The organism is Flavobacterium sp. P3_A6 (assembly GCF_056403035.1).
Window position 1 is genome coordinate 230,687 of record NZ_JBFUGG010000003.1, and the last position, 115,343, is coordinate 346,029.

The following is a 115,343-nucleotide window of genomic DNA, read 5'->3' on the forward strand; positions in this document are numbered from 1 at the left end:
TCAGCACTTTGTTTTTTTGAATAGATTTTACATGCTTAATGTTGATGATATAGGAACGGTGAATTCTCGAAAAACCTTTTGAAGATAACAGATTCTCCAGTTTTATTAAACTTATCAGGGTTAGTGTGTATTTATTATCGTTGGTATAAATTTTCACATAATCTTTCAATCCTTCGATAAATAAAATATCAGAAAAATTAATTTTTACATTTTCATATTCAGCTCTAACAAACATAAATTCATTTTCAATTTCTGGAACAGTTGTTGTTTGATTTGGTGTCGGGAGATTTTTTGGAGCAAAAATTTGCTGTGCCCGCATTACCGCTTTTAAAAATCGGTTAAAAGGAATTGGCTTTACTAAATAATCTACCGCACCAAGATTAAAACCTTCAACTGCATAATCAGAATAAGCTGTTGTAAATATGATTAATGGTTTTTTTTCGATAGCATTGATAAAATCAATACCAGAAAAATGAGGCATTTCAATATCTAAAAAAATTAAATCGATCTCAGATTGATTGATTATCGATATGGCATCTATCGCATTGGTAAATGTAGTCACCAGTTCGAGCGAATCTACTCTTCCAACAAATTCAACCAATAAATCTACAGCTAATGGCTCATCGTCTATAATAACACATTTCATATATGCAAAATTTATTTATTAGAAGTCATATATGTTATCGCCTTTTATTTATTGGTGCTTTTTTGCAGCAAATTTGTTATTAATGGCGATTTCATATTTCATGTTTTAAGATGTTGGTACAAATGTATTTCTTTGAGGCTGAATTTGATCTAATTGCAGAACTAAATGAACGGTATATTTTGAGTCTGTCGATGTCAGATCCAGCTGATGTGTGTTTGGGTAAAGCAAATTAAGCCTGTTTTTGATGTTTGCCAAGCCAATTCCTGAATTTTCAGGATCTTTTCTGTTGTTCTCAATTTTGTTTTCTATCCAAAAAGAGAATACATTTTCTTCAATTGTTATTACAATTTTTACATAAGCCGTTCCTTTATAATCGGTTCCGTATTTGAATGCATTTTCTATAAATGAAATCAGCAGCATGGGTTCAATAAACTTATCTTTAGTGTTTCCATGTATATTGAGACTAATGTTTTCAATATTGTTTAGTCTTAATTTCTGTAATTCGATATAGTTTTTAATGTAATTGATTTCTTTTTCGAGCAAAACATATTTATTGTCTGTTTCATAAAGCATATACCGCATCATTTCGGACAAAGTAACAATGGCATCAGGTACCAAATCTGATTTTTTATGAGCTAAGGAGTAAATGCTGTTTAGCGAATTAAATAAAAAATGAGGATTTGTTTGGGTTCTTAAATAGTTTAATTCTGTTGCCGTTCTTTGGCTTTCTGCGATCAATTTATTTTGTTGATCATCGTAAAACTCAGATAATGTTTTGATAATGGTACTAATGGCAATGATTAATATATAAAAGACCGATGGCACTATTTTAAAGAAAATCGATTGATCTCTTCTGGGCATTCTATGATTGATGTTTCCATTGTTATATGGTATTCTTGGGAAATTTTCTCCATTTTGGGGTCTAATTCCTCTAAATTCAGGTGTGAAAAGCTCATGCCTGAAAACCATGAAAATTATAATCAAGATTAATAAGATGCTTATATAATAGGCGTATTTTTTTTGCAAAAGAAAATGAGTAACCAGATAAGTATAATTAAGATAGAAAAGAATTATTCCAGTTAGCCATTGGATATAAAAGTCATTACTTATGTGAAATGGGCTTTCGTAAAATTGAATAAGGGAAATACCAATAAAAAAACACCAAATGATAACATGAATCAGTATTTTATTGGAGCCGCTATTTTTTATTGACGCAAAGTTCATCTACATTTTTATTTTTAATAAAATTAAATCATTTTTTGTAATAGTGGGAGAATTATTGGAGTTCAATTTTTTGACTACTAAGTGCCCTACGGCCAATGCTTCTTTTTCAGTTTTAAAGCTTTTGGACTCACTAATTACCGGTATAATGGTTTGTTTTATAATTATTTTATTACTGTTTTTGATTACATATCCCCAGCCATTAATAGTTTTTAGGGATTGAATTTTTAGGTCATGTTCTTTTCTGCAGAAAATAAAAAGCAATAATCCGATTATAAATAGAATTAAGCCTAGATTTAAAATATATGATAAATTCTTCTGAGATTTTTCCCAGAAGAATTTATTGTTGCCGTTATTAATTATCATCGTCATTTTGTTCCTCTTTTGGCTTAAATTCCCATACATCATCAAAATAGGAAGTTCCAGATTTTCCTAAGGCAATAAAGCCTCTTTCGCCATTTATKGTAATTCCTATTGCATCCGATCTTCCTGATCCTTCAAGAGCAGTTTTTGTGCTCCAAATATCTGTTTTAGGATTGTATTCCCAGATTGTATTTCCGCTTGAACCGCAGGCAACATATCCTAATCCGTCTATAGTAAAACTAGATGCATTGGCTCTTGTAATTGAATAGGTGTCGTGATCGCTCTCGTCATCATCTAAATCTCTTTTTCTGGTCCATACATCTGTACTTGGATCAAATGCCCAAAAATCTACTTGATTGACACCGCTATTTATGCCTGTTCCTAAATAAGCAATATCATTAATTACAAATACAGTGGCATTTCTTCTTTTGTTTCCGCTAAAACCATTTACTTGTGTCCAAGTATTATCAGTGTCGTTATATTGATAAAAATCTTTTAAATAATTACCATCGTATCCAGTACCCAAAAAAGCTTTCCCGCCTACTTGGAAACCTACGGCACTATAACGGGCAGTTCCTCCAAAGTCAGCTTTTTGGGACCAAGTGTTTGTGTCTGGATTGTACTGGTAAAAGTCTTTTAATTTATTGGTTCCGTCATAGCCAAGGCCAACATATCCTTTTCCGTTTAATTCAAAACCGCTTCCAGAACTTCTGGCAATACCTATAAAATCTGCTTTTTGTTCCCAATAATCGCCTGTAGAATTGTAAGCCCATAAATCTTTTAGATATTCATCTCCTGTATAGCCGGTAGTTACGTAAGCAAAAGTACCGATAACAAAGCTAGTTGCACTTGATCGGGCCGGACCGTCAAATGCTGATTTTTTTACCCAGTTTCCTAGTGTGTCATCATCGTCATCATCATTATTGCATCCAATGAAAATTAAGCTGATAAGTAATGCGGTCATAAATATACCTTTTTTTAAATGTTTCATAATGTGCATGGTGTTTATTAAAGTTTGTATTTAATGCTAATAGAAAAGACGCTTCCGTTTTTTAAGGTCTGATTTATTTCTGTTGTTTTATTTTCATCCGAAAATTTAAATTCTTTGTTAGTTGAGTAACCTCCTTTGAAATTAATAAACCAAGAGGTGTCAATGTTTCTCTCGTATTGTAATGTGGTCTCCATCTGCGAAAATCCAACTTTGGTTATAATGCTTTTATCATCTGCAATAATGGTTGGATTGAGGTTGTAAGTGCTGCCGCTAAAGTCATTTGTTAAACTAAATTTATCACGAATAGAACTTGAATAGGATAGTGCTGCATTTGGAAATCCTAATTTTAAAAATGTTTTCTCGCTGAATTGATGATTAAATGCGAATGTTGGCAGTATTTGCGGTTTTCCAAAAACTGTTATTCTTTTTATTCCCAAATCAATACTGCTGTTTTTGTTCAGTACCTGGCTGATCTCGGCACCTCCCAAAAGAGTTACATCAGCAATGCTAATAGTATTTTGAAAGTTAACAGTTGGTTCGAAGCTTAAATTCAATTTTGTTTTTTTAGAAAACTGATGTGAAAACTCAAAAGCATTGCCCAAGCTGTTAAAATGGGTATTACTGTAATTAGAGTCATAATCTGCTAACAGATAAGTTTCTATTTCATCAGTAATTGTTGTACTCTTATATTTAAGAGTGTTTGTCAACTTATTTGCAATATTGATATCCTTAAAAAATTGCATTCCAATTTCAGTTTGTTTTATAGAGCCATTATCTATCGGTTCTGTTTTGGTATTAAATTCAAAAGTGTATCCATTTTGTGCATAAACACTAAATAGAGGGATTAGGAGCAGTATCGCAGTAAAATTGTATATTCTCATTATTTAATTATTGGTCCAAAAGTAGCTGTGTTGTTAATTAATAAAAAAGAATATATATGCATTGCCTGATTTCATAGATAAACGGGCTATTACTCGTGCCGAATCTCAATTTGAAACAGAATTGCAGCATGTAGATTGTTTTTTTGTTTTTATAGACAAATTAGCTGGTCTGGTATATGTTATTAGGACTGCTGGACTGCTGGCTTATATATTTGCCCAAAAAATAGATATGTACAAGTTTTTGTTTTTAATTTTTTCGGTTTTGTTCATTGTTTCATGTGACTCAGATACAGATCAAGGAGATTTTGTTGTAGGTGCAGATTATTTAGCACTAAAAAACAAAGTGATTTCTATAGATACACTTACAATCGATGTTTCCACTATAAAAATGGACTCTTTGGTTACTTCAAATGAAAGCAGGATTTTGGTGGGGAATTATGATGATCCGCTTTTCGGGAAAGTAAAGGCGGATAGCTATTTTCAAGTTTCGGCAAATTCTTTTAGTCTCATTAGTCAAAGTTCGGATACAGATGCTACGGGATATGTTTTTGATTCCATTGCAATGATTATGAGATATGACGACTATTATTATGCCGATACCACAAAGGTTCAGACTCTGAATATTCATCGGGTATTGAAGAATTTTAAGCCCAATGTTAATGATAATAGTTTTTATAACAGTTCCAGCCTCGCTTATAATGAATCGAGTTTAGGAACTATATCTTATAGGCCTAAGCCCATAGGCAAGGACAGTATTAATATAAAATTGAGCAATGAATTTGGGCTTGAGCTTTTTAATAAGTTTAAGAATAATGAAATAGAAAACTCAATAGATTTTACAGAATATTTAAAGGGATTTGTATTAAAATCGTCTTCCGTTTCATCTTCTAGCGTAATTGGATTTAACATGTCCAGCGTACTTCGGCTGTATTATTCTAAAGGAAAAGGAGGAGATACAGGTGATGATTATGTAATGGATTTTACAATATCTGATGCCGCTAAGCAATTCAATGCTGTTTCATCGGATAGAACAGGAACTTTAATTCAAGATTTACTTTTGCCCAAAATGAATTTATCTAGCCTGTACACTGGTAACACAGGATTCATACAATCGGGTACAGGGATAGCCTGCAGAATTGATTTTCCAAACATAAAACAATTAAAATATATTTCGGAAAAAGGAGCTATTGTTGATGCAAAGTTGATAGTAAAACCTGTCAAAAATTCGTATTCCGAAATGTTTCCATTGCCTAAAACCCTAAGTGTCTATGTAGTTGATAAATTAAATCGAATTAAATCAACACTTACAGATTCTAGTGGTGCTACTGAAGTTGCAACTCTGAACAATGACAATGATGAATTTGATGAAAACGTTGGTTATGAATTGTCTCTTGGGGCTTTTTTACAGAAAGAAATGCTCAAAGAGTCTGATTCTAAAAGCGGATTGCTCTTTACTTTACCTGCTTTGTCTAAAATTGTCGGAAGGGTTGCATTGGGAGATCAAACTAACAAGGAAAGTAAGATAAAATTACAAATTTATTATATAACATATTAAATGAAAAAAAGTGCTTCATTTCTGGTTTTAGCTTTTTTTGCTTCTTTTTGGTGCTATTCACAAAGTATTGCTACTTCGCCTTATTCTCTTTATGGATTAGGGAGTTTGTATGAATCCAATTTTGGATTGACCTCTGCTTTAGGTACAGCTGGCATAGCACTTCCGTCTGATGATTTTATCAATAATAAAAATGCAGCATCTTTAATTAATATTCCTGCCAATAATTTCTTTTTTGAAATCGGCGGTACTGGGATTCAATCGTCTTTTGAAAGTAATCTCAAAAAAGAAAACAGAAATAATTTTCAGTTTTCACATTTTGTTTTTGCTTTTCCAATTAATAAAAAATCTGCTTTTAGTGTAGCAATGATGCCTTATTCTAGTTCTTCTTTTAAAATTTCAGGACTGAAAATCCCAATAATAGACGGCAGTAATGAGTATTATTATTTGGATGTAATGGGAACAGGAGGTTTGAATAATTTAGATTTAGCGTATGCTTATAAATTGAGTAATAAATTATCATTAGGTTTTTCTGCTTCGGTTCTTTTTGGGAATACTACAGATAAAAGAAGTTATGCCATTGGCAGTTCGATTACAAATATTGATAAAAAAATAAGCTATGGCGGTATTCGTCCTATTTTAAGTTCACAATTCAAAATGAGCCCATCGTTAACTTTTGGATTGAATGTAAAATCACCAACAAGAGTAAATGCGTCCAAAACTCAATCAGTAGCAGTTGTAAATGATTCTGGGACTACTAATTTGGAAACAGATGAGGTGTCGAATACAGACGATTTTTATTTACCTTTGGATATTGGATTTGGAATTAATAAATCATTCAAGAATAGGTTTAATGCAGCTTTTGATTACGAAAAAAGTTTTTGGAATGCTACAAATCAATCCGATATGTATGGAGACTTTTCTAATCAGGAAAAATTTTCATTGGGTTTCTCATATCTAAAAACAAAAACATCCCGAAACTATTTTGACAGAATAAAATTTGCTGCAGGAGTTCACTATGATACAGGTTATTTAGTTGTGAATAATAATAAAATAGATGATAAGAATTTTTCTATTGGAGTTTCTTTACCATTGGATCATTTGTCCTCTGCTTTGTTCATCTCCTATACTTATGGAACTAAAGGACAAATAACTAATTCATTAATTCAGGAAAATTATCACAAACTAACATTAAATCTTAACTTAGACGGTATTTGGTTTGTGCGAAAAAAAATGGATTAGCCTAAAATTCTTTTTCTTCTACCTTATATTTATTTTCTAAAATTTCGCTTAAAACTTTAGGATTGGTATTAGTGTAAAAAATGGGATTTCCATTTTGAGCACTCGAAAAACCTGTTTTTTCTCTAAGTACATTTTGCGTTTGTTTAGCCACAGCTTCACCCGAATCAATAATGTGGATATGCTCAGGAAGAATTTTTTTTATTTGTGGAATTAAATAAGGGTAATGACTGCAGCCTAATACCAGATAATCAATATTTGCTTCAATCATGGGAGTGAGGTAGGAATGCAGTAATTCAGTCATTTCAGCAGAATCGATTTTGCCGTCTTCTATCAATTGAACTAACCCATGGCCTATTTGTTCGATAATTTTAGTGTCTTGAAATTTCTCTGTTGTTTTGTTAAAAAGTTCACTGTTAAGAGTTCCTTTTGTTGCCAATATTCCTATTGTTTGAGTCTTAGAGTTTGTTGCGGCAGGTTTTATTGCAGGTTCAATGCCAATAAAGGGAATACTGTATTTTGTTCTTAATTCCTGAATAGCATTTGTTGTAGCGGTATTGCAGGCGACTACAATTAATTTGCATCCCATTTCAATCAATAAATCTGTGTTTTTCATGCTTAACGCAATGATTTCATTTTTTGATTTTTGTCCGTAAGGAGCATTCTTGCTGTCTGCGAGATAAATTGTTTGTTCGTTAGGCAATAATTCATGAATGGCTTTCCAAATAGAGGTCCCTCCAATTCCAGAGTCAAAAACACCAATAGGGCTATTGTTTGTCATGCTTTTAGATTTAAAATAGAGTGTTGTTTATAGATACTTTCAGATACTGTTTTGTTTTGGTAATCGCTATTGTTTAAAATATGATTTCTAAGTTTAAATATACTACATTTTATAGCGTAAAAAAAAAACTGCTCACTCTAAATATAGTTAAGAGTGAGCAGTTTTTAAATATTTTCTTTTAGATTAAAAACCTAAATCTTTTTTTACATCAACAGTAATGTTTGTTCCGTCTGCAAGCAAAAGAGTTGAACTGTCAAGTACATATTGGAATCCTTTAGCTTTACCAACTTTTTGAATAGAAGCTTTCACTTTTTCCATAATTGGTTTCATTATTTCAGATTCTTTAGTTTGTAATTCTTTTTGAGCATTGTCTCTAAAGTCAACGATTCTTTTTTGCATATCTTGAACTTCTTTTTGACGTTCTTGATTTATAGCTTCAGTAACTTTTGCAGATTCTTCTTCATATTTTTTTAATTTCGCTTGGTACTCATCAACCATTTTTTTGTAATCAGTATCATAAGTAGTACCTAGTGTTTGTAATTGTTTTTGAGCATCTAATATAGCCGGCATTTTCCCCATAATATCACTTACATCAACATGAGCCACTTTAGTTTGAGCGTTTGAAATTTGTGTAGCTCCTATAAATAGTATTGCAGCAATTAGTAAAGTTTTGAATTGTTTCATTGTTTTAAAATATTTAGTAATTAATTAGTATTTATGTTTTTTTATTTTTTTACTTCATTCGCTTTTTTAAGCGCTTCTCTTTCTTCTATTTCTTTTAATCTTTTTTCTTCGAGTGCTTTTTTGTTAGCTTCTCTTTCTTCTAAGATTTTTTTTCTTTTTTCCTCTAAGGCTTTCTTGCGTTCCTCTTGTGCAGTTGGCTTAACTTCCTCGGTTGTTGTTTTAGCAGTTTCTGTATTATTTACAGTAGGAACAGCTGTTTTTGTTTCTGTGTTTGGTGGGGCAACAACTGTGCCATTTTTTTTAGCTTCTCTTTCAGCTAACAATTGTTTCCTTTTTTCTTCGTATTTTTTTTTAGCCTCTTCTTGAGCTGCTTTTTTGTCGGCAACTAATTTTTCTCGTGCGGCTTGTTTGTCTAATATCGCTTTTTCTCTTGTAGCCAGTTCAGGATTTTCATCTATAGCATCTTCTTTTTCTTCTTTGGCCTGTTCTTCTTTTAACTGTTTTTTAGTTAATTGTTCTCTTTTTTCAGTTCTGTTTAATATTCTAATTACCTGGTCGCTAATGTCAAATCTTTTTGCGGCGAAAAGAATAGTCAGATGTGAAGACTTGTCAAATATAAAGTCGTATTTTTTGGTTTCAGCGATATCTTGAACCGCAGTGAATACTTGATCTTGTATTGGTTTCACTAAACCGGCTTTTTGGATTATCAAATCTCCATTTGGACCAAATCTTTTTTGCTGGTAATCTAATTTTTCTGTTTCAAGAAATTTTATTTCTGTTTCTCTTTCTTCTATCAATTCAGCCGTTAATAAAGGTCTTTCGGCTTTTAAAGCTTCTGTAAGTTTATTAATGTCTAATTTTTTTGTTTCAATTTCCTGCTTCCATTTTTGAGCTTTTTGTTCTAATTGAGCTTTGGCTTCAATATAGTTGGGTACATTTTGCAATATGTATTCCATATCAATGTAGCCTACTTTAGTTCCTCTGGTTTGTGCGTTAATTGTTATTGAAACAATTGCGGATAAAATTATAAATAAAAATTCTTTTCTCATAATTTTTAATTTTAGAAATTTTAAACCAAATTCATTTAAAACTGTTGCCCTATTATGAAATGCGTTTGCCATCCGCTTGGTTTTATAGCTCCGGGAACTGTGTCATATCCGTAACCAAAATCAATACCTAATAAACCAAAGGCAGGCATAAATACTCTTAATCCAACGCCTGTAGAACGATTTAAATTGAACGGATCGTAATCAGATAATTTTGCATACGCCTGTCCTGCTTCTGCAAATGCTAAAGCATAGATAGAAGCAGAAGCTTTTAGAGTAATCGGGTAACGCATTTCTAATGAGAATTTATTATAAATGGTTGCTCCATAAGATTGTCCGCTTGAATTTGCAGGCGTTAATGATCCGTTTTCATACCCTCTTAATCCTATGTTTTGTCTTCCGTCTATAGAACTTCCAGCCATACCGTCTCCTCCTAAATAATATCTTTCAAAAGGAATAATGCCTCGATCTTGATTGTATGCTCCTAAAAATCCAAAATTCACTAAACTGCGTAATACTAATTTTTTATATAAAGTAGTATACCAATCTCCCGTAAATTGAACTTTATAGTATTCTAACCATTTGTATTTTTCCTGATCTACTTTTCCAGGATCGGCAACCGCATCTTTATAATTGTCTACTTTATTTGCAACAGTTGTTCCAGATGAAGGTAATTTGTCTAAATAATCTCCAGCATTTACAACTCGGTCATTATTATCTACATAAGAAGTTCCAGAGTAAATATACTTGTATTTTTGCTTTTCTCCTAATGTTGCATAATCAATTCCATTGAAAAGAGAATATGGAAGTGTGAATTCTCCAGTTATTCCAAATTCAGCACCATAAGTTGGGAATATAGGATTGAGTCCTTTGTTATTTCGCGTTAAACCTACATTGTAGGATAAGTTTTTAGAGCTTCCATTGGCAAATGTAAATAATCCATAATAGTAATTATGCAAATCGTATTGCTGGAATCTAAGCGATTGGGAAAGAGTGAAAAAATCATCAGGAACAGTCAGCCTTTTTGCCATACCTACAGATAATGACATAATGTTGATGTATTTTGATTTGTCAATTCTTTGCGTTTGATAATTAGAGCTGTATTGTTGGCTAAAAGCAAATGAACTGCTAAATGAAACTGGTCTTTTTCCTCCAAACCAAGGCTCAGAAAAAGATAAACTATAGGTTTTATAATAAGAACTTGCTTGTAAACGCAATGCTACTTTTTGTCCGTCTCCCATTGGTAGAGGACGATAAGCATCTTTATTAAACATGTTTTTGGCCGAAAAGTTATTGAATGACAATCCTAAAGTCCCTACAAAACCACCTCCGCCATATCCTCCTTGAAGTTCAATTTGGCTGGCTCCTTTTTCTACAACATTGTATTCAATATCGACAGTTCCGGCACCAGAATCAACATTTTTGAATTTTGGATCAATTTTTTCAGGATCAAAAAATCCTAATTGGCCAATCTCTCTAATGGTTCTAACTAATTCTGCTTTATTGTATTTTTCTCCTGGTTTTGTTCTTAACTCACGATAAATAACTTCATCATTTGTCTTGTCATTTCCTACAACAGTAATTTTGTTGAAGTAGGCAATTGGACCTTCAGTAATTCGGATTTCAAAATCGATTTTATTATCTGTAGTTTTGGTTTCTACAGCATTAATGTTTGAGAATAAATATCCGTTATTTTGGTATAAATTGGTCATGTCTTCGCCATCTGGTTTTGACTTATCTGCAATTCTTTCCTGCAATAGTACCCCGTTATATACATCTCCGGTATTAATGCCAAGCATGCTTCTTAAACCTTCATCTGAATATACCGTATTACCTATGAACTTAATATTTCCAAAATAATATTTAAGCCCTTCCTCAACTTTTATTTTAATGTAAATTGCGTTTTTTTGTTCATTATAAGCAACAGAGTCACTTACGATACGGGCATCACGATACCCAATTTTTTTATAGTTGTTAACTATTTTTTCTAAGTCTTCTTGGTATTTGTCTTCGATATATTTTGATCTCTTTAAAAAGTTAAGGGAGTTTTTAACTTTTGTGTTCTTCATTGAACCCAAAAGTTTTTTGCTTGGAACTTCCTTATTTCCTTCAAAAACGATTTTGTATACTTTTATTTTGTCGCCAACATCTACTTTTACGAGCATGTTTACTTCATTGGACTTTAAGGTGTCTCGAGTTGTCGTTATATGAACTTTTGTATTGAAAAAACCATCTTTCTTGTATTTTTTCTCAATGTAATTTTTGGTAGTCGTAATTAAATTCTCGGTTACAATCTTACCGTTAGTAAGGCCATTGTCCTTAATAAAACTTTCGGTTTTGCTTTTAGATACTCCAACAAATTTTACTTGATTTATTTTAGGTAATTCCTTGATGTTTAAGTCTAAGAAAATGCTGTCGTTTTCTATTCTGTTTATATAAAAAGAGATCTCATCAAAAAGACCAAGTTTTCCTAATTTTTTTATGGAACTGCTGATTTGTTCACCAGGAATTGTTATTTCTTGTCCTTTCTCTAAGCCAGCAAATGTAACAACAGTTTGTGGATTGAAACTAATATCTCCAACAACTTTTACATCTCCTAATATGTATTTTTTACCTTGGTCAAATGGCACTCTGTCCTGTGCTTTAATTTGGGTAAAAGTTCCTAATATTATAAAGGTAAGGACTAGTTTTATGCTTTTATGTAACACTAAAAAATTATTTAATTTGTTCGCTTGTTTTTCCAAATCGACGTTCTCTTTTTTGATAACTAATGATAGCTTCATGTAAATCTTCTTCTTTAAAGTCAGGCCATAACACATCAGTAAAATATAATTCTGAATACGCTATCTGCCATAACATAAAGTTACTTATTCTATGTTCACCACCAGTCCTTATTAATAAATCTACATCAGGTAAATTATGCGTGTAAAGATGCTCATTAATAATTGAATCGTCAATAGTGTCTATTGAAATTATATTATTTTTAACTTTATTGCTTATTTCTTTTATTAGATGTGTTAATTCTTCTCTAGATCCATAGCTTAAAGCTAGGGTCAATGTCATTTTAGTATTTTCTTTAGTTTTGTCAATACAATCAAATATTACTTTTTGAGCGGCTAAGGGCAGTTTGTCTATATTCCCAATAGCATTCATTTTAATGTTATTTTCCAGCATTGATTTGAGCTCCTTCTTTAATGATCGCACTAATACTTTCATTAAAGCCTCTACTTCATATTTAGGTCTGTTCCAGTTTTCGGTAGAAAAAGTATAAAGCGTTAGGTGTTTAATGCCTAAATTGGAGCATTCTTCTATGATTTTTGTTAAAGATTCTGAGCCACTCTCGTGTCCAATTGTTCTCAGGAATCCTTGCTGTTTTGCCCAACGGCCATTTCCGTCCATGATAATGGCTAGGTGATTGGGAATATTATCTGTATTTATTTCGTTTTTTAACATCTTTTTTTAATATGCACAGTAACATGGTTTTTGTCCAAAAGTATAAGTTAATGTCATACCCGTGAAGACATACCAATCATTATTATTTAAATTTCCAAATTTTGGCAAATTGTTATCACTAGGATTACTGCCGTCAATATTGTCTGTAAATGTATATCTTGCTCCTGCTTCTAACCCTAAAATAAAACTCCTTGACAAATTAGTTTTAACACCTAAGGTTATCGGTATTGCAATCGTACTCTTTGAATTGTTTTTTTTTGTTTCTCCTGATCCTGACTCTATATATAGGTTGTCATAAAAAAAATAGCTTAAGCCTGTATATACATAAGGAGTGAATTTTGGTCTTTCCTGATGTAGATTAAAATCAAAAAAATTAAATTCTAATCCAGCTGATAATTCTTTTAAGTTATTAGTAAAGCCATATCTTCTATTGTAACGGCCGGGTTCTTTTGAGTCACTGTCATTGCCTGAAATTTGTGACTGGGTATACGAAAATCTATACGCATGCCTTGGGCTTCTGTTCCATTTGTACAGAATTCCAAAAGCAGGTTCATTTGGGGCAATATAAGTTGTTGAGCCTACATCTCCTATATAATTGCTGCCCCCAAGAAAAACTCCAATTTCATGAATTTGCGCATGAATGGAATTAAACGTAAAAAAGCATAAAAAAGAAATGAAAATTTTGCTCATAAAATTAATAAGTTGCCTGCAAATATAATAATAATCAATAGTATTCAGCACGCATCTGCTGAATACTGTCTTTTTTTAGACGAGATCTCTTTTTTAGGATACGAATCTCGTAATAGTAACGATAAAACTGATAAATTGGTATGTGGTTTTTTAATTCCTTCTGTCCTCGCCCCAAAGCAGTTTTGTTCTCAGAGTTTTAAAGAATGTTTCCCCTGGAATTTCAACCATATTTATTTCAAAGTCAGTTTTTTTTATGCATAAAACAGAATCATTTTTAACACTCATAATTCTTGAATCCAAAGAGACTAAATATTGTTCTTCTCTGCCAGATACTTTTAATCTGATTTCGGTCGTGTCTGGAACGACCAAAGGTCTTGCATTTAAATTATGAGGGGCAATAGGTGTAATAACAAGGCTTTTTACATCAGGAGTTAAAATTGGACCGCCACAGCTTAAAGAGTAACCAGTGGTTCCTGTAGGAGTGGCAATAATTAGGCCGTCTGCCCAGTACGAATTTAAAAACTCATCATTCAGATACGTGTCTATTGTTATCATAGATGTAGTGTCTTTCCGGCTGACCGATATTTCGTTCAGAGCAAAATTAAGTCCTTCGATAGCTATGTTTTCTGGTAAACAGCTTATGCTTAATAGGGTTCTTTTTGAGATTTTATATTTTTTGTCGATAACAATCTGCATGAAAGCTGCTATGTTTTCTTTTTGTACGGTTGCCAAAAAACCTAATCTGCCTGCATTTATTCCTAATATTGGAATTCCGGAATTCCGTACAAGTGTTACTGCTCTTAACATCGTTCCATCACCTCCTATACTGATTAGCATGTCAAAACTGGAATCTAAAACATCATGCGAGGAAAAAGTTTTGTATTCTTTTTCGATGATTTTTTTTTCATACAGCATGTTTAAGAAATCGGATTCAATGGCCATTTCTACATTATTATTATTGAAAAACACAAAAATGTCTTTTATAATTGGTTCTGTGCTTACCAAATAATATTGGCCATAAATAGCTACTTTCATTTTTTTTGATATTTTGTTGTTTGTTATTGATTTGGGGGTTTATATTCAATAACTACATATTCAAATATTTATCTAAATAATCTGAACGTTCCTTCAAGCTGTTAATGTAATTGTCTTCGTTATGTTCCGAAAGGATATTATAATTGTATCTTCTGAAAGTTTGAATGATTTCGTTTAATGAACCAACACTTATTTTAAGAGTAACTTCGGTGGTGTTTACATCTGAATTTGAAATAAAAAGACCTAAAAGTTTGCCATTATTGCTTTCTACAATTTGTGCAATTTGGCTCATCGAATAGTCTATAGTGTTTTTGCTTACTATGATAATGACTCCTTGTTCTTTTAAAAAAGTGGTTTCATGAAAAAATTTAATAACATCTTGAATTTCATAATATCCGATATATTTATTGTTTTCATCTAAAATTGGAACCAAATTAGTGCGATTTTTAGCAAATACCTCTAGAACATCTAACCAAATCATATTGGTTCGGGCAAAAAAATGTTCAAGTGCATATCTGTATTCAGTAACTTTTTTGTCACTGTCAAAAGTTTCAATATCATCGGCGGCAATGCTTCCAATAAAAATTCCTTCTTCAATAATTGGAAAATGAGAAAAAGTCAGATCATCAAAAAAATCTTGAACTGCCCCAATAGTTTCTTGGGTGTCAATCGCCTTGTAGTCGTTAGTAATGTAATCTTTTAAATCATTCATAAGTTTTGCTCAATAAACGACGCAAAATAATCAAAAATATGCTAAATATGCTACCTTTTACTTTGTATTTTTGTCATTTCAAAATAATATATTCGATTAATACTTTTTTCTATGACAAAACTTAGCGTTAATATAAATAAAATTGCCACTTTGCGTAATGCCCGTGGCGGAAATGTCCCTGATTTGCTTAAAGTGGCTACTGATATTCAGAATTTTGGAGCTCAGGGGATCACGATTCATCCGAGGCCGGATGAGCGCCATATTCGTTATCAGGATGCACGAGATTTAAAATCGATAGTTTATACTGAATATAATATAGAGGGAAATCCACAGCATAATTTTATTGATTTAGTTTTAGAATGTAAACCAGATCAGGTAACCTTAGTTCCTGATGCCATTGGGGCAATTACTTCTTCTGCGGGATGGGATACTATAAAAAATCAATCATATTTAGCCGAAGTTATTCAGGAATTTCAACGAAACGGAATTAGAACTTCCATTTTTGTTGATCCAATTCTTGAAATGATTGAAGGAGCCAAAAAAACAGGGACGGACAGAATTGAATTATATACAGAAGCGTTTGCACATCAGTATAGTTTGGGAAATGAAAAGGGGATTGATTCTTATGTTAAATCATCAGTTTTGGCAAATGAATTAGGTTTAGGCATTAATGCAGGACATGATTTGAGTTTGGATAATATTGCGTTTTTTAAACAAAATATTCCAGGACTATTAGAAGTTTCCATTGGACATGCTCTTATTTCCGAAGCGATTTACCTTGGTTTGGATAATGTTGTAAATATGTATCTGCAAAAATTAAAATAGTTTTTCAATTATTATTGAATTAGAATCTAATCTAAATTCTAAAAAAAATCACAATGCTCTACTCAAATATAGAAGGTTCTGGGAAACCTTTAGTCATAATCCACGGTTTTCTTGGGATGTCCGATAATTGGAAAACATTAGGGACACAATTTGTAGCCGATGGGTTTCAGGTTCATTTATTAGATTTACGCAATCATGGGCGCAGTTTTCATTCGGATGATTTCAGTTATGAAGTCATGGTTCAGGATGTTTTGGATTATTGCCAAGTAAATAGTCTTGAATCTATCGATGTTATTGGTCATTCTATGGGAGGGAAAACCGCCATGCTTTTGGCAACGTCTTATCCTGATTTAGTTGACAAATTGATAGTGGCAGATATTGGTCCAAAATATTATGCTCCTCATCATCAGGATATTTTAACTGGTTTAAATGCGGTTGATTTTTCGGTTAAACCAAGCAGGAATGAAGTTGAAGAAATACTGAAAAATCATATACCTGATTTTGGAACACGTCAATTCCTGATGAAAAGTTTGTACTGGCAAGAATCTGGGCAACTGGCTTTCCGATTTAATTTGGGTGTTTTTAATAAGAAAATAGAAGAAATAGGCAAAGCATTAGCTCCTGATTTGTTTTTTGAAAAACCGACACTTTTCATTCGGGGAGGAAGTTCTAATTATATTCTTGATAGCGATTTTGGAGGTATCGAAAAACATTTTCCAGTTTCAGCAGTAGTAACTATTCCTAATGCTGGACATTGGCTGCATGCCGAAAACCCTAAGATGTTTTATGAATTTGTAAGTGATTTTTTAAAATAACTTAGTAATATATAGAATTTTTATTATATTTATAAAAAATTTAAAACATGTAGTTATGAATTTAATTTTGAGAATAATTATCACCGCAGGATTAGTTTTTGTGATTGCTCATTTTTTGCCGGGTGTTCATGTAGCTGGCCCATTTACAGCAATGGTAGTAGCAGTTGTTTTGGGTTTGCTTAATATTTTTATTAAACCAATAATGGTATTGTTGACTTTACCTTTTACTATAGTGACTTTAGGGTTATTCTTGTTGGTGATAAACGCTTTGGTCATAGTACTCTGTACCAAAATTGTTGGTGGTTTTACGGTAGATACTTTTTGGGTAGCGATGTTTTTTAGTATAATATTATCTATATCCCAGTCAATTGCTTATTCAGTTATAGGAGGCAATAAATAGATAGCGATTTGTCGGTTGCATTATTGCTTATAACATTGCAGATGTTGTAGCTTTGTTGAAAATCTCAATTGAATTAAAAAATGAAATAGTCATATAAATTAAAGCTGTATTTGGATTCTTTATGGAAGCCAAATACAGCTTTTTCTTTTTAAAAAGTCTTTTAAATTATGGTGATAATATTTCAGAAATTTTAATAACATAAAACAAATAAAAATTATGAAAACATTAATTATTGTATTAACACTATTTTTTACAATGGGTAGTGTTGTGGCTCAAACAGCTCCTGTTACTCCTAAGAAAGAAGTTCAAAAAACAATGTACACTTGTCCAATGCACTCAAAAGTGCTAAGTGAGAAAAAAGGAAAGTGTCCTGAATGTGGAATGGATTTAGTAGTAAGCAAAGAGATAATACATAAAACAGAGACAAAAGAAACTCAAGCTGTTAAAGCTGTAAAAAGTAAATATGTTTGCACTATGGATGGATCTGTGTCTGATAAACCTGGTAAATGCCCAAAATGCGGAATGGCAATGACAGAAAGAAAACCTGAAAAAAGTAAATAAATAATTATAGCAGTTTATTTAACAGCCTTTATAACAAGGCTGTTTTTTTGTGAGTTATATCAAGAATGGTTAAGTTTTTATTTTTTGTAGTTTTGAAAAAAATATAATGTTATGCTGAAACTTTCGGAAATCTGGGTTTATCCTGTAAAATCATTAGGCGGAATTCAATTACAGGAGTCCAAAGTTACAGATCGTGGATTGGAATTGGACCGCCGTTGGCTTTTGGTAGATGATAATGGACGATTTCTGTCACAACGGGAATATCCTGAATTGGCTCTTTTTAAGCCAGAAATTGCGGGTGATTTTTTGAGAATTACACAACGGGTACTTTTGGAATCAATTGATATTCCGCTTCATCCTGTTTTTTCGGATACAACTTCTAAAATTGAAGTTACAGTTTGGGATGATACGATTGAGGCGTGTGAAGTAAGTGAAACGATTACTGGCTGGTTTACAAAACTTTTGGGATTTTCCGTGCGGCTGGTGCATATGCCTGACGAGAGCGAACGAAAATTGGATGCGCGATATGCGATTACAGGTGATGAAATCACTTCATTTTCTGATGCTTATCCTTTTTTGATTATAGGTCAGGCTTCGTTGGATGATTTGAATGGACGATTGGCAGTTCAGGTTCCAATGAACCGTTTTCGGCCAAATTTTGTTTTTACTAATGGGGAGGCTTTTGAAGAAGATGCTTGGAGAGAATTTAAAATTGGAAACGTTTCTTTTGTTGGTGTGAAGCCTTGTGATCGTTGTGTGATGACCACAGTTGACCAAGAAAAAGGTGTTGTTTCAGGAAAAGATCCTTTGAAAACTTTGGCCAAATATAGAAATTTTGGCAATAAAGTTTTGTTTGGCCAAAATGTTATTGGACTGGGACTGGGTACGGTTAATGTTGGCGATGCTATTGTAGTTTTGAGTCAAAATAAATTGTAACCGCCAAGTGCGCAAGGTTTTTTTCTTTGCGGACTTAACGGTTTTTTTGAATTAAAACAAATTAGTCTTTTTTATGTTGCTGTTCTGTGTGATTTTGGTTTTTGACAGTCATATTATCTCTTGTGTTCATTCCGTTTGACATTCCGATCATGAACGCTGTAATAATTATCATGATTTTTCTTTTTAACCAATGAGTCGTTTGTTTGGACTTCTCCAAACGTGTTTTGTTATTGTTTTTATACATTTTGTAAATGATAAATGATTATACATTTTTTATCATCGCTATGCATTGAGAATGCATAAATGCTTAGAAATAAATTTTCTAGGCTATGTATAAATTAGAATAGTGGTTGCTTGACGTGATTATTTTACTCAAAAAAACGTGTAGAGCTTTCGCAGCACTTATATTTTGATAAAGTATAATTCGTAGTTTTAGAAGTATCCGAGTTTGAATACTGTAAGCATCTTGAAATTTGAGGTATGCAAAAAGTATTGGTGATCCAATTCTTTCTGCTGAATTTTTCTGATGGAATTGGTATAATTTGGCAGAGGCATGAGTAAATTCATTTTGAGTATTAACGTATGAAACTTGATAATACGCTGCTGAATTTGATTGAGAAAGTATTGTGCCATCATTTACCATCAGGCCAAATGCCAGAAAGAGAGAAATGAGATATTTTAAATGCTTAGTCAATCTTTTTAAATTTTAGAGATACTGTTTACAAATATACCTAGGTTCTTTTAAAATTTAATTCATTTTTGGTGAGTTATTTAACAAATTTTAAAAACTCTCGGGGAACTTCTAAAAATTCCTGATAACACCAACTGTTTGGACAATTGTTATTTAATTCTGAATGGGCAGCTATTCTTATCGTTATCGTTTTTTTTCCTTCGTCTGTTCCCGTGTAAGTTTCGCCTTTTTTGAAAGTTCGTTCATTTACACCAACGAAACCACCAACTGTTACGGCAGCTGAATATTCGCTAATGAATTCAAATTCTCCTTGTATGGTTTTATCATCAGAACTGCAGGAAATCAGTCCTAGAATCAGGATGAAATGGCAAATTATTTTTTTCATAATTATCTTTTTTAGTTAGATGGTTGATTTTCAAATTGGTTGCGCCAAATTACATATTGTGTTTTGTTTTTATTTGTATTCAGTAAATTTCGCTTGAAGCGGCAATCCTTAATTTGTCATGAAGCACAAACGGAATTATTAAAAAAAAGATAGTAAAAAATAGGGTTTGAAATTTTTATGCGGTATCAGGCGCTAATTATTTAAATGATTGTAATTGTGTAATAAACGTCTAAAAATCACAACAAATCACTATAAAATTCAAATTAGCAAAAAGCTTGTTTGGGTTGCAAAAATTTCATAATTTTGCAACCCAATTTTATAATGTAAATTAAAGAAGAAGATGGATATCAAAAGAGTAGCAATAGACGCTGTGAATGAAACGATTGTAATGACAGTTGTTCACATGGATTACAAAGGACAAGTAGCAAAAAGAATAAACGAAAAAATGCCTTTGGCAACTGTAAAAGGGTTTAGAAAAGGACAAGTTCCTAAAGACCTAGTTGAAAAACAATACGGTAAAGCTATCAAAAAGGAAGAGGTTAAGAAAGTAGTGGATTTGGCTTTGGAGCGTTTTGTGCAGTCTGAAAGATTGAACCTTTTGGGAACTCCTCTTGCTAAAGAGAATGAAAATTTGGATTGGGATGCTGAAGAATTGGTTTTTGAATACGAAATTGGTTTAGTGCCTCATTTTGAATTAGACCTTGAAGCTAAAAATGATATCGTAAAATATATCGTTACTGCCGATGATAAATTAATTGACGGTCAAGTTGCACGTATCCAAAAACAGTTTGGTAATGCAAATCCAGTTGAAAAAGTTACTGCTGATGCTGATATTGCTGGTACTTTTGTAAATGCAGAAAATGGAATTGATAACCAAACGACTTTCTCTTTAGATGTATTTAAAGATAAAGCGACTGCTGATTTGTTTATTGGAAAAGAAGTTGGAGATGTTGTAACAGTAAATACTAAAGGTTTGTTTCAAGACGATCATCAATTAATGGATTACTTGAAAGTAGGTCACGATAACGTACATGATTTAGCAATTGATGTTGATTTCACAATTAGCGCTATCAATGTTTCTGAGCCAGCTGAATTAAACCAAGAATTGTTCGATAAATTATTTGGAGAAGGAAATGTAGCTTCATTGGAAGATTTGAAAGCAAAAATTAAAGAAGATGCTGAAGCGCAATTTGCTCAACAAGCTGATCAAAAATTATTGGCTGATGTTCAAGAATTTTTGATTGAAAACACGAAATTCGATTTACCTTCTGAATTCTTAATCAAATGGCTGCAGACTGTTGGAGAAAAACAATTGACCCCAGAAGAAGCAATCGTAGAATATGCAAGATCTGAAAGAGGTTTGCGTTTCCAATTAATTGAAGGAAAAGCAATGGCTACAAGCAATATCCAGATTACTTTTGAAGATTTGAAAGCGTTTACAACAAATGCTATCAAACAACAAATGGCTCAGTTTGGGCAAACAAATCCAACAGACGAAGAAGTTCAAGGAATTGTGGCAAGAGTATTATCTAACCAAGAAGAAGTGAAAAGACTTTCTGACCAAGTGGTTGCAGCTAAATTGCTTGAATTATTCAAGGAAAAAGCGAATCCAACTACGAAAGAAGTGACTTACGAAGAATTTATTGCGGCTTCTTACGGAGAATAAATTAAAGTTGTAGGTAAGAAATTAGAAGTTAGATGTTGGTGTTTCTTTAATTTTAAGGAGAAACCGAATAACTTTATGGTTTTATTACAAATGCAAAACAATAAAAAATAGTTATATTTGAGCGTCAAAAGATTTTATTTTGACGCTCTTTTGTTTGAATAGGTTCTGATAAAGCGGAATTCATTTAAAGAGTGAGTGGTATTTGTCCATTAAAGAATGAAAAATGAGACAGTTTGTCACAAAAAATAAAAAGGAACAACCTTTGCTTTACGATTAAGGCAAAAAAACATTAGAAAATATACCTTATAAACTTATAAACTTTTTAAAATGGACTACGGAAAAGAATTCAAAAAATTTGCTATTAAGGGTCAAGGGGTAAATGCAATGTACTATGATAAAATAGTAGCTGCGATGAATCCAAAAAATATGACTCCTTATATTATAGAAGAGCGTCAATTGAATATTTCACAATTGGATGTTTTTTCGAGATTAATGATGGATAGAATTATTTTCCTTGGTACAGGAATTGATGACCAAATTGCTAATATTGTTCAGGCACAATTATTATTCTTGGAAAGCGCTGATGCTTCAAAGGACATTCAGATTTATTTGAATTCACCTGGAGGCAGCGTTTATGCAGGTTTAGGAATTTATGACACTATGCAGTACATCAAACCTGATGTTGCAACTATCTGTACAGGAATGGCGGCTTCTATGGGGGCTGTTCTTTTGTGTGCTGGTGCAGCGGGAAAACGTTCGGCTTTGCCACATTCAAGAGTAATGATTCATCAGCCGTCAGGAGGAGCACAAGGTGTTGCTACCGATATGGAAATCAACTTACGCGAAATGTTAAAATTGAAAGATGAGTTGTATCAAATTATTTCGCATCATTCAGGACAAACTTTTGAAAGAGTTCACAAAGACAGCGAGCGCGATTACTGGATGATTGCAGACGAAGCCAAAGAATACGGAATGATTGATGAAGTTTTAAGAAGAGGATAAATAGTTATTGGTTGATGGTTGATAGTTGTTGGTACAAACCATCAACTATCAACCATCAACTATCAACCAAATAGAGAATGGCAAAACAAGTATTACAATGTTCTTTCTGCGGAAGAAAGAAACCAGAAACCAATTTATTGATTGCAGGAATCGATGCTCACATTTGTGATAAATGTATCGAGCAAGCACACGGAATTGTTCTGGAAGAATTAAAAACAAATAGAGGTTCAAAACTGGTTGGTGATTTAATTTTAAAGAAACCAAAAGAAATTAGAGCTTTTCTGGATCAATATGTAATTGGACAGGAACAAACCAAGAAAGTAATGTCCGTTGCGGTTTACAATCACTACAAGCGTTTGATGCAACAGCAATTGGATGATGAGGTAGAGATTGAAAAAAGCAATATCATCATGGTAGGGCAAACGGGTACTGGAAAAACTCTGGTAGCCAAAACGATTGCCAAAATGCTGGATGTACCGCTTGCAATTGTTGATGCAACAGTTCTTACCGAAGCTGGTTATGTTGGGGAAGATGTAGAGAGTATTTTGACTCGTCTTTTACAAGCAGCCGATTATGATGTGACTAAAGCCGAAAGAGGAATTGTTTTCATTGATGAAATCGACAAAATTGCCCGTAAAAGCGACAATCCTTCCATTACACGTGATGTTTCGGGAGAAGGAGTACAGCAAGCTTTGTTAAAATTATTGGAAGGAACAGTGGTTAACGTACCACCCAAAGGAGGACGCAAACACCCAGACCAAAAGTTTGTTGAGGTAAACACGCAGAATATTTTGTTTATAGCCGGAGGAGCTTTTGATGGAGTGGAACGCATTATTTCAAAACGTTTGAACCGTCAGGCTGTTGGTTATTCTACATCTAAAAATGTGGATAATATTGACAAAGACAATTTGTTGCAATATATTATACCAAAAGACATCAAGGATTTTGGATTAATTCCTGAAATCATTGGACGTTTGCCTGTTTTGACTCACATGGATCCTTTGGATAGAGAAACTTTGCGTGCCATTTTGACGCAGCCAAAAAATGCTTTAATCAAGCAATATCAAAAGTTATTTTTAATGGATGAAGTTGACTTCACTATTACTGATGAAGCTTTGGATTTTATTGTAGAAAAAGCTTTGGAATACAAGTTGGGAGCTCGCGGATTGCGTTCGCTATGCGAAGCAATCTTGACAGATGCGATGTATGAATTGCCAAGTTCTGATGATAAAAAGTTGGAAATCGATATGGAATACGCTAAAGAAACTTTGAATAAAAATTTATTGAAACGTTTGGAGATAGCTTCTTAAGTTATACTAATAAATAAAATAATGCCAAAACCTGCTTTGTCTATAGAGCAGGTTTTTTTATTGTTAAAAAAGAGTTTTCTTTTAGATTATTTGTAAATTTATGAGAAAATAATTTGTTTATGATAACGGTTAAATGTAAAGTAGAAGCTTCAATCGAAGAAGTTTGGAAATTCTGGACTACTCCAGAACACATTACAAAATGGAATAATGCCTCTGAGGATTGGCACACGCCTTATGCTGAAAATGATTTGAGAGTCGGCGGAAAATTCAGGTCAACGATGGCTTCAAAAGATGGGACCATGAGTTTTGATTTTGAAGGAGAATATACAGAAGTAAAAAATCATTCCTTTATAGAGTATAAATTGGCTGACGGTCGAAAAGTTGATATTTATTTTATTGGTCTGGAGGATGGAGTAGAAATTATTGAGAGTTTCGACCCTGAAAATGAAAATTCTGAAGAGATGCAACGTGAAGGATGGCAAGCGATTTTGGATAATTTCGAAAAATATGCAGAGGGACTTTAGCATAAAAAACAATAGTGATGGCAAAACGGATTTGGCTTAATTTACCTGTAAAGAGTGTAGAAAAAGCGAAAACCTTTTTTTCTAAAATTGGTTTTGTTTTTAAAATTGAACAGGAAACAGCGTCCTCAGCATGCATGCTGGTTGGAGAATCTAATTTTGTAGTGATGCTTTTTGAAGAAAGTTTATTTGAGGGGTTTGTTCGAAAACAGATTGGTAGATACTCAAAAAAGTTCTGAAGTTTTAATTTCAATTGATGCGCAAAGTAAAGGAGAAGTTGATGAATTTGCCGCTAAAGTACGAGAAGCGGGCGGTAATGTTTTTGCAGAACCTGCCGAAAATCAAGGCTGGATGTATGGTTGTGGCTTTGCAGATTTAGATGGACATCGTTGGAACGTTTTGTATATGGACTTAACTAAATTGCCTAAATAGTAATTATGAAAACTTTACAGTTTAAAATTAATATTAATGCTCCCAAAGAAAAAGTTTGGCAAACGTTATGGGATGATAAAAGTTTTCGAGAGTGGGCTAGTGTTTTTTGTGAAGGGACTTATGCAGAAAGTAATTGGAAAGAAGGGGATGCTATTCATTTTTTGACACCAGACGGAATGGGCATGAACAGTGTTATTTTCAAAAGAACTGAAAATGAATATATGGCTTTTAAGCATTTGTCAGAGATTAAAGATTTTAAAGTATTGCCTGCTGATACATAGGAACAAGGATAGTCTGGTGCAATGGAAACGTATCGCCTGACATCTACTGAAAACGGAACTTTGCTTGAAGGTACGATGGATATGGTTGAAAAACATATTGATTACTTTGAGGAAATTTTCCCTAAAGCATTTGAAAAAATAAAAGAACTTTCAGAAAAAAAATAAACTAGATGCTAAGCCACTAAGAATCTTAGTAACTCAGAATATTGGAACTAAATAAAAACAATTTAAAACTTAAAAAATTATGGCAGCAGTTAATCCGTATTTAATTTTCAATGGAAATTGCGAGGAAGCATTTCTATTTTACAAATCTGTTTTTGGAGGGGAATTTCCATATATTGGAAAGTTTAAAGATATGCCTTCGGATGAAAACAGTCCAAAATTATCAGATGCAGACGCAAACAAAGTCATGCATGTGTGTTTGCCGATTGGTAATACCGTTTTAATGGGAAGCGACAGCAATGATGCCAGCGGTGATGTTGTTTTTGGATCGAATGTGTCGATTTCAATCAATGTAGAGAGTACTGATGAGGCCGATAGGATTTTCAACGGACTTTCAGCGGGAGGAAATCCTTTCATGCCAATGAATAAAACCTTTTGGGGTGCTTATTTTGGAATGTTTGTGGATAAATTTGGGATTCATTGGATGGTTAATTTTGATGAAAATCCTGCTAATTAAAAGACTTTAGATATGAAAGTGCTAAAATTTATAGGGATTGGAATAGTCGGGCTTATTGCTTTGCTTTTGATTGCAGCAATGATTGTTCCAAAGGATTACACGGTATCGGTGTCTACAACAATCAATAAACCGCAAGTAGTGGTTTTTGATTATGTGAAAATGATTAAAAATCAGGAAAAGTACAGTGTCTGGGTAATGAAAGATCCAAATGTGAAAATTGAATATACTGGAATTGACGGAACTGTTGGTGCCAAATCGTCTTGGGTAAGTCTGGACGATAATGTAGGTGTAGGTTCACAGCAAATCACAAAAATAACCGATAATAGAATTGATGTTGATATTCATTTTGAAAAACCGATGAAAGGTGATGATTCAGGTGCTACAATTGTGGAGGCAGTTTCTGCTAACCAGACCAAACTCACTAACGAATTCTACGGACACGCTGATTATCCTATTAATTTGATGTCTTTTATGTTCAAAGATTTTATCAAAAAGGATCAGTCTCAAAATTTAGCTAATGTGAAAAAGATTTTGGAAAGTCAACCTTAAATTTTGCCATTAAGAAATTAAGATTTATATGTCTGAATTTTTTAATGATTTTATATAAAAAAGAAGACCGTTCAAAGATGGAATTTTGAACGGTCTTCTTTTTTACATAAGCTTTACGTTTGAAGTATATCACAAAGAAGTTAAGAGAAATTCAGACTTAATTTCTTGATGGTTATAATGAGAAAAACAATGTTTTGCGTTTTCTTTTATGGTTAAACTCCAGAACTATTTCATCATTCCGCCACCACTTTTTACTTTTTCGGTTTCGATATTGGTGTTCTCATTCTGCATTTTCAAGTTTCCAAAATTATAGGTTAATGATATGCGGAACGTTCTTGAATCTTGTTTTTGTCTAAAGGAAGTATTTAAATTTTCGCCGGCAATTAATGCATTTACTTCATTTTGATTGAAAACATCAAAACAATGCAGTCCAATTTTTAAATTCTTATCCATGAAATCTCTGTTGAAGGAAATGTCAAACTGCTGAATAGGTTTGGTTATTTTGTAAATCTGCCAATTTCCGGGAGGAAGGTAGAAATACATCATGGAGTTCTTAATTTTCCAAGGTAACATAATCTGAGATTGGAATGCGTAATTAAAAATAGCTTTGTTTTTGTATGGGAAATCGTATCCTTTTATATCCGATTTGATATAGTTAAGATTTACAAAAATATAGTTCATCTCATCGATATTACCCATTCGTTTCTTAAATTCCTCTTTTCCTTTGAAGATATAATCCAACGGAATTGGAAAATTTGCATAAGCACTAAAGGTGTTAAAATGGTCAAACTGCTGATAAGTCTGATTGCTCACTGGTTCAGTTGCGTCGGCATCGGCACTGAATACAAAGAGATTATTATCTTTTGATGCGGTGTAGTTCATCCCCAACTGCACAAATTGCATCGCTGTGATTTTAAATTCATAGTTGTTCAAATACGTTGGATCTAGAAACAGATTTCCTTGCGAAGTGTTGTATTGGTCAAATGCGTTGCTGTTATTCGGGTCTAAATTATTGTAATTTGGCTGATTGATTTTTTTAGAATATGAAGCCGAAATGTTTACTTTGTCATTCACTTCATATATAGCACTGGCATTAGGGAATAAATTAGTGTTTTTGAATTTTATAGGCTCCGCTAAGGTGTTTGTGATTCGTTCTACTTGGTAATCTTCAAAACGCAGTCCAGCTGTAAAATTGAATTTCTTGATTTTTTTCCGGGCTTCGGCATAAAAGGCTAAATTGTTTTCGGAATAATCAAAATCAATACTGTTTGTTACTGAATTAGTGTAATAATTTCCAATGTCATTTACTTCCAGCACATTGAATTTTCCTCCTGTATTGATCGAAAAATCCATTTTTTTGAACGGAATCGCAAAGTCATATTTCAGGTAATAATTTTTTAAATCAAAATTAAGATTACTATTAGCAAATGAGCCTGAATTGGAAATATTATCAATGGCATTTGATTCTGTAATTGGTTTTTTGTCAAATAAATTACTGAATGCTGTGATGTCAAGCGTTCTTCCTACAGTGTCAAGTTTGGTTTTGTATTGTAAACTGATTTCGTGATTGTTATTTTTGTTTTTAGTTGTTCCCTGATTGAAATAATCGATATTGTCACCCATTGTTGCAGCGTCAAAAACAGATCTGTCGTTAGCGTAGTTTCCGTTGTAGTTGAATAATAAATTCGATTTTTCGGTCAGTTTGTAATTAGTTCCTAGCCTAAAATACAAGTTTCTGTTGGTGTTGACAGTAAAGTTTTCCTGCTTTAGATACTGAATAGGATTAAAAGCGGTAAATTCTTGTAAGTTGCTGGTTTTTGATTCGCTGTCAATATAATTATACCCCAGCATAGTTTGCCAGCTTAAGTCTTTTTCTTTTCCGTTTAAAAGAATCTGCGGGCTTGGTTTTTGGTATTTATTAAAATTGTAATTGATGTTAAAGCTGGCGTTAATGCCTTTCATTCTTTTGGAACTCGTAACAATATTAATTACCGAACCGCTGGAATTCGCATCAAATGAAGCGCCTGGATTGTAGATTAGCTCTACTTTTTCGATGGCATTGGCTGGTAAAGTGTTCAAGTAGTTTTGTAAATCATTGCCGGATAATGTACTTGGTGCACCATCAATATAAATGGTAACTGCTTTTCCGTTTAAAGAGATACCGCCAGTTGGAGAGGTGATTACGCCAGGTAATTTTTTTACAGCTTCAAGACTGCTGCCGCTGTTGAGCATGCCGTTGTCTTTTACACTGATTGTAGTTTTGTCTGAATCTACTTTGATGTATTTTTTTTGAGCTGTAACAGTTACTTCGTTAAGGGCATTGATTTTTTCTTTGATTGAATCTTTTTCGACTTTTGGAGAATTTTCTAGATTTGGCTCTGCTTCTTGAGCAAATATAAATGAGGTGCTAAGAAACAATAAAGCTAATACTGTTGATTTCATGAATTAAATGATTTTGATTGATGATTGCATACAAGACTTTCAAAATCAAAAAATGTTACAACAGAAGTTAAAAATATTTAAGAAAAGTTTTGGAAATTGAATGTAGTCATTGTTTGTACGCAGCGTTTCCCACCGCTTCCACCACAAACGCGATTAGAAGAACACGAGGCAATGATTACAGTCATTAGCAGGAATATTATTTTTTTCATTAGGAGTTAATTAAATTTTGCATTTTTTTTAATTGCTCAAGATAATCTCTTTTGTTTGATAATCTTGGGATTTTGTGCTGACCTCCCAGTTTATCACTTTCTTTGAGCCAATCATAAAATAATCGTTTTCTAGCCACATTAATTACTGGCGGATTAAGAGTCATGTTGTTGTAGCGCTTGGCCTCGTAATCGGAGTTTAAGGACTGTAAGGTCTCGTCCAAAATCTTTTGAAAAGCTGCAATGTCTTTTGGTTCTTGCTTAAATTCAATTATCCATTCATGAGCTCCTTTTTCTTTGTCTTTCATGAAGATGGGAGCAACAGTATAATCGACTACTTCGGTTTGAGTAATTTTGCAGGCCTTGGCAATTGCCTGATCGGTGTTTTCGACCATTAATTCTTCGCCAAAAACATTGATGTGATGTTTGGTGCGTCCCGTTACCCGAACGCGATAAGGATTTAAGGAAGTAAACCGAACAGTATCGCCTATTAAATAGCGCCACAAACCGCCATTGGTTGTAATAACCATAGCATAATTCTTGAATAATTCGACATCTGCCAACCGAATTGCTTTTTGGTCAGGCGTGCCAAAGGTATCCATAGGGATGAATTCATAAAAAATGCCGTAGTCCAGCATTAGCAATAAATCACTGGAATTATTCAAGTCCTGAATGGCAAAAAAGCCTTCGGAAGCGTTGTATATTTCGTAGTATTTGAATTGGTTTTTCGGAAGGATTTTTTGGTATTGATCTCGGTAAGGATCAAAACTTACGCCTCCGTGAAAGTACACTTCCAAGTTGGGCCAGACTTCCATTAGATTTGTTTTTCCAGTCTCTTCCAAGACTTTATTCATTAGAACCAGCATCCAAGAAGGAACACCTGCAAAACTGGTGACATTTTCATTTATGGTTTCTTTGATGATAGCGCTCATTTTGGTTTCCCATTCGCTCATTAAAGAAATTTTACTGCTTGGCGTACTGCTGAATTCCGCCCAAATAGGCATATTTTCAATCAGAATAGCAGATAAATCGCCAAAAAAAGTATTGTTGTTTTCATAAATCTGTGAACTGCCGCCCAATCGCAGACTTTTGCCTACAAACATTTCAGATTCTTCATTGTTGTTCAAATAGAGGCATAATAAATCTTTGCTTCCTTTGTAGTGGCAATCTTCGAGCGCTTCACTGCTTACGGGGATAAACTTGCTTTTGGCATTAGTAGTGCCACTTGATTTGGCAAACCATTTTATAGGCGTTTCCCAAAGTACATTTTGTTCTCCTTGACGGGTTCGCTCAATATATGGCTCCAAATCTTCATAGGAAGAAATAGGAACTCTATCAGTAAAGGTTTTGTATGATTTTATCGAAGCATAATCGTATTGCTTGCCATAAACCGTTTCTTCGGATGAGCGTATTAAATTCATCAGCAATTCTTCCTGAACTTCATTAGGATACTTCAGGAAAAGCTCAATCTGGTGAATTCTTTGTTTCAAGAACCAAGAAGCGATAGAATTTATAATTGCTAAAGGCATGGGGATTTATGATTTTAGATTAACGATTTTAGATTTCTGATTTTCTTCCTAAGTAGAAAAGATGGAAATTTAAGATTTGAATATCGATGGACAAATACTAACTTTGCTTTTTATCAAAAATAGTCTTTTTTTTTATAAAAATAAGTATTCTATTTGTTCTAAAGGTTCGAATTCAAATAATCGAAAATTTAAATAGACGCCAAAAATCTAAAATCAGAAATCTAAAATCGTTAATCTAAAATCTCAATGACATACCAAGGAGTACTTTCAAAAATGCAAACCGAATTTGGAAACCCGATTCAATATTATCTGGTTTTCGAAAACAGTTTTTTGAACATGAATCAGCTATTAAACAAAGAGCTGGAAATTAATTTTGAAGGATATCAATGTTTGAATTGCGGTAAAAAGAAAAAAATATTCCGTCAGGGATTCTGTTACGACTGTTTCTATTCGAGCCCGGCGGTGGGTGACTGGATCATGAAACCCGAGCTGAGCACCGCCCATCTTGGCATTGCCGACCGTGATTTGGAATATGAGCAAAAAGTGCAGTTAGAGCCTCATATTGTTTATTTGGCTTTGTCCAGCGAGGTCAAAGTAGGAGTGACCCGCAAAACGCAAATGCCAACGAGATGGATTGATCAGGGCGCTACACAGGCGATATCCATTGTTGAAGTACCCAACCGATATTTGGCCGGAATTACCGAGGTAGCTCTGAAAAATCATTATGCCGATAAAACCAATTGGCGCAAAATGCTTCAAAATGATGTTGTTCCTATCGACTTAATCGCCGAAAAATTAAAAGTTGAAAATCTCATCCCAGCTGAAGTGCAGGAATTTTATCATTTAGATAAAAACGACCTCTACGAAATGCATTTTCCAGTTTTGAATTACCCTAAAAAAATAGCCAGCTTAAGTCTGGACAAAACCCCTCATTTCAAGGGGAAACTTACAGGAATCAAAGGACAGTACCTCATTTTTGAAGACGGAACCGTTTTCAATGTTCGTGGTTTTGAAGGTTATGTAGTTTCGATTGATGTTTAGAAAATAGGATTTACTTCGTCAGTTCGCAAAAGCTCGTGTGGGCGTGCCATCCACAAAGAAAAAGGGCTGTCAGCTTTGTGGATATTGCCCTTTTTCTTTGTGGCTGTCGGGCTATTCATTACAAGTCCTCATCAAGTTCCGCTGTCGCTACACTTGTCTGCGGGCTTTTCATTGCTATCCCTCACGCGGTTTAGCGTAATAATGAGATTATTTGTTTTAGAAATAAATTCAATATATTTATATAAGTGAAATTACCCTTTATTAATCTGCCTGATTTTGGGGAGTGGGTATGGGAGTTTTTTAGACTTATATACAAGTTAGATACAACAATAAACCAAACTGTTAAATTATGGACATTTTTGAAATTCCGAAACAAATTTTAAGTTTATTGCAAGATCGGTCAATGAAAAATATAGCGAAATTTTTTGTAGTATTATTCGTCATTTTGTCAATCATAGCTTTAGATAATTACTTAGGAGTTTCTTATTATAGTAATATTGATAATAAACTGACACAACTTAAAAATGTAAATGATTTATTAGATTATCCATCTTTAGATAATAAAACAAAAGTTTATCTGCTGAATGTGAAAAAAGATATTTTAGAAAGACAGACATTTGTTGATAAAATTCAATATTCATTTGAACAGATTTCATTTACAAGCTCTAAAAATGAAATTGTTAATGAGTTAAATAAGTCAATTGTGCTTCGCAATAGTATTATAGAATTTGTTTCAATTAATTATTTCTTTATTTATTGGACTTCCTTTTTATTTTTTTATAAACAGATTTTCTATAAATTTTTGGCATAATTTATTATTGGTTATTGCGGTCGAGGCTTTTCTCATTATTTTGAGTTTTACTCTTTACTTTCTATTTTCATTAATTCCGACAATTTTTGGACGTCCATATTTAAATTATATTCTGAATTTTCTTCTTTTCTTTATTTTGATATCAGTAAATACTGTTCGATTAAATAATAAAAACAATAGTTACGGCTAAAAGTGATATGGACAATTGGTTATATATTTGAAATATTTAGGCAAATACAAAAAGATAGAGTTGAATAAATAAAAATACAAACATTATGGAAAATTCAAATAACAAAACAGAAAATGAAGTTTCGCCAAAAGACACAATCCCAAAAGTAACAGGAATCGGCGGCATTTTCTTTTTTTCAGACAATCCAGCTGAAACCAGAAATTGGTATGCTAAAAACTTAGGTCTTGATGTCAATGAATGGGGTTCTACTTTTGAATCCCGAAATATAGACAAACCCAATGAGGTAAATCAACTGCAGTGGAGTCCCTTTAAAAGTGGAAGTGAGTATTTTTCTCCGTCCAAAAAGGAATTCATGATTAATTACAGAGTTCAGAATATCGAAGAACTTGTAAAAAATCTAAGAGCCAACGGTGTGACTATCCTCGATGAAATGGAAACCTTCGATTATGGAAAATTCATTCACATCATGGACTCCGAAGGAAATAAAATTGAACTTTGGGAACCAGTTGATGGAGTGTTATAGAATAGGAGAAGTTAGATAATTGCATGAAATAAATAGAACTTCACTAAGTTTTTAAATCCGTGCCAATCTGTTTAATCCGTGCAATCTGTGGCCAAATTTTTTCCATAAAAATGCCCCCAGATAATGTCTAATTATTTGGGGGCAGTTCAAATTTTTGTGAGACGGCTTTTCTAATTTAATTTTGAGGTGTTGTTGGCTCTGCTGGTTTTTTCTTTTTGAATAAACCATTCAGTAAATCGCCGGCTTTTTTCTTGATGTCTTCTTTTTGAGCATTTGTTTTAGTAGTGTCAGTATCCGTTTTTTTACCGCTGTTCAGTAATTTATCCAATTCTGCACCTCCTTTTTTCATCAATTTATCCGATTGCTGTTTGGCCAATTGCATTGTCAGGTTGGTCATCGCTGCTTTCATATCTGTTGAGATTTTCGGATTGCTGAATGAGCCGGTCATTAATGCATTTATTGGGATATTTTCAAATTTGGCCGCATCAGCAGGTGACATTTTCGAGATATAGGCATTGGCTTCTTTGCCCAGGTATTTGGCAGGAACATTGAACTTGATATTATAATCCATGCTTTGGTCAAAACCATGCGCACCGCCAATTGTTGCTTTTATATCTTGGTATTTAATGTCAAATGGTTTTACGTTTACTTTCCCGTCTTTAAAAGTAAGCGCAGCTTTGATGTCATTGAGGTTTACTTTGTTTAAGTCAATAAATTTCAGATTCGAACTCAAGGCTTTTAATAATGTCGAGTTATTTGCATTTATGGTAGTAGAAAGCAATTGCCCGATCAAATCACCTGAAATTGATTTCAAATCTGGAGTCATTTCTGTAGCATCCAGATTTCCGTTTAATTTGATGGCGGTGTTTATTTTTCCATTTACGATTCCGGCAATTGGAGCTATTTTTTTCAGCATATCCAATTGGGTAAAACTTTGCTGAATATCAACTTGGTTTAAATTTAGATTCATATCAAAAACGGGTGTCTTTCCTTTTGTGGAAACGGAACCGCTGGCCCCTATATTTCCTCCAAAAATAGATGTTTTTACATTTTCCAAGGTTACTCTCTCATCTTTGATAATCATTTTCCCAGAAACATCTTTTAGTGTTAAGTTGTCATATAAAACCGTGTTGGCTTTTGCGGTAAGCGTACAATTTAAGAAAGCTGGGATTTTCAATGGTTCTTCTTTCTTAGCTCCTTTAGTTTCTGTTTTTGCTATAGATGCGGGAGCTGTGCTGGTTGTCATGAAATCGCTAACAGCAAGTTGGTTTGAAGACAAGTTGAAATTCCCTTTCAGCTCTTGTTTTCTGAACATAAAACCATAAAAATTATCCAAAACTCCTGTTACGCTAAGGTCGCTTTTTCCTGTTTTGGCATTAAATTGTTTCAAATGCACTTGACTTGGATTGAATTGTACCAAGGCATTGCTGATGGTCATGTTTTTACCATTTCCGTCATCATAATTAAATCCAGTTAAACCAATAGTTCCTGCATTATTGATATTTTGATACTGGCTTTTTTCAACTGAAGCCATATCAAATTTGGTAGTTACATTTGCTTTAAGAATACCAGTAAGCGGTTTTTCAAGTTTTATAGGATATGCTTTAGAAAGATTGGCTAAATTAATCGTTCCTTTCAAAGCGGCATCAACCAATGCATTGGTGCTGATGTTTTTTATATTGGCTTTAGCATCAAAAACGTCTTGGTCTATTCTAAAAGAAAGCTTGTCCAGATTAACATAAGTGTCATTCATGATACCTGTTTCATTTACGATTTTAGTATCGATAACTATACTTTGAACGGATTTTGGCAAGTTAGGATATTGAAAAGATCCGTTATTGGAAGCAATGGCAATGTTGAATTTGGGAATGGTAGTGTCTGTAAGCATACCTTTAGCAAAACCGTTAACTGTAAAATCTCCAGTCGTTTTTACGCCTTCTAAACTGGAAGAATAAGCAGCAGGAATCAATCCCAAGAAGTTCTTGAATGAGGAAGTGGGTGTTTTGAATTTTAAATCATAGACTTGTCCTGCTTCAGCCATTTGTATAAAACCGTCAAATTCCAGCGGTAATTGATTGATTAAGGCTTTGTTTTCTTTAAAAGTGTATTTGCTTTTCTCTAAATCAATACCAAGAACCGCGTCCAGTGACAAAGCAACATTTTTCATATAGTTGATTTTACCCATGTCAAATGATACTTTTGCCGTTGACTTGGTGTCTAAATCGAGTTTTGAAGCATTAAAATCACCCGTTCCTTCGTGGTTCAAACTGTCAATGACCATTCTTATTTGTGAAGCTTCGTCAAAGTATTGAAACTTGAAATTCTCAATTTGGTATTTCTGGATTTTCAATGACATTGGTTCACTTTTGGTGTCTTCTTTGGGTTTGTTGTCTTTCAAAGCAATATCGAAATTTCCAATTCCGTCTTTATTGAATATAATATTGATGAAACCGTTTTTTGAAGTGATTCCTTCAATTTCCATGGTTTCCTCCTTGCTTTTGAACAATTCTTTGATTGACATTTTCAAATTCAATTCGCCTAAAGAAACCAAAGTATCTCCTTCAAATGGTGCTTTATTGATAATCAGTAATTTGTCTAAGGTTACAGTTGCTTTTGGGAAATTTTTGAATAAACTCAAGTCAGCATCTGCAAAAGAAACTTTTGCATCCACTTTTTCGTTGATGGCTTCAGTAATTTTAGCCTTTATTTGGTCTTTAAAGAAATACGGAATTGCAAATAAGGAAGCTGTAAGAACAACTAATGCAATCCCAACGATTTTTAAAATTTTCTTTAGCATATAGATTCAGTAATTTGGGTTATTTTTTTACAAAAATAAGGGTTTATTAATTAGTTGTTCTGTTAAAATTTATAAAAAAGAAACCCTTTCAGTTTAAAACGGAAAGGGCTTGTGGTTTATTATTTTAAAAAATTACTGTATCGAAATTTCAAAAGGCATTCTGGCTTGAATTCCTTTTTGAAGCTGTACTTTTTTAACTTGCTGTAAAAGGAAATAATTTTCTTCTCCTATCTCTTCTTTGATTAAAGCTTCTTTTGATTTTGCAAAAGGAAGTTTAGCAAATATATCGGCAAAATCTTTTTCGTATTCAGGGAAGTTTTGGGTTGAATAGTTTTTTATTTTGGCCAATGATGCCGCTTCTTTTATTGCATTATCTAAATTTCCGATTTTATCTACTAAACCAATTTTTTTCGCTTCCGTACCTGTCCAAACACGGCCTTGCGCGATCGAATCTACTTGTGCAAAAGTCATTTTTCTGCCTTCAGCAACATGTGTTACAAATGTTTTATATACGCGTTCGATTCCTTCCAGAGTTACTTTTTTGTATTTTTCGTTCAAAGGAACAAACGGACTGTAATTAGCATTTTCATTTGTTGTTAGCTGTTCTGTGTTAATTCCGATTTTGGTTGACAGCTGGCTGAAGTTTGGTAAAACCCCAAAAACTCCAATAGAACCAGTAATGGTGTTTTTTTCGGCAAAAATGGTGTTAGCATTACAAGCAATATAGTATCCTCCGGATGCTGCATAATTCCCCATGGAGACCACGACCGGTTTTACTTTTTTGGTTAATTCAATTTCTCTCCAAATTAAATCAGATGTCAAAGCGCTTCCGCCAGGACTGTCCACACGAAGCACGATAGCTTTAATATCTTTGTTTTTTCTGGCTTCTTGGAATGAACGGCGCATAGAGCCTTCACCAATTACATCAACGTCTCCTTCGCCGCTTTGAATTTCACCTTGCGCATAGATTACGGCAATTTGATTGTCTGTTTCCGGAAGTATTGAAGTTGTTGCTATTTTTTGAGCATAATCAGTAATGGATACTTTATTGTAATCTTCATTAGTGTCCACATTCAATGCTTTTTTGATAGCCTGATGATATACATCTTCATAAGCGACAATGTCGATAAGTTTATTGGCTTTGGCCATTTCCGGAGTACGGGCCAATAATCCGGTTGCGATTTCATTTAATCGGGAGATGGAGATATGGCGGCTTGCTGAAATGTCTTCAAGAACTGAACTCCAAACGGAATTTAATAAAGCGGTAGTCTGTTCTCTATTGGCATCACTCATTTTATTTTCGAGGAAAGGTTCAACAGCACTTTTGTATTTTCCGTGACGGATAACTTCCATTTTTACTCCTGATTTTTCCTGCAGATCTTTAAAGAACATTAGCTCGGTAGATAATCCTTTAAAATCAACATCTCCAGCCGGATTTAAATAAATGGTATTGGCAACAGAGTTCAGGTAATAATCTCTCTGAGAATAATCATTGGCGTAGGCCATAACAAACTTTCCGGATTTTTTAAAATCATCCAAGGCTTCTCTAAGTTCTTTGCTTTGCGCTAATCCCAAAGAAGAATTTTGGTTTAAAATTGATATTCCCTTGATGTCGCTATCAGTTTTTGCAGCACTAATGGCATTGATGATATCGGTAAGGCCAATATTTTTTTTCTCTGAAAAGACATTTATCCAAGGGTCTTTGTATTTTCCAGCATAGTCATTGGATATATCTTCTAAGTTTAATTCAACAACCGAATTGTTTTTGACTTCAATTCCCTCAGATTCACCTCCAAAAAGCGCCCCGATGAGTATAATGCCAAAGAAAAACAACATGAAAAAAACAAAAATACCAATGATGGTAGCCATTACATTTCCTAAAAATCTCATAAATTCTATGTTTACTGATAAGTATTTAAAAGTGTTGATTTGTTACAGCCATGAATGAAAATAAAATGCAACACAGTGGGCAAATATACTGTTATTCTAAAATTCTTTTAGTTAATTTGTGCTTAATATGGAACTACAGCATCAAGTCATTTTATCTTTAGGAAGTAATCAGGGCAATCGGTTGAAAAACATCGAATTGTGTTTGGAGCTAATTCATCAGGAAATTGGGACTATTATAAAAGTTTCCAATTTATATGAAACGCCTTCCTGGGGATTTGAAAGTGAGGCTTTTTATAATTGCGCTTTGGTTTTGCATACTTATAAAACACCCGTGCAGATTTTGGAGGAATGTTTGACGGTTGAAAAAAAGTTAGGCAGAATCCGCAATGAAAATGCTGGATATCAATCCAGAATTATTGATATTGATTTAATTGCTTTTGACTCTGAAATTATTAATGTTGAGCATCTTCAAATTCCACATCCTTTGATGCAAAACCGAAAATTTGTTTTGCTGCCTTTTCAAGATTTAAATTTAGATTGGGTTCATCCTATGTTGAAAAAAACGATTCCCGAGCTAATTCAGATTACACCTGATGATAGTGTTTGTGAGGTAGTTGAGGAATTAGTAAGTCCTTTGACTGCTATCCGATTAAATCAGTATAATTATATTGCTATTGAAGGGAATATTGGTGCTGGGAAATCTACTTTGGCGCTAAAAATGGCTCAGGATTTTAATGCGAAAACAGTTTTGGAACGTTTTGCAGACAATCCATTTTTGCCTAAATTCTATGAAGATCAAAGCCGGTATGCTTTTTCGCTAGAGATGTCTTTCTTAGCGGATAGGTATCAGCAGTTGTCTGATGATTTGTCACAATTTGATTTGTTTAAAGACTTTATTATTGCCGATTATCATATTTTTAAATCGCTGTTATTTTCTAAAATTACTTTAGAAGTTGATGAGTTTAGATTGTATCGAACACTTTTTGATATCATTTATAAAGAAATGCCAAAGCCTGATTTGTATATTTATCTGTATCAAAATACCGATCGTTTACTGCAGAATATAAAACGCCGTGGCAGAAGCTACGAACGGGATATTACGGCAGCATATTTAGAAAAAATAAATAAAGGTTACTTGGAATACATCAAAACCCAAACTGATTTGAATGTCTTGGTCATTGATGTTTCCGATCGTGATTTTGTAAGCAATCAGGAAGATTATCTTTTTGTTTTAAATAAAATTCAGGAGAAAAACAATCTGTAACATTATCTCTTTAACGAAAAATGGCCTTTTAACTCTGGGCTGTCTTTGTCTAATTTTAGTACATACCAATAATCGGAAGCGGGTAATGGGCTTTTGTTAAAAGTGCCGTCCCAAGTACGGTTATAATTATTAAGCTGAGTGATTAATTTTCCGTAACGGTCGAAAACAGTTACTTCGCCTAATGGGTAATTTATCAAACCTTTTACTTCCCAATTATCATTATAGCCATCATTGTTGGGTGTGAAAAATTTAGGAACAATAATGACAATAAATGTTTTTTGGTCATTACTGCATAAATTAACTTCTCGAACATACGCAGTTTGCAGTCCGCTTGGCGCATTTGTAAAAACATTAGAACTTTGATAATTAACTCCATCTATAGAAAATTCAAAATAACTTTCGTTTTGAATTAGTTCTATAGTAACTGTTGTTTCATCAACTGCAACATTTTTTATTTCAGGTTTGTCATTTTCTAGAACTGTAATTGTTTTTTTGCTGGTACAGCTTTCAGGAGCTGGACTCGTTACATTTACTGTAAAAATCCCTTTGTCTATAACATCTATAGTTTTTGTTATAGCACCAGTTGACCAAAGATAATTCATGTTTGGAATACCAGCATCTAATGTAATAGTTTGCGCAACACACTTTGTGATAGGTTGATCGCTTACAATTGGAAGCGGATAAACAATTAGGGCAACAGGAGTTTTTGTACTATTGATACATCCGTTATTAACTGCCTCTGCATAATAGGTTGTATTGGAGGAAATGGTAGGGGTTGTATAGACTGACCCAGTTCCCATAATGCTGCCTCCAATTTGTGAATACCAATTTATGGTTCCTTCAGTAGGAGTAGCTTTTAGTGTGAATAATCCTGGTCCGCAATTGGTAGCTGGCGTATTGGTGCTTGTGATATTTGGAGTGTTGATTATTTTAGCTTCAACCGCTTTTCTGGCAGTTGTACAACCAGATGCGGCAGTTTCTGCATAAAAAGTTGTAGTGGTGGTTAAATTTTGGGTAGTGAAACTAGATCCAGTGCCCATGTAATTCCCTAGTGCAGCAGTATCGTACCAATTAATGGTGCCTGCGGTAGCTGTTGCTTGAAGTGTAACTGTTCCAGCATCACATCTTGATGCAGGCGTTGTGCTAGATATAGCTGCAATTGTCAAAGTAGTGCTTGCCGAAAGATGCAAAACAGGATCGCCGGCTGTTCCTCCATATTCGACAACATAGCCTTTAGGGTAATAGGGTCCTGGGGGATCTCCTTTTTCCGGTAAATCATTCCATGTTCCAGGGTTTCCTACCGACGGATCAGTTATATGTGCATAATCTTCATTATTGTTAGAATCATTAGGTTCGTTAGGGGAATTCCAATTTGCATAATTTGGAGTGGAACCATTGCCTTTTCCGTTCCAAAAAATAGTGCCTGCTTCTGGGCCTGTTACCCATTTCCAAACGCCTTCAGTTTCGGTATCACTACCGCCAATCCATCCAGCTCCAGGTGCTTGTGCTCCTGCTAATTGAGCTTCATCTGCTGCTGTTAATGTGGCTAAATACCCTTTTAAGCCATAATAAGTTTTGCTGTCGGCGGCTGTTTTTGCATTGGTCCAGCTAATTCCTAAGTAGGGCACGTATTCATAATAATGGCCGTTTCTCGGTAAATAATTGGCTTGTCCTATGCTGATTGAAAAGTTTCGGATACCAGAAGGTGTAATCGAAGAACTGCTGAAACGAACATCTTTTATAGCATTTTCAAAATCGGTATAGGATACGGGTATTCCTGTTGGACTGTTTAGTGTTAACTTGCCTTCGTTTGCATTCCAGCTGCTTTTAATTGTGGAATGTGCTAAAGGATTATTTAATGTTAATTGATCTTCGCCTTTTATGTAACCAGATGAAATTTGAATATAAATTGCATCTGTACTTGTGTCGTCAAGATCAGTTATAGAAATGCTGGTTACAATATTGACATTGGTTAAAGGGCAATAGGCCTGATTGCCAGTTGCAGTTAGAACAGGAGCTGCATTGGCTAAAGAATGTTTAGAAATATTGGATTGTTTAAATGGTTTTTTAGGTGCAGGATCTGCATAGCTAAAAGTGTAAACAAAAAGCACAAAAAGTAGTGTTACAGCGATGAGAGATCTAATTTTCATTTTATAAAAATAAGCTTTTATATCAAAATGCAAAACTTTGGGTAAAAGATTATTAGATAAAAATACTGCTTATGCACAAATTAGCTTTTAGTTGTTAAATTGTTTAAATAAATCCCAAACGACAATTCCGGCACTTACTGAAATATTCAACGAATGTTTTGTTCCCAGTTGCGGAATTTCAATACAGCCGTCGCATAAAGCTACAGCTTCCTGTGCTACGCCATAAACTTCGTTTCCGAATAATAAAGCATACTTCTGATTTTTATCGACTTTAAAATCTTGAAGGAAAACCGAGCTTTCTACTTGTTCAATAGCAAGGGTAACAATTTTTTCTTTTTTTAAATTTGTAATAACTTCAAGCACATTTTCGTGATGTTCCCAAGTTACTGTTTCGGTTGCTCCAAGAGCTGTTTTGTGAATTTCTTTATTGGGTGGCGTAGCGGTAATACCGCACAAAATTATTTTCTCTATCAGGAAAGCATCGGCAGTTCTAAAAACAGATCCGATATTATGCAAACTGCGAATGTCATCTAAAACTAAAATTAAAGGGGTTTTTTTAGATTTTTTAAAATCATCTATTGATTTTCTTTCCAGTTCGCTGTTTTCAAGTTTTCTCATGTAAATAGTGTTTATAAAAAAGGCTTCCTAAAATCAGGAAGCCTTTCTTTTATTTTATAAAAGGAGTATTAGCTTTTTGTTGCAGCTGGTGCGGCATCTGGTAAAACAGTACCTTTAATTGTTAGCGTTTTAGTTGGCTGTCCTTCAGCATTTGAAGTTACAGTTACTGTTTTTGTAAATGGGCCAACTCTGTCTGTAGCATATCTTACTCCAATAACTCCTTTTGCTCCAGGAGCAATTGGTTCTTTTGGCGTGGTTGGAACAGTACAGCCACAAGATCCTTGAGTGTTTGTAATAATTAATGGTTTGTTGCCATTATTAGTGAATACAAACTGACGGTTAGGCTCTGCATTGTGAGCGATAGTTCCATAATCAATAGTTTCGTTTTCAAAAACCATTCCTGCGCCATCTACTTTTGGTAATGCGGCAACAGTTGTTTTTGCTTTTTTGCTCTTTTTTGAAGTTTCTTGAGCGTTAGAAAACGTTGTTCCTAAGACAGTTAGCATAGCTAATAAAAATATTTTTCTCATAGTTTTTTGAATTATTTCACAAATTTATACAAAGAAACAAAATTGTAGTGTAAAATTTTCTTAAAAGTAATTTAATTTTTTTACTCCTTAGTTTTTTGCGGTTTAAAATTATAAATTCGCTGAGTTTTTTATTCATTCAAATATAACAATTTTGGCAGCAAAAGATAAGATAGTTAAAGAGACCCCATTAATGAAGCAATACAACGAAATCAAAAGGAAATATCCTGATGCTTGCCTGTTGTTTAGGGTTGGGGATTTTTATGAGACTTTTGGAGAAGATGCAATTCGGGCTTCAAAGATTCTGGGTATTACGTTAACCAAAAGAGGAGCGGGTTCCGAAACAGAGACTGCGCTTGCTGGTTTTCCGCATCATTCTATAAATACCTATTTGCCTAAATTAGTCAAAGCTGGACTTCGTGTAGCTATTTGTGATCAATTGGAAGATCCAAAAATGACAAAAACTATTGTTAAACGCGGAGTGACCGAATTGGTTACGCCTGGTGTTTCTATGAATGACGAGGTTTTGCATTCTAAAACCAATAATTTTTTGGCCGCGGTTTATTTTGCCAATAAAATGATCGGTGTTTCATTTTTGGATGTTTCTACGGGTGAGTTTCTTACCGCTCAGGGAAATGCTGAATATATAGATAAACTGCTTCAAAATTTCAATCCAAGTGAAGTTTTGGTTCCGAAAAACAATAAGAGTGAATTCCGTGAAACTTTCGGAGAGGATTTTCATAATTTCTACTTGGAAGACTGGATTTTTAAAGAAGATTATGCTCTTGAAACGTTGACGAAACATTTTCAAACCGTATCTTTAAAAGGTTTTGGTATTGAAGAATTAAGAGAGGGAATCATTGCATCGGGTGCTATTCTTTATTATTTGTCCGAAACGCAGCATAATAGAGTGCAGCATATTACGGCAATCCATCGAATTGCTGAGGACGCTTATGTTTGGATGGATCGATTTACGATTCGGAACTTAGAGTTGTACCATAGTTATAATCCTAATGCCGTTACGCTATTGGATGTAATTGATAAAACGCTTTCGCCAATGGGTGGGCGTTTGTTAAAACGCTGGCTGGCTTTGCCATTAAAAGACAGTAATAAGATAAAAAGCCGTCATCAGGTGGTTTCTTATTTAAAAGAGAATCAAGATGTTTTAAAAAATATTCAGAATCAAATCAAACAGATTTCAGATTTGGAGCGGTTGATTTCCAAAATCGCCACAGGGAAAGTTTCGCCCCGCGAAGTAGTTTATCTGAAAGAATCACTTGACGCTATTATTCCGATAAAAACTTTGGCTTTGTCAAGTCCGCAGGAAGCGGTAAAGGTTATTGGAGACAGTTTGCACAGCTGTGATTTGCTTCGCGAAAAAATACATACAACCTTAAATCAGGATGCGCCAGTGGCAATTGCCAAAGGAAACGCTATTGCTAAAGGTATTAATGCTGAGTTGGATGATTTGCGCGAAATATCCACTTCCGGAAAGCAGTTTTTGGAAGGAATTGAAAAAAGAGAATCGGAACGCACAGGAATTTCTTCATTGAAAATATCTTTCAATAATGTTTTTGGATATTATATAGAAGTAAGAAATACGCATAAAGATAAAGTCCCTGCAGAGTGGATCAGAAAGCAAACACTTGTTAGTGCTGAACGTTACATCACGGAAGAGCTTAAAGAATATGAAACTAAAATTCTGKGAGCTGAAGAGAAAATTCAGAAAATTGAAAGCGATTTATTCGAGCAGTTAGTAAGTTGGGTGGCTACGTACATAAAACCTGTTCAGATGAATGCTAATCTAGTAGCTCAGCTGGATTGTTTGTGTTGTTTTACACAACTGGCAATTGAGAATAAATATGTTTGCCCAGAAATTGATGAGACATTTGAACTTGAAATTAAAGAAGGAAGGCATCCGGTAATTGAAAAGCAGCTGCCTGTCGGAGTTCCATATATTACGAATGATGTTTTTTTAGATAGGGAAACACAGCAATTAATTATGATTACCGGGCCAAATATGTCTGGTAAGTCTGCAATATTGCGTCAAACCGCTTTGATTGTACTGTTGGCTCAAATAGGAAGTTTTGTTCCTGCTGAAAGCGTGAGAATGGGAATTGTGGATAAAATATTCACAAGGGTTGGTGCTTCTGATAATATTTCGATGGGTGAGTCTACTTTTATGGTCGAAATGAATGAAACGGCTTCGATTTTGAATAATATATCCGACCGAAGTTTAGTGCTGTTAGATGAAATAGGTAGAGGAACGAGTACCTATGACGGAATTTCCATTGCTTGGGCGATTGCCGAATTTTTGCACGAACATCCATCCAAAGCCAAAACATTGTTTGCAACGCATTATCATGAATTGAATGAGATGAGTGAAACCATGCCTCGAATCCAGAATTATAATGTTTCGGTAAAAGAACTAAAAGATACGGTTCTTTTTATTAGGAAATTGGTAAAAGGAGGAAGTGCTCACAGTTTCGGTATTCATGTGGCCAAGATGGCAGGAATGCCACAGCTGGTTATTTCAAGAGCACAAAAAATGCTGAAAAAGCTGGAGAAAGACCATTCTAGCGAAGTGTTGAACGGAGTAAAATCTGCGAACGAAGAGATGCAGATGAGTTTCTTTAATCTTGATGATCCTTTGCTGGAAGAAATCAAAGAAGAGATTGTAAATTTGGATATAAATGCAATTACTCCGGTTGAGGCTTTGATGAAACTTAATGAGATTAAAAGAATGCTGACTAGAAAATAAATTTTTACAGGTTTAAAGTTATCGTTGTCAGAACGTTAATTTTTATCTTTAATTTTTTTGAAAAAAAGGTTTGTGTAATTGAATAAAAGTTCTAAATTTGCAACCGCAATACTAATCAAGTGTTGCGGTTCTTTTAAGAATGAAATGCGAAAATAGCTCAGTTGGTAGAGCGCGACCTTGCCAAGGTCGAGGTCGCGGGTTCGAGCCCCGTTTTTCGCTCATCGTGTTACGCTCGGATGGTGAAATTGGTAGACACGCTGGACTTAAAATCCAGTGAACAGCAATGTTCGTGCGGGTTCAAGTCCCGCTCTGAGTACAAGAAAGCTTCAAACTATGTTTGGAGCTTTTTTTATTTAAAAATATGATGATAAATCAGTTTGGTGTCAAATGATTTAATCCTGAAATCTGCAATCTAATTCTTAATCTAAAATCAAATGGGGGCTTTTGTAGTTAGTAAAAGATTTGACGATCAATATAAGTTTGTGTTTACTTCCAGGAAAGGGAAAGTAATTTTTACGAGTATGAAGTATGAGCTTAAATTTGAATGTGAAGAAGCGATTGAGTATTTTAAAAGTAATATTGGCTTGGCGGCTTTCGAAAAACATAGATCAGCAGGAGGGAAGTATTTTTTTAAGCTGTTTTTAGATGGTGCGCCTTTTGCTTTAAGCAGAAAATATACAACTGAATTGAGAGTTCAGAAAGGAATTGATGAAATTGTGAAGTATGCCTCGGTTTCTGAAATTTTGGATTTTTCAGATAATGATTTGATTTTTTTGGATTGATATCTTGTGAAAATCTGAGGTGTAAAAAAAACCGTCTCAAAATTATTGAAACGGTTTTTTATATATTTGAAAAAAATATTAATATCTTCCTCTGTCACCGCCACCGCGGTTGTCACCGCCACGGTTGTTTCCATAACCTCCGCGAGAATCACCTCCACGGCTGTTGTTAAAACTTCTTCTTTCGCCTTCTGGTTTTGGCTCAGATTTATTTACAACAATCGCACGTCCTTGAACAGTCGCTCCGTTCAATTCGTCAATTGCTTTTTGAGCTTCAGCATCATTTGGCATTTCAACAAAACCAAAACCTTTACTTCTTCCTGTGAATTTATCAGTAATGATTTTAACTGAATCAACTGCTCCGTATGCCTCGAAAGACTCTCTTAAATCTGCTTCCTCAATACTGAATGGAAGGCTTCCAACAAAAATATTCATAAGTACTTATTTATAATAATTGAAACAAATGTACTCTATTTTTTTTCTAATCAACTATGAATTAGCTTATTTATCAGATATTTTATGAAAAAGCTCTGTTTCGTTGTGTTGCCCTTCTTCTGATTTAACATTTAAAAACCGTCTTATGTGCTATTATTAATTTAAAAATCAACGTGAATAGAGTCTGCTGGATAAAATAAAAAGCCTATGAACTATGTTTTTGGAGTTTGGCTGCGTCTTACTTTGTTTTGATATATTTTCCAAACATTACAATTCGGAAAAAGCAATAGCTAAAGTGGTTTTGGGGAACTAGTTTCAATGGTAACTGGAACTTTGTAAAAAATCCCTTTTTGGAAATTCACATTAGTTCTGGCCAAAGGATCAACGGATTCATTTTTTGCATTAAATTTAAACTCTCCGGTAACTGTATGATTTATGGCGTCAAATTCTGTAATTACAATTTGGCCATCACCCCTGTTTTTGCCCGTTGAAAAAACAGTATTAATTCCATCCGTCTTTTCTGTCACTATTGCTTTGTTGATAATATCTATCCCAAGCGGATAGGTTTTAACTGTAGTACCTGCAGTTTTTAATGTCAAAGCATCATTTTTTTGATAAGCCGTTATTGTTAGTGAGCCATCAGAAGACTGAACTGCATTTGTTAAAGCGGCTCTCCAAAGCACGTTGTCTTTTAATCCCTGTACAGCGGGATTGTTGAATTTAACTTGATCTTCACAAGACACTAAACTAAATAGGAGTATTATAACTGGAAAAAATCTGCGCATATATTTTAATTTTAAATCACAAAAATAGAGGATTTTTAATTTCATTAAGGCTTTTTCTTTTGTCAAATAAAATAAAAATACAGCTAATAAACTATTACTCATTAAAATAATAAACTTTTTAGATTGTTTCGATAAAAGATGTATCTTTGCACCCTTAATTAATCGAGGTCGAGTACCTCAAAATTTAATCATACGATTATGTCAGTAAAAATTAGATTACAAAGACACGGTAAAAAACAAAAACCGTTTTACTGGGTTGTAGCAGCAGATGCTCGCTCAAAAAGAGATGGTAAATATCTAGAAAAAATAGGTACTTACAATCCAAACACAAATCCTGCAACTATCGAATTAAACCTTGATAGCGCTGTAAAATGGTTACACAATGGTGCACAGCCTACTGATACAGCAAAAGCTATTCTTTCTTACAAAGGAGCTTTATTGAAACACCACCTTGATGGAGGTATTCGTAAAGGTGCTTTGACTCAAGAACAAGCTGATGCTAAATTAGCGGCTTGGTTAGAAGCTAAAGCTGGAAAAGTTGATGCTAAAAAAGATGGTTTATCTAAAGCGCAAGCTGATGCTAAAGCTAAAGCTTTGAAAGCAGAACAAGCTGTAAATGCAAAACGTTTAGCTGATGCTGCTCAAGCAGAAGCTGATGCTATCGCTGCTGCAACTCCTGCTGTTGAAGAAGAAGTTGTTGCTGAAGCAGAAGAAACTCCTGCTGCAGAAGAAAATAACGAAACAACTGAAGCATAATTTAGTAGGCGAAAATGCGTAAAGAAGATTGTTTCTATTTGGGTAAAATCGCCAAAAAATTTAGTTTCAAAGGGGAAGTCTTAGCTTATTTGGACACTGACCAACCTGAGTTATACGAAAATTTGGAATCAGTGTTTGTTGAATGCAACAAACACTTGGTTCCTTTTTTTATTGAAAACAGTTCTCTTCACAAAAACGATTTTCTCCGCATTCGTTTTGAAGATATAAATACCGAAGAAGCCGCTGATGCTCTTTTAGGAAGCGATCTTTATCTTCCTCTAAAAATGCTGCCCAAACTTACAGGCAACAAATTCTACTTTCATGAAGTAATTGGCTTTGAAGTAGAAGACAAACGTCTCGGTTATGTTGGGGAAATTCAGTCTGTCAATGATACCACTGCTCAACCTCTTTTTGAAGTTCTAAAAGGAGATGCCGAAATCTTGATTCCGATGATTGATCATTTCTTGGTAAAAATTGACAGAGAAAACAAAAAAGTCATTATGGATTTGCCAGAAGGCCTAATTGAAATGTACCTTTAGAAAAAAGTGGTCTGGATTCATTTTTTAGTGTTAAGTTGCTGAATCTGCAATTAAAAATCTTTATGTCAAAATTCCAATTCAAACAATTCTCGATCGAACAAGAACGATGTGCAATGAAAGTTGGAACTGATGGTGTTTTGTTAGGAGCTTGGACGCCAATTGACAACAATCCTTTCAGTGTTTTAGATATTGGAACTGGAACCGGAATCATTGCATTGATGCTGGCGCAAAGAAGCGGAGCGCAACAAATAGATGCTTTAGAGATTGATGAAGAGGCATATGAGCAAGCTACAGATAATTTTGAAAATTCTCCATGGAATGACCGCTTGTTTTGTTTTCACGCTGGCTTGGATGAATTTGTTGAAGAACCGGAAGATGAGTACGATTTAATTGTTTCTAACCCTCCTTTTTATAGTGAAGATTACAAATCTGAAAATGAGCAAAGAGATCTGGCGCGTTTTCAAGATGCGATGCCTTTTGAAGATTTGATTGAAGCTGCGGCTTTATTGCTTTCTGAGAATGGAATTTTTTCTGCGATAATTCCTTTTAAAGAAGAAGATAATTTTTTAGCTTTGGCTAAGGAATACGAATTATACCCCATAAAAATTACACGTGTAAAAGGGACTCCTATCACGGAAATTAAACGCAGTTTATTGGCTTTTAGCCGAGATGAAAACACTGTTGTTTTTTTAGATGAGTTAATTATTGAGACTGGAAGACATATTTACACTCCCCAATATGTTGAGCTTACAAAGGATTTTTATTTAAAAATGTAAGATCCGTTTCATTTTTTTTTTACTGTAAAAATAAGTTTTCAATTCTATTGAGTGAAAATCTTGCTGTCTGACTTTTTTTGTTTGAGCATTGTCTGTTCTCCTTCAGAAAAGATTATTTCTTCTTAATCCTTTTTTATATGGGTAAACAATTGTTGTTCCGAAAACAGGATATTGCTCTTGGAGCCAGAGGCACATGGTTTATAAAAGACTGGTTGCATTTACTTCATGAATTCGATTTGACTTGGCGAAAAGACGGCACTTCAGGATTTTGCACAAATGACCAAATTTACTATTGCTCCAACATTTGTTCCTACTGCTGTGAGAGATGTTTGGGCGAGACCGCATTTCAGGTTAGTGTATTGTGCAGCTCATTATAATAAATTTGCAGCCGGCAATCTTTATTCAGCATATCTCTCCCAAAGCTGGGGGCAGTATTTGGGGGCTAAAGTTGAATAGTGGATCTGGTAACAAAAAAAGTTCCAGTAATTTGAGATTTAAAAAATCACATTGCTACTGGAACTTTTATTTAAGTTAATTTGTGAGACAGTCAGTTACTTTGCTATACAATAGGTGTTTTCTGGATCCACATCTCCTTCTGGGAAATTTTTAGCATGAAAAGTTCTTTTTATGGTAAAGCAATCACCGTCAATGCTAATAATTGTCATTACAATTTTGTCTCCTACCTCCATTTGTGATGCTACAAGCTTTTTGGTACAGGTAACTTCATATTCACAGTCACTCAGCCATTTTACGCTCCAAACAAGCTGAAGAACTCCATTGTCATAACTTTCTTGAGTTGCGCCTTTAATTGTAAAAGTTTTTTTAGGATAATCTGGATTATACGCTTTGATGTTTTTAAGTTTACTGCAATCCAGTGTTTGGGAGTATCCTATTGATCCTGCAAATAATAATAAAATAAGTGTAATTTTTTTTTTCATAATTTTAGGTTATACTGATTTGGGGTAAAACAGTTGATTAATATCAATTAATTTATTTACGCAATATTACAAAATTGTATTACTCTATCCAATATTTAACCCTTCCCTTTTTGAGACAGAATTGCAAAAAGTTCTTCGTCTCAATTATTATTTTTATTGATTGTATTGGGATAATAGTATTTTAAAAAAATCAGACTTTTCATATGCTGGTCAATTTTGAGTTTCGGATAATTTTCCTTGGGTAAGCAAGTATTACACTAAAACAAAATAAGTAAAAGGATGACATTTTTTTATTAAAAAAGATTTCTTTGGTTAATAATCTTTGAGCTTAAAGGGGGTTTTATTAATTTTATGATAATTGGAATATCTTTGAAATAATAAGCTTTTAGCGTAAACAATAAATGACTAAATTAATTTTAGAAAAAAAGATTGATTAAAATTACTCACCCTCAACACCACGTTGTTGTTCTATTTAAAATAAAAATTCAGKTAAATTATTTTTATAACATTATATATTGGTTTTGTTATATTTCTTTATGTAGATTTGTATTGACTAAAAAAAAATATCATGAGATCCGATTTATTTCAAGCCCCAGACTATTACAATCTAGATGATTTATTAAGTGAGGAACACAAACTCGTTCGTGATTCTGCCCGTGCTTGGGTAAAACGTGAAGTTTCGCCTATTATAGAAGAATATGCGCAAAAAGCAGAATTCCCAAAACAAATCATAAAAGGATTGGGAGAAATAGGAGGGTTTGGTCCGTATATTCCTGTAGAATATGGTGGTGCTGGATTAGATCAAATCTCTTATGGTTTAATTATGCAGGAAATAGAACGTGGTGATTCTGGTGTTCGTTCTACATCTTCAGTACAATCCTCATTAGTGATGTATCCAATTTGGAAATACGGAAACGAAGAACAAAGAATAAAATATTTGCCAAAATTAGCCACAGGTGAATTAATGGGATGTTTTGGACTGACAGAACCTAATTATGGTTCAGATCCAGGAAGCATGATTACTAATTTTAAAGACATGGGAGATCATTTCCTTTTGAATGGTGCCAAAATGTGGATATCCAATGCTCCATTTGCAGATATTGCAGTCGTTTGGGCAAAAAATGAAGAAGGAAGAATACATGGTTTGATTGTAGAAAGGGGGATGGAAGGTTTTACAACTCCTGAAACTCATAATAAATGGTCACTTCGCGCATCATCGACTGGAGAATTGATTTTTGATAATGTAAAAGTGCCTAAAGAAAATCTGTTACCTAATAAATCTGGATTGGGTGCACCGCTTGGATGCTTGGATTCGGCTCGTTATGGAATTGCCTGGGGAGCAATTGGTGCAGCAATGGACTGTTATGATACCGCTTTGCGTTATGCTAAAGAAAGAATTCAGTTTGATAAGCCTATCGCAGGAACACAATTGCAGCAAAAGAAATTGGCTGAAATGATTACTGAAATAACCAAAGCGCAATTGCTGACTTGGAGGCTTGGAGTTTTAAGAAATGAAGGCAGAGCTACTACGGCTCAAATATCTATGGCCAAAAGAAATAATGTGGATATGGCTATTCATATTGCACGTGAAGCCAGACAAATGCTTGGCGGAATGGGAATCACTGGAGAATATTCAATCATGCGCCACATGATGAATTTAGAATCTGTAATTACCTACGAAGGAACTCACGATATTCATTTGCTGATTACCGGAATGGATGTTACTGGAATTTCAGCTTTTAAATAAAATCATACAAATACTAAAATAATTATAAAATTGACTTCAAAGCTTCTTGTAAACAGGAAGCTTTTTTACTTTTACAGAAAAATAAGAGCCCAAATGAATATTGCAACAATCAACAATAATATCCAGACTCAAAAACAACAATTATTAAATCATTCATTATATAAGAAAATTAACACTATTGATGATTTGCACTCTTTTTTAGAATGCCATGTGTATGCTGTTTGGGATTTTATGTCGCTATTAAAGGCATTACAAAACAAATTAACTTGCACAACAACGCCTTGGTTTGCTACACCATATCCTGAAACCCGATATTTAATCAATGAAATTGTATTGGCGGAAGAAAGTGATTTAAGTATTGATGGCAGACATTTAAGCCATTTTGAAATGTATCTGGAGGCTATGGAAGATTGCGGAGCAAAAACAATTTCTATAGAACAGTTTTTGTCAGAAGTTAATTCACTTCAGAATATATTTGTTGCTATTAAAAAAAGTGATTTACATCCAAATGTTAAAGCATTTCTTGATTTTACATTTAAAGTTATTGAGGAGGGAAAGCCTCATGAAATAGCGGCGGCATTTACTTTTGGTCGAGAAGATTTGATTCCGGTTATGTTTACAGAAATTCTGAAGCAGTTTCAATCCAAATTTCCGAATTACAAATTAAATAAACTCCTTTATTATTTTGAAAGACATATCGAATTAGATGCGGATGAACATGCTCCAATGGCTATGACAATGATAAAAGAACTTTGTGGCGAGGATCCAAAAAAATGGCTGGAGGTACAAACTGTTTCAATTTTAGCTTTAGAAAAAAGAATAGCTCTTTGGGATGCAATCGAAGAACAAATTATTCTAAAACCCGAAATGGCTTAATGTTTTAAAAAGTGAGGTAATCAATCGTTTCACTTTTTATTTCTCATTGATAGTCATTGTGTTTTCGCAGAGAGGCATAGTAAAAAAAACTCAAAGTCCTATAAGGTGGTTTAATGCTTTATAGGACTTTGAGTTTTTTATTGGGGTATTTTGTGAAATAGCTGTTTACTTTCCATTAAAAGTAGTCATGGTATTTTCTAAACCTGCTGTTCCAAATGATTTTATGATTTCGGAAGCGAGTTCTAACCTCTCGGGAAGTTTTGCTTTTTCATTATCGTCCCAATCGCCTAGTACATAATCTATTTGCTGTCCTTTTTTAAACTCGTCACTGATGCCAAAGCGGAAACGGGTGTACTCTTGGGTGTTCAGGACAAGATTGATGTTTTTGAGCCCGTTATGGCCACCGTCACTGCCTTTTTTTCGGATGCGGATGGTTCCGAACGAAAGATTCAAATCATCGGTGATTACAAAAATATTTTCTAATGGTATATTTTCTTTGTCCATCCAGTATTTTACGGCTTTACCGCTTAAATTCATATAGGTATTGGGCTTGAGTAATAAAAAGGTTCTGCCTTTGAATTTGTATTCGGCGAGTGAGCCCAATTTTACGGTTTCGAATGAGATTCCTTCTTTCTTAGCAAGGAAATCTACGACTTTGAAACCAATGTTGTGACGGGTGTTTACGTATTCGGAGCCGATGTTGCCAAGGCCTACGATTAAAAATTTCTTCATGTTATCTGTGTTCTCTGCTGTTTTTGGTGATGAAAACAGGTTTTGTATCCATTTTATCATCGTGCAAAAATAGTGTAAAAAGAATAAAGAGGAAAGAACCAAGAGAAGAGAGTATGGAATAAAGAGGGAAGAATAAAATTATTTTAAATTTTGGAATTGAACTTTGATTTTTTCAAGATTATGTTTTCTAAAAATGCCCAATCTTTTGCTTCTGTTCAAAAAAAAAGCACCAGTTGTGAAACTGATGCTTTTGATATAGATTGAAAAAGTATTATTTTTTCTTTTTTGCAGGAGCTTTTGCTGCTTTTGCTGCTTCTTGCGCTGCTTTCATAGCTGCACGAGAGATCTTCACTTGACAAATTACTGTATTGTCTGGGTGCATGATTTTGAAGTTTGGAGTTGGCACTTTAGTAACGTATAATTTGTTACCCATGTCAAGAGGCGTGATGTCAGCTTCAACGAAATCTGGAAGATTTTTTGGTAAAGCTTTAACTTTCAATTTACGGTTGTTTAAACGTAAATCTCCACCTGCCATAACTCCTTTTGAGTTACCAACGATTTTTACTGGAACTTCAATAGTGATTTCTTTGTCATCATGGATTTGAAAGAAGTCAATGTGTAAAATTTTGTCAGATACCGGGTGTACTTGGATATCTTGTAAAACAGCGTTGAAAGTTTTACCGTTTCCAAGCTCAATCACAACTGTGTGCGCGTTTGGAGTGTAAACCAAGTTCTTGAAAGCTATAACTTCCGCTGAAAAATGAACTGCTTGACTTCCTCCGTATAATACGCAAGGAACCAATCCAGCATTACGTAAGGCTTTAGTAGCTACTTTGCCCACGCTTTCTCTTTCTGATCCTTTAATTGTAATCGATTTCATTGTAAATATTTATATAGTTATTAATTAAACTCTTGTTTATTGGTGATTAGTTATCGGCTGTTAGTGATTAGTAAGTGTTTGCTTTTGGCTATTCACTAATTACTAAGAGCTAATGACTTGTCTTTTACATTAAAAACTTCCCGCTAATGGAATTGTTGTGGTGAACCATGTGCATTACTTCGGCAAAAAGTGGTGCACAACTCACTACTCTTATTTTGTTGGATTGCTTTTTCAATGGAATAGAATCGGTTACGATTAGTTCCAGCAATTTTGAATTTTCTATTTTTTCGTAAGCACCGCCCGATAAAATGGCATGTGTACAAATTGCTCTTACGCTCAAGGCTCCTTTTTCGATCATTAAATCGGCGGCTTTCGCCAAAGTTCCTCCTGTGTCAATCATGTCGTCCACAAGGATAACATTTCGGCCTTTTACTTCTCCGATAAGTTCCATCGTTTCGATAATGTTGGCGGCTTTTCTTTGTTTGTAACAGATAACAACTTCAGAATCCAAGAATTTTGAATAAGCATAAGCTCTTTTTGATCCTCCCATGTCTGGCGAAGCAATGGTTAAATCGCTAAGGCCTAAACTTTCTACATATGGTAAAAATATAGTGGATGCAAAAAGATGATCTACTGGTTTCTCAAAGAATCCTTGTATTTGATCTGCATGCAGATCCATTGTCATTATTCTTGTTGCTCCAGCAGCGTCTAGTAAGTTTGCTACTAGTTTGGCTCCAATCGGAACTCTTGGTTTGTCTTTTCTGTCTTGTCTTGCCCAGCCGAAGTAAGGTATTACAGCAGTAATGTGTCTTGCTGATGCGCGTTTTGCGGCGTCAATCATTAATAATAATTCCATTAAATTATCTGCAGTTGGGAAAGTTGAGCAAACAATAAAAACGCGTAACCCTCTGATAGACTCTTCGTAAGAAGGTTGAAATTCTCCATCGCTATAGGTTGACATGGTCATTTTGCCTAAAGGGATTCCGTATTCTTTTGCAATTTTCTCTGCAAGATATTCACTTTTTGAACAAGCAAAAATTTTAGCTTCTGGTTCTAGGTGTGACATTTAATTTGTTGTTTTGTAGTTAGTTGTGAGTTCCTTTTTTTAGGAGGTGCAAATTTAGAAAATAAAATTAACTCTGAAAGGAAAAATTTAAGTATTTTTATTAGAATGTTTAAAAATATTTTTTACATTTGCACCGTGTTAAAGGAAAAGATAATTGTTGAAACACATTATCTCTTTATTGCGTTGAAATAATTGTTAATTGTTTCATGTTTGCTAAGCCCGGATGGCGGAATTGGTAGACGCGCTGGTCTCAAACACCTGTGGGAAACCGTGCCGGTTCGACTCCGGCTCCGGGTACTTAAAACCTCTTCGAAAGAAGAGGTTTTTTTGGTTTTAGATGTTTTTTGATTCTGGGTAATTTGTGATAAATCTTAAATTGGTTGTTTGGTTGCTGGCGTATTGGTTTGTCGTTTGAAAAAAAAAAGTTGTCATAAAAACTGGTAATTGTTTTAGCTTTTAACAGCGTTTTTTAATAAGGGAGTTTTTTATGTATTGTTATTTCGGGACTAGGCATTTAAATAAAAAAAAACACCATCTCATAGGGGATGGTGTTTTTTTGCAGAATTATCCAGGGCTTAAATTTTTGGGATAATCCAAAAAAAAAGCTGCATTTAATGCAGCTTATTTTTTTCTAGTGTAATTTAAAATTACTTAGCTGGAGCAGCAGCTGGAGTAGCAGCAGGAGCAGCAGCAGTAGTGTCAGCAGCAACAGCAGTAGTATCAGCAACTACAGCAGTAGTATCAGCAACTACAGCAGTAGTATCAGCAGCTACAGCCTCTTCAGCAGGAGCGTCAGCTTTTTTACATGATACAACAGTTAATACAGCAACAACAGCTAAACTTAAAAATACTTTTTTCATCTTAATTTAATATAAAGGTTAATTATTAATTCGTGGCAAAGATATAAAATTTTTAATACGTAAAATATTTTTTCATTTATTTTTTAAAAATTATTTTCAATCAAGAGGTTGGCTTTTTGATTTTTGGAGTAAAAAAAAATGTAAAAGTGATATTTTTTAAAAGATTCTCACATTTTATAAGGTTTTGCATTTTTGGTTTGATAGTTGGCTTTTTGTGTTTAAAATGTTTTTATCAGCTTTTTATCTGTATAATTTGACTCAAAATACAATCGGTAGCGCCCTTGTGTTTTTGTACAAATTCAGAGCAAATTTTTCCTTTTTGATGTCTTATTTTTGTGTCTTGGATTAGTGTTGAAAAAGTTACTTCAAGTTCTTTGAAGTCATTTATTGAGGTGCATCCTTTGTTGTCAACCAGTCTGACGGCTTCGTCAAAATGAGAAAAATTTGGACCTATTACTATTGGAATTCCAAATGTTGCAGGCTCTAAAAGATTGTGAATGCCTTTTCCAAAACCGCCGCCTACATAAGCAATGTCTCCATAACTGTAAATTTTAGTAAGAATGCCTATGGTGTCTATTATAAAGACGTCAAATTGTGACAGATCTTTGTTTTCTTTTGTTGAAAATAGAACTGTTTTTTTTGTGATGCTATTTTGTAATTGCTGAATTTGTTCTGGTTTAATATTGTGCGGAGCAATGATGAATTTTATATCGTGCGGGCAGGAATTAATGTATTCTGCAAGCAATGATTCGTCTTTGGGCCATGAACTTCCTATGACTATAGTCGTTTTGCTGTTTTTAAACTGAGCAATAAAGTCTAAGCTGTTATCTTTTTCTAATATCGTTACAACTCTGTCAAATCGGGTGTCTCCTGAAAGAGTAACATTAGTTTTGCCGAGCTGAGTAATCAGTTTTCTTGAGGTTTCATTTTGAACAAAAAAGTGAGTAAAGGTATCTAATGCTTTTCTGTAAAAACCTCCATACCATTTAAAGAACAACTGCTGCTCTCTAAAAATCCCAGAAATTAAATAAGTTGGAATTTTTTGTTTTTGCAGCTGATTGAGATAATTGATCCAAAATTCATATTTAATAAAAAAGACAAGATCGGGATGAACTAGTTTTAAAAAATGTTTTGCATTATTTGGCGTGTCTAATGGGAGGTAAACAGTCGCGTCTGCAACTGTGTTGTTTTTGCGCACTTCATATCCTGAAGGCGAGAAAAAACTAACGACAATTTTGTGGTTTGGGTATTTTTCTTTGATCTTTTCAATTACAGGCAACCCCTGTTCGTATTCGCCTAAAGAGGCGGCGTGAAACCAGATGGTTTTATCTTGTGGTTTTATTTTTTGCTCTAAAATTGAAAAAACATCCTTTCTCCCTTCTACAAAAAGTTTCATTTTTGGACTGAAAAGAGTTGTGATTTTTACTAAAAACTGTGCTAATTGAGTGATTAAATTATAAAGAAAATGCATTGGTAATTTTTTTGTAAAAATACATTTTCTTTGCGTTATTTTCTTCCTTGAAGAATGTTTAAATTTTGGTTGTCAGGAACCCACTTTTATTTCATTGGAAAAATGTTTTTTATTGTGGGTTTGATTGGTTTAAACTCATTAAATAACTATTTTTGTGGTGCTTGTTTTAGAGAAGCTAATTTGTGGTAAAATTTGATCTTGGGGCAGGCTTACTTCAATTAATTGTTCCTGTTAAGAGATAGGATGCTAAAAAAGAATACATGAAAAAAATACAAATGGTTGACTTAAAAAGTCAATATGATAAAATTGCAGCAACTGTAAACGCTTCGATTCAAGAAGTTTTGGATACCAATACGTATATTAATGGTCCGCAAGTTCATCAATTTCAAAAAAATCTCGAAGAATATCTCGATGTAAAACACGTAATTCCCTGCGCAAACGGAACTGACGCTCTGCAGATTGCAATGATGGGTTTGGATTTGAAGCCTGGTGATGAGGTGATTACTGCCGATTTTACTTTTGCAGCTACTGTTGAAGTTATTGCCTTATTACAATTGACGCCCGTTTTGGTGGATGTTGATCTGGTAAACATGAATATTTGTATTGAAGCAATCAAAAAAGCAATCACGCCAAAAACGAAAGCAATTGTGCCGGTACATTTATTTGGACGTGCGGCTAATATGGACGAAATTATGGCGATTGCCAAAGAGCATAATCTGTATGTAATCGAAGATAATGCACAAGCTATTGGAGCTAATTATACTTTCGCTGACGGAACCAAAAAGAAAGCTGGAGTTATCGGGCATGTGAGTTCAACTTCATTTTTTCCTTCTAAAAATTTAGGATGTTATGGTGACGGCGGTGCTATTTTTACCAATGATGATGCTTTGGCACACAAAATTAGAGGTATAGTAAATCACGGAATGTATGAGCGTTATCATCATGATGTGGTGGGTGTTAATTCAAGATTAGATAGTATTCAGGCTGGAGTTTTAAATGCTAAATTACCATTTTTGAACGAATACAATACGGCACGCAGATTAGCAGCGTCAAAATACAATTTGGCTTTTGAGGGTAATAAAAATATTGTTGTTCCAGTATTTGATTTCAATGGTGATGACCACGTTTTTCATCAATATGTACTGCGAATTATCGATGCAGACAGGGATGCTTTGATGCAGCATTTGTTGGACAAAGGAATTCCTTGTGCCATTTATTATCCAATTCCATTGCATTCGCAAAAAGCTTACGTTGATTCTCGTTATAAAGAAGAAGATTTTCCAGTAACGAATCAATTGGTAAAAGAAGTGATTGCTTTGCCAATGCATACCGAATTAGACGATGAGCAAATAAAATTTATCACAGATAGTGTTTTGGAATTTTTAAATAATAATTGATGAAATACTTTTTTACAGCCATTGCGGCAGTTTTATTTCAATTTTTAGGTTTTGCTCAAAATAGTTCAAAATCCAAAGAAATAATAGCCGTTGCAGCTCGTGTTGAAGTTTTGCGTCAGGCCATGATTGATGCCGATGGGAAAAAGCTGAAGGAACTAACTTCTGAAGGTTTAAGCTATGGGCATTCAAGCGGAAATATTCAGAATCAAGCTGTTTTTATAGAGAAAATCGTGAATGGTGAATCTGATTTCGTGACAATTGAATTTCAAAATCAAACCATCGAAATTGTTAGAGACGCAGCAATAGTCCGCCACAATTTAGTGGCTCATACTAAAGATGGCGGTGTGGATAAAGATATTAAAATTGGGATTATGCTTATTTGGCAAAAGCAGGAAAATAAATGGCTGCTTATTGCCAGACAAGCTTATAAATTACCTTCGTAAAAAAAATAAGATGAAAATATTGGTAACTGGCGGTTTAGGTTTTATTGGTTCACATACTGTTGTTGAATTGCAAAATCAAGGTTTTGAAGTAATTATTATTGATGATCTTTCAAATTCTTCTATAGAAGTTTTGGACGGTATTGCAGCTATTACAGGAATTAATACTGCTTTTGAAAATATAGATTTACGCGATAAACAAAAAGTACAGGATTTTTTCAAAAAGCATCAGGATATTTCAGGAGTAATTCATTTTGCGGCTTCAAAAGCAGTCGGAGAAAGTGTTGAAAATCCGTTGCTGTATTATGAAAACAATATTAATACTTTGGTTTATTTGCTCCAAGAGTTGCAGCAACAGCCAAAAGCAAAGGCTAATTTTATTTTTAGTTCGTCCTGTACTGTTTACGGTCAGGCCGAAGAAATGCCTATTAATGAAGAGGCTTCTGTTCAAATTGCAATGTCACCTTATGGAAATACCAAGCAAATAGGAGAAGAAATCATTATAGATACTGCAAAAGTTACTAATATTAATGCAATTTTACTGCGTTATTTTAATCCAATTGGAGCTCATCCTTCGGCAGAAATAGGGGAATTACCATTAGGAGTTCCACAAAATTTAGTGCCATTTATTACGCAAACTGGTTTTGGTTTGCGAAAAGAATTATCGGTTTTTGGAGATGATTATCCTACACTCGACGGAACAGCAGTACGCGATTATATTCACGTAGTCGATTTGGCGAAAGCCCATGTTATCGCTTTGCAGCGTTTGCTGAATAAGGAAAACTTAGATAAAGTAGAAACGTTTAATCTGGGAACAGGAACAGGGAGTTCAGTTTTGGAAGTGATTCAGGCTTTCGAGAAAGTGAGCGGACAAAAACTGCCTTATAAAATTGTAGGCCGCAGAGAAGGAGATATTACTTCGGCTTACGCCAATACCGATAAAGCGAATAATGTTTTGGGCTGGAAAGCAGAATCAACATTAGACGAAGCGATGGAAAGCGCCTGGAAATGGGAGCAGAAGATTCGTTCTTGATTCGTATTAAGATTTTAGTACTAAGTATTAAGACAAAAAATAGAATCTTAAATTATCAGTTGATAGTTTAAGATTTTTTGGTTTAAATTCGTAAAGTAAAACAAAAGTTATGAATTCTAAAAAAGAAAATCCGAAAATAACCAAAGTAGAAGAACCTTCTGTGGTTTATGAAACTTCGAAGATTAAATTTAAAGGGATTGACAGGGATACTTTTGATTTTGATGAAGAAGTTAAAAATGGTTATACACCAGAAGAGTTTAAGGCTGAAATGCATAAAAGAATAAAAGCGTATGTATCCTTAGGAAAATAATATTTAAAGAGCAATTTTTAAAATGTTTACGGATTGGTTTATATACTTTTCAATGATGAGTATTGTAGTTCTGAAAGAAATTTAGCAAATTTGGATAATGATTTGAAAAGAATTCAATTATATTTGTTTTGATGATCTATGAGAAACCAGTGATTATCAGTTTTACGATTGTGGTATCAGTATACGATCGGGCAATAAAAAAATGTTTTATCATCTAAAAATAATAATAATATTTTGACAGACATATATTACGAATGTGATAGGGAAGAAATTAGAGAAATTGTTCGGTTTTTAAAAAATAATTTATCAAAAAAGCCAACTCAACTAAATTATCAATTAACACATTATTACTTTAAGGCGCAATTTAATATTTCTATTGATATAGAAAAAAAACTTCAAACCATTGCTGATTTGATGAGAATTCAGCTTCTCATTACTGAACCTATTAAAGTAATATACATTTAAGCAAAAAGTGGCTATTTTAGCTCACGAAATGTCACATTATCAATTAATTAGAAAATATGGCATAGAAAAAAAGAGTGAAAAAGAAAATGAATTATTAACAGAAATTAATGCCATTTATTGTGGTTTTGGCTTTTTATTATTAGAAGGTTATAAAGTTAATGAAGTTACCAAAGGGAATGAAATTTTAAAATCAAAGGTTGGGTATATTGATACTAAAGTTGTTAAGGAAGCAATTATACAAACTGCCTATATTAGAAAACAAAAACCTCAATGGATTATTGATAATGTACAATTTAAATATAAACTTTATTTTTATTTTAGATTGTTTAAATTAATTATGGATTACAAAATAACAGTAATAAAAAACAACAATAAAAATAAGCTATAGAGATGCTGAAACTCTCTTGGACTATCTTTTGTCGAACAACTTAGTATGCCTTCTTCGAATAAGCAATCGGAATTATTTGATTGCTATGATTATTAATAATCATTGTGAAGAAGTCAAAGAATTGTAAATGTTACTAACAAAAAATCCCCACAAACATAAGTTTATGAGGATTCTGTTTTATACTGAAATCTAAATTCTGCAGTCTGCAATCTGAATTTTAAGCATTCGCCGTCACAGCTTCTTTGTTAATTTTTCCAATTAATCCAGCCAGTACTTTTCCAGGACCAACTTCGGTGAACAAAGTTGCGCCGTCAGCAATCATTTGTTGTACGGACTGCGTCCATTTTACAGGAGCTGTCAATTGAATAATTAAGTTTTTCTTGATTTCGTCTGGATCAGAAACGGCAGATGCTGTCACGTTTTGATATACCGGGCAAATGGGAGCAGAAAATGTTGTTGCTTCAATAGCTGCAGCTAATTCTTCTCTTGCCGGTTCCATCATTGGCGAGTGAAATGCTCCCCCAACTGGCAATAATAAAGCGCGTTTTGCGCCAGCGGCTTTCATTGCTTCGCAAGCTTTCTCTACTGCAGAAAATTCTCCGGAGATTACTAATTGTCCAGGACAGTTGTAATTTGCCGCAACCACAACTCCATCTATCGAAGCGCAAACTTCTTCAACGATATTATCAGCTAATCCAAGAACAGCAGCCATTGTTGAAGGTGTTATTTCACAAGCTTTTTGCATTGCCAGCGCACGTTGCGAAACTAATTTTAAACCGTCTTCAAATGACAAAGCACCATTAGCAACCAATGCTGAAAATTCACCTAATGAGTGTCCTGCAACCATTTCCGGTTTGAAATCTTCCAAAGTTTTAGCTAAGATTACTGAGTGTAAAAAAACAGCTGGCTGCGTAACTTTAGTTTCTTTCAATTCTTCGGCTGTACCGTCAAACATAATATCTGTAATACGGAAACCTAAAATGTTATTTGCTTTTTCGAATAATTCCTTTGCTAACGGTGAGTTTTCATATAAGTCTTTGCCCATTCCTGTGAATTGTGCGCCTTGACCTGGAAATACGTATGCTTTCATTTCTTTAATTTAAAGATTAAAAATTTAAAGATTGAAAAATTACTTTCAATCGGGATGCAAAAATAGTATTTTTTTAGGATTTATATCGAAAGATAAAAGTGAGATAAAACAAAACCTCCATACTTGTCAGTTAAGTATGGAGGTTTGTGTATGTAGAAAATCGGTTTTGCGAAATGATTTATAATTTTATTAATTGTAATTCGATATTCAAACGAACTTCTTCGCCTACCAAAACACCGCCAGTCTCTAAAGCAGAGTTCCAGTTCAATCCCCAATCTTTACGGTTTATTTTTCCGGAAATGTTTAATCCCGCTTTGGTATTTCCCCAAGGGTCTTTCATCAAACCGCTGAATTCTGCAGGAAGTTTTACTGATTTTGTAACGCCTCTTAAACTCAAATCACCTGTTAATTCATAATCATCACCACTTTTAGTAAATGAAGTTGCTTTGAAAGTTAGTTTAGGATGGTTTTCTGCATCAAAAAAGTCACCGCTTTTCAAGTGATTGTCTCTGTCAGTATTATTGGTACTGATAGAATTGATGTCCGCTGAGAATTCAATGTCTGCATTTTCGAACTTATCATCTTCTGTTGTGATTGTCGCATCATAAGTTCCAAATGTACCTGAAACATTAGTAAACATCATGTGTTTTACTTTAAAACCAATTTCTGTGTGTGTTGGATCGATTGTCCATTTTGTAGTTGCCATAATTTTATTTTTATTGTTTAAATAATTTATTTGTTTCATTTTGATAAGACAAATTTACGGCAACCATACAGGTACGGCACTTAATCTAGATTAAGAAATAAAAAGCGTAAAAATCAGTACAGCTATAGGTGTTTAGATATCACTTTTTTGTTTACTATCAATCCTAATTAAAAGTTTCTACCAAAGAGAACTTTTCTTGCCACTTATTGAGATTCGAAGAATAAATTTCACGATATTTAGCGATGATGTCCTGATGTTTCAATTGAAAGTCGTTATTCATCTCGTAGTTCCAATTATTATCTCTAAAAATGGTTTCAAAATTAAAAACATTTCCAGCCAGCATTTTATAATCTGTAGCTAAATCCTGATGCTGTTCTGAATCAAGTATTGGTTTGATTTCAGCGTCATAAAAAGTCATAGCCGTTTCGTTTACTGCCAATCCTTTTTCGATCCAATGCTGTTCCAATGCATCTTCTTCATATTTAAAGAAATCAGTAATATGCTTGTCCGAAAACCAATCGGGAAGTTTAATATTGGGCTGGTTTGAATCTGATTCATTATTCTCATGATTTAGCTGCGCATTTGTAATCATCGAGGAATTGTATAAATACCATTCAGAATCCATAATTAAATAAATGAGTTTTTTGGTATTTAATTTGGCAAGCCAAGTCCTGTATCTGACAATTCCATTAGGAAATAATCCTAAGTCAATAACCATTTTGCGTGCTTTACCATTAATTTTGACCTCAATTACTGGAGCTACATGATAGCCCCAATCGATAGTTCCAGTTGGAGAGATGTTTTTTTTGTCAATAAAAGAAATCTGCTGGCTATTTGAAGAGGAATATACAATGGGGGCAAAAACCCAAATTTTGGCACATTCATAACCTTTAGATGCTAATAATAGCCTAATGTAATGTGAAATATTATGGCAGTTGGCCTGTTGATAGCCAAAAGGCAACCCCGATTTTGTAATTTCGGCAAATAGGGCATTTGCTGTATCTAAATCAAGTACAGAGGCTTTTCCCGGCGTTAAAAGTGGATGCTTTTTGATAATCTTTTGTATTAAAAAATTAATTGTGGCTCTTTACTGTTATTAAGAACGAAGTTATAAAAACTATGAAGCTCTAAACTTATAACAAAACAAGAAATTGTTATAAAATTTCAATGATAAAAGAGCCAAATTAACCCAAACGGATCACGTCCACCTCAACTTTTACTTTGTGATCTCCGGAACTAAAAATAATTCCTTTTAGCGGTGATACATCGGCAAAATCTCTTCCATAAGCGGTTACAATATGACGCTGTTGCGGAATCATATTGTTGGTCGGGTCAAATTCGCACCATCCCATCTCTGGAATATAAACGGATATCCAAGCGTGTGAAGCATCAGAACCTTCTAATTTGGGTTTCCCTATTGGAGGCAATGTTTCAATATAACCGCTTACATACTTCGCAGGAATTCCCACGCTGCGCAGACTGGCAATTGCCAAATGAGAGAAATCCTGACAAACACCTTTCCGTTCTTTAAGGACAGTCTTCAGCGGTGTATTGACATTGGTGGAACCGGATTTGAATTGGAACTCAGTATATATTTTTTTGATTAAATTTAATACAGCATCAAAAAGAGGCATTTTTGGAAGCAGACAGCTTTCTGCAAAAGCGGTGATTTCTTCATCCCAAGCAATAAATTGACTCGGCAGCTGATATTGTAAAACTTCAATTTTGAGAGCGCGGTCGGTTGTAAATTTTAGTCTGGCTTCTTCGCAGGTTATTGAATTTAAAGGCAGCTGCGTTGCATTTTTTAATACTTCGACTTCACTGGAAACAGTAACTTTTAGCGATTTATGCGATTGATGAAGCGAAAAATAATGCTGGATGTTTCCAAAATAATCCGTGCGGGAATATATTTTAGAGGGTTTAGGCTCAATTTCTATCTTGAAATTTTTACATATCTGTTTCGCAGAATTTTGAGGCTGAAGACACAAGATACTTTGATAATTGTGTACCTCATTTACGTAGGTATAAAGAGTTTGATGTTTTAATTTATATTTCATCGGATTCGCTATTTTCAAGTGTGTCTAAAACAGAATGCTGTATCACGGAATGATTAAAATATAGGCTGGATAAATTGTTGGAAACATTGCAGATTAGTTCAAAAACATCCGAAAGCGTTTGGTCTAATTCTGGACGAAATTGTGTCATTTCATCTACTTGTATCAGGTTTTCGGCATCAATTAAGTTAATAATTGTGTTGGCTTTCAAAGCTGATTTTTCGGCAATGCTCAATCGGTTTGGTTCATTGGTTTTGGGTAATTTTGAAAGATAATGAGTAAGAGTGTTTAATAAGAAAGAAAGCGTGTAAGTCAGGTTTTTTTCTAAAAAAACCATATTAATCACAGCTTTCAAATTCAAATATGATTTGTAAATATTTCGGTATTGTGCCAATAAATGATGATTTTCTAATATTGCTTCCATCAAAACGGCTTCATCTTCCTCAGTTTTTTTGTAGTTGAAAGCAGAACGGAAAACCGAAATTAAAGATAAAATACGTTCTACATTTTTACCAGCTTCCATTAGATAAAAACCATTGTCCCGAGGCAATGTTTCGTATATATTTCCATAAAATGAAAAAAGACGAATATGCAGTTTGTCTAAAGCATGATTAACATGATTGATGTTATTGGTTTTTTTAAGCGTCAAATGGATGTCTTCCAGTAAATTGATAATCTGCCGGGTGTCGTTGTTCCATTTTTCACTGACTTGATTAATAGTGTTGAGCAATGACTGCATATTATAAACGACTGAACCAACTTTTTTTGGATCGTTAATAAGCAGTAGTAATTCTGTAATTGGATTTATAAAAATGGCATTGTTGTCAACTACTTCTCCGTCTTTGGCTTCTTTCCCGACAAATCCAGGATAAGTTTGTGTAAGATGGGTCAGGGATTTTAATAAAACGATTAAAAATTCAGGCTGTTCGTCGCCGTGTTTAACTACATTTTCGTTCAGTCTGTTCAGAATGATTTTCAGGAAACTGCGCAAAGCCATAGTTCTTTCGGACAAACGGCCCAGCCAAAACAGGTTTTCGGCATTTCGGCTGGTCAGCGAATTATTAAGCTGGTTGTTGGAGTTTTTTCGTTCAACCGTTTTTTCCTGATATTCTGTTGGTGTATCTGTAATGATCCAAGTGTCTTTAGAGATTCCGCCTAATTGGTTCGAAATTTCAAACTTGTCTTTCACTGCCGAACTTCTGGTCAAACCGCCCTGCATTACTTGGTAATCATCTCCGTCTGCTATTAAAAAAGCACGGATTGCCGCATACCTTGGTTCTATTGCTCCATTAACAAAGGCAGGAGTCGTGGATAAACTCACTTCCTCTTGGGCCACATAATCTTTAGGGTTTTTACGAATGAGATTTTTTAAATCTTCAAGCTGTTCCTTGTTCAATAAACGCGCATAAATTGATCTGAAACCTTGTTTTCTGTTGGTCTTTTTTATGATTAGTTTTGGCAAATTGGCTAAAACAAAGTCTAATTCTTTGGTTTGTCCGCACCACCAAGTAGCAATAGAGCTGATTAACAAAGGTTCTTTTAGTAAAAATTTACAAGCGTTTTGCATAAAAGCCATCAAGCCGTAATTCTCTAAAATACTCGTTCCGGGAGGATTCACGACGGAAACATTTCCTAAACGGATCACCTGCAGTAAACCAGGAATTCCGAGCAAAGAATCTCTGCGTAATTCCAATGGGTCACACCATACATCATCCAATCTTTTGATAATTACATCAACTCTTTCCAGTTGATCGATAGATTTTAGCCAGACAAAACCATCTCTAACTAATAAATCATTCCCCTGCACTAAAGTGTAACCTAAATAAGAGGAAAGATAAACGTGCTCAAAATAGGTTTCGTTTTCTGGACCAGGAGTCAGGAAAACCACATTTGGGTTTTCATTGGTGTTATTGCCTAATGTGTCAACGGTTTGCTGTAATTGGCTAAAGTAGGGAGAAAGTCTTTTTCGATAGGTTTTTTCATTGAGTTCAGGAATCACTTTACTCATTACAATTCTATTCTCGAGCGCATATCCTGCACCAGAAGGAGCTTGGGTTCTGTTATCTAACAGCCACATTTTTCCGTCAGGGCCACGGGCTAAATCTACCGCATAATTCAGTAATTGTTTGTTCGATTTTTGTTTAATGTCAAAACAAGGTAAGAGAAAACCCGAATTATCAAAAACCAATTCGGCAGGAATTATGGCGTTTTTGATTAATAATTGAGGGCCATAAAGATCTTTTAGAATTAAATCTAATAAGTGAGCTCTCTGCTTTAATCCTTTTTCAATAGTTTTCCATTCCGATTCGTGAATCAGAAACGGAATAGGATCCAGTTTCCAGGCACGATTTGATTCCTGATTAGCATCATAAACATTATATGTAACTCCGTTTTCTTTTAATTTTTTTACGATTTCCTGATTGCGTAATTCTAATTCATCAATTCCAATAGATTCTAAGGTGTCAAAAAGTCCTTTCCAATACGGTTTTATTTCACCATTTTGGTCAAGCACTTCGTCGTAAGAATTGATTTTTTCTTTATATGAATGGAGCAGTCCTAATGAAATATCTTGAATCATTTGTTAATTGTAAATGAATTGCGTTTTTATAATTGGCAAAATAATAGTTTTTAAAGCGAACAACAATGCAATTGTCCTATTCTTTTGCTTTCCAATAATGTCTTAAATCTAAAGTGTAAGGGTATTCAGGATTAATGAGTTCTATAGGGGTGTCAAGTCTTAGTTCTGATTTCGATTCTACTAAAAAACGGGATGTTGCGGTACTGTTTGAAATTATTTCTTTCTCTTTTTCCTCATCCTCAAGTGCTGAAGAAGGTGTATGTCCGAAATCCCAAAAACGGCTTATTTTTCTTGATTCTGCTTCAAAACTATTTACGGGGAAACTGTCAAAACTTCTTCCGCCGGGATGCGTTACAAAATAAGTACAGCCGCCAATTACTTTATTGTTCCAAGTATCTACTAAGTCAAAAACAAGCGGAACATCAATTCCAATATTAGGATGCAGTGCAGATGGCGGATTCCATGATTTATAGCGTATTCCTGCCACATATTCGCCTTTGGTTCCTGTGCTTCTTAATGGGATTCGGCATCCTTTGCATAATAAAATATGGCGATCGGGCACAATTCCAGAGACTTTTACCTGCAAACGTTCCAATGAGGAATCTACAAATCGGGCAGTTCCAGTGCTTGACAGTTCTTCGCCAAGGACGTGCCAAGGTTCTATACCCAATCTGATTTCTAATTGGATATTATCGATAGTCACGTTACCATGGTGCGGATATCTAAACTCGAAGAAAGGATCAAACCATGAAATGTCAAAATTATAGCCAGCATCTTTCAAATCGTTAACCACATCAATCATATCCAGATAGGCAAAATGTGGCAATAAAAATTTATCATGAAGTTCAGTTCCCCAACGGATCAGTTTTTTCTCGTATGGGTTTTTCCAGAATTTAGCGACTAAGGAACGAACTAATAAATTTTGAACTAAATTCATGTGTTTGTGTGGAGGCATATCAAAAGCTCTTAATTCTAATATTCCCAAACGTCCTGTTGACGAATCTGGAGAGTATAACTTATCGATGCAAAACTCCGTGCGGTGCGTGTTTCCTGTGATATCTGTCAATAGGTTTCTAAAAATTCGATCCACCATCCAAAAAGGAACTTCTCTGTCTTTTGGGATTTGTTCAAAGGCAATTTCCATTTCATAGAGACGCTCGTCACGGCCTTCGTCAATACGAGGCGCTTGACTTGTCGGGCCAATAAAAGGTCCCGCAAAGAGGTAACTTAAAACCGGATGATGCTGCCAATAGGTAATTAAGCTTCGCAATAAATCAGGCCTTCTCAATAGCGGACTGTCCTCTGGTTTTTCTGCGCCTAATGTTACGTGATTTCCTCCTCCAGTTCCGGTATGACGGCCATCTACCATAAATTTATCGGTAGCTAAACGGGATAGAAATGCTTCTTCATACAGCGCCGTCGTGTTGTCTACAATTTCCTGCCAAGATTTGGCCGGATGCACATTCACTTCAATTACGCCAGGGTCTGGAGTAACCATCATTTTTTCCACTCTGTAATCCGTCTTTGGCTGATACCCTTCAATTCTTACAGGCATTTGTAATTTTTCGGCAGTATTTTCTATCGAAGTTATTAAGTCTATATAATCTTCTAAATAATCAGTTGGCGGCAGAAAAATGTACAGCATTCCGTCGCGTTCTTGTACGCACATTGCTGTAATGAAAGTATCAACTTCAAACAATAAGGAGCCTTCTTCTTTTTTATCTTCTTTTTTGGACAAAACCTTTTTGACTGCTTCAAAAATCTTTGAAACAGTTCCGTACCTATTTTTTACTTTTTCTGAGTAATCGCCCAAAGTAGGCAGATCTTCAAATAAGCTTCTGTCTACAACCTTTTCTCTTTTGTTTTTGGAAATTTTTGGCAGGGAATCTAAAGGTAAACGCAAACCGATTGGTGAATTTCCAGGAATTAAAAAACAATTTCTTCTTCTAAATTCCCAGGCACAGCTTTCCCAATTATCCTGAGTGTAATCTTTTCGTATTGGTAAAACAAAACCCGATGGATTATTTAAGCCTTTTTCTAAAACCTTTGCAAGATTATGGCGTTCAACAGAATCCTTTAAATTCACTTTCAATGGGTCTAAATTCACTGGAAGTTTGCCTTCTTCAAGAGCCCAATAAATTGGATCTTCGTAGGCGGGTAATATATTTTTAGTGTCAATTCCTAAAAATTTGGTCAATTCGACAGCAAATTTTTCAGCATCGTGAAAAGTAAATTGCGTTTCACCTTCTTTTGCTACCAGAGCATCATTTTTCCACAAAGGAAATCCGTCCTTTCTCCAGTATAATCCATATTGCCAGCGGGGGAATAATTCTCCGGGATACCATTTTCCCTGCCCAAAATGCAGTAGGCCACCGTGAGCAAACCGCTGTTTTAAACGCAGCGCTAAATCGTAGGCCAGTTTTCGTTTCAGCGGTCCGTCTGCAGCAGTGTTCCATTCGGCACCCTCAAAATCATCAATAGAAATAAAAGTCGGTTCTCCGCCCATTGTCAGGCGGACATCACCTTCAATTAAATCCTTTTCAACAATATTTCCTACCGCCATGATATCTCCCCATTGCCTGTCAGAATAAGGTTTGGTTACCCTTGGGTCTTCATGAATACGGGTTACTTTGTTTTCAAAATCAAAACTTACTTCACATTTTTCTGTTGCACCTGTTACCGGCGCGGCGCTTTCATAATGAGGCGTACAGCATAATGGAATATGTCCTTCGCTTGCAAAAAGCCCGGAAGTTGGATCAAGTCCAATCCAGCCAGCACCAGGAAGATAAACTTCAACCCAAGCATGTAAGTCGGTAAAATCATTTTCGGGTCCAGATGGGCCGTCAAGAGATTTTATATCGGGTGCTAATTGTACAATATAACCAGAAACAAAACGTGCCGCTAAACCAAAATGGCGTAAAATATGAATTAACAGCCAGGCAAAATCTCTGCAGGAACCGCTTTTTAGCCTTAATGTTTGTTCGGGTGTCTGCACGCCAGCTTCCATCCGCAGATTGTAGGTAAGCATTTTATAGACTTCTTGGTTGAGGTAAACTAAAAAATCATTTATTTCTATGGAATCATTTAATTTAATAGTTTCAATATATTTTAAGAATGTTGGACTTTCTTCACTTAATTTCAAATAAGGAACCAATTCCTGTTCGAGTACATTGTCGTATTTAAACGGAAACTTCTGAGCATATTCTTCTACAAAATAATCAAATGGGTTAATGACTTGAAGTTTTGCAATTACTTCTACTTCTACTTTTAATTCTTTGATTTTATCAGGAAAAACAATTCTGGCTTGGTAATTTCCAAAGGGATCTTGCTGCCAATTGATGAAATGATCCTCAGGGCTGATTTTAAAAGAATACCCTTCTATAGCTGTTCTTGAATGCACAGCAGGACGAAGCCTGAAAACATGCGGGAATAATTTAACACTTCGGTCAAATTTATAAGTTGTTTTGTGGGAAATGGCTATTTTTATGGACATAAGAAGTTTTTTTTATGACATAATTCCGTTTATACAAATATTGAAAAAAAAACATCATTTAACGAATTTTAATGATAATAATTTATTAAAAATACGCTGTAATACTCTTAAATAAGTAATTTTAAATCTTTTTATTGATGATATCTTAATGTTTGTGGTTCTAAAATGGGTCAAAAAGGATAAAAATGTTACCGCAATGTATATTTATAGTTGATACAGTGTTATTTCATTTTGCCTTTGTAACTTAGTACATAAATAATTAATTTAAGCGAATTAAAAAAAAACGATATAAACATGTCAAACATTGGATTAATCATAGAAGAACGAGCTGCCGATATTGGAAACTTTCTTGTGGGCAGGCTGTTACCTTTTCGTGAAAAACGAGCAGTAGGACCTTTTGTGTTTTTGGACCATATGGGGCCAGCTCTACTCAAAGATTATCAAAACTTAGATGTGCCTCCGCATCCCCACATCGGACTTTCAACACTTACTTATTTGTTTGAAGGAGCCATATTGCATAGGGACAGCGTGGGTACCGAAATGGAAATCACACCCGGTGCGGTCAATTGGATGACTGCAGGAAAAGGAGTGGTGCATTCGGAACGGACACCGGAGTATTTGCGAACTACCGATAAAAGTCTTCATGGTCTGCAAATTTGGGTTGCGTTGCCAAAGGAAAAAGAAAACATTGAACCTTCATTTGTTCATGTCGAAGCCAAAGACATCCCAGAATGGCAACAAGATAATGTTACTGTGAAACTAATTGCAGGTGAGGCTTTTGGAAAAAAATCGCCTGTCCCTATTTACAGTCCTTTGTATCTGATAGAAATTAAAAGCACTGCCAAAGCGACCCTGAATATAGGCAAAGACCTTTTTGGAGAAAGCGCCTTGTATATTCTGGAAGGCGAAATTAAAAACGATGGAAACATCTATGCTTCAAAACAAATTTTGGTTGCTAAGGAAAGCAGTCTTTGCCAGTTTGAAATGAGTGAGAACTGTACCGTCTATATTTTTGGAGGAGAACCATTTCCCGAAGAACATTTCATCTATTGGAATTTTGTGCATTCAGATAAAGCTGTAATTGAAAAAGCAAAGCAAGACTGGATCGATCAAACGTTTCCAAAAGTTCCCAATGAAACAGAGTTTGTACCCTTGCCACAACCCAAAATAAGATAATTCACTTTTCATATACGAATAATTAGGGCATGCCCACAAGGGTCGGGCTCTTTGCTGTATCTTTTCTTTTCCTAAAGGAGGAAAAGAAAAGGATGCCGCTTCGATCCCTCATGCAAATCCAGTTTTCATAATATCCTTTTTTAATGCAATCAAGTCTATTGATGATTGAATGTATTGTCAAGTGTAATTGATTCTAAATCAATTTTTTATTTTGTATATTTGATAGTGCTTTATAACTGAAACCGTGGTTTTTTCTTCATTTAAAGCTTTTTTAAAACAGAAGATTTTTTGGGATAAATTGATAAAAAATAGAACTCCCGCTACGATTTAATCCTAATAATTTTTAGTATCTGTTGTATCTTTTTCAAGAGATGCAGTGGTGACAGGAATTGATAAATTGGATTTTTTTGCAATAACCGAAAAGCATTACCGTTGTCTTATAATTAAAAACAAAATCTATGAAAGTTTCTGTTACTCGAAAAAATGTAAAATTTCTACCTGATTCTAGTAGAGTTGTTGCCAGATATTTTATGAATGGAGAAGAGCGGACAAAAGAATTGATTGGACGCATATTGATGATGAGCAATCTCGAAGTCAATAATACTTTGGAACAAATAAACAGAGAGTTTGCCAGACGGCATCGTAATATTTCTGATTTATTTTATAAGCATTACGATAAAGTTAAGCATATAATAAGGCACATGCAGGTTAATGATGCAGATTTGACTGATGAAAGAAAAATGCTCATTGGTTCTTATTTCACTATGGAATATTCGATTGAATCGGCAGCATTTTTTAATCCTTCTATAGTCGAAGATTTTGATCAGTCAGGTTTGGAGAAAGGAGAAAAACGGGTTGTTATTTCGTTTCGTGCAACAGGGGAAGGACACGTTTCATCGATTGTATTCCGCAGAGGAATTATTGATAGAGATAATAACCTTAGGATGATGCGGAGTGGTGACAGTATCGAAAAAGCTGAGGTCTTGCACAAAATGATGTTCAATAAAAATCGAATTCTGTCCAAATTAACAGAAATGCATACACTCGATATTTATTCTTCTATATTACTTGACCTGCCCGAAGTGTTTGAATATTCAGTGCTAAAGGATTTGCTGAAAAATGAATTAGCGAATCCGAATATTAATAAAGAAAAGAAAGAAGCTTTTGAAGAAGTGTTATGGTTAATGAATTCTTTCTATGATATACATTTCAAATGTGATTCTGATATTTCCGAGCGCGTAATATTTCCAATATCTGAAGCAGAAAGCCGTGGAATTGAAGATGCGCGTTTTGTTCGTTTTAGAGATGATGACGGTTCCGAAAGCATAATGGGAACTTATACTGCTTATAATGGGCATACCATTCTTCCAAAATTGATTACAACCGAAGATTTTTATACTTTTCGAGTGATGCCTTTATATGGTGAAGGATCAACTGGGAAAGGAATGGCTTTATTTCCTAAGAAAATCAAGGGTGAATATGCTATGTTGGGACGAATGGATGGAGTCAATAATTATTTAATGTATTCGCCAAGACCAAATGAATGGAAGAATCCGCAGCTTATTCAGAAGCCTAAATATGCTTGGGAATTTACACAGGTTGGAAATTGCGGTTCTCCTTTATGGACAGAGCAGGGCTGGTTAGTAATTACACATGGTGTTGGAGCGATGAGACGTTATTGTATAGGGGCTTCATTATTTGATTTGGATGATCCGTCTAAAGAAATTGGAAGACTTTCCGAACCTTTGCTAACTCCTTTGGAAGAAGAGCGTGAAGGCTATGTACCCAATGTTGTTTATTCCTGTGGTTCCATAATTCATAATAACAGCCTTATATTGCCTTATGCCTTATCCGATTATTCGTCTACTTATGCCGTAGTTGATATGGCCGAATTGCTTGAAGCTTTACTGGATAGTAAAAAATAACTGCATAAATGAGTTGTGCAAGATTTTAGTTTTTATAATTACACCCAGCGGGTTTTATAATTAGATTGTTTTTATAGATTGTTAGAGCACTTAATGAACAATTGTTACCTTGCATTTGTTTTGTGAAGCAGCAGATAATGTTAAATATAGAAACCAACTCAATACTTTTTTAGGGTTTCTTAAAAATATGTTTTTTTTAAAATGACCGAAAAAGAGAAAATGCTTTTGGGCGAAATTTATTTTGCCAATGATAAACAGCTTACTGAAGAACGTACCAAAGCCAAGAAGCTATTACACAAATTGAATGTTACCGAATATCTGATGAATGGAAAATCACGTGCCATTCTTCGGGAACTAATGCCGAATTCCCATAAACGATTATACATTGAACCTCCATTTCACTGTGATTATGGGTACAATATCCATTCGGGGGAGAATGTGTATTTCAATGTCAATTGTGTAGTTTTGGATACGATGAAAGTGACCATTGGAAATAATGTTTTTTTTGCACCGGGTGTGCATATTTATACCGCAACCCATCCGCTCAATGCTATTGAGAGAAGAACGGTCGAAAGTTCAAAACCCGTATCGATAGGCGATGATTGCTGGATAGGAGGGAATTCGATAATTTGTCCCGGAGTTACTATTGGATCAGGTTGTGTTATTGGAGCCGGATCGGTAGTAATCAAAGATATTTCCGAAAATTCTTTAGCAGTTGGTAATCCTGCTAAAGTGATTCGGAAACTGAATGAGGATTAAAGATTTTCGTTTTTGATGATTACTATTCACTTTGGTCTAAATAGTTTTGTTAAGATAAAAGCTTAATGCTCCCGATGGGCATTTATTGATAGTTTCAATAATTTTTTCTGTCGTCGAGTTTTCGGGAGTAATCCATGGTTGCTCTTTAGGTTTGAATACGTCAGGATTATTTCGGACACAATTTCCGGAATGAATGCATTTTCCGGCTTGCCACACGATGGTTACTTCGCCATTGGTATATTCTTTTTTGATGTTTTTGGGATCCATGGTTAAAGTGTAGTGTTAATAATTGTTTTTCCTTTAAGTAATTTTGAAATAGGACATTTATCAGCAATGATTAATAATCGGTCTTTTTGCTCGGCACTAACTTCTCCCGAAAAAGTGATGTTTCTTCTAATGGTTGTTGTCAATTCACCGCTTACGGTTTCCTGATATAAATTTAGTGAAATGTTTATTTCTGGGATTATCCATTCTTTTCGGTCGATGTACATTCTTAGAGTTGAAAGGGTACAACCCGCCAAAGAAGCCAATAGAGTAGAAAACGGATCCATTCCTAAATCTTTACCGCCAACATTTTCGGGTTCGTCCATAAGGAATTGCCCATTTCTCCACGTAATAGCACACAAGTATTTTTGAGTGCCTATGTGGCCAAGGATGTCATTTTCAAAAAGATTTTCCATTATAATACGTCTCTAAATTCGGGAGTTTTGTCAAAAACTTTTTTTGCAAAAGGACAAAGAGGAATGATTTTGATGTTTTTTTCTCTTGCAAATTCTACTGCTTTGGCTACCATTTTTTTTCCATAGCCTTTTCCGTTATTACCTTCGTTTACTTCGGTATGATCGATGATAATTTTATCTGGTCCCGCAAATACAAAAGTCATTTTAGCTTCTGTCTTACCGTTACTGTCTATGTGAAAAAAACCGTTTTTGTTGGTTAGTTCTAGTTTTACTTCTTCGTTCATGTTTTTTTTAAGTTTCTAAGGATCTGAGTTTCTGAGATTCTAAATATGATTATACAATCTATTGTTTTATTCAGTTTTCCTGCAAGGTATTTTTGAACCTTGCAGGATTATTGAGCAACCTAATTTATTTACAAATAATCTGAATTCGATTAATGCTTTTTTAAAATCTTAGTATCTATTCTCAGTAATTCATAGGAATTTCCATTAACAGAAATTTTGCATCGGTGGTTGCTTTGATGTCCAAAGTTTTGAAATCAGTTATGCCCAAACCGTCACGTGTTTCCAATTCTTGACCGTCAACAGTTATTGTTCCAGAAATTACAAACACATAAAGTCCGTTTCCTGCTTTTTTTAATTCATACTGTTTAGAAAATCCGGCACTAAAATCGGCTAAGTGAAACCAAGCATCCTGATAAATCCAAACTCCGGCATCATCTGGATTAGGAGATAATATTTGAGCAAAATTATTTTTTTGTTCAGCAGTATCTAAAGTGATTTGCTGGTAACGCGGTTCTACATTTCTCACTTTTGGGAATAACCAAATCTGAAAAAGTTTGGTGCGCTGATCAGCATTTGGGTTGAATTCGCTGTGCTGAATTCCAGTTCCTGCACTCATCACCTGTATATCGCCAGTTTTGATAGTCTCAGTATTTCCCATACTGTCTTTGTGAGCCAAATCACCTTCTAAGGGAATAGTAATAATTTCCATATTGTCGTGCGGATGTGTTCCAAAACCCATTCCTGCAGCAACGGTGTCATCGTTTAAAACGCGTAAAGCGCCAAATTGAACTCTATCCGGATTGTACCAGCTTGCAAAGCTGAAGCTGTGATAAGCGTTTAACCATCCGTGATCTGCGTGTCCTCTTGTATCTGCTTTGTGTAAAACTGTATTTTTCATGATATATAAATTTATTGTTTTTTGTTATACAAATTTACATTCGATGTTAGTGTTTTATACTTAACCTAGATTAAGAACTAAGAAAACGTGTTCAGTGCTCAGATTTTAGTGTTCGGTGATCGATTTTGACAAGACTGAAAACGGTGACTGCGACTAAAACTACTTCCGTAACATTTTACTTTTCATTTTGCTAAAAAACTCTGGAGTTACACCAAGATAGGACGCAATTTGTTTTTGAGGCACACTGTAGATTAGATTTGTGTGTTTTTTGCAGAATTTTTCAAAACGCTCTTCGGCAGTTAAACTTAAATTGTCCATCAAGCGCTGCTGATGCGCTACCAATGAATTCTCGATTAAAATCCTGAAAAAACGCTCAAGCTGCGGTATTTCTTTATACAGAATTTCTTGATTCTCTTTGGACAATATAATTACTTCTGCATCTTCTATGACCTGAATAAAAAGGTTTCCCGGTTTTTGCGAAAGCAGACTGTACATGTCATTTATCCACCAGCCGCTTGTAGCAAAACTCAAAACGTGTTCTACAATATTGTCGTTGATGTTGAAACTTCTCAGTACGCCCGAATTTACAAAATAAGATTGTCTGCAGATTTCGCCTGCATTAAGCAAAACGGTTTTGGCTTTGTATTGCTGTGTTTCTGTTTTAGACAGGAAAAGTTCCTGTTCTTGCTGTGTAAGCGTTACATGCTGCGCAATATTTTTGAGTATTAGTGCCATTTATTTTGCTTTGGGAATAAATAAAAAATTAACTTGAAAGCACTAAGTTAACTATTTTACTTATCTCCATATCCTAAATCGAATAATTCTTAAACATATAGATCCATAACAATCGGGAAAGACGAATGTTAAAAGAAGCCATCAATACAATGACAGCAGTAATAATGGCAATGATTCTTAAGTCGAAAGTTTCTGTGAAAAATTGATGGGCAATTAGATAAGTGGCAATTCCCTGTGCTACGGTTAAGCCATAGTTTACATACATGGCACCAAAGAAATACCCGGGTTCTTTCTCGAATTTGAATTGGCAATGAGGACAATATGGATTCATTTTTGGAAAGCCAATGTTGAAGAAGATATTTTTTTCGTTAAATACTTTTCCTTCAAGACAATGCGGGCAATCATTACTTAGGATGTGAACAAGTGTGTGTGACATTTTTAAATTTTTTTCAAAGGTATTTTTTATCCGTGTCACAGATGTTTTCTATATTCGCTAATTATAGGACAATAAAGACATGGAGGAACTATGAGCAAATATCCGATTTATTCGATTCAGCGATTTAACTGTAATGATGTTAATAGTGATTTCTATATTAATACCTTCAAAAATCACTTAGTGGATCACAGTTTTGTCGAAGAACCACATAGGCATAATTCGTATGTGTTGGTTCTTTTTACCAATGGATCAGGAACGCATGACATCGATTTTAATACTTTTGGGATTCAGCCTGGCAGTATGTTTTTTCTGCAGCCAGGGCAAATGCATCATTGGAGTTTGTCTGATGATATTGATGGGTTTGTTGTGTTTTATTCTCAGGAAATGTACAATTTGTATTTTAGGCAAAAAGCAATTGAGGCTTATCCGTTTTATTATTCTTTAGGTAATTCGCCCGAAATGGTTTTTGATGCTGAAGAATCAAAAGCGATGGAGTTTTATTTTTATAATATGCTTGAGGAATATCAAGGGAATAAAATCATGAAGCAGGATAAAATTATGAATTTATTGGACAGTATTCATATCGAAATTGCGAGAAAATATAATGAGGAATATGTTTTGGAAACTCATTCCTATAATGTGAAAATCAAAGATTTTGATTTGCTTTTGGAAAAATATTTTTGGACAGAAAAAGCGCCTTCATTTTATGCATCCCAACTCCATATTACACTGAAACATTTGAATAGAATATGCAATGAAATCTTGAAAAAAACCACCACTCAAGTAATTACGGACAGAATTATTCTGGAAGCAAAAAGAATGCTGATGGATAAAAAAAGAACAGTCAGCGAAATTGCAACAGAGTTGGGTTTCGATGACTATTCTTATTTTGTCAGGCTGTTTAAAAAGCATGCCGGTATGACGCCGACAGTTTTTCGGGTTTTTAAATAGCTTTTAATGGGTTTGTATATTTTTCTTTTAAACACATAGAAACATAGAATAAAACAGAAAATACAAGACGCTTTGCTTAAGATAGTTTTCATAGCGCTATGTGTAAAAATGTATTTTCTAAAACTTATCTTTTTTTAAAAGAGTAATTCTATGTTTCTATGTGTTGAAAAAATGAATTTAAAGGTAAACTAATAATGCACTTTAATTAATTGAGCCGCTTCTTTTGCTTTTTCCACTATTTCTTCAATTGGAGTATCTAGAGTGTCATTGACTAAAGCCACACCCATTCTGCGGTATGGTCTTGAAGTAGGTTTTCCAAAAATCCTAAAATCAGTTTTGGGTAATGCTGCGATTTTTTCTATTCCTGCAAAAGTTGGGTTTGTTGAATTTTCGGAAGCCAAAATTACAGCGCTGGCTCCTGCTTTTTCTAAATTAATTTCGAAAATGGGCAAGCTCAAAATAGCACGCAAATGCAATTCGAATTCATTAAAATTCTGTGTTCCTGCCAAAGTAACCATTCCAGTGTCGTGAGGTCTTGGTGATAATTCAGAGAAATAAACACCGTCATCGGCAAGGAAAAATTCCACGCCAAACAATCCTGCTCCGCCCAAGGCTTCGGTTACTTTTTCGGCCATGTCTTGTGCTTCATATAAATCTTTGTCAGATACTTTTGCAGGTTGCCAGCTTTCCTGATAATCCCCGCGTTCCTGTCTGTGTCCGATTGGCGCGCAAAACAAAGTAGGATTGTTGTTTTGAACTACGGTCAATAAGGTGATTTCCGAATTGAATTTTACAAAAGCCTCGACTATGACTTCTACAACATCGCCACGGGAGCCTTCTACGGCATATTGCCATGCTTTGTCAATGTCAGCAGCGGTTTTTATGGTTGATTGTCCTTTTCCAGACGAAGACATTAATGGTTTTACTACGCATGGCATTCCAACAGCTTCAACTCCTTTGTGTAATTCTTCGGCTGTTGTGGCATAACGGTAATCAGCAGTTTTTAAACCTAATTCTTTGGCAGCCAAATCCCGAATAGCTTTTCTATTCATGGTAAAGTTTGCCGCTTTTGCAGAAGGAACTACAGTAATGCCTTGTTTCTCGTAATCATAAAAACGCTCGGTTCTGATGGCTTCTATTTCGGGAACGATAAAATCAGGCTGGTGTTTGGCTACGATTTTGTCTAGAGCGTCTCCATCAAGCATATTGATGACTTCAAAACCGTGTGCTACTTGCATAGCTGGGGCATTTTCATAACTGTCAACGGCAATTATGGTTTGCCCAATGCGTTGTGCAGCAATTGTAAATTCTTTTCCTAATTCGCCCGAGCCTAGAAGTAGTATTTTCATTATTTTGAACTTTATATGTTGAAATTTCCTGTGATTGGGAATATTGTTTTAGATTGTAGCAAAAATACATTTTTTGTATGAAATTCTTTTGAAATTGGTTTTGGTATTTATTTGCTATTTTGTGAATAATGGTATTGTGTGCCTATTCGTCTGTTTGCGTGAGAGCACACTCAACGGTTTTCTTAAATGAAAAAAGTTCCAGTTTTCAAGTTGTGAAACCTGAAACCTGGAACTTGTAATTTGAAGCAAATGTAATATTATGCAGGAACTTCGGTAAGCGTAACTGCTTCTTTGATTCGGCGTAAAGCTTCTTTTAATAATTCATCGCTGGTTGCATAAGAGAAACGGATACAATTTGGGTTTCCAAAAGCATCACCTGTTACAGTTGCAACACAAGCTTCGGCCAAAAGATACATTGAGAAATCGTTAGCATCTTTGATAAGGGTTCCTTTTAATGTTTTTCCGAAGAAAGAAGAAACGTCTGGGAATACATAGAATGCTCCTTCTGGAACGTTGATTTTGATTCCTGGAATTTCTTTTAATAAACCAACAACTAAATCTCTGCGGCTATGGAAAGCCTGAACCATGTGGTTTAATACGCTTGGATCAGCATCTACAGCAGTAATAGTGGCGCGTTGTGCTACGGAATTAGCTCCGGAAGTTACTTGCCCTTGGATTTTAGTACATGCTTTAGCGATAAATTCTGGTGCTCCAATGTAACCAATTCTGTATCCTGTCATTGCAAAAGCTTTGGCAACTCCGTTTACAGTAATTGTTTTTTCTAACATTCCAGGAATAGATCCGATACTGCAGAAAGTTCCTGAGAAATTGATATGCTCATAGATTTCGTCAGCAACTACATATATGTTTGGGTATTTTTCCAATACTTTAGCCAAGGCAGTTAATTCTTCTCTGTTGTAAACAGATCCGGAAGGATTACAAGGAGAAGAGAACCACATCATTTTTGTTTTTGGCGTGATAGCAGCTTCTAATTGTTCTGGCGTGATTTTGAAATCAGTATCTACAGAAGTTGGAACTTCTACAGGAACTCCTCCAGATAATTTCACGATTTCAAAATAGGAAACCCAGTAAGGTGCAGGCAGGATAACCTCGTCGCCATCATTTAGCATTACTTGCGCAATGTTGTATAATGATTGTTTTGCTCCTGTCGAAACTACGATTTGCGATGGTTTGTAATCTAATCCGTTGTCTCTTTTGAATTTTCTGCAGATAGCATCTTTTAAATCGCCATATCCGTCAACTGGAGAGTATGTGCTGTAGTTTTCGTCAATAGCTTTTTTTGCAGCTTCCTTGATAAAATCTGGAGTATTGAAATCTGGTTCTCCTAAGCTTAAACTGATAATGTCTTTTCCTTGTGCTTTTAATTCTCTTGCCAATGCAGCCATCGCTAATGTTTGTGATGTAGCTAAATTGTTAATTCTGTCTGAAAGTGGATTGCTCATTAAATTGTAATTTTTTGGTTTATTCTTTTTTTAGATAATTATTATAGTGCGGGTTCTAGACCCAATGTTCTTAAATGTTTAAAGTGCGCAACAACAGCAGCTGACATTGTTTTATACTCGTAATATGGCAATTGGCATTCCTTGGCTGTTTCTTTTACGATTTTTGCAATTTTACCGTAATGCACATGACTAATATGAGGGAAAATATGGTGTTCGATCTGGTGGTTTAATCCTCCAGTGTACCAGTTTACGATTTTGTTTTTTGGCGCAAAATTTACTGTGGTAAATAATTGGTGTATTGCCCAGGTGTTTTCCATTTCGCCAACTTCGTTTGGCTGGGGATTGGCAGCTTCATCAACCACGTGTGCCAATTGAAATACTATACTTAAGATTAATCCGGCAGTGTAATGCATTACAAAAAATCCAACCAAAACTTTCCACCAAGTGATTCCAATAACCATTGGCAAAACAATCCAAATGCCCATGTAAATGACTTTTGTAATAATTAATGTTGTCCAAAGTATTTTTGGACTTTTTGGCTCACCATAAGATAATTTTCTTTTTAGGTAATTCCTCATTTGTTTGAAATCGGTTGTAATAGCCCAGTTAAATGTTAATAAACCATATAAAAATACAGCATAATATTGTTGGAATCTATGGAATTTGTGCCATTCTGCTTCTTTAGAGAAACGCATAATTCTACCTGCTTCTAAGTCTTCATCATGTCCAATTATATTAGTATAGGTATGATGCAATACATTGTGCTGTACTTGCCAGTTATGAACATTTCCCGCCAAAACATATATGGTTCCTCCCATAAATTTATTGACCCAGCTTTTGGTAGAATAAGATCCGTGGTTGGCATCATGCATTACGTTCATTCCTATTCCAGCCATTCCTATTCCCATAATGATAGTTAATAGAAGGTGAGCCCAAAAAGGCATGTCTAAAGTAAGTATCAAAAAATAAGGAATAAGAAAGACAGTGAAAAGAATTACAGTCTTCAAATGGATCTTCCAATTGCCTGTTTTCTCAATATTATTTTCTTTGAAATAGCTGTTAACTCGAGAATTAAGGGTTCTGAAAAACTTTAAATTGTCTTGCTTTGCAAATGTAGGTGCAGTATTGTTCATATAATTTTTTGAATATTTGCAAAGGTAACCAATATAAATTTTCAACATACAATATTGAGTTAAATATTTCTAAGCGAAAAGCAGTACTTTTGTTAAAAATTTTTAAGATGGACGATATTCTAAAGTACTTTCCTAACTTATCTGATAATCAGATAGAACAGTTTCAAAAATTGGATTTTTTATACCACGATTGGAACGAAAAAATCAACGTTATTTCACGTAAAGATATTGACTCTTTATACACCAAACATATATTGCATTCTTTGGCTATTGCCAAAGTAAATAAATTTGAGCCGGGTACTTATGTGCTGGATGTGGGAACCGGAGGCGGATTTCCGGGGATTCCCTTGGCTATTCTTTTTCCGGAAACCCGTTTTTATCTGATTGATGTTATTGCCAAAAAGATAAAGGTGGTAAAAGCAGTTGCAGAAGCTTTAGAATTAAAAAACGTAAAAGCCGAACAGCTTCGTGCTGAAAATGTAAAAGGTGATTTTGATTTCATCGTAAGCCGAGCAGTGACCAATATGCCTGATTTTGTTTCTTGGATAAAAACAAAAATTAAGAAGCAGAATAAACACGAATTGAAAAATGGAATTCTTTATTTAAAAGGAGGAGATTTAACCGAAGAACTTAAAGATTTTCCAAAAGCGACAGAATATAATATTGCCGATTTCTTCGAAGATGAGTTTTTTGAAACCAAGAAAGTAGTGCATTTGCCATTGAAGTTTGTGGTTTAAAAAACTTCAGGTTTCAGGTTTGTCGGTACTATAAAAGCAATAGCCGAATCTTAAATTAAGATTCGGCTATTGCTTTTATAGTCAAAGGTTTTCAAGCCTGAAACCTAAAACCTGAAACTTTTAACTATTCTCCCAAAAATGGATATCTGTAATCTGTTGGAGTTATAAATGTTTCTTTAATAGTTTCTTGGAGAAGCCCAATGGAATAATCTCAAAAACAGAATCCGCTTTTTCATTGATATAAAAAAATCAGATTTTTTTATGTGTTGGAGTAGTGTAATTAACGACCTAGCTTCATTCATCCTCTATTATTTTCCGTTCATGTACTTTTATTTGCTCAGTCTGTATTAGAGGAATACCTTTACAACAGCACTAAAAACTTTTACATTGAAAATAATTAGAACAATATCGACCTATTGGAAAATTCAGCTCATAGGATGGATTACCACTTCTTTGTACTGGGGATTTTCAGCTTTTTTTAACGGTGATTTTATCTGGGAAATAGGCATAGCAGATTTAATACTGGATGTGTCTATCGGTATTGCACTGACGCATATTTACAGAAATTTTGCTTTAAAAAATGGGTGGAATAAATTAAATCTGAAAATGTTAGTTCCAAAAATTGTGCTTAGTGTTTTGGTGCTCTCCTTATTGTATATGTTTTTGATTGTTGGTAAACTTTATCTGGTACGTTTGTTTATTGTAAATAGTGTCCCAGTTTCATTTTTAGAGTTTTTCAAATCTGCACAATTACAGATTTTTATCACTGGTACCAGACTAATGTCTATTTGGGTATTGGCATACCATCTTTATCATTATTCAAGACTTGAAATAGAAACAGTAAAGGAAAATGCACGATTGTCGATTATAATAAAAGAGGCACAACTGAATAACCTGAGCGCACAGCTTAACCCACATTTCTTTTTTAATTCGCTTAATAATATAAAGTTTTTGGTATTGGAAAATCCACATTTGGCTAGGAGAGCAATTGATCTGTTATCCGAGTTGCTAAGGAATTCTTTAAACAGTAATATTGGGAGATTAGTATCCTTAAATGACGAAATTAACCTTGTCAAAGATTATTTGGAATTAGAGAAAATACGATTTGAGGAGCGTTTGCAAATAAAAATTGAAACAAGTTTAGACTTATCAAAATATTTAATTCTGCCTTTGAGTATTCAGTCGCTGGTGGAGAATGCAATAAAACATGGAATTGAAAAAAGGAAAAGTGGCGGATTTATTAATCTAAAAGTTGAAATGGAGAACAATTTTATAAAAATCAGTGTTCAAAACTCGGGAAAGTTAAGTATACAGATTAAAGATTCGGGTATCGGATTAAATAACCTGAGAGAGAGATTGTTGTTACAATATAATGGAAATGCCTCTTTTGAAATTAAAGAGCAGGAAAACGAAACGGTTTTAGCAACAATTTTACTTCCATCCGAATGAAAAAGATACAAGTTATAATAGTTGATGATGAACGTTTATCACGGGAAGAACTGAAAAGAGCATTAAAGGAGTATGATGACTTTGTTCTTATAGGTGAGGCTGAAAATGCTGATGAAGCTAAGGATTTGATCGAAACGAAAATGCCTGATTTAATTTTTTTAGATATTCAAATGCCTGAGAAATCTGGCTTCGATTTATTGGAGTCCTTAGATAATGTGCCGGCAGTATTATTCACTACAGCTTATAAMCAATATGCAGTTCAAGCATTTGAAGTAAATGCTTTAGACTATTTAATGAAACCCATACGAGAGGAACGCTTTGCAAAAGCAATTGAAAAAATAAGAAATACTATAAACTTGAAATCCTCTTTAAATAGCTTTGAAACTAAAGACCGAAAAATTTTCATCAAGGATGGGGAGAAACGATTCTTTATCCAATTGGATGAAATTTATTTAATTGAATCACTTGAAAATTACACCAGACTTTTTTTTCAAGGCAAAAAAGCCCTGCAAAGGCGTTCTCTCCGCCAATGGGAAGAGATGCTGGATGAAAGTATTTTTTTTAGAATAAATAGAACTGAAATTATAAATATTAAATATATCCAAGAAGTAAATAGAGCTATCAGTGGAAGATTGGAAGTGAAATTAAAAACTGGAGAAGTATTAGAAGTATCAAACCGCCAATCAGTAAAATTCAAAAATATAAATGGGATTTAATAGCGGAATGGCGCTGATATTTTCTAATGTTAATTGCAAGTATTGATTGTTTTTATACCAGTTAAAAATTAAGATTTAAATAAAACTACCTAAATAAAACTCTTCAATGAAACCAATTTTAAATTTTATATTTATTTTTTTAATAGTATCAAAAGCTTTCTCACAGCAAACAAGTGTAATAAAATCAGAAGATGATAAAAGTGCTTATGATATTCAGGACAGTGTGATGATTAAAACCCGCGATGGTGCATTTATATCAGCAATGGTAGTTCGGAAAAAAGGAAGCAGTACTCCAAAACCTGTCATCCTTCAATTTACTATTTATGTTAGGGACAAAGGAAGAGATGTCAAATCCTTAAAAGAATCGGTAGACAAGGATTATGTGGGCGTAATCGCTTATACAAGAGGTAAACGATTTAGCCCCAATGAAATATTTCCTTATGAAAATGACGCGAATGATGCTTACGATGTCATCGATTGGATTAGTAAGCAAAAATGGTGCAATGGAAGCGTAGGGATGTATGGCGGTAGTTATAATGGGTTCACGCAATGGACTGCTTGCAAAAAAATGCATCCTGCACTTAAAACGATAGTTCCTAATGTCGCCAATAGACCTGGAATGGGATTGCCAATGGAAAACAGCGTATTTGTAAATCCCAATTATGAATGGTCGTTTTATGTTGGGAATAATAAATATTTGGATACAGTAGCGGGAAACGATAGACAACGGTTTAGAATAATGCAAAATAAATGGTGGCAATCAGGCGTAGCCTATAAAAAAATGGACAGCGTTGATGGTAGTCCAAATAGATTGTTTCAACGATGGATAAGCCATCCTTCATTTGATAATTATTGGCAGAAAATGGCACCATACGGAAAAGAATTTGCACAAATAAATATTCCTGTGTTAGCTTTTGACGGGTATTACAACGATTCTCAAAATTCAAGTTTGTATTATGTAAGAGAACTTCAGAAATATAATCCACAAACTCCTGTTTACGTAATTATTGGTCCCTATGGTCACTTTGGTACTCAAGTTGGAGGCGAACTTAATTTGTATGACTATAAGGTTGATTCAACAGCAATAATTAATATAAAAAAAATAACGTACCAATGGTTTGATTATATTCTAAAAAACGGCACTAAACCAGCAATGCTGAAAGATAAAATTAACTATGAAGTAATGGGTGCAAATGAGTGGAGAAGCGCTTCTTCTCTTGATAAAATGGCCAATGGTTTTCTCAAGATGTATTTGACTGATAGCAAATCAGGAAATTTTTATGCCTTAAATCCTAAAAAACCAGTTCAGAAAAAGTATCTATATCAGGAAGTTAATTTTGCTGACAGACAAGCGCAAAATAATGAGTACTATCCAGATCCCATCATCAGAAAAGAGATTGACACGAGCAATGGATTTATTTTTATAAGTGAACCTTTGAAAGAATCAATGTTAATTAATGGCTCATTTTTAGGGGAAATAAAAGCAAGTATCAACAAAAAAGATATGGATATTGGTGTTACTTTATATGAAGTAATGCCAAACGGAGATTATTTTCATTTGTCTTACTTTTTAGGCCGTGCCAGTTATGCCAAAGACATTGCAAAAAGGAATTTGCTTAAACCAAATGAAATAGAATCTATCCTCTTTTCGAATACGCATTTGGTCAGTAAGCAATTGAGCAAAGGAAGTCGTTTGCTTGTGGTTATCAATGTCAATAAGAATCCATTTTCTCAATTGAATTATGGTACAGGTAAAGAAGTTAGTGATGAAACTATTGAGGATGCAAAAGAGCCGTTAAAAGTAAAATGGTATAATGATAGTTATGTAAAAATTCCGATTTGGAAGTAAAAGGTTCAGTTAATAACAAAACCCACAAGAATTCAATTTATTTTGAATTCTTGTGGGTTTTTAAATCTTAAATCAAGAATCTCCAATCGAAATCCTCAATCTTTTAAAACTATTCTCCCAAAAACGGATATCTGTAATCAGTTGGAGTAACAAATGTTTCTTTGATTGTTCTTGGAGAAGCCCAACGCAATAAGTTCAATGCCGAACCAGCTTTGTCATTGGTTCCAGAAGCTCTTGCTCCGCCAAAAGGCTGCATTCCTACGATAGCTCCAGTTGGTTTGTCATTGATGTAGAAGTTTCCGGCAGCGTTTTGTAAAGCTATTGTAGCTTCTTCGATAGCATAACGGTCTTGGCTGAAAACAGCTCCAGTTAAAGCATATTCAGATGTAGTGTCAACCAATTTCAATGTTTCAGCCCATTTCGCATCTTCATAAACAAAAATCGTCATAACAGGTCCGAATAATTCGGTTTCCATTGTTGTGTATTTTGGATTTGTTGTTACGATGATAGTTGGTTCAACAAAGTAACCAACAGATTTGTCGTAATTCCCTCCAACAATAATTTCTGCGTCAGCATCTTTTTTGGCTTGGTCAATAAAACTGGCCAATTTGTCAAAAGATCCTTCATGGATTACTGCGGTAATAAAGTTGCCAAAATCTTCCGGAGAACCCATTTTCATAGATTTTGTATCTGTAATCAATTGTTCTTTGACAGCAGGCCATAAGCTTTGCGGTACATAAGCTCTTGAAGCAGCAGAACATTTTTGTCCTTGAAATTCAAATGCGCCACGAACGATTCCAGTGGCTACTTGTTTTGGATTGGCACTTGGGTGAGCAATGATAAAATCTTTACCGCCAGTTTCTCCAACTATTCTTGGGTATGTTTTATAATGGTGAATATTAGTTCCAATTTTGGCCCAAATATCTTTGAATACATGAGTTGAGCCTGTAAAGTGAATTCCAGCAAAATCACGGCTAGCCAAAATAGTATCGGTAATCATCAAAGCATCTCCAAAAACTACGTTGATAACACCATCAGGAACTCCTGCTTCTTTGAAAACATCAATAATAATTTTTGCAGAGAAAACTTGACTGTCACTTGGTTTCCAGATGACAACATTTCCCATCATGGCAGCACTTGCAGGAAGATTAGCTGCAATAGCTGTAAAGTTGAAAGGCGTTACTGCGTAAACAAAACCTTCAAGCGGTCTGTATTCTAAACGGTTCCACATATCTGAAGCCGATTTTGGCTGATCTGCATAAATCTGTGTCATGAATTCTACGTTGAAACGTAAAAAATCGATCAATTCGCAGGCTGCGTCAATTTCGGCTTGATGAATATTTTTGGATTGCGCAATCATAGTTGCGGCATTAATTTTTGCTCTGTATGGCCCAGCGATTAATTCGGCTGCTTTAAGGAATATGGCAGCTCTTTGTTCCCAAGCCATATTTGCCCAAGCTTCTCTTGATTCTAATGCGTTGGCAATGGCTTTTTCAATATGAGTTTTTTCGGCCAAATGATAAGTGCCCACGATATGCTGATGATCGTGTGGAGCCGTCATATTTCGGGTGTTTCCCGTTCTGATTTCTTCATTTCCAATATACAATGGGATATCGATTTTGGAATTCCACATAGCTTTGTAAGTGGCTAGAACTGAAGTTTTTTCTGGAGAATTTGGAGCGTAACTTTTTACAGGTTCGTTTACCGCCTTGGGTACATTAAAAAATCCTTTTAGCATGTCTTTTATAATTAATTAGTAAGCAATTATATAATTTGATGCAAAAGTACAAAGGAAAGATTTAAATTGTGCTAAAATTGTTGTAATTAAAGTCAATTTAATTTAAAGCAAAAGGAGCACACATTTTAAAAGTAGGTACGATAACCCTAAAAGATTTGGTAGAAGTAAAATTTATCATGTTGAAATATCCTTTCATTGCCCCATAAGGAGATGATAATAAACAGCCGGAACTATAAGTATGCTGTTCTCCAGGTTTTAAAACTGGTTTTTTGCCGATAACACCTTCTCCGTCAACATATTCTAAATCATTTAAGGAGTCGTAGATTTCCCAATGGCGTGAAGTCAATTGAACAGAGTCTTTACTATAGTTTTCAATCGTAATTTCATAACTAAAGGCAAAATGAATCTTGTAGTTTTTGAAGTAGGTTCCTTCAAAACTAGTCAATACCGAAATTTTAATGCCTCTTGTTATTTGTGAAACCATGTTAATGAGCTAATTAAGTGCTGTATGGCGACAAATCTACGAAAAAAATGAATATTCTATTTAAAATTTTTCAAAGTTTTCTAATTTGTTATGTTTAATGAATTGGCGGTTCCTTTTCCAATAACTTTTACATATCGGTCAGTATTTCCTTTGTAGTAAACCAATACCGTATAATCATTTTCAGTTTGATAGAAATTTCCATCAATTGCATTTTCTAAGTCGATAAATCCTTTATTGTCTACTGTTGTATATTGATAGTTTGTAAATCCCTGCTTGATTAAAATTGCTTTTTCATAAAGCCCTTTTTCAGTGTTAAAATCCATTTTGTTTTCGGGAGTTGTGCTGTAATTATTGAACATTCCCATTATATAAACAGAAGAACTCGGATTAGCCAAAGGAGCAGACAGGCTAAAATAAACCCAAGAATAGTCGGCTTCAATTGTATTGTTTTCTCCGTCTAGTTTTCTGATTGAAAAATTTCCGTTAAGATCGGAATAGTTGGAATAGGGAAAATTGGCTTTAGCACTATTAGTAAATAAATGCGTATTGTAAATACCATTATTCGAATTAACGAAACTCACATAATTATTAGCATTTTTGATGTCTTTGGAATCAAAATTTAAAAATTCATTGCCAGCCCAAAATTGCGTTTCTTGGTCGTATTTATAAACAAAAACATTGCCTATATTGTATTGTGGGACAATATTCTTAATCGCAGTATTGAAATTGCCGTTTTGAAGTAAAACCACTTTTAGATTTTGTGTCGGATTTTGCAGCAGAAAATCGTCAGTGTTGATTTCGAAATTCAGATTGTGTTTCGAATAAATGTTTTTGACAGTTCTCGGGCGTCTTATTTTTAAAGGGACAGATACGATATTGTCATACAGTACAAAATACCTTTTCAAAATGACCTCTTTATCAGAATTTAAAATGATAAGCACATAATTCCCGCTTAATTTTATTTTGGTGTAATCATTTGGAATGGATAATCGGTAATGAGAGAAAATCTGTAATGTATTGAAAGAGTTCACGTATTCCTGAATTTTTTGGCTGTCAAAACCGGAAAGGTATTCGCTTTTTGGAATATCTGTGGGTACCCAATTATAGTCGCAATGGGTGATTTCGTAATAATAGTCGACTTCATTGCCAAATAAGTCGTCAAACTGAAATTCAAAGGATTCTCCTAATTGAAAGATGGGAACAACGTTTTGACTGTTCTGAACAAATGAAGCAGTTTTAATGTTATATGGAGGCGCTATTTCAGTCTGAACTTGGGCTGTTAAGGTTAGGCAGAAGAAAGAAAGAAGTAAAACGGCTATTGATTTCATTATTGACTATCGTTCATGAGTTGTAAATATACAAATTATTATGAAAGCTGTATACATTAAGCTTTAGGTAAAAGGCTTATTGCGTATAGCTTAAAGTCTAAAGCTATTCCAAAATAAAATCCAAATTCTCCTCAATTTCGTCACCAATGTAATTTTCGTCCAAAAGGGAATCGGACAATAATTTTTTACTTTCCTGCAGGCGGATGATTTTTTCTTCAACGGTATTTTTGGTGATAAATCGAATCACATTTACTTTGTTCATCTGTCCAATTCGATGTGCACGGCCAATTCCCTGTTTTTCCGAAAAAGGATTCCACCATGGATCCAGAAAAACGACATATGAGGCTTTAGTAATGTTGAGCCCAACGCCACCAGCTTTCAAAGAGATGAAAAACAGCAGCGGTTTTTCTTGTAGCTGGAAACGGCTGACCTGATATTCCCGCTCTTTCAAAGGGGTTTCTCCGGTGAGTTCGCAGAAATCGATTTTGTTTTCTTTGCACCACGTTTTGTAAAAATCCAAATTGGATACAAACGAACTGAAAACTATTGTTTTTTGGTTCGATTGTACCAAAGTTTCCAGATAATGAGTCACAGCAATATATTTTCCCGAATCCATTTCCGATTTGGAATCAATCATTTTTGGGTGATTGCTCAATTGTCTCAATCTCATCAAGGTGTTGATGATGCTGATTTTGTCCACACCAAAACCATCAGTTTTTAATAGCGAGTTTCGAGCTTTGGATTTTTCTTCTTCGTAAAGTTTTTCCTGTTCGGATTCCATTTCGCAATAGAAAATCTGTTCGGACAGTTCTGGTAAATCTTTTAAAACCTGTTCTTTGGTGCGTCGCAGAATAAAAGGACTGATAAGATTTTTCAGTTCCAGTAAACTGTTCTCGTCTTGTTTTTTCTCGATTGGGAGTTTATAATTTTCGGCAAAAAAAGCATAGCTCCCCAAAATATTCGGATTGATAAACTGCATTTGCGACCATAAATCATCGAGTGAATTTTCTATTGGAGTTCCGCTCAGTGATATTTTGGAATTGGCTTTTATCTGATTGATGGCCTTGAAAATCTTGGAATTCTTGTTTTTGATGTATTGGCTTTCGTCCAAAATCAAATACCTGAAATTGTATTTTTCTAAAATAGAGATATCTCTGGAAACGACAGCGTAACTAGTGAAAATCAAGTCGTATTTTTCTAATTTTCTCGAAAGCAGTTTTCGGTCGTTGCCAATGTATTGCACTCTGCGAAAATGCGGTGTGAATTTTCGGGCTTCATTATACCAATTGAAAACCAATGACGAAGGCAGAACAATCAAAGCTTTCAGATACTCTTTTGGCACAGGAATTTCATTTCCAAACAAATCGAGTTGAACGTTTTCGGCTTTTTCAAAATCCAATTGTTCTTGTACAGCAACGAGTGTGGTCAGGGTTTGCAATGTCTTCCCCAATCCCATATCATCAGCCAAACAAGCGCCAAGACCATTATTATAATGTTCTAATAACCATTTGACACCTTCAATTTGATAGGGTCTCAATGTCGCTTTTACCAATGTTGAAGGCTGATACTCAATGTCCGCTTTTAAATTTATCGAATCTTTAAGCTCTGGAATGCTTTCTAGAACTGCAAAATTGCTTTTGAGTAAACTGAGATTTCCGTTTTGAATTTTCGCCAATTTTGCCATTGGACCATAAAGCGTCATCCATTCGATTGGAATCAAAAAGTAGTTTTCATTAGGTAAAAGAAAAAGTCGGTTTCGGTTTTTTATGTTATCAATAATTTCACTGAAACTAAATTCAAATTCCTCACAAACGACTATCATTTTAATGTCAAACCAATCGCTTTTGACTTCATTCGAAAATTGAATAGCCACTTTTTGAGTGTCAATTTTCTTGCTGTCGATTTTTAAATTTTTAACCGAAAAACCCGAAGATTCGAGAATTTCCTGATTTTCGATTGCCCATTGTATTGTTGCGTATGGATCTTGTTTTTCTGCTTTTGGCGAAAGCCCAAACAAACTGTTTTCGGTTTTGGACAAACCTAGTTTTAGTAATTGATCTGTAAATAATGATTCAGTTTCAGAACGTTTGAATTGAATGAGTTTGATATTGTTTAAATCGCTTAAATCAATATTCGAATGCGTTTTTTTAGTTGAATTTAAGTCAAAGGAATAACCGTTATAATCGAAAACTAAATTGACATAATAACTGTTTTTGAAAAAATCCAACACTGGCTGAATCGAGCAGGAAACGATTTTGTTTCTGGTTTCAATCTCAAATCCTGTTGCAGTGATGTCTGCTTTTTTTGCTACATCCTTGATGAATTTCTCAAAATAGTCAGGAACTAATTTAGACGGAATCTCAATGGATTTTTTTGTCAAAAAAGGGGTGATTTTTTTGGAATTTATATGTTGTAAATGAAAAATTTTTCTGTCCACAATGAGCCAGCTTGGTTCGTCCAAAAGCAATTCGATTTTGGTATCCAAAGGATAAAAAACAGTTTGATCGTCCTTTAAAGCTAGAGTATAAGTAATGCCATTTTCGTGTTTGTCAAAATGGAGCTGCGTTTTCAAAGACGGATAATTGCTAGTAATACGGCTATTCCTGAAATCTTTCTCAATGCCCAAATTCATAGACAAAGGAAAATTTTCTTGTTTGATTAAAGTGTAAAACTGGTCTAGGTTCGTTTTTGTAAATTGGCGAATGCCAAATTCCAATTTGGAGTCTTTGAGTAAATCATCAATGGTCTTGGCCGATTTACTGTTTTTGCTGAATTTTTTAAAAACCTTTTCGGGTTTTAAATCTTCGCAAATGGTTAAAGTTTTTTTAGTGACTGTGTCTAAATTGTCAAAAATAATCCCGAAACTTTGTAAAACTTCGGGACTTGCTTTCTTGTCTAAATATTTTATTTCCTCCGTTTGTTTGATAATATATGCTGTTGGGATATAATGATTCAGTTTTTTTTCAAAACTAATATCAAAGCAGAACTGAAAGGAATTTTCGGTTTTCAAATGCGATTATTTATTTTGCTTGCAGATTAAATTTTTTCCCGCCACAGATTTTAAGGATTTTCACAGATTTCTTTATTTGTTTTTTTAATCTGTGGCAAAAATATTATTCAGGCCAGAGCTAGTTGATATTATTTAAAACAAACGGGAATGATTTCACCTTTTGCCAAACAATATTTTTCTACTAATTCGGGAGCAATTTTATTGGTGTAGTCTTCCTCGACAACGGTAAACCCAATGCTTCTCAGTTTGTCAAAATAATCACGGCCATAAATACGAACGTGGTCGTATTGCCCGAAGATTTTGGCGCGCTCTTTTTGGTCTGTAATAGAATCATCTGCAAAAGTTACTTCTCTTTTCAAATCTTGCGGGATTTGAAGAATCGCCATTCCGCCCGGTTTCAAAACGCGGTATAATTCCTGCATCGCTTTGGTATCATCTGGGATGTGTTCCAATACGTGATTGCACAAAATAACATCGTATTGGTTGTCTTCAAAAGGCAAGTTGCAAATGTCTGCTTTTACATCTGCCAATGGCGAAAATAAATCAGTTGTGGTGTAGTCCAAGTTTTTTTGCTTGCGGAACATTTTGTAAAAAGCCTGTTCTGGCGCAAAATGCAATACTTTCTTTGGAGCGGTAAAAAAATCGGTTTGTTCGTTCAAATATAACCAAAGCAAACGGTGTCTTTCCAATGAAAGCGTACTTGGAGAAAGCACGTTATTGCGTTGCGTTTCGTACCCATAAGGCAACATTGACTTGAAGCTTTTTCCGTCAATAGGGTCGGTGAAATTAGTTCCTTTTAATGAAAAAGCAATAATAGGGCGTGCAACATAACTCATCCTGATTAATAAAGGACGAGGAATAGTGTTTAGTATGACTTTAAAGAGTTTTTTCATTATAGAACTAATGGGATTTTACGGAATTCATCTTCTTCGTTGCTCACGATCCCTAATTCTTTGTAGATATAGGCAAACGTCGATAAAATTTCAGGTTTTCCGTCTATAATGGCAACGTCGTGTTCGAAATGGGCAGATGGTTTGCCATCGGCAGTAGTGATTGTCCAGCCGTCTTTGTGTTGTTTGATGTTTTTGGTCCCCAAATTAATCATCGGCTCAATGGCAACGACCATTCCTTCGATGAAAAGTTTACCGCGGCCTCTTTTTCCGTAGTTAGGCATTTCGGGATCTTCGTGCATTTTTTGCCCTACACCGTGGCCAACGAGTTCTCTAACCACACCATAACCATGCGCTTCGGTATATTTTTGGATTGCGTTTCCAACGTCTTCAACACGGTTTCCAATGCGAAATTCACGGATTCCTACGTATAGAGATTCTTTGGTCACTTGAAGCAGTTTTTTAGTTTCGGGAGCCACTTCGCCAATCTCAAAAGAATAGGCGTGGTCACCGTGGTATCCATTTTTGAAAGCACCGCAGTCAACCGAAATCACATCACCGCTTTCTAAGGGTTTGTTATTTGGAATTCCATGCACCACTTGTGAATTTGGGCTCATGCATAATGAATTTGGAAAACCGTAAAGTCCAAGGAAACTAGGTACAGCACCATGATCTCTGATGAATTCTTCGGCTCTTTTGTCAAGATATAATGTTGTAACTCCTTCTTTTATTTCAGAAGCAATCATTCCTAATGTTTTTGATACGATCAATGCACTTTCGCGCATTAATTCTATTTCTTCACGGGTCTTTTGAATAATCATATTTTCAAATTTTCAGTTTGCAAAAGTACAATTTTAAAATTATTTCTTTTGTTTTCGGTTTCGGTTTGTTTTAATTTTTTGATCTAAACACAAAGTTCACAAAGAAGTCACAATGAATACAAAGCTTAGCGAACTTTGCGATATTCTTTGTGAACTTTGCGCTTGAATTTTAAAGTATAGTTGTAAATTAGCAATAAATCAATTAGTTACAGTATGAATGCATCTTTAGATCGGGAAAACAGCAAGAAGAAACAGAAGTTGAATAAAATGAAAAGAGTTGCATTCCTGTTTTTTGGAACTGCTGTACTTCTTTTTGGAGTAGCAGTTTTTTATAATATTGGAATACTAAAAGCATTTAGCGAAGCTGCAATGGTGGGGGGTATTGCTGATTGGTTTGCAGTCGTAGCTTTGTTCAGGCATCCGCTTGGAATTCCCATTTGGCATACTGCAATAATCCCTACAAAAAAAGATGAAATAGGGGAGAATCTAGGGAATTTTGTTTCGGATGAGTTTTTGACAAGAGAAAAATTAGAAGTCAAAATAGAACAGTTTAATGTGGCTGTAAAAGCTTCGGACTGGCTGATGGAGGAGAAGAATGCTAGTTTAGCAGCTAATTTAATTACGGAAAATGTGATTCCCGGAGTTTTGAAAACGATAGATGATGAGCAGGTAAAGCATTTTGTGCAAACGCAATTTAGTGACAAACTAAGCAAATTGAATTTTGCCGAATGGATTGCTCTGGGGCTGGATTCATTGGCGAAAAGTGAAAAGCAAGAAGAACTGGTGACCAATGTTCTCAAAACGCTTATCATTGAATTGCATAACAACAAGCATTTGATTGAAGAAAAGGTGAAGAGCTCTACTCCATTTTTGTCTTTTGGCTTAGCCGACAAAAAAATAACCGAAGGCGTTTTTAACGGCTTGTACGATTTTTTGGAACAGGCAAGCCATCAGGACAGCGCAATTCGCAAAAGGATAAATGACTATGTGATGAGTTTCATTACCGAGCTGAAAGAATCTCCCGCAATGCAACAGAAAGTCAATGATTTGGTTCTTGGCTTTGCCAATAAAAAAGAAGTGCAGGATTATATTAGCGGTATTTGGCAGGAAATTAAAATTGCTATAGCTCATGATTTGGCTAAAAAAGAGGAATCAACGATAAAAAAGAGCATTGCCAATATGATTCAGGGTTTTGGCAAAGGAATACAAGCCGATCAGCTGATGATAGACAAGATTAATAATTTTGTTAAAAATGATATGCTTTCGGTGCTGATCAGTAACAAAAAAATGATTGGCGACTTGATATCGTCCACCGTGAAAAGTTGGGATACTGATGAAGTTTCGAAAAAATTAGAATTGGAAATAGGAAGCGATCTTCAATACATTCGGATAAATGGTACGCTTGTGGGCGGTTTGGTTGGGCTTTTGATTTATGCGACTGAATGTGTATTGCATAGTTTTATATTGTAATTTTTGAGCAGAAGAAATTTAATCTGCGGCAATGCAATGGATGATTTTATCTTTTTGTAATTTGAATATGAGCGTTGTCATATTTTATTTTTTCTATTTGTTTTACTTTTGTTATAAATATAACATTTATGGGAAAATATGTAACTGCTGAGGAGGCTGTCAAAGTCGTAAAATCAGGTGATAGGGTTTATCTTCAAGCTGCAGCGGCTGCGCCAACGATTCTTGCCAATGCTTTAACCGAAAGAGCTTCTGAATTGCGAAATGTAGAAATATGTCATTTGCATACCGAAGGCGAAGCGCGATACGCTAATCCTGACCTTGCCGAAAGTTTTCATGTCAATTCATTTTTTATTGGCGGGAATGTTCGGCATACTTTAAAAGCGGGGAACGGTTCATATACTCCTGTTTTTTTGAGTGAATTGCCGCGTCTGTTTCGAAGAAATGTATTGCCCCTTGATGTTGCTTTTATTCATGTTTCACCGCCTGACAGCCACGGATATTGTTCCCTTGGAGTTTCTGTGGAAGCTTGTGTTGCTGCGATTGAGAATGCGAAAATTGTGATAGCGCAGGTAAATCCTCAGATGCCAAGAACTTTTGGTGACGGAATTCTTCATATTTCAGAAATAAATTATATGGTGGCCGTGGATGTGCCTATTTATTCTCATGAAGTGGAACTTTTTACCGCAGAAGAAGATAAAATAGGGGATTATATTGCTTCTTTGATTGAGGACAGGAGTACACTTCAAATGGGAATTGGATCGATTCCTAATGCCGCATTAAGCAAATTAGAGAATCATAAAGATTTAGGATTACATACCGAAATGTTTTCGGATGGTGTAATTGATTTGATTGAAAGCAATGTGATCAATTGTAATTATAAAGGATCATTAAGAGGAAGAGTGCTGTCCACTTTTGTGTTAGGATCTAAGCGGTTGTATGATTTTGTAAGTGATAATCCGTTTATTGAATTACGGGAATCTTCTACAGTAAATGATACTGCGAGAATCAGGAAAAATCCAAAAATGATTGCTATTAATTCAGCTATAGAAGTTGATTTAACCGGACAGGTTTGTGCTGATTCTATTGGGCCAAGAATGTATTCGGGTGTTGGGGGACAAATGGATTTTATACGTGGCGCATCTTTAAGCGATGGAGGAAAAGCGATTATTGCTTTGCCGTCAACCACCAAAAACGGATTAAGCCGTATTGTTCCTTTCTTGAAACAAGGAGCTGGAGTGGTAACCACGAGAGGTCATATTCATTATGTAATTACCGAAAACGGAATTGCCGATTTATATGGTAAAACTTTAAAACAGCGCGCTGTCGAAATGGTTAAGATCGCCCATCCTAATCATCAGGAAAACATTGAGCGGGAGTACTTTTACTTGTTGGATAAAATGTAAAGAAAATGGGCGCAAAAATTAATTTCACGCCCATTTTTGTTTATTAAAGAAAAAACTAATTGGTTTTTATATTTATAGTAATGAATGACAAGTCATTGCTGCCGGCTGTTCAATTCCCATCAAGGCAAGAACAGTAGGGGCAATATCTCCTAATACTCCATTGTTAATGGTTTTCAAGTCTTTGTCAACAAGAATGATTGGCACTGGATTTGTTGTGTGAGCGGTATTTGGTGAACCGTCAGGGTTAATCATCGTTTCACAGTTACCGTGGTCAGCAATAATAATGGTTGTATAATCATTGGCCAGAGCGGCTTCAACTACTTCTTTTACGCAGGCATCAACTGCTTCACATGCTTGTATTGCAGCACTCATAATTCCCGTATGCCCAACCATGTCACCATTGGCAAAGTTTAAACATACAAAATCAACTTCACCTTTGTTTAATTCAGGAACCAAAGCATCTTTCAATTCATAAGCGCTCATTTCTGGCTGTAAATCATAAGTGGCTACTTTTGGAGAGTTTCTTAATATTCTTGATTCACCTTCAAATGGAGTTTCTTGACCGCCAGAAAAGAAGAATGTTACGTGAGGATATTTTTCTGTTTCAGCAATACGGATTTGTTTTTTGTTGGCTTTTTCCAAAACTTCACCTAATGTTTCTGTGATGTTGTCTTTGTTGTAAACCACTTTCACATTCTCATAAGTTTCATCATAATTGGTTAGCGTCACATAGTACAATTTTAATTTGTGCATGTTTTGCTCGTGGAAATCCTGCTGTGATAATGCCTCAGTCAATTCACGTCCTCTGTCTGTTCTAAAGTTGAAGAAAATAACCACATCGTCTTCTTCGATAATCGCAACAGGCTTGTCATTTTCGTCCACCATAACCGTAGGTGCAATAAATTCATCTGTCACATGGTTTTTGTAGCTTTCTTTTATGGTTTCATAAGCATTAGTTGAATGAGTACCTGTTCCATTTACGACTAAATCATAAGCTAGTTTAACACGTTCCCAACGCTTATCACGATCCATTGCATAATAACGGCCAATGATAGAAGCTATTTTTACAGGAGTATTTTTGATATAATTTTGTAAATCCTGAATGTATCCTTTTCCAGATTTTGGATCTACATCACGGCCGTCAGTAAACGCGTGAATGAAAACTTTGTCCAATCCGTATTCTTGAGAAGCGTCAATTAATCCTCGCAAGTGAGAAGTGTGTGAGTGAACGCCTCCGTCTGAAACTAATCCTAAAAAATGCACTTTTTTATTGTTCTCTTTAGCGTAAGTGAATGCATCAATTAAAACCTGTTCTTTTGCAAGAGTTTTATTGTCTACGGCCAAATTAATTTTTGCTAAATCTTGGTACACAATTCTTCCAGCTCCAAGATTCATGTGTCCTACTTCACTGTTTCCCATTTGTCCTTCTGGTAAACCAACGTTTAATCCATCAGTGCGAAGCTGTGCGCTAGGGTATTTTGTATAAAGACTATTTATAAATGGAACATTTGCATTATCAATTGCAGAAACTTTCGGGTCAGGAGATTTCCCCCAACCGTCTAAAATCATTAAAATTACTTTTTTATTCATGGTGTGAAATTTTTTGCAAAGATAGGCCTTTCGCAAAAAATAGAAGTGAGTCAAAACCACTATTATACATAAAAAAGAGAAGTGCAACAAATACTTAAAATTGTGTTGCAAAAAGTAGATTTTTCTAAAAAAACTGCAAAAAAAATCCTCAAAAACCTAGTGTGAAAAACGTAATTTTTGAGGAGGATTTTGTCTTGTAAACTTGAGTTTGATTATTGTCGTTTCCTTTTTTAAATAATGGCAAAAATGCCAAATTTTTCTGCTTCAAAAATTATTAATAAAGCCAAGATGCTGTCTACAAAATATTTTTGACTTGATTATAGTCTATGAAATACTTCACGCTAACTGATAGAACATGACTCAAATCCTTATTATTAAGAAGGCTGGTGTAGTTGCTGCCAAAATCTTTGTTGATCAGATTGTCATATTTTGCGGCGTTGCTTCGGTATAAAATTGTCAATTGGCTTCCGGGGGCAAACCACCAGTTGTAGGATACATCCAAATTCCAAGTGATGAGGTTCTGATTTTTGTTGTCAGCATACGTGTCATAAGGGGTTAGCCTGCCGTTGTTTTCAAGTTCGTAGAAACTTTTGTTTTCGGTATAGGACCAATAATAGCGGGCTGAAATTCCAAAATTCATTTTACTGCTCAACGAATATTTGCCGTTGAGGTTATTGGTGTAATTGATGACATTTCGGTTGGCATAAATTATGACATCAGGAGGCAGAGCATCATTGTTGAAACCATTGTCTACATAGCCTTTGTTGTTGTTTTGGCGAAAAAAATTGAATTCATAATTTAATGCTAAGCGGTCATTGAAACGGTATCTCGGACTTAAATAAAAACCATACGAATTTCTGTGCGGTTCACTCAACACTGCTATTGACGGATTGAAATCAAAAGCAAATTTGTTGTTGTAATTGGTCGATATCGAAAACCAGCTCCCAAAACGGGTAGGATTAATACTGTATCGGCCTTCTTTTCTGGGTTCGTAGTAATTATAGGTTTCAACAGGACGGTATTCTAACCCAAAACCTATATAATGATTCTTTTTTGTAGTGGAATTAACGTTCAGATTGATTTGGTCTGATTGTAATTTGCCTGTTTCTTTTTGGAATTGAGTATAGGCGTTAATGTTGGTATTGAAAGAATTGAACGTTTTAGTCGGCTTAAGAATGCGATAACTGGTATTGCCATAAAAACTATAATAATTGGTTTCGAAATTAATTCCCAAATCGTTATTATCAAAGTCTTTTGTGATCATATTGGTTTCTGTATAAAAGCGGTATTTACCGCTGGTTTTTGAAAAGCTCAATAAGGAATTGATTCCTTTTTTTTTGTCTTCGATTTCGTTTACATAACTGTATTTGAAATTTCCGGCTAAGTTATAGGTGTTTTTGGCGGTGTTTAAATCCCAAACCAATGCCGATACATTCCCGTCTCTGAAGGAACCGTTTCTTGTAACATTTGTATTGATTAATGATACCGAAGAGTTTTTATGAAAACGCTGGTCAAAAACTAAGACATTGTAGTTTGTTAAAGGTTCTGCTAAGACATTGCGTGTTTCTTGAGTGATGGTGTCTTTGACGATTGCATATGTTTTTTGAGTAACGGCATTTAAAAACCCAATTCCGAGTCCGCCTTTTGTTCTGCCCGATATTTTGGTGGCATTGTACAAATCAACGCTGGCTGGATTTTCTGTTACAACTTCATTTGCCTGCTTTTCAGGTGAAGTGGAAGGCGGTCCGCCAATTCTTCTGGAATAGAAAAGATTTCCCTTGCTGAATAAATCGGTTCCTTCGGTAAAAAAGCCTCTGTTTTCATTAAATTGCTGTTCGAACGGACTTAAATTCAGTATCCGGTCATCGTATTTTGTTTGCCCAAAATCTGGAATAAGCATGGCATCTAAGGTGAAAGCATCATTTATTCCATATTTAATGTCTAAACCGCCTTTTAATTCTCCGTAGGTTTTTTGGTCGGCATTGGCATACGTATAAAAAGAAGCATACGGCAAAAAGAAAAGTCTTGTTGGTGTTTTTATATTTTCAATTCCCTCGACAGTTCCATTTTGTTGGGTAAATGTTCCAATTTTGTTGTCAATTAGATTCCATGAATATTTTTGGCGGTCTCTTCGTATTTCCCTAAAAAAGTTTACTCCCCAAGTTTGTTTGCTTTCGCTTGAAAAACGCAGTGCGGCATAAGGAATCCGCATTTCGACAACCCATCCAAAAGAGGTGATAACCGCCTTGCTGTCCCAAACTGCATCCCAAGAATAATCTTCGCCATTGTTGTCTGTTGCTAGGCAGTCGGCTTGACCGTCGGCGGCATTTACAAAAAACTGAAAATTTTGCTGTCCATCATTATATCCATTGATGAAAATACCGAAAAAGTCGGCTGTTCCAAAATCATCCCTTTTGTTAATTTCCCTTAGAATTTTGTTTGGTTCGTCATCATACATCAAAGCGCCAACATAGATGGCCTCGTTGTCATACAGTACACGGACTTCAGTTCTTTTATTTTGGGGAACGGCTTTTCCATTGTCTGGCTGAAACATAACAAAATCAGTTGCTATTGGCACAGATTGCCAAACGGCTTCGTCTAGTTTTCCGTCCAAAGTAATCTTTTCGGAAGAGAACTTTGTCTGCAAAGATTTCTTTTGGCTATGTGCAATAGTACAGCATAAGAGTAAAAAAAGTAAATAATGCCTTTTCATGAAATTAACAGTTAAATAGCTTAGCTTTTAAATGTTTCTAAAATTTAAAAATAGCTAGCTCTTGAATAGACTGTCTAATTATAGTTATGTTACAGTTATAACAAATAAAATATTAAAATTTGTTTTTTACCACATTGTAGTCAATATAATAGCGAATGCTGACTGAAAATATATTTATCATATTGCTCCTGAAAATGTCTGAAAGATTGCTTGAAATGTCTTTCTTAACCTGATTGGTTTCTTCTAAGGCGTAATTTCGGTACAGGAGAATAATTTCGCTTCCGGGAGCAAACCACCATGAGTAAGAAAGATCTAAATTCCAAGAATTGAAATTTCTGTTTTTGTTTAGATTGTAACTTGAATTAGGAGTTAGGCTTCCATCGTCTTGTAGGGTAAAAAAATCATGGTTTTCTGCATAGGACCAATAATACCGGACATCAAGATTTAAAGCCATTGTGTTGGTGATCGCAAATTTTCCAGTGAGTATATTGGAAAGAATTTCTCTGTTTCTTTCCGCAAAGACAATACCGTTATTGTCATATCCAATTCGGCCTCGATCATTTTTTTTGTTAGTGTATTCTAAAGCGTATTCCAAAGAAAATTGATTGCTAAACCGGTATTTTGGATTGACATAGACGCCATATGTCTGCCTGTTTTCTTCTTCATATTTTACAAAAGAAGCAGTTGCATCAATTGTAAATGCATGGTTTCTGTTCCATTCAAATCCAAAATAAGAAGATAGCCTTTTGGGAACACGGACATAGCGGCCATAAACGCGGGGTTCATAGAAGTCATAAGTTTCCTGTGGTGTATAAAGAACAGAAAATTCATAATAAGTGTTGTTTAAAGAGGAGGCTCCAACAGTAGTTTTTAGATAATCTTCTTGAAATTTTTCTGTCGTATTTTGAATCTCTAAATTGGCTTCCTGTGTTATTTTAAATGAATTAAAAACGGTAGTCGGGTTAAGAATTCTATAGCTTATATTGCCATAAGCGGCGTGATAGTTGGTGTAAAAAATTAATCCAAGATCATTGATATCGTAATTTTTTGAAATATATTTTCCTGAAATTTCGTAACGAATTTTTCCGCTTGTTTTTTCAAAATTCAATGCTGTTTTATAGCCATTATAATCTTCGTAGGTGTTTATGCTGCTGTATTTAAAATCTCCGTTTAAGCTGTAGCTGTTTTTTTTTGTATTCAAATCAAACAAAAGACCCGAAACGTTTGCGTCTCTAAATCCGCCGTTACGGATTGTGTTGGTATTGATAAAGGTTATGGACGAATTTTGGTTAAAACGCTGGTCTAATACTATTATGTTATAATTGGCAAGCGGCTCAATGGTTTCTTTTCTTGTGACAGAAGTTATTGTATCTTTTATTGTGGCGTATGTTTTTTCTGTGATGGCATTCAAGAAACCAATTCCTAACCCTTTTTTGGTACGGCCTGACACTTTAATAGCGTTGAGTAAATCTACAGTGCTTGGATAATCTGTAATTACTTCATTTTTTTTCAGAATAGGTTCAGTACTTGGAAAACCTCCAATTCTCCGGGAATAGAATAAGCTTCCTTTAGAAAACAGTTCGGTTCCTTCGGTAAAGAAAGGCCTGTTTTCGTCTAGTTTCTGTTCGAATGGCTCTAGGTTCAAAATTGCATTATCAAATTTGGTCTGACCAAAATCAGGAACTAAAATTGCATCCAGCGTAAAAGCGTCACTGATTCCATATTTAATATCTAAACCGCCTTTAAAGGTGTTATCTGATTGATAGCCATCTTTTTGATAATAAAACGAACCGTAGGGGATGAAGAATAATCGGGTAGGTGTTTTAATGTTTTCAATGCCTTCTAATATTCCGTTTTGGGTAAGTTCCGCTCCAATTTTAGTATCAATCCGGTTCCAGGAATATATCTGTACATCTCTTTGTATGTTTCTTAAGAAATTAATTCCCCATATTTGTTTAGATGCATTAGGGAAACGTATTGCGGCATACGGAATTTTCATTTCCACTATCCAGCCTTTATCGGTAATAGCAGTTTTGCTGTCCCAAATAGCGTCCCATGTAAAATCTTTGTAGTCTTCGGTTGCAATGCAGTCTATCTGGACTCCGGCTGCGGTCACATAAAATCGGAAGTCCTGCTGCCCGTCATTAAATCCATTGATAAAAACCGAAAAATAATCTGTTACGCCAAAACTGTCCCGATTGGTAATTTCCTTTTTTATTTTGGATGGGTCATCGTCGTATAATGTGGCGGCGATATAAACAGCGTCATTGTCATATAATACTTTTATTTCTGTTTTTTTATTTTCATTTATCGGTTTACCGTTATCAGGCTGATACATGACAAAATTGGATGCTGTTTCTGCTGACATCCAAGCTTCTTCATTTAGTTTTCCATCAATTGAAATTCTTGAAGTAATAGAATTCGTATGAATAGTTTTCCTTTGGCCATAAATATGGACAATGCTTGAAATTGTTAAAAACACAATAAAATTGCGAGTTAATGACATAAAAAACAGTGGTTTATATCAAAAGTAAGGAAGTTTATTATAAAATATCATTTTCCGAGTAATTTTTTTTCGCCTTAAATAAACGACAAAACGTTAATTTTATCGATAAAATGCATTTTATATTTTGATAAGTGATTATTGTTTGTATTTTTGAAATCCCTAATTGATTATAATGAATAGATACACAGTAGTTTATAGGTTGGTTTTTGCGTTTATTTTCGTTTTTAGTTTATTTGCATTTTCAGGAAACGTAATAAATACACATAAAAGTATTTCAAAAAAGAAAATTGCTTCTGTTTTGAAACCTAATATAGATTCCAAAATTGAAAGCGTTTATAATGCTTTGCAGGCAAATCAATTTGAATTGCCTAAACAAGCATGTTTTAGTGAAGCCTTGAAAGGATTTTATTCATTACAGGAAAAAGGGATAGTAAAAAGCAACATATTGACTCTTGTTGATTTTAGTTTGTCGTCTAATGTAAAGCGCCTTTGGATTATTGATTTGTCTAGTAATTTAGTATTGTTTCAAACATTAGTAGCTCACGGAAGAAATACTGGAGAGGAATTTGCTAATGATTTTTCAAATACGCCGGAATCTTTCAAAAGCAGTTTAGGGTTCTATGTTACAGGAGAAGTTTATAATGGAAAGCATGGTGTTTCTCTAAAATTAGACGGTTTGGAAAAAGGCTTAAATGATAATGCCCGCAACAGAGCAGTTGTTCTTCATGGCGCCGATTATGTTTCGGAATCTTTTATAAAGAATCATAAACGATTAGGCAGAAGCCAAGGATGTCCTGCTGTTCCTGTCGAATGTATTTCAGAAATTATTACGATGATTAAAGGGCAGTCGTGTTTGTATATCTATCATCCTTCAATTATTAAATCAAAAGAAAATAATCTAGTTTCGTAATTGTGTGTAGAGATCGGCGTCTAAATTGTAAATGTCTGTTCTAAAAATTAATTTGTTGTCCTCACTCCACGCTGTCCAGTACCATTGGTATATGGCATAGCGTTTTTTTATGCCTAGAAAAAGTGTTGTTTTTGTAGCGACAATGGAGTCTATTTTTTCCATTGAATACTTTTCTGGATTGTCTAGCAAGAGTTGGGCAAATTCCAAAGGTTTTTCAATGCGTACACAGCCCGAACTTAGGGAGCGGTTGTTACGCTCGAATAAATTACGGTGATTAGTATCATGTAGATAAACACTGTATTTGTTTGGAAAATTAATTTTGACAACCCCAAGAGCATTGTAATAGCCTGGCTTTTGTACATAGCGATATCCTCTTGGCCTGTTGGAATCCCATTTTGCTGGATCAATTTCATTGTTTTTGGAATCGTATATTCCAATTCCTTTGTTTTTTAAAGCGTTTCTGTTTTGGATCATTTCAGGAATGAGGTCTTCTTTTAAAATGGTTGGCGGCACTGTCCAAGTAGGGTTAAAGACTATAGTTTGCAATATAGAGGTTAATACGGGAGTTTTTCTTTTGTTTTTTCCCACAACAATGCGTTTGCTCATTATAATGTTTTGATCTTCTATTACATTTAAACTGTAATTCGGAATGTTAATTAGTACATAATTTTGAGCAAATGATTTGGCATACCATCTCCAGCGTTCCAGATTGGCTATGATTTGATGTTTCCTTTCTTCTTTGGTAAAATTCAATGCAGTTACTGTGCTTTTGCCAATAATACCGTCAGAAATTAATCCGTGACGGGTTTGGAATTTTTTTACAGCTTCGACTGTTTCAGTATCATAATGTGAGGTGATGCTGTCATTGCTTTCTAAATCTTTCCAATACAATAGTTTTTTCTTAATATTAATTACGGCCGGATTGGTGGCGTTGGGTCCTATTTTTTCATCTGATGCAACAGGCTCAGTCTTGTCTTCCGGGAATTCATTTATTAGGGATAATGCTTTTATTAATTTTCCATACGTCAATGCTCTGGGCTGGCATTTTGTTATTTCACCTGCCAAAGAGTCTTTTTCTAAGGCGTCATTTAAAATGGCTTTGGTATCTAATTCTTTAATAGGTAAATCCCAGTTAGGATACAGTTTTTTTGGGTTTAGTTTTCCGTTATGCAGGTGAGTGAGGTATTTTTGAAAATTATAAGTGAGCAATAAATCATAATTTACTTGCTCATCTTCATTGAGTTCTGTGAATTTTTTTTCTAATTTCAGTAATTTAGAAATAGCGTAGTCTGATGGATTCAATCCTTCTGATTCGCAATTTTTAATTGTTTCAAGGATCGTTTTTCTGTTTTTTTCAGACTGCCATACTGTTTGATTGTTTCTGGAACTATAAAAATCTGCAAGTGATCTACTTCTAAACGGGCTGATTAATGCACTGTCAAATTCAATGATTTCTCCTTCTTTATCATTTGAATCGGATATCTTGAAAGTGTCCAAATTGATAATGGATTCTTTTTTGCCGCAGCTTAGAAGCGCTAGTAAGACAATAAATAAGCAGTATTTATTCATTTCTTTTGTTTGTTTTTTTTAAACATTAAGTAATGTTAGCCATTTCTTGTATTTAATAGCAACTGCAAAGATGCTATTATTAATTTAAAATATTGATATTATTCTTGTTAAAATGTATTCTAAAAACCATTCAAAATGATTTGCTTCGGATGAATTATTTTCTTCAAATTTACATATTTTGAATGGATTTCCTTTTTTGAAGGCTCCTTACCGTAGAGATTAGACTTGCAAAGAGGCTATTGACTTGATGTTTTTCATGATTATTGAATAAAATAGAATCATAACATTTTAGTTTTAAAATGGTTGTAGGCATTGTTGAAAAATGTCTGTTTATTTTTTTAAAAAAATTTGCAAATAACTGTTTTTATTATTTATCTTTGCACCTCAATAATGCGAAAGTAGCTCAGTTGGTAGAGCTCCAGCCTTCCAAGCTGGTTGTCGCGAGTTCGAGCCTCGTCTTTCGCTCTAGAATCATTTTTTTGATTTAAGGGTAAATTTTAATGATTAATGCGAAAGTAGCTCAGTTGGTAGAGCTCCAGCCTTCCAAGCTGGTTGTCGCGAGTTCGAGCCTCGTCTTTCGCTCCAAAACCTCAAATTTTATTTGAGGTTTTTTTTTGCTCAAAAATTTATTTTTTTTACCATTAAGAAATTATAGGGACATTAAGAGTTTTTAAAGCTTAATTATTCTTAATTTCTTAATGGTTTATTTTTTTAATGTGAGTTTGAATGTCTTAATTTAAAAAACTCAAGTCACTTCCGGTTTCCAGTTCTTCGGGGGATTGATTTTGTCTAAAAAGACGGGCTTGTAAATTCCCTTTCAAAGTAATTTTTTCTCCTTTTACATCCAGCCAGCTTCCTTCTCGAAGTCCCAATACAGGCAATGAGTTGAAGGCATGAAACTCTTTTATTCTTGTTTCTCTTGTTTCTCCCATGTGTTTGGATTGATTGTCTGGATCTAAATAATGGGGATTTAAATTGAAAGGAATCAATCCTAAAGTCTGAAAACTAGGAGGATAGATAATTGGCATGTCGTTTGTGGTCTGCATTGTTAATCCGCAAATATTGCTTCCTGCGCTGGTTCCCAAATATGGTGTTCCTTTTTTAACAGTTCCTGCGAGTATATCCATCAGATCGTTTTTGTACAATTGAGTTACCAACAGGAAAGTATTGCCGCCACCTGTAAAAAAACCTTCGGCATTTTGGATGGCAGCCTTTTGATTTTCAAATGTGTGGATGCCTTTCAGTTCAATATTTATTTTTGCGAAAGCTACAGATGCTTTAGAGGTGTATTCGTCATGTGAGATGCCGCTGGGTCTTGCAAATGGTATGAAAAGCACGGTTTTGCAATCCTTAAAATGCAATTGCAGTTCGGGCAATAAATAGTCTAAGTATTCTCCATCATATAAAGTTGAAGTGCTGGCAATAATGCAATTTTTCATTTTTTTTATGTGTAAATATTCTTTGTAAAGGTATAAAATGATTGCTTTTTTATATGTTGATGCAATATTTTAATTAACAAACTTTTACAAATGCATTAATAATTAATTTGGAGAGGTTTGGGATACTTTTACATTTTGTAGATGAAGTTGGGATTAAGATTTTTTTGATATATGAACTAACAGATTGCTCGTGAAGAATAATTTTACTTTTTTGTTTATTTCTTTTTTCATAATTCACCTGACCGCAGCTCAAACAAATGTTGAGAAATGGATAAATGGGCAAGTAACGGTCAATGATATATCTCCTTTAGTAGGTGTCAATATCACGAATACTTCAAGTAAAGTTATGGCTGTTTCAGATCAATATGGTCATTTTTCGATTTTTGCTAAGGAAGGGGATATTCTGAATTTTTCGGCAGTTAATTATGAAAACTTGCGAAAATTCATCAATAGACAGGAATTTAATTTAGGAAGTATTACGGTTAATCTGACCCCAAAAATCATTGAATTGGATGAAGTGGTTATCAATAAGCATCCGGATATAAGTGCAGAGAATTTAGGGATAATTCCAAAAGATCAAGTCAAGCTAACTACAGCTGAAAGGAGGCTGCAGACCGCTGGTGACTTTAAACCTATCCATTTATTAGGTTTGCTAGGCGGGATGCTGGCGGTCGATCCAATTTTGAACGCCATAAACGGAAGAACTAAAATGCTGAAAAAAGAACTCTCTATCGAAAAAAAGGAGTTTTTGATGGCAAAGCTAGAGAACTTGTTTGAGGATAAATATTATATAGAAACCTTAAAAATACCCGAAGACCTCATTAAAGGATTTCAATATTATTGTATTGAAGATCTTGATTTTGTCAGATCATTAAAGGAGAAAAATAAAACCATGAGTATGTTTTTGATAGTTGGACTGGCTTCAGAATTTAATAAAAACCAAGGGCGTGATAAGAAATAATGAAGCAAAATTCTTTATGAAAAGACAAATTGTATTTATGTATGAAAAATAATTTAATTGTATTATTTGTTTTTTTAGGGCAATGCCAGTTCTTGACGGCACAGACTAATACTGAGAAAATCATAATTGGTACTGTAGTCTGCGATGCAAGAAATCTGGAAGGAATCAGTGTGATTAACTGCATGAATAAGATGATGGCTGTTACCGATAATAATGGCTGTTTTTCAATCTTGGCTAAAGAAGGAGATATACTGAATTTTTCGGGTATTGATTATAAGTATTTGAAAAAGTATGTTTACAGGCATGAATATAAGTCAGGAACTATGGTGGTTGACATGGTTTTTAACAGTGTTGAATTGGAAGAGGTGATTATAAATAAAAAATCGAATATAAGTGCCGAAAATTTAGGGATAATTCCTCGCGGACAAATTAAGTTTACGCCACAAGAAAGGAGGCTTTATTCTAACTCGGGAGGGATACAAGGGCTTTATAGTTTTATTTCTGGCGAAAGAGAAACTCTTAAAATGAATGTTGAAATTGAAAAGAAAGAGCTGCTTTTGAAAAAAATGGAATATATGTTTGATGAGAAATACTATGTCAAAACCTTAAAAATTCCTGAGGAGCTTATCAAAGGATTTCAATATTATTGTGTTGAAGATTCTGAATTTGCAAAATCATTAGATGGCAAAAATAAGTCAATGTCCATGTTTCTGATGACAAATTTAGCTTCTGTTTATAATCAAAATAGAACTGAAAAACAGGAATAATACAAAGGAGAGTTTGTTAAAATATGGGTTTGCGGATTTTTATTTGAATCTGGATTTAATGAAAAATAAATAGACTTCTTAAACTTAAGTTTTAAATAAAGTTGTAATTTTAATAGGTAAAAAAACGTAGTTTTGGATTTAAGATTTCCTTAACTGTTTAAGTCACCTAAGTAATTATAAATGAAAAGTATATTGAAAATTTTTGTTTTGTTTTTAAGTTGTCAATTTTGTTTCGGACAGATGCTAACTCGAAAAACATTACATGGAAAAATAGTTAATGATTCTACAGCGATTGAAAGCGGTTTGGTTTTTAATGTAAATTCACAGACAGGAGATTTGATCGACAGTAAAGGATTGTTTAGCATTTTGGCCAAAGCCAATGATACTTTAGTTATTACAAGTTTGGGTTTTAAAAGTGTAAAAGTAGTGCTTAAAGTTTCAGATTTTACTTCTTCCTTTTATAAAATAAAATTACATGCAGTTGCTAATGAATTACTTAATGTGGTTGTTTATGCTAAGCACGTACAGCATCCTGAATTTGGAAATACCCAAAAAATTGTTGATACCCAGTATTTTGATGACAGTCAATCGTCTCCAAAGAACATTTTGATGATGCCTACAGGCACAGGTGATCCTAATGCCATGGATGTTATTCGTGTATATAATAAAATCTTTAAAAATTTATTCAAAAATAATCCTGAAAAATCTGATTTTGTTTCTAATGTCAGTTTCACGAATGTTGCTATACATAGTGTCAGTTATTCTTTTTTTACTGATAAATTAAAAATCAAGGATGATCAAATTGGGCTCTTTCTCTTATATTGTGAGAACGACCCTAAGTCGAAAACCTATCTTGATCCCAAACAGCAGATAGAGATTATGGATTTTTTAATTAATAAATATGATGCCTTTAAACATATTGCTTCTGTAGAAAAATGAAAAAACGGATAGTTTCATTATTTTTATTGGCTTTTATCTTTTCGATGAGCAGTTTTGGCATGCATAAATTTTACATGGCCATTTACCAAATTAATTATGCTCCCGAAAAGAAAATGCTTCAAATAACGACCCGTGTTTTTGCAGATGATCTTGACAAGGCTTTAGAGAAAAAATACGGTAAAAAGTTTTTTTTTGGAACAAATAAAGAAACAGCTGAGTCTTTAGAACTGTTAAAAAAATATCTGGCTGAGAGGTTTTCTTTAAAAATTAACGGACAATCAAAAACTATGAATTTCTTAAGTAAGGAAATGGATGGAGATGTGCTGGTTTGTTATTTAAGTATTAAAGAAATTTCGAAAATCAAAGAAATAGAAATTTATAATTCGATATTAATCGATTGTTTTGCTTCACAGCAGAATATTGTAAATGTGACTGCATTTAATGTAAAAAGAAGCTTCCTTTTTACAGAAACATCAACTAAAGAAGTGTTAAAATATTGATGGTTAACAGCAATTTTGTTAAAAATTATTATTTTCACCGTTTAAAAACCACTCTAGCTTTAGTTTATGAGAAAATTTTCACTATTATTTATTCTTCCAACAATTTTATTGGCCCAGGAAAAGGCAGTCACTCCTGCTGTTAAGCAAGCAGGTAAGTACGACACAAACAAATTTAGCCAAATGTATGATTTATTGGCAACTCCAAATATGTTTCGTACAGCATCCGGTGCGCCGGGGCCTGCTTATTATCAGCAACAGGCTGATTATAAGATTGATATTGAGCTTGATGATAAGAATGCTAGATTAAGCGGATCAGAAACAATTACCTATTATAATAATTCTCCAGATAATTTAGAATATTTGTGGGTGCAGCTGGATCAAAACCAAGGTGCAAAAAATTCTCAAACGCCATTAGTCAAAAACGATAAAATAGAATCTGTTTTAACTCCGGCTAAATTTACAGATGAATATTTAAAACAAGATTTAGAACGTGGTTTTAATATAGAATATGTAAAAGATGCAAAAGGAAATCCGATGTCTTATACGATAAATCAAACCATGATGCGCATCAATTTGGTTACTCCAATGAAACCAGGGGAGAAGCTTAGTTTTTCTACAAAATGGTGGTACAATATTAATAGCTATCAAAAAGAAACTAGTAATGGGCGTTCAGGATATGAATTCTTTGAAAAAGATGGAAACAGATTATACGTTATAGCTCAGTTTTATCCTAGAATGGCTGTGTATAATGATGTTGAAGGCTGGCAGAATATGCAGTTTTGGGGAAGCGGAGAATTTGCTTTGCCATTTGGAAATTTTGATGTGAATATTACGGTTCCTGCAGATCATGTCATTGATGCAACAGGAGAATTAATCAATAGGGGCGAAGTATTTACTGCCGAACAGGTAAAAAGATACGAATTGGCTCAAAAGACATTTGACAAACCTGTGGTTATTGTAACACAAGCCGAAGCCGAAGCGGCTGAAAAAGGATTTTCAGACAAGAAAAAAACATGGAGATTCAGTGCTAAAAATGTTAGAGATTTTGGAATTGCAACTTCAAGAAAATTCATTTATGATGCCATGGCAGTGCAGATGGGAAGCAGAGTGGTTATGGCCGAATCGGTTTATCCAAAAGAGGCTAACCCGCTTTGGGGCGAAACATCTACAAGAACGGTTGCACATACTCTAAAAAGTTATTCATCTCATACTTTTGACTACCCTTATCCAAAAGCAGTATCAGTTTCTGCGGAAGACCAAGGAATGGAATATCCTATGATTTGTTGGAATTATGGACGTCCAGACGAAAATGGAGTGACTAGTGAACAAACTAAGAATGGAATGATGGGGGTTATTATTCATGAAGTTGGACATAACTTTTTCCCAATGATTGTTAACTCGGATGAACGTCAGTGGACTTGGATGGACGAAGGTTTGAATTCATTCATGGAATATATGGCCGAACAGGAATTAGGAACTAATTATCCTTCTCGACGCGGTCCTGCTAAAAATATTGTTCCTTATATGAGCGGAGATCAAAAGTTTTTAGAGCCTATTATGTCGAATTCTGAAAGTATTATTCAGTTTGGTAATAATGCTTATGGAAAACCTGCGACGGGGCTTAATATATTAAGAGAAACTATTATGGGGCGTGAGCTGTTTGATTATGCATTCAAAATGTATGCAAACAGATGGAAGTTTAAACATCCAACGCCAGAAGATTTTTTTAGAACAATGGAAGATGCTTCAGCAGTCGATTTGGATTGGTTTTTTAGAGGCTGGTTTTATTCGACAGATTTTGTTGATATTGGCATTAACAGTGTAAAGCAATACTTTGTTACCGAAACTCCAACAGTAGCTTTAAAAGAAACTAAAGTAAGAAAAGGGCGTTTTGGTTTTGAAAAAGGGCCATTTGTTTATTTAGTCGACGGCGACAATTCGGAATTGAATTCTTCTTCGAAGAAGCCAATGAAACTGGAAGAAGTAAAATTGCTTTCTGATTATGTAGATCAAAATGTTGCTCCAGAAGAGAAAATAAATTTGAAGAATCCTAAATACTTTTACGAAGTAGAGTT

The 115,343-nt window shown here is 34.5% G+C and carries 104 protein-coding genes and 5 tRNA genes (2 of these 109 running past the window's edge); 54 read left to right on the forward strand and 55 right to left on the reverse strand.

Annotation, left to right across the window (positions count from 1 at the left end; all coding sequences use genetic code 11):
* From AC1DVP_RS04510 to AC1DVP_RS04530, 5 genes are all read right to left on the reverse strand, one after another.
* Window positions 1-646, reverse strand: partial view of a LytR/AlgR family response regulator transcription factor gene (locus AC1DVP_RS04510; protein WP_477182349.1) — the 5' portion only. It extends 68 nt beyond the left edge of the window; the window shows 646 of its 714 coding nt (coding positions 1-646); its start codon is at window positions 644-646; its stop codon lies beyond the left edge, outside the window.
* 105 nt (window positions 647-751) lie between these two features.
* Window positions 752-1,870, reverse strand: coding sequence for a sensor histidine kinase (locus AC1DVP_RS04515; protein WP_477182350.1), 1,119 nt, complete (start codon window positions 1,868-1,870; stop codon window positions 752-754).
* Entirely contained in the window at window positions 1,871-2,239 is a 369-nt protein-coding gene (locus AC1DVP_RS04520) for a DUF4907 domain-containing protein (protein WP_477182351.1), read from the reverse strand.
* A complete protein-coding gene (locus AC1DVP_RS04525; protein WP_477182352.1) occupies window positions 2,223-3,194 on the reverse strand; it encodes a Kelch repeat-containing protein in 972 nt (323 codons plus the stop codon). Before AC1DVP_RS04525 ends, AC1DVP_RS04520 begins: the two co-directional genes overlap by 17 nt.
* Window positions 3,195-3,238: 44 nt before the next feature.
* Window positions 3,239-4,102: a DUF6268 family outer membrane beta-barrel protein gene (locus AC1DVP_RS04530; RefSeq protein WP_477182353.1), complete on the reverse strand. Its 864-nt coding sequence runs from the start codon at window positions 4,100-4,102 to the stop codon at window positions 3,239-3,241.
* A 61-nt stretch (window positions 4,103-4,163) separates the two neighbouring features.
* On the opposite strand from AC1DVP_RS04530, the gene AC1DVP_RS04535 reads away from it, so the two are divergent.
* Together AC1DVP_RS04535 and bamG are read left to right on the forward strand one after the other, a co-directional pair.
* Complete coding sequence (locus AC1DVP_RS04535; RefSeq protein WP_477182354.1) at window positions 4,164-5,657, forward strand: DUF4270 family protein; 1,494 nt, start codon at window positions 4,164-4,166, stop codon at window positions 5,655-5,657.
* Window positions 5,658-6,896, forward strand: coding sequence for a BamG family beta-barrel-assembly machinery protein (gene bamG / locus AC1DVP_RS04540; RefSeq protein ID WP_477182355.1), 1,239 nt, complete (start codon window positions 5,658-5,660; stop codon window positions 6,894-6,896).
* Between the two features lies 1 nt (window position 6,897).
* On the opposite strand, the gene murI is transcribed toward bamG, so the two are convergent.
* The 8 genes from murI to AC1DVP_RS04580 all read right to left on the reverse strand — a co-directional run bounded on the left by murI (window position 6,898) and on the right by AC1DVP_RS04580 (window position 15,294).
* The gene (gene murI, locus AC1DVP_RS04545; RefSeq protein ID WP_477182356.1) at window positions 6,898-7,674 is read right to left on the reverse strand and encodes a glutamate racemase; all 777 of its coding nucleotides are present in this window, start codon (window positions 7,672-7,674) and stop codon (window positions 6,898-6,900) included.
* A 183-nt stretch (window positions 7,675-7,857) separates the two neighbouring features.
* Window positions 7,858-8,358 carry an OmpH/Skp family outer membrane protein gene (locus tag AC1DVP_RS04550; RefSeq protein WP_477182357.1) on the reverse strand — a complete coding sequence of 167 codons (501 nt, stop codon included), beginning with the start codon at window positions 8,356-8,358 and terminating at the stop codon, window positions 7,858-7,860.
* Window positions 8,359-8,399: 41 nt separating this feature from the next.
* Window positions 8,400-9,407, reverse strand: a complete 1,008-nt coding sequence (locus tag AC1DVP_RS04555) for an OmpH/Skp family outer membrane protein (protein ID WP_477182358.1) — start codon at window positions 9,405-9,407, stop codon at window positions 8,400-8,402.
* 35 nt (window positions 9,408-9,442) lie between these two features.
* Window positions 9,443-12,187 (reverse strand): BamA/OMP85 family outer membrane protein, encoded by a 2,745-nt coding sequence (locus AC1DVP_RS04560; RefSeq protein ID WP_477182359.1) that lies wholly within the window; start codon window positions 12,185-12,187, stop codon window positions 9,443-9,445.
* Window positions 12,120-12,857 carry an isoprenyl transferase gene (locus tag AC1DVP_RS04565; protein WP_477182360.1) on the reverse strand — a complete coding sequence of 246 codons (738 nt, stop codon included), beginning with the start codon at window positions 12,855-12,857 and terminating at the stop codon, window positions 12,120-12,122. Before AC1DVP_RS04565 ends, AC1DVP_RS04560 begins: the two co-directional genes overlap by 68 nt.
* Before the next feature lie 6 nt (window positions 12,858-12,863).
* Entirely contained in the window at window positions 12,864-13,547 is a 684-nt protein-coding gene (gene porG / locus AC1DVP_RS04570) for a type IX secretion system protein PorG (RefSeq protein ID WP_477182361.1), read from the reverse strand.
* A gap of 150 nt (window positions 13,548-13,697) precedes the next feature.
* Window positions 13,698-14,582, reverse strand: a complete 885-nt coding sequence (locus AC1DVP_RS04575; RefSeq protein ID WP_477182362.1) for an NAD kinase — start codon at window positions 14,580-14,582, stop codon at window positions 13,698-13,700.
* 52 nt (window positions 14,583-14,634) lie between these two features.
* A complete protein-coding gene (locus AC1DVP_RS04580) occupies window positions 14,635-15,294 on the reverse strand; it encodes a CBS domain-containing protein (protein WP_477182363.1) in 660 nt (219 codons plus the stop codon).
* 111 nt (window positions 15,295-15,405) lie between these two features.
* Between AC1DVP_RS04580 and AC1DVP_RS04585 the strand changes: the two genes are divergently transcribed.
* From AC1DVP_RS04585 to AC1DVP_RS04605, 5 genes are all read left to right on the forward strand, one after another.
* A complete protein-coding gene (locus tag AC1DVP_RS04585; protein ID WP_477182364.1) occupies window positions 15,406-16,119 on the forward strand; it encodes a pyridoxine 5'-phosphate synthase in 714 nt (237 codons plus the stop codon).
* A 53-nt stretch (window positions 16,120-16,172) separates the two neighbouring features.
* Entirely contained in the window at window positions 16,173-16,934 is a 762-nt protein-coding gene (locus AC1DVP_RS04590) for an alpha/beta fold hydrolase (RefSeq protein WP_477182365.1), read from the forward strand.
* Window positions 16,935-16,989: 55 nt separating this feature from the next.
* Entirely contained in the window at window positions 16,990-17,334 is a 345-nt protein-coding gene (locus tag AC1DVP_RS04595; RefSeq protein WP_100432106.1) for a phage holin family protein, read from the forward strand.
* A gap of 216 nt (window positions 17,335-17,550) precedes the next feature.
* A complete protein-coding gene (locus AC1DVP_RS04600; RefSeq protein ID WP_477182366.1) occupies window positions 17,551-17,895 on the forward strand; it encodes a heavy metal-binding domain-containing protein in 345 nt (114 codons plus the stop codon).
* A gap of 111 nt (window positions 17,896-18,006) precedes the next feature.
* A complete protein-coding gene (locus AC1DVP_RS04605) occupies window positions 18,007-18,831 on the forward strand; it encodes an MOSC domain-containing protein (protein WP_477182367.1) in 825 nt (274 codons plus the stop codon).
* 767 nt (window positions 18,832-19,598) lie between these two features.
* On the opposite strand, the gene AC1DVP_RS04610 is transcribed toward AC1DVP_RS04605, so the two are convergent.
* Window positions 19,599-19,907 (reverse strand): hypothetical protein, encoded by a 309-nt coding sequence (locus tag AC1DVP_RS04610; RefSeq protein WP_477182368.1) that lies wholly within the window; start codon window positions 19,905-19,907, stop codon window positions 19,599-19,601.
* Between the two features lie 340 nt (window positions 19,908-20,247).
* Here AC1DVP_RS04610 and AC1DVP_RS04615 point away from each other — a divergent pair, with 340 nt between their 5' ends.
* The 9 genes from AC1DVP_RS04615 (at window position 20,248) to AC1DVP_RS04655 (ending at window position 26,347) form a co-directional block, all read left to right on the forward strand.
* Complete coding sequence (locus AC1DVP_RS04615; RefSeq protein WP_477182369.1) at window positions 20,248-21,573, forward strand: trigger factor; 1,326 nt, start codon at window positions 20,248-20,250, stop codon at window positions 21,571-21,573.
* 327 nt (window positions 21,574-21,900) lie between these two features.
* Complete coding sequence (gene clpP / locus AC1DVP_RS04620; RefSeq protein ID WP_219316158.1) at window positions 21,901-22,575, forward strand: ATP-dependent Clp endopeptidase proteolytic subunit ClpP; 675 nt, start codon at window positions 21,901-21,903, stop codon at window positions 22,573-22,575.
* Window positions 22,576-22,652: 77 nt separating this feature from the next.
* Window positions 22,653-23,885 (forward strand): ATP-dependent Clp protease ATP-binding subunit ClpX, encoded by a 1,233-nt coding sequence (clpX, locus tag AC1DVP_RS04625; RefSeq protein WP_194641850.1) that lies wholly within the window; start codon window positions 22,653-22,655, stop codon window positions 23,883-23,885.
* A gap of 119 nt (window positions 23,886-24,004) precedes the next feature.
* Window positions 24,005-24,409: an SRPBCC family protein gene (locus AC1DVP_RS04630; protein WP_100432097.1), complete on the forward strand. Its 405-nt coding sequence runs from the start codon at window positions 24,005-24,007 to the stop codon at window positions 24,407-24,409.
* Between the two features lie 171 nt (window positions 24,410-24,580).
* Entirely contained in the window at window positions 24,581-24,838 is a 258-nt protein-coding gene (locus tag AC1DVP_RS04635) for a VOC family protein (protein WP_477182370.1), read from the forward strand.
* A gap of 5 nt (window positions 24,839-24,843) precedes the next feature.
* Window positions 24,844-25,119 carry an SRPBCC domain-containing protein gene (locus AC1DVP_RS04640; protein WP_477182371.1) on the forward strand — a complete coding sequence of 92 codons (276 nt, stop codon included), beginning with the start codon at window positions 24,844-24,846 and terminating at the stop codon, window positions 25,117-25,119.
* Window positions 25,120-25,140: 21 nt separating this feature from the next.
* Window positions 25,141-25,284 (forward strand): hypothetical protein, encoded by a 144-nt coding sequence (locus tag AC1DVP_RS04645; RefSeq protein ID WP_477182372.1) that lies wholly within the window; start codon window positions 25,141-25,143, stop codon window positions 25,282-25,284.
* A gap of 79 nt (window positions 25,285-25,363) precedes the next feature.
* Window positions 25,364-25,798 (forward strand): VOC family protein, encoded by a 435-nt coding sequence (locus tag AC1DVP_RS04650; RefSeq protein WP_477182373.1) that lies wholly within the window; start codon window positions 25,364-25,366, stop codon window positions 25,796-25,798.
* Between the two features lie 12 nt (window positions 25,799-25,810).
* Window positions 25,811-26,347, forward strand: a complete 537-nt coding sequence (locus AC1DVP_RS04655) for an SRPBCC family protein (protein ID WP_477182374.1) — start codon at window positions 25,811-25,813, stop codon at window positions 26,345-26,347.
* A gap of 225 nt (window positions 26,348-26,572) precedes the next feature.
* Here AC1DVP_RS04655 and AC1DVP_RS04660 read toward each other — a convergent pair whose 3' ends face one another.
* Complete coding sequence (locus AC1DVP_RS04660; RefSeq protein ID WP_477182375.1) at window positions 26,573-28,789, reverse strand: TonB-dependent receptor domain-containing protein; 2,217 nt, start codon at window positions 28,787-28,789, stop codon at window positions 26,573-26,575.
* A 208-nt stretch (window positions 28,790-28,997) separates the two neighbouring features.
* Complete coding sequence (locus AC1DVP_RS04665; RefSeq protein WP_477182376.1) at window positions 28,998-30,524, reverse strand: GH3 auxin-responsive promoter family protein; 1,527 nt, start codon at window positions 30,522-30,524, stop codon at window positions 28,998-29,000.
* 246 nt (window positions 30,525-30,770) lie between these two features.
* Here AC1DVP_RS04665 and AC1DVP_RS04670 point away from each other — a divergent pair, with 246 nt between their 5' ends.
* The 3 genes from AC1DVP_RS04670 to AC1DVP_RS04680 all read left to right on the forward strand — a co-directional run bounded on the left by AC1DVP_RS04670 (window position 30,771) and on the right by AC1DVP_RS04680 (window position 33,089).
* Complete coding sequence (locus AC1DVP_RS04670; protein ID WP_477182377.1) at window positions 30,771-31,565, forward strand: DUF2797 domain-containing protein; 795 nt, start codon at window positions 30,771-30,773, stop codon at window positions 31,563-31,565.
* Between the two features lie 349 nt (window positions 31,566-31,914).
* Window positions 31,915-32,376, forward strand: a complete 462-nt coding sequence (locus AC1DVP_RS04675) for a hypothetical protein (RefSeq protein ID WP_477182378.1) — start codon at window positions 31,915-31,917, stop codon at window positions 32,374-32,376.
* A 275-nt stretch (window positions 32,377-32,651) separates the two neighbouring features.
* The gene (locus AC1DVP_RS04680) at window positions 32,652-33,089 is read left to right on the forward strand and encodes a VOC family protein (RefSeq protein ID WP_477182379.1); all 438 of its coding nucleotides are present in this window, start codon (window positions 32,652-32,654) and stop codon (window positions 33,087-33,089) included.
* A gap of 175 nt (window positions 33,090-33,264) precedes the next feature.
* Here AC1DVP_RS04680 and AC1DVP_RS04685 read toward each other — a convergent pair whose 3' ends face one another.
* Complete coding sequence (locus tag AC1DVP_RS04685) at window positions 33,265-35,886, reverse strand: AsmA family protein (RefSeq protein WP_477182380.1); 2,622 nt, start codon at window positions 35,884-35,886, stop codon at window positions 33,265-33,267.
* A gap of 132 nt (window positions 35,887-36,018) precedes the next feature.
* On the reverse strand, window positions 36,019-37,776 hold the full coding sequence (gene sppA, locus AC1DVP_RS04690) for a signal peptide peptidase SppA (protein ID WP_477182381.1): 1,758 nt from the start codon (window positions 37,774-37,776) through the stop codon (window positions 36,019-36,021).
* Between the two features lie 127 nt (window positions 37,777-37,903).
* Between sppA and folK the strand changes: the two genes are divergently transcribed.
* Complete coding sequence (folK, locus tag AC1DVP_RS04695) at window positions 37,904-39,040, forward strand: 2-amino-4-hydroxy-6-hydroxymethyldihydropteridine diphosphokinase (RefSeq protein ID WP_477182382.1); 1,137 nt, start codon at window positions 37,904-37,906, stop codon at window positions 39,038-39,040.
* A gap of 2 nt (window positions 39,041-39,042) precedes the next feature.
* Here folK and AC1DVP_RS04700 read toward each other — a convergent pair whose 3' ends face one another.
* The 3 genes from AC1DVP_RS04700 to AC1DVP_RS04710 all read right to left on the reverse strand — a co-directional run bounded on the left by AC1DVP_RS04700 (window position 39,043) and on the right by AC1DVP_RS04710 (window position 42,338).
* Window positions 39,043-41,190, reverse strand: coding sequence for a T9SS type B sorting domain-containing protein (locus tag AC1DVP_RS04700; protein ID WP_477182383.1), 2,148 nt, complete (start codon window positions 41,188-41,190; stop codon window positions 39,043-39,045).
* A gap of 87 nt (window positions 41,191-41,277) precedes the next feature.
* A complete protein-coding gene (locus AC1DVP_RS04705; RefSeq protein ID WP_477182384.1) occupies window positions 41,278-41,808 on the reverse strand; it encodes an RNA methyltransferase in 531 nt (176 codons plus the stop codon).
* Window positions 41,809-41,876: 68 nt separating this feature from the next.
* Entirely contained in the window at window positions 41,877-42,338 is a 462-nt protein-coding gene (locus AC1DVP_RS04710) for a DUF1573 domain-containing protein (RefSeq protein ID WP_477182385.1), read from the reverse strand.
* Window positions 42,339-42,489: 151 nt separating this feature from the next.
* Here AC1DVP_RS04710 and mutS point away from each other — a divergent pair, with 151 nt between their 5' ends.
* The 4 genes from mutS to AC1DVP_RS04730 all read left to right on the forward strand — a co-directional run bounded on the left by mutS (window position 42,490) and on the right by AC1DVP_RS04730 (window position 45,878).
* Complete coding sequence (mutS, locus tag AC1DVP_RS04715; protein ID WP_477182386.1) at window positions 42,490-45,096, forward strand: DNA mismatch repair protein MutS; 2,607 nt, start codon at window positions 42,490-42,492, stop codon at window positions 45,094-45,096.
* A 146-nt stretch (window positions 45,097-45,242) separates the two neighbouring features.
* Window positions 45,243-45,315, forward strand: a tRNA-Gly gene (locus AC1DVP_RS04720).
* A gap of 11 nt (window positions 45,316-45,326) precedes the next feature.
* Window positions 45,327-45,412 (forward strand) — tRNA-Leu (locus AC1DVP_RS04725).
* Between the two features lie 118 nt (window positions 45,413-45,530).
* Window positions 45,531-45,878, forward strand: coding sequence for a YegP family protein (locus AC1DVP_RS04730; protein ID WP_477182387.1), 348 nt, complete (start codon window positions 45,531-45,533; stop codon window positions 45,876-45,878).
* 78 nt (window positions 45,879-45,956) lie between these two features.
* Here the strand turns inward: AC1DVP_RS04730 and AC1DVP_RS04735 are convergent, their stop codons facing one another.
* A complete protein-coding gene (locus AC1DVP_RS04735) occupies window positions 45,957-46,310 on the reverse strand; it encodes an RNA recognition motif domain-containing protein (RefSeq protein WP_477182388.1) in 354 nt (117 codons plus the stop codon).
* Window positions 46,311-46,600: 290 nt separating this feature from the next.
* The gene (locus AC1DVP_RS04740) at window positions 46,601-47,095 is read right to left on the reverse strand and encodes a DUF6252 domain-containing protein (RefSeq protein WP_477182389.1); all 495 of its coding nucleotides are present in this window, start codon (window positions 47,093-47,095) and stop codon (window positions 46,601-46,603) included.
* 198 nt (window positions 47,096-47,293) lie between these two features.
* Between AC1DVP_RS04740 and AC1DVP_RS04745 the strand changes: the two genes are divergently transcribed.
* The 4 genes from AC1DVP_RS04745 (at window position 47,294) to AC1DVP_RS04760 (ending at window position 49,622) form a co-directional block, all read left to right on the forward strand.
* On the forward strand, window positions 47,294-47,851 hold the full coding sequence (locus tag AC1DVP_RS04745; RefSeq protein WP_477182390.1) for a 30S ribosomal protein S16: 558 nt from the start codon (window positions 47,294-47,296) through the stop codon (window positions 47,849-47,851).
* 14 nt (window positions 47,852-47,865) lie between these two features.
* Window positions 47,866-48,390, forward strand: coding sequence for a ribosome maturation factor RimM (gene rimM / locus AC1DVP_RS04750; RefSeq protein ID WP_477182391.1), 525 nt, complete (start codon window positions 47,866-47,868; stop codon window positions 48,388-48,390).
* Between the two features lie 62 nt (window positions 48,391-48,452).
* Window positions 48,453-49,166 carry a tRNA1(Val) (adenine(37)-N6)-methyltransferase gene (locus tag AC1DVP_RS04755; protein ID WP_477182392.1) on the forward strand — a complete coding sequence of 238 codons (714 nt, stop codon included), beginning with the start codon at window positions 48,453-48,455 and terminating at the stop codon, window positions 49,164-49,166.
* Between the two features lie 276 nt (window positions 49,167-49,442).
* The gene (locus AC1DVP_RS04760; protein WP_477182393.1) at window positions 49,443-49,622 is read left to right on the forward strand and encodes a carbohydrate porin; all 180 of its coding nucleotides are present in this window, start codon (window positions 49,443-49,445) and stop codon (window positions 49,620-49,622) included.
* 95 nt (window positions 49,623-49,717) lie between these two features.
* Here AC1DVP_RS04760 and AC1DVP_RS04765 read toward each other — a convergent pair whose 3' ends face one another.
* Window positions 49,718-50,104, reverse strand: a complete 387-nt coding sequence (locus AC1DVP_RS04765) for a hypothetical protein (protein WP_477182394.1) — start codon at window positions 50,102-50,104, stop codon at window positions 49,718-49,720.
* Between the two features lie 568 nt (window positions 50,105-50,672).
* Between AC1DVP_RS04765 and AC1DVP_RS04770 the strand changes: the two genes are divergently transcribed.
* Both AC1DVP_RS04770 and AC1DVP_RS04775 read left to right on the forward strand, forming a co-directional pair.
* Window positions 50,673-51,851, forward strand: a complete 1,179-nt coding sequence (locus AC1DVP_RS04770; RefSeq protein ID WP_477182395.1) for an acyl-CoA dehydrogenase family protein — start codon at window positions 50,673-50,675, stop codon at window positions 51,849-51,851.
* Between the two features lie 93 nt (window positions 51,852-51,944).
* The gene (locus AC1DVP_RS04775) at window positions 51,945-52,727 is read left to right on the forward strand and encodes a DUF3050 domain-containing protein (protein WP_477182396.1); all 783 of its coding nucleotides are present in this window, start codon (window positions 51,945-51,947) and stop codon (window positions 52,725-52,727) included.
* Between the two features lie 165 nt (window positions 52,728-52,892).
* Here AC1DVP_RS04775 and pth read toward each other — a convergent pair whose 3' ends face one another.
* From pth to AC1DVP_RS04790, 3 genes are all read right to left on the reverse strand, one after another.
* Window positions 52,893-53,519 carry an aminoacyl-tRNA hydrolase gene (pth, locus tag AC1DVP_RS04780; RefSeq protein WP_477182397.1) on the reverse strand — a complete coding sequence of 209 codons (627 nt, stop codon included), beginning with the start codon at window positions 53,517-53,519 and terminating at the stop codon, window positions 52,893-52,895.
* A 211-nt stretch (window positions 53,520-53,730) separates the two neighbouring features.
* Window positions 53,731-54,339 (reverse strand): 50S ribosomal protein L25/general stress protein Ctc, encoded by a 609-nt coding sequence (locus AC1DVP_RS04785; protein WP_100432072.1) that lies wholly within the window; start codon window positions 54,337-54,339, stop codon window positions 53,731-53,733.
* A 124-nt stretch (window positions 54,340-54,463) separates the two neighbouring features.
* On the reverse strand, window positions 54,464-55,405 hold the full coding sequence (locus AC1DVP_RS04790) for a ribose-phosphate pyrophosphokinase (RefSeq protein ID WP_100432071.1): 942 nt from the start codon (window positions 55,403-55,405) through the stop codon (window positions 54,464-54,466).
* A 217-nt stretch (window positions 55,406-55,622) separates the two neighbouring features.
* Here AC1DVP_RS04790 and AC1DVP_RS04795 point away from each other — a divergent pair.
* Window positions 55,623-55,702 (forward strand) — tRNA-Leu (locus AC1DVP_RS04795).
* 350 nt (window positions 55,703-56,052) lie between these two features.
* Here AC1DVP_RS04795 and AC1DVP_RS04800 read toward each other — a convergent pair.
* Both AC1DVP_RS04800 and AC1DVP_RS04805 read right to left on the reverse strand, forming a co-directional pair.
* A complete protein-coding gene (locus tag AC1DVP_RS04800; protein WP_477182398.1) occupies window positions 56,053-56,265 on the reverse strand; it encodes a hypothetical protein in 213 nt (70 codons plus the stop codon).
* Between the two features lie 232 nt (window positions 56,266-56,497).
* The gene (locus tag AC1DVP_RS04805; protein ID WP_477182399.1) at window positions 56,498-57,736 is read right to left on the reverse strand and encodes a 3-deoxy-D-manno-octulosonic acid transferase; all 1,239 of its coding nucleotides are present in this window, start codon (window positions 57,734-57,736) and stop codon (window positions 56,498-56,500) included.
* A gap of 260 nt (window positions 57,737-57,996) precedes the next feature.
* On the opposite strand from AC1DVP_RS04805, the gene AC1DVP_RS04810 reads away from it, so the two are divergent.
* The 5 genes from AC1DVP_RS04810 (at window position 57,997) to AC1DVP_RS04830 (ending at window position 61,769) form a co-directional block, all read left to right on the forward strand.
* Window positions 57,997-59,133, forward strand: a complete 1,137-nt coding sequence (locus tag AC1DVP_RS04810; protein ID WP_477182400.1) for a DegT/DnrJ/EryC1/StrS family aminotransferase — start codon at window positions 57,997-57,999, stop codon at window positions 59,131-59,133.
* Window positions 59,133-59,576: a nuclear transport factor 2 family protein gene (locus AC1DVP_RS04815; RefSeq protein WP_477182401.1), complete on the forward strand. Its 444-nt coding sequence runs from the start codon at window positions 59,133-59,135 to the stop codon at window positions 59,574-59,576. The genes AC1DVP_RS04810 and AC1DVP_RS04815 overlap by 1 nt, the downstream gene beginning before the upstream one ends.
* Window positions 59,577-59,586: 10 nt before the next feature.
* Window positions 59,587-60,606, forward strand: a complete 1,020-nt coding sequence (galE, locus tag AC1DVP_RS04820; RefSeq protein WP_477182402.1) for a UDP-glucose 4-epimerase GalE — start codon at window positions 59,587-59,589, stop codon at window positions 60,604-60,606.
* Window positions 60,607-60,715: 109 nt separating this feature from the next.
* Complete coding sequence (locus AC1DVP_RS04825; RefSeq protein ID WP_477182403.1) at window positions 60,716-60,916, forward strand: hypothetical protein; 201 nt, start codon at window positions 60,716-60,718, stop codon at window positions 60,914-60,916.
* Between the two features lie 472 nt (window positions 60,917-61,388).
* Complete coding sequence (locus AC1DVP_RS04830) at window positions 61,389-61,769, forward strand: hypothetical protein (RefSeq protein WP_477182404.1); 381 nt, start codon at window positions 61,389-61,391, stop codon at window positions 61,767-61,769.
* A 217-nt stretch (window positions 61,770-61,986) separates the two neighbouring features.
* Here the strand turns inward: AC1DVP_RS04830 and fabD are convergent, their stop codons facing one another.
* From fabD to AC1DVP_RS04860, 6 genes are all read right to left on the reverse strand, one after another.
* Window positions 61,987-62,859, reverse strand: a complete 873-nt coding sequence (fabD, locus tag AC1DVP_RS04835; protein ID WP_477182405.1) for an ACP S-malonyltransferase — start codon at window positions 62,857-62,859, stop codon at window positions 61,987-61,989.
* A 178-nt stretch (window positions 62,860-63,037) separates the two neighbouring features.
* A complete protein-coding gene (locus AC1DVP_RS04840) occupies window positions 63,038-63,565 on the reverse strand; it encodes a YceI family protein (RefSeq protein ID WP_477182406.1) in 528 nt (175 codons plus the stop codon).
* A gap of 163 nt (window positions 63,566-63,728) precedes the next feature.
* Window positions 63,729-64,643, reverse strand: a complete 915-nt coding sequence (locus tag AC1DVP_RS04845) for a protein-glutamine glutaminase family protein (RefSeq protein ID WP_477182516.1) — start codon at window positions 64,641-64,643, stop codon at window positions 63,729-63,731.
* A gap of 106 nt (window positions 64,644-64,749) precedes the next feature.
* Entirely contained in the window at window positions 64,750-65,622 is an 873-nt protein-coding gene (locus tag AC1DVP_RS04850; RefSeq protein WP_477182407.1) for a transglutaminase family protein, read from the reverse strand.
* Window positions 65,612-68,197 carry a circularly permuted type 2 ATP-grasp protein gene (locus AC1DVP_RS04855; RefSeq protein WP_477182408.1) on the reverse strand — a complete coding sequence of 862 codons (2,586 nt, stop codon included), beginning with the start codon at window positions 68,195-68,197 and terminating at the stop codon, window positions 65,612-65,614. Before AC1DVP_RS04855 ends, AC1DVP_RS04850 begins: the two co-directional genes overlap by 11 nt.
* 76 nt (window positions 68,198-68,273) lie before the next feature.
* Window positions 68,274-71,690: a transglutaminase family protein gene (locus AC1DVP_RS04860; protein ID WP_477182409.1), complete on the reverse strand. Its 3,417-nt coding sequence runs from the start codon at window positions 71,688-71,690 to the stop codon at window positions 68,274-68,276.
* Between the two features lie 294 nt (window positions 71,691-71,984).
* Between AC1DVP_RS04860 and AC1DVP_RS04865 the strand changes: the two genes are divergently transcribed.
* From AC1DVP_RS04865 to AC1DVP_RS04875, 3 genes are all read left to right on the forward strand, one after another.
* Window positions 71,985-72,866, forward strand: coding sequence for a pirin family protein (locus AC1DVP_RS04865; RefSeq protein ID WP_477182410.1), 882 nt, complete (start codon window positions 71,985-71,987; stop codon window positions 72,864-72,866).
* Window positions 72,867-73,324: 458 nt separating this feature from the next.
* Window positions 73,325-74,791, forward strand: a complete 1,467-nt coding sequence (locus AC1DVP_RS04870) for a glycoside hydrolase family 130 protein (RefSeq protein ID WP_477182411.1) — start codon at window positions 73,325-73,327, stop codon at window positions 74,789-74,791.
* A gap of 201 nt (window positions 74,792-74,992) precedes the next feature.
* On the forward strand, window positions 74,993-75,550 hold the full coding sequence (locus AC1DVP_RS04875) for a sugar O-acetyltransferase (RefSeq protein ID WP_477182412.1): 558 nt from the start codon (window positions 74,993-74,995) through the stop codon (window positions 75,548-75,550).
* Between the two features lie 36 nt (window positions 75,551-75,586).
* On the opposite strand, the gene AC1DVP_RS04880 is transcribed toward AC1DVP_RS04875, so the two are convergent.
* From AC1DVP_RS04880 to AC1DVP_RS04905, 6 genes are all read right to left on the reverse strand, one after another.
* Entirely contained in the window at window positions 75,587-75,817 is a 231-nt protein-coding gene (locus AC1DVP_RS04880; RefSeq protein WP_477182413.1) for a (4Fe-4S)-binding protein, read from the reverse strand.
* A gap of 2 nt (window positions 75,818-75,819) precedes the next feature.
* Window positions 75,820-76,230, reverse strand: coding sequence for an OsmC family protein (locus tag AC1DVP_RS04885; RefSeq protein WP_477182414.1), 411 nt, complete (start codon window positions 76,228-76,230; stop codon window positions 75,820-75,822).
* Entirely contained in the window at window positions 76,230-76,514 is a 285-nt protein-coding gene (locus AC1DVP_RS04890; protein ID WP_477182415.1) for a GNAT family N-acetyltransferase, read from the reverse strand. Before AC1DVP_RS04890 ends, AC1DVP_RS04885 begins: the two co-directional genes overlap by 1 nt.
* Window positions 76,515-76,695: 181 nt before the next feature.
* Window positions 76,696-77,412, reverse strand: coding sequence for a pirin family protein (locus tag AC1DVP_RS04895; protein ID WP_477182416.1), 717 nt, complete (start codon window positions 77,410-77,412; stop codon window positions 76,696-76,698).
* A 159-nt stretch (window positions 77,413-77,571) separates the two neighbouring features.
* On the reverse strand, window positions 77,572-78,147 hold the full coding sequence (locus AC1DVP_RS04900) for a Crp/Fnr family transcriptional regulator (RefSeq protein ID WP_477182417.1): 576 nt from the start codon (window positions 78,145-78,147) through the stop codon (window positions 77,572-77,574).
* 73 nt (window positions 78,148-78,220) lie between these two features.
* On the reverse strand, window positions 78,221-78,583 hold the full coding sequence (locus AC1DVP_RS04905; protein WP_477182418.1) for a DUF983 domain-containing protein: 363 nt from the start codon (window positions 78,581-78,583) through the stop codon (window positions 78,221-78,223).
* 90 nt (window positions 78,584-78,673) lie between these two features.
* Here AC1DVP_RS04905 and AC1DVP_RS04910 point away from each other — a divergent pair, with 90 nt between their 5' ends.
* On the forward strand, window positions 78,674-79,534 hold the full coding sequence (locus AC1DVP_RS04910; RefSeq protein ID WP_477182419.1) for an AraC family transcriptional regulator: 861 nt from the start codon (window positions 78,674-78,676) through the stop codon (window positions 79,532-79,534).
* 188 nt (window positions 79,535-79,722) lie between these two features.
* On the opposite strand, the gene purT is transcribed toward AC1DVP_RS04910, so the two are convergent.
* The 3 genes from purT to AC1DVP_RS04925 form a co-directional block, all read right to left on the reverse strand.
* Complete coding sequence (gene purT, locus AC1DVP_RS04915; protein ID WP_477182420.1) at window positions 79,723-80,883, reverse strand: formate-dependent phosphoribosylglycinamide formyltransferase; 1,161 nt, start codon at window positions 80,881-80,883, stop codon at window positions 79,723-79,725.
* 257 nt (window positions 80,884-81,140) lie between these two features.
* Window positions 81,141-82,346 (reverse strand): pyridoxal phosphate-dependent aminotransferase, encoded by a 1,206-nt coding sequence (locus tag AC1DVP_RS04920; RefSeq protein WP_477182421.1) that lies wholly within the window; start codon window positions 82,344-82,346, stop codon window positions 81,141-81,143.
* A gap of 41 nt (window positions 82,347-82,387) precedes the next feature.
* Entirely contained in the window at window positions 82,388-83,479 is a 1,092-nt protein-coding gene (locus tag AC1DVP_RS04925; protein ID WP_477182422.1) for a fatty acid desaturase family protein, read from the reverse strand.
* A 107-nt stretch (window positions 83,480-83,586) separates the two neighbouring features.
* Between AC1DVP_RS04925 and rsmG the strand changes: the two genes are divergently transcribed.
* From rsmG to AC1DVP_RS04945, 4 genes are all read left to right on the forward strand, one after another.
* Entirely contained in the window at window positions 83,587-84,216 is a 630-nt protein-coding gene (rsmG, locus tag AC1DVP_RS04930) for a 16S rRNA (guanine(527)-N(7))-methyltransferase RsmG (protein ID WP_477182423.1), read from the forward strand.
* Between the two features lie 387 nt (window positions 84,217-84,603).
* Entirely contained in the window at window positions 84,604-85,665 is a 1,062-nt protein-coding gene (locus AC1DVP_RS04935; RefSeq protein ID WP_477182424.1) for a sensor histidine kinase, read from the forward strand.
* A complete protein-coding gene (locus AC1DVP_RS04940; protein WP_477182425.1) occupies window positions 85,662-86,381 on the forward strand; it encodes a LytR/AlgR family response regulator transcription factor in 720 nt (239 codons plus the stop codon). The genes AC1DVP_RS04935 and AC1DVP_RS04940 overlap by 4 nt, the downstream gene beginning before the upstream one ends.
* A gap of 106 nt (window positions 86,382-86,487) precedes the next feature.
* Entirely contained in the window at window positions 86,488-88,230 is a 1,743-nt protein-coding gene (locus AC1DVP_RS04945; RefSeq protein WP_477182426.1) for a CocE/NonD family hydrolase, read from the forward strand.
* A 109-nt stretch (window positions 88,231-88,339) separates the two neighbouring features.
* Here the strand turns inward: AC1DVP_RS04945 and pruA are convergent, their stop codons facing one another.
* The 6 genes from pruA to map form a co-directional block, all read right to left on the reverse strand.
* Entirely contained in the window at window positions 88,340-89,968 is a 1,629-nt protein-coding gene (pruA, locus tag AC1DVP_RS04950) for an L-glutamate gamma-semialdehyde dehydrogenase (RefSeq protein WP_477182427.1), read from the reverse strand.
* A 97-nt stretch (window positions 89,969-90,065) separates the two neighbouring features.
* The gene (apaG, locus tag AC1DVP_RS04955) at window positions 90,066-90,452 is read right to left on the reverse strand and encodes a Co2+/Mg2+ efflux protein ApaG (protein WP_477182428.1); all 387 of its coding nucleotides are present in this window, start codon (window positions 90,450-90,452) and stop codon (window positions 90,066-90,068) included.
* Window positions 90,453-90,532: 80 nt separating this feature from the next.
* On the reverse strand, window positions 90,533-91,780 hold the full coding sequence (locus AC1DVP_RS04960) for a type IX secretion system plug protein (RefSeq protein WP_477182429.1): 1,248 nt from the start codon (window positions 91,778-91,780) through the stop codon (window positions 90,533-90,535).
* 103 nt (window positions 91,781-91,883) lie between these two features.
* Window positions 91,884-94,790 (reverse strand): DEAD/DEAH box helicase, encoded by a 2,907-nt coding sequence (locus AC1DVP_RS04965; protein ID WP_477182430.1) that lies wholly within the window; start codon window positions 94,788-94,790, stop codon window positions 91,884-91,886.
* Between the two features lie 128 nt (window positions 94,791-94,918).
* Window positions 94,919-95,683 carry a class I SAM-dependent methyltransferase gene (locus AC1DVP_RS04970; RefSeq protein ID WP_477182431.1) on the reverse strand — a complete coding sequence of 255 codons (765 nt, stop codon included), beginning with the start codon at window positions 95,681-95,683 and terminating at the stop codon, window positions 94,919-94,921.
* Window positions 95,683-96,501, reverse strand: a complete 819-nt coding sequence (gene map / locus AC1DVP_RS04975) for a type I methionyl aminopeptidase (protein WP_477182432.1) — start codon at window positions 96,499-96,501, stop codon at window positions 95,683-95,685. Before map ends, AC1DVP_RS04970 begins: the two co-directional genes overlap by 1 nt.
* A gap of 213 nt (window positions 96,502-96,714) precedes the next feature.
* On the opposite strand from map, the gene AC1DVP_RS04980 reads away from it, so the two are divergent.
* The gene (locus AC1DVP_RS04980) at window positions 96,715-97,971 is read left to right on the forward strand and encodes a DUF445 domain-containing protein (protein ID WP_477182433.1); all 1,257 of its coding nucleotides are present in this window, start codon (window positions 96,715-96,717) and stop codon (window positions 97,969-97,971) included.
* A 128-nt stretch (window positions 97,972-98,099) separates the two neighbouring features.
* On the forward strand, window positions 98,100-99,374 hold the full coding sequence (locus tag AC1DVP_RS04985) for an acetyl-CoA hydrolase/transferase family protein (RefSeq protein WP_477182434.1): 1,275 nt from the start codon (window positions 98,100-98,102) through the stop codon (window positions 99,372-99,374).
* Between the two features lie 72 nt (window positions 99,375-99,446).
* Here the strand turns inward: AC1DVP_RS04985 and gpmI are convergent, their stop codons facing one another.
* The 3 genes from gpmI to AC1DVP_RS05000 form a co-directional block, all read right to left on the reverse strand.
* On the reverse strand, window positions 99,447-100,964 hold the full coding sequence (gene gpmI / locus AC1DVP_RS04990; RefSeq protein WP_477182435.1) for a 2,3-bisphosphoglycerate-independent phosphoglycerate mutase: 1,518 nt from the start codon (window positions 100,962-100,964) through the stop codon (window positions 99,447-99,449).
* Between the two features lie 295 nt (window positions 100,965-101,259).
* The gene (locus AC1DVP_RS04995; RefSeq protein ID WP_477182436.1) at window positions 101,260-103,677 is read right to left on the reverse strand and encodes a DUF5916 domain-containing protein; all 2,418 of its coding nucleotides are present in this window, start codon (window positions 103,675-103,677) and stop codon (window positions 101,260-101,262) included.
* 112 nt (window positions 103,678-103,789) lie between these two features.
* Window positions 103,790-106,183, reverse strand: coding sequence for a DUF5916 domain-containing protein (locus tag AC1DVP_RS05000; RefSeq protein WP_477182437.1), 2,394 nt, complete (start codon window positions 106,181-106,183; stop codon window positions 103,790-103,792).
* A 172-nt stretch (window positions 106,184-106,355) separates the two neighbouring features.
* Between AC1DVP_RS05000 and AC1DVP_RS05005 the strand changes: the two genes are divergently transcribed.
* Window positions 106,356-107,093, forward strand: coding sequence for a murein L,D-transpeptidase catalytic domain family protein (locus tag AC1DVP_RS05005; RefSeq protein ID WP_477182438.1), 738 nt, complete (start codon window positions 106,356-106,358; stop codon window positions 107,091-107,093).
* On the opposite strand, the gene AC1DVP_RS05010 is transcribed toward AC1DVP_RS05005, so the two are convergent.
* Entirely contained in the window at window positions 107,082-108,662 is a 1,581-nt protein-coding gene (locus tag AC1DVP_RS05010; RefSeq protein WP_477182439.1) for a L,D-transpeptidase family protein, read from the reverse strand. The two genes, AC1DVP_RS05005 and AC1DVP_RS05010, sit on opposite strands and share 12 nt — an antisense overlap.
* A 392-nt stretch (window positions 108,663-109,054) precedes the next feature.
* On the opposite strand from AC1DVP_RS05010, the gene AC1DVP_RS05015 reads away from it, so the two are divergent.
* Window positions 109,055-109,127, forward strand: a tRNA-Gly gene (locus AC1DVP_RS05015).
* A gap of 44 nt (window positions 109,128-109,171) precedes the next feature.
* Window positions 109,172-109,247 (forward strand) — tRNA-Gly (locus AC1DVP_RS05020).
* A gap of 146 nt (window positions 109,248-109,393) precedes the next feature.
* On the opposite strand, the gene pepE is transcribed toward AC1DVP_RS05020, so the two are convergent.
* Window positions 109,394-110,101 carry a dipeptidase PepE gene (pepE, locus tag AC1DVP_RS05025; RefSeq protein WP_477182440.1) on the reverse strand — a complete coding sequence of 236 codons (708 nt, stop codon included), beginning with the start codon at window positions 110,099-110,101 and terminating at the stop codon, window positions 109,394-109,396.
* 190 nt (window positions 110,102-110,291) lie between these two features.
* Here pepE and AC1DVP_RS05030 point away from each other — a divergent pair, with 190 nt between their 5' ends.
* The 5 genes from AC1DVP_RS05030 to AC1DVP_RS05050 all read left to right on the forward strand — a co-directional run.
* The gene (locus AC1DVP_RS05030; protein WP_477182441.1) at window positions 110,292-111,062 is read left to right on the forward strand and encodes a carboxypeptidase-like regulatory domain-containing protein; all 771 of its coding nucleotides are present in this window, start codon (window positions 110,292-110,294) and stop codon (window positions 111,060-111,062) included.
* A 41-nt stretch (window positions 111,063-111,103) separates the two neighbouring features.
* Window positions 111,104-111,829: a hypothetical protein gene (locus tag AC1DVP_RS05035; RefSeq protein WP_477182442.1), complete on the forward strand. Its 726-nt coding sequence runs from the start codon at window positions 111,104-111,106 to the stop codon at window positions 111,827-111,829.
* Between the two features lie 180 nt (window positions 111,830-112,009).
* Window positions 112,010-112,768: a hypothetical protein gene (locus AC1DVP_RS05040; protein ID WP_477182443.1), complete on the forward strand. Its 759-nt coding sequence runs from the start codon at window positions 112,010-112,012 to the stop codon at window positions 112,766-112,768.
* The gene (locus AC1DVP_RS05045; protein ID WP_477182444.1) at window positions 112,765-113,268 is read left to right on the forward strand and encodes a DUF6702 family protein; all 504 of its coding nucleotides are present in this window, start codon (window positions 112,765-112,767) and stop codon (window positions 113,266-113,268) included. The genes AC1DVP_RS05040 and AC1DVP_RS05045 overlap by 4 nt, the downstream gene beginning before the upstream one ends.
* Before the next feature lie 66 nt (window positions 113,269-113,334).
* Window positions 113,335-115,343: the 5' portion of a M1 family metallopeptidase gene (locus tag AC1DVP_RS05050; protein WP_477182445.1), read on the forward strand. Its footprint extends 241 nt past the window's final position; 2,009 of the gene's 2,250 nt are visible here — the first part of the coding sequence; it begins with the start codon at window positions 113,335-113,337; its stop codon lies beyond the right edge, outside the window.

Excerpts from the sequence above, each read along its gene's own strand:
- AC1DVP_RS04735 (WP_477182388.1), bottom strand. The coding sequence starts at position 46,310 with ATGAATATTTTTGTTGGAAGCCTTCCATTCAGTATTGAGGAAGCAGAT.
- AC1DVP_RS04660 (WP_477182375.1), bottom strand. The coding sequence starts at position 28,789 with ATGAAATCAACAGTATTAGCTTTATTGTTTCTTAGCACCTCATTTATA.
- AC1DVP_RS05000 (WP_477182437.1), bottom strand. The coding sequence starts at position 106,183 with ATGTCATTAACTCGCAATTTTATTGTGTTTTTAACAATTTCAAGCATT.
- AC1DVP_RS04880 (WP_477182413.1), bottom strand. The coding sequence starts at position 75,817 with ATGGATCCCAAAAACATCAAAAAAGAATATACCAATGGCGAAGTAACC.
- AC1DVP_RS04730 (WP_477182387.1), top strand. The coding sequence starts at position 45,531 with ATGGGGGCTTTTGTAGTTAGTAAAAGATTTGACGATCAATATAAGTTT.
- AC1DVP_RS04675 (WP_477182378.1), top strand. The coding sequence starts at position 31,915 with ATGGACATTTTTGAAATTCCGAAACAAATTTTAAGTTTATTGCAAGAT.
- AC1DVP_RS04680 (WP_477182379.1), top strand. The coding sequence starts at position 32,652 with ATGGAAAATTCAAATAACAAAACAGAAAATGAAGTTTCGCCAAAAGAC.
- AC1DVP_RS04590 (WP_477182365.1), top strand. The coding sequence starts at position 16,173 with ATGCTCTACTCAAATATAGAAGGTTCTGGGAAACCTTTAGTCATAATC.
- AC1DVP_RS04605 (WP_477182367.1), top strand. The coding sequence starts at position 18,007 with ATGCTGAAACTTTCGGAAATCTGGGTTTATCCTGTAAAATCATTAGGC.
- AC1DVP_RS04985 (WP_477182434.1), top strand. The coding sequence starts at position 98,100 with ATGGGAAAATATGTAACTGCTGAGGAGGCTGTCAAAGTCGTAAAATCA.
- AC1DVP_RS04565 (WP_477182360.1), bottom strand. The coding sequence starts at position 12,857 with ATGTTAAAAAACGAAATAAATACAGATAATATTCCCAATCACCTAGCC.
- AC1DVP_RS04980 (WP_477182433.1), top strand. The coding sequence starts at position 96,715 with ATGAATGCATCTTTAGATCGGGAAAACAGCAAGAAGAAACAGAAGTTG.
- AC1DVP_RS04580 (WP_477182363.1), bottom strand. The coding sequence starts at position 15,294 with ATGAATGATTTAAAAGATTACATTACTAACGACTACAAGGCGATTGAC.
- AC1DVP_RS04640 (WP_477182371.1), top strand. The coding sequence starts at position 24,844 with ATGAAAACTTTACAGTTTAAAATTAATATTAATGCTCCCAAAGAAAAA.
- AC1DVP_RS04865 (WP_477182410.1), top strand. The coding sequence starts at position 71,985 with ATGTCAAACATTGGATTAATCATAGAAGAACGAGCTGCCGATATTGGA.
- AC1DVP_RS04895 (WP_477182416.1), bottom strand. The coding sequence starts at position 77,412 with ATGAAAAATACAGTTTTACACAAAGCAGATACAAGAGGACACGCAGAT.
- AC1DVP_RS04645 (WP_477182372.1), top strand. The coding sequence starts at position 25,141 with ATGGAAACGTATCGCCTGACATCTACTGAAAACGGAACTTTGCTTGAA.
- AC1DVP_RS04920 (WP_477182421.1), bottom strand. The coding sequence starts at position 82,346 with ATGAGCAATCCACTTTCAGACAGAATTAACAATTTAGCTACATCACAA.
- AC1DVP_RS04970 (WP_477182431.1), bottom strand. The coding sequence starts at position 95,683 with ATGAAAAAACTCTTTAAAGTCATACTAAACACTATTCCTCGTCCTTTA.
- AC1DVP_RS05035 (WP_477182442.1), top strand. The coding sequence starts at position 111,104 with ATGAAAAATAATTTAATTGTATTATTTGTTTTTTTAGGGCAATGCCAG.
- AC1DVP_RS04555 (WP_477182358.1), bottom strand. The coding sequence starts at position 9,407 with ATGAGAAAAGAATTTTTATTTATAATTTTATCCGCAATTGTTTCAATA.
- AC1DVP_RS04670 (WP_477182377.1), top strand. The coding sequence starts at position 30,771 with ATGACATACCAAGGAGTACTTTCAAAAATGCAAACCGAATTTGGAAAC.
- murI (WP_477182356.1), bottom strand. The coding sequence starts at position 7,674 with ATGACAAACAATAGCCCTATTGGTGTTTTTGACTCTGGAATTGGAGGG.
- AC1DVP_RS04755 (WP_477182392.1), top strand. The coding sequence starts at position 48,453 with ATGTCAAAATTCCAATTCAAACAATTCTCGATCGAACAAGAACGATGT.
- AC1DVP_RS04530 (WP_477182353.1), bottom strand. The coding sequence starts at position 4,102 with ATGAGAATATACAATTTTACTGCGATACTGCTCCTAATCCCTCTATTT.
- AC1DVP_RS04765 (WP_477182394.1), bottom strand. The coding sequence starts at position 50,104 with ATGAAAAAAAAAATTACACTTATTTTATTATTATTTGCAGGATCAATA.
- pepE (WP_477182440.1), bottom strand. The coding sequence starts at position 110,101 with ATGAAAAATTGCATTATTGCCAGCACTTCAACTTTATATGATGGAGAA.
- AC1DVP_RS04595 (WP_100432106.1), top strand. The coding sequence starts at position 16,990 with ATGAATTTAATTTTGAGAATAATTATCACCGCAGGATTAGTTTTTGTG.
- AC1DVP_RS04630 (WP_100432097.1), top strand. The coding sequence starts at position 24,005 with ATGATAACGGTTAAATGTAAAGTAGAAGCTTCAATCGAAGAAGTTTGG.
- AC1DVP_RS04705 (WP_477182384.1), bottom strand. The coding sequence starts at position 41,808 with ATGAGAAAACTTGAAAACAGCGAACTGGAAAGAAAATCAATAGATGAT.
- AC1DVP_RS04995 (WP_477182436.1), bottom strand. The coding sequence starts at position 103,677 with ATGAAAAGGCATTATTTACTTTTTTTACTCTTATGCTGTACTATTGCA.
- AC1DVP_RS04560 (WP_477182359.1), bottom strand. The coding sequence starts at position 12,187 with ATGAAGCTATCATTAGTTATCAAAAAAGAGAACGTCGATTTGGAAAAA.
- AC1DVP_RS04515 (WP_477182350.1), bottom strand. The coding sequence starts at position 1,870 with ATGAACTTTGCGTCAATAAAAAATAGCGGCTCCAATAAAATACTGATT.
- AC1DVP_RS04945 (WP_477182426.1), top strand. The coding sequence starts at position 86,488 with ATGAAACCAATTTTAAATTTTATATTTATTTTTTTAATAGTATCAAAA.
- AC1DVP_RS04800 (WP_477182398.1), bottom strand. The coding sequence starts at position 56,265 with ATGAAAAAAGTATTTTTAAGTTTAGCTGTTGTTGCTGTATTAACTGTT.
- AC1DVP_RS04520 (WP_477182351.1), bottom strand. The coding sequence starts at position 2,239 with ATGACGATGATAATTAATAACGGCAACAATAAATTCTTCTGGGAAAAA.
- sppA (WP_477182381.1), bottom strand. The coding sequence starts at position 37,776 with ATGAGATTTTTAGGAAATGTAATGGCTACCATCATTGGTATTTTTGTT.
- AC1DVP_RS04655 (WP_477182374.1), top strand. The coding sequence starts at position 25,811 with ATGAAAGTGCTAAAATTTATAGGGATTGGAATAGTCGGGCTTATTGCT.
- galE (WP_477182402.1), top strand. The coding sequence starts at position 59,587 with ATGAAAATATTGGTAACTGGCGGTTTAGGTTTTATTGGTTCACATACT.
- map (WP_477182432.1), bottom strand. The coding sequence starts at position 96,501 with ATGATTATTCAAAAGACCCGTGAAGAAATAGAATTAATGCGCGAAAGT.
- pruA (WP_477182427.1), bottom strand. The coding sequence starts at position 89,968 with ATGCTAAAAGGATTTTTTAATGTACCCAAGGCGGTAAACGAACCTGTA.
- clpP (WP_219316158.1), top strand. The coding sequence starts at position 21,901 with ATGGACTACGGAAAAGAATTCAAAAAATTTGCTATTAAGGGTCAAGGG.
- AC1DVP_RS04910 (WP_477182419.1), top strand. The coding sequence starts at position 78,674 with ATGAGCAAATATCCGATTTATTCGATTCAGCGATTTAACTGTAATGAT.
- purT (WP_477182420.1), bottom strand. The coding sequence starts at position 80,883 with ATGAAAATACTACTTCTAGGCTCGGGCGAATTAGGAAAAGAATTTACA.
- AC1DVP_RS04825 (WP_477182403.1), top strand. The coding sequence starts at position 60,716 with ATGAATTCTAAAAAAGAAAATCCGAAAATAACCAAAGTAGAAGAACCT.
- AC1DVP_RS04600 (WP_477182366.1), top strand. The coding sequence starts at position 17,551 with ATGAAAACATTAATTATTGTATTAACACTATTTTTTACAATGGGTAGT.
- AC1DVP_RS04550 (WP_477182357.1), bottom strand. The coding sequence starts at position 8,358 with ATGAAACAATTCAAAACTTTACTAATTGCTGCAATACTATTTATAGGA.
- AC1DVP_RS04685 (WP_477182380.1), bottom strand. The coding sequence starts at position 35,886 with ATGCTAAAGAAAATTTTAAAAATCGTTGGGATTGCATTAGTTGTTCTT.
- AC1DVP_RS04665 (WP_477182376.1), bottom strand. The coding sequence starts at position 30,524 with ATGCCTTTAGCAATTATAAATTCTATCGCTTCTTGGTTCTTGAAACAA.
- AC1DVP_RS04900 (WP_477182417.1), bottom strand. The coding sequence starts at position 78,147 with ATGGCACTAATACTCAAAAATATTGCGCAGCATGTAACGCTTACACAG.
- AC1DVP_RS04790 (WP_100432071.1), bottom strand. The coding sequence starts at position 55,405 with ATGTCACACCTAGAACCAGAAGCTAAAATTTTTGCTTGTTCAAAAAGT.
- AC1DVP_RS05040 (WP_477182443.1), top strand. The coding sequence starts at position 112,010 with ATGAAAAGTATATTGAAAATTTTTGTTTTGTTTTTAAGTTGTCAATTT.
- rsmG (WP_477182423.1), top strand. The coding sequence starts at position 83,587 with ATGGACGATATTCTAAAGTACTTTCCTAACTTATCTGATAATCAGATA.
- bamG (WP_477182355.1), top strand. The coding sequence starts at position 5,658 with ATGAAAAAAAGTGCTTCATTTCTGGTTTTAGCTTTTTTTGCTTCTTTT.
- AC1DVP_RS05005 (WP_477182438.1), top strand. The coding sequence starts at position 106,356 with ATGAATAGATACACAGTAGTTTATAGGTTGGTTTTTGCGTTTATTTTC.
- AC1DVP_RS04770 (WP_477182395.1), top strand. The coding sequence starts at position 50,673 with ATGAGATCCGATTTATTTCAAGCCCCAGACTATTACAATCTAGATGAT.
- AC1DVP_RS04810 (WP_477182400.1), top strand. The coding sequence starts at position 57,997 with ATGAAAAAAATACAAATGGTTGACTTAAAAAGTCAATATGATAAAATT.
- AC1DVP_RS04885 (WP_477182414.1), bottom strand. The coding sequence starts at position 76,230 with ATGGAAAATCTTTTTGAAAATGACATCCTTGGCCACATAGGCACTCAA.
- clpX (WP_194641850.1), top strand. The coding sequence starts at position 22,653 with ATGGCAAAACAAGTATTACAATGTTCTTTCTGCGGAAGAAAGAAACCA.
- AC1DVP_RS04575 (WP_477182362.1), bottom strand. The coding sequence starts at position 14,582 with ATGAAAGTAGCTATTTATGGCCAATATTATTTGGTAAGCACAGAACCA.
- AC1DVP_RS04850 (WP_477182407.1), bottom strand. The coding sequence starts at position 65,622 with ATGAAATATAAATTAAAACATCAAACTCTTTATACCTACGTAAATGAG.
- porG (WP_477182361.1), bottom strand. The coding sequence starts at position 13,547 with ATGAGCAAAATTTTCATTTCTTTTTTATGCTTTTTTACGTTTAATTCC.
- folK (WP_477182382.1), top strand. The coding sequence starts at position 37,904 with ATGGAACTACAGCATCAAGTCATTTTATCTTTAGGAAGTAATCAGGGC.
- AC1DVP_RS04610 (WP_477182368.1), bottom strand. The coding sequence starts at position 19,907 with ATGAAAAAAATAATTTGCCATTTCATCCTGATTCTAGGACTGATTTCC.
- AC1DVP_RS04745 (WP_477182390.1), top strand. The coding sequence starts at position 47,294 with ATGTCAGTAAAAATTAGATTACAAAGACACGGTAAAAAACAAAAACCG.
- AC1DVP_RS05010 (WP_477182439.1), bottom strand. The coding sequence starts at position 108,662 with ATGAATAAATACTGCTTATTTATTGTCTTACTAGCGCTTCTAAGCTGC.
- AC1DVP_RS05045 (WP_477182444.1), top strand. The coding sequence starts at position 112,765 with ATGAAAAAACGGATAGTTTCATTATTTTTATTGGCTTTTATCTTTTCG.
- AC1DVP_RS04840 (WP_477182406.1), bottom strand. The coding sequence starts at position 63,565 with ATGGCAACTACAAAATGGACAATCGATCCAACACACACAGAAATTGGT.
- AC1DVP_RS04585 (WP_477182364.1), top strand. The coding sequence starts at position 15,406 with ATGACAAAACTTAGCGTTAATATAAATAAAATTGCCACTTTGCGTAAT.
- AC1DVP_RS04925 (WP_477182422.1), bottom strand. The coding sequence starts at position 83,479 with ATGAACAATACTGCACCTACATTTGCAAAGCAAGACAATTTAAAGTTT.
- AC1DVP_RS04650 (WP_477182373.1), top strand. The coding sequence starts at position 25,364 with ATGGCAGCAGTTAATCCGTATTTAATTTTCAATGGAAATTGCGAGGAA.
- AC1DVP_RS04785 (WP_100432072.1), bottom strand. The coding sequence starts at position 54,339 with ATGAAATCGATTACAATTAAAGGATCAGAAAGAGAAAGCGTGGGCAAA.
- AC1DVP_RS04775 (WP_477182396.1), top strand. The coding sequence starts at position 51,945 with ATGAATATTGCAACAATCAACAATAATATCCAGACTCAAAAACAACAA.
- AC1DVP_RS04875 (WP_477182412.1), top strand. The coding sequence starts at position 74,993 with ATGACCGAAAAAGAGAAAATGCTTTTGGGCGAAATTTATTTTGCCAAT.
- AC1DVP_RS04760 (WP_477182393.1), top strand. The coding sequence starts at position 49,443 with ATGACCAAATTTACTATTGCTCCAACATTTGTTCCTACTGCTGTGAGA.
- apaG (WP_477182428.1), bottom strand. The coding sequence starts at position 90,452 with ATGGTTTCACAAATAACAAGAGGCATTAAAATTTCGGTATTGACTAGT.
- gpmI (WP_477182435.1), bottom strand. The coding sequence starts at position 100,964 with ATGAATAAAAAAGTAATTTTAATGATTTTAGACGGTTGGGGGAAATCT.
- pth (WP_477182397.1), bottom strand. The coding sequence starts at position 53,519 with ATGATAAAATGGATACAAAACCTGTTTTCATCACCAAAAACAGCAGAG.
- AC1DVP_RS04710 (WP_477182385.1), bottom strand. The coding sequence starts at position 42,338 with ATGAGAAAAATATTTTTATTAGCTATGCTAACTGTCTTAGGAACAACG.
- AC1DVP_RS04860 (WP_477182409.1), bottom strand. The coding sequence starts at position 71,690 with ATGTCCATAAAAATAGCCATTTCCCACAAAACAACTTATAAATTTGAC.
- AC1DVP_RS04805 (WP_477182399.1), bottom strand. The coding sequence starts at position 57,736 with ATGCATTTTCTTTATAATTTAATCACTCAATTAGCACAGTTTTTAGTA.
- fabD (WP_477182405.1), bottom strand. The coding sequence starts at position 62,859 with ATGAAAGCATACGTATTTCCAGGTCAAGGCGCACAATTCACAGGAATG.
- AC1DVP_RS04615 (WP_477182369.1), top strand. The coding sequence starts at position 20,248 with ATGGATATCAAAAGAGTAGCAATAGACGCTGTGAATGAAACGATTGTA.
- AC1DVP_RS04960 (WP_477182429.1), bottom strand. The coding sequence starts at position 91,780 with ATGAAATCAATAGCCGTTTTACTTCTTTCTTTCTTCTGCCTAACCTTA.
- AC1DVP_RS04890 (WP_477182415.1), bottom strand. The coding sequence starts at position 76,514 with ATGAACGAAGAAGTAAAACTAGAACTAACCAACAAAAACGGTTTTTTT.
- AC1DVP_RS04740 (WP_477182389.1), bottom strand. The coding sequence starts at position 47,095 with ATGCGCAGATTTTTTCCAGTTATAATACTCCTATTTAGTTTAGTGTCT.
- AC1DVP_RS04855 (WP_477182408.1), bottom strand. The coding sequence starts at position 68,197 with ATGATTCAAGATATTTCATTAGGACTGCTCCATTCATATAAAGAAAAA.
- rimM (WP_477182391.1), top strand. The coding sequence starts at position 47,866 with ATGCGTAAAGAAGATTGTTTCTATTTGGGTAAAATCGCCAAAAAATTT.
- AC1DVP_RS04815 (WP_477182401.1), top strand. The coding sequence starts at position 59,133 with ATGAAATACTTTTTTACAGCCATTGCGGCAGTTTTATTTCAATTTTTA.
- AC1DVP_RS04870 (WP_477182411.1), top strand. The coding sequence starts at position 73,325 with ATGAAAGTTTCTGTTACTCGAAAAAATGTAAAATTTCTACCTGATTCT.
- AC1DVP_RS04700 (WP_477182383.1), bottom strand. The coding sequence starts at position 41,190 with ATGAAAATTAGATCTCTCATCGCTGTAACACTACTTTTTGTGCTTTTT.
- AC1DVP_RS04905 (WP_477182418.1), bottom strand. The coding sequence starts at position 78,583 with ATGTCACACACACTTGTTCACATCCTAAGTAATGATTGCCCGCATTGT.